Source organism: Flavobacterium sp. WC2421 (genome assembly GCF_040822115.1).
In the GTDB taxonomy this organism is placed as follows: Bacteria; Bacteroidota; Bacteroidia; order Flavobacteriales; family Flavobacteriaceae; genus Flavobacterium.
Genome location: NZ_CP162004.1, coordinates 865,070 through 980,412 on the forward strand (window position 1 = coordinate 865,070; position 115,343 = coordinate 980,412).

Annotated in this window: 104 protein-coding genes and 2 tRNA genes (2 of these 106 running past the window's edge); 64 read left to right on the top strand and 42 right to left on the bottom strand. The window is 33.0% G+C overall.

From position 1 onward, the window contains the following. Both AB3G33_RS03570 and AB3G33_RS03575 read right to left on the bottom strand, forming a co-directional pair. Positions 1–279 carry the 5' portion of a M48 family metallopeptidase gene (locus AB3G33_RS03570; RefSeq protein WP_367772648.1) on the bottom strand. It extends 789 nt beyond the left edge of the window, so the window shows 279 of its 1,068 coding nt (coding positions 1–279); the start codon lies at positions 277–279; its stop codon lies off the left edge, out of view. Between the two features lie 4 nt (positions 280–283). Beyond that, a complete protein-coding gene (locus AB3G33_RS03575; RefSeq protein ID WP_367772650.1) occupies positions 284–1,243 on the bottom strand; it encodes a YjgN family protein in 960 nt (319 codons plus the stop codon). A gap of 186 nt (positions 1,244–1,429) precedes the next feature. Here AB3G33_RS03575 and AB3G33_RS03580 point away from each other — a divergent pair, with 186 nt between their 5' ends. The 5 genes from AB3G33_RS03580 (at position 1,430) to sufD (ending at position 5,936) form a co-directional block, all read left to right on the top strand. Further along, positions 1,430–1,759, top strand: coding sequence for a HesB/IscA family protein (locus AB3G33_RS03580; protein ID WP_367772652.1), 330 nt, complete (start codon positions 1,430–1,432; stop codon positions 1,757–1,759). Between the two features lie 70 nt (positions 1,760–1,829). Then, a complete protein-coding gene (sufB, locus tag AB3G33_RS03585) occupies positions 1,830–3,278 on the top strand; it encodes a Fe-S cluster assembly protein SufB (RefSeq protein ID WP_367756049.1) in 1,449 nt (482 codons plus the stop codon). Between the two features lie 77 nt (positions 3,279–3,355). After that, positions 3,356–3,745, top strand: coding sequence for a four helix bundle protein (locus AB3G33_RS03590; protein ID WP_367772654.1), 390 nt, complete (start codon positions 3,356–3,358; stop codon positions 3,743–3,745). A 43-nt stretch (positions 3,746–3,788) separates the two neighbouring features. Next, positions 3,789–4,535 carry a Fe-S cluster assembly ATPase SufC gene (gene sufC, locus AB3G33_RS03595; RefSeq protein WP_367756053.1) on the top strand — a complete coding sequence of 249 codons (747 nt, stop codon included), beginning with the start codon at positions 3,789–3,791 and terminating at the stop codon, positions 4,533–4,535. Between the two features lie 84 nt (positions 4,536–4,619). Continuing rightward, entirely contained in the window at positions 4,620–5,936 is a 1,317-nt protein-coding gene (gene sufD, locus AB3G33_RS03600; RefSeq protein ID WP_367772656.1) for a Fe-S cluster assembly protein SufD, read from the top strand. Between the two features lie 180 nt (positions 5,937–6,116). Here sufD and AB3G33_RS03605 read toward each other — a convergent pair whose 3' ends face one another. Beyond that, a complete protein-coding gene (locus tag AB3G33_RS03605) occupies positions 6,117–7,490 on the bottom strand; it encodes a serine hydrolase domain-containing protein (protein ID WP_367772658.1) in 1,374 nt (457 codons plus the stop codon). A gap of 163 nt (positions 7,491–7,653) precedes the next feature. On the opposite strand from AB3G33_RS03605, the gene AB3G33_RS03610 reads away from it, so the two are divergent. The 8 genes from AB3G33_RS03610 to AB3G33_RS03645 all read left to right on the top strand — a co-directional run bounded on the left by AB3G33_RS03610 (position 7,654) and on the right by AB3G33_RS03645 (position 12,722). Next, complete coding sequence (locus AB3G33_RS03610; RefSeq protein ID WP_367772660.1) at positions 7,654–8,868, top strand: aminotransferase class V-fold PLP-dependent enzyme; 1,215 nt, start codon at positions 7,654–7,656, stop codon at positions 8,866–8,868. 10 nt (positions 8,869–8,878) lie between these two features. Beyond that, the gene (locus tag AB3G33_RS03615) at positions 8,879–9,322 is read left to right on the top strand and encodes a hypothetical protein (RefSeq protein WP_367772662.1); all 444 of its coding nucleotides are present in this window, start codon (positions 8,879–8,881) and stop codon (positions 9,320–9,322) included. Then, on the top strand, positions 9,312–9,734 hold the full coding sequence (locus AB3G33_RS03620) for a SufE family protein (RefSeq protein WP_367772664.1): 423 nt from the start codon (positions 9,312–9,314) through the stop codon (positions 9,732–9,734). Before AB3G33_RS03615 ends, AB3G33_RS03620 begins: the two co-directional genes overlap by 11 nt. 93 nt (positions 9,735–9,827) lie before the next feature. Further along, entirely contained in the window at positions 9,828–10,235 is a 408-nt protein-coding gene (locus tag AB3G33_RS03625) for a GxxExxY protein (RefSeq protein WP_367772666.1), read from the top strand. A 175-nt stretch (positions 10,236–10,410) separates the two neighbouring features. Further along, complete coding sequence (locus tag AB3G33_RS03630; RefSeq protein WP_367772668.1) at positions 10,411–10,734, top strand: SUF system Fe-S cluster assembly protein; 324 nt, start codon at positions 10,411–10,413, stop codon at positions 10,732–10,734. Positions 10,735–10,816: 82 nt separating this feature from the next. Further along, positions 10,817–11,323 carry a DUF2480 family protein gene (locus AB3G33_RS03635; RefSeq protein ID WP_367772669.1) on the top strand — a complete coding sequence of 169 codons (507 nt, stop codon included), beginning with the start codon at positions 10,817–10,819 and terminating at the stop codon, positions 11,321–11,323. Positions 11,324–11,344: 21 nt separating this feature from the next. After that, entirely contained in the window at positions 11,345–12,193 is an 849-nt protein-coding gene (locus AB3G33_RS03640; protein WP_367772671.1) for a DUF3078 domain-containing protein, read from the top strand. Positions 12,194–12,278: 85 nt separating this feature from the next. Further along, complete coding sequence (locus tag AB3G33_RS03645; protein WP_367772673.1) at positions 12,279–12,722, top strand: hypothetical protein; 444 nt, start codon at positions 12,279–12,281, stop codon at positions 12,720–12,722. Positions 12,723–12,848: 126 nt separating this feature from the next. Here the strand turns inward: AB3G33_RS03645 and AB3G33_RS03650 are convergent, their stop codons facing one another. Continuing rightward, positions 12,849–13,280 (bottom strand): hypothetical protein, encoded by a 432-nt coding sequence (locus AB3G33_RS03650; protein ID WP_367772675.1) that lies wholly within the window; start codon positions 13,278–13,280, stop codon positions 12,849–12,851. A 351-nt stretch (positions 13,281–13,631) separates the two neighbouring features. Then, positions 13,632–14,882 carry a GTPase HflX gene (gene hflX, locus AB3G33_RS03655; protein ID WP_367772677.1) on the bottom strand — a complete coding sequence of 417 codons (1,251 nt, stop codon included), beginning with the start codon at positions 14,880–14,882 and terminating at the stop codon, positions 13,632–13,634. Between the two features lie 361 nt (positions 14,883–15,243). Between hflX and AB3G33_RS03660 the strand changes: the two genes are divergently transcribed. From AB3G33_RS03660 to AB3G33_RS03670, 3 genes are all read left to right on the top strand, one after another. Next, positions 15,244–16,893 carry a DUF6377 domain-containing protein gene (locus tag AB3G33_RS03660; RefSeq protein WP_367772679.1) on the top strand — a complete coding sequence of 550 codons (1,650 nt, stop codon included), beginning with the start codon at positions 15,244–15,246 and terminating at the stop codon, positions 16,891–16,893. 375 nt (positions 16,894–17,268) lie between these two features. Continuing rightward, positions 17,269–19,383, top strand: coding sequence for a glycoside hydrolase family 97 protein (locus tag AB3G33_RS03665; protein ID WP_367772681.1), 2,115 nt, complete (start codon positions 17,269–17,271; stop codon positions 19,381–19,383). Positions 19,384–19,500: 117 nt separating this feature from the next. After that, positions 19,501–21,276, top strand: coding sequence for an alpha-glucosidase (locus AB3G33_RS03670; RefSeq protein WP_367772683.1), 1,776 nt, complete (start codon positions 19,501–19,503; stop codon positions 21,274–21,276). An 81-nt stretch (positions 21,277–21,357) separates the two neighbouring features. Here the strand turns inward: AB3G33_RS03670 and AB3G33_RS03675 are convergent, their stop codons facing one another. The 6 genes from AB3G33_RS03675 to AB3G33_RS03700 all read right to left on the bottom strand — a co-directional run bounded on the left by AB3G33_RS03675 (position 21,358) and on the right by AB3G33_RS03700 (position 32,329). Next, positions 21,358–21,831, bottom strand: coding sequence for an FKBP-type peptidyl-prolyl cis-trans isomerase (locus AB3G33_RS03675; RefSeq protein WP_367772685.1), 474 nt, complete (start codon positions 21,829–21,831; stop codon positions 21,358–21,360). A gap of 59 nt (positions 21,832–21,890) precedes the next feature. Continuing rightward, complete coding sequence (locus AB3G33_RS03680) at positions 21,891–23,246, bottom strand: DUF5689 domain-containing protein (RefSeq protein ID WP_367772687.1); 1,356 nt, start codon at positions 23,244–23,246, stop codon at positions 21,891–21,893. A 10-nt stretch (positions 23,247–23,256) separates the two neighbouring features. Further along, entirely contained in the window at positions 23,257–26,094 is a 2,838-nt protein-coding gene (locus AB3G33_RS03685; protein ID WP_367772689.1) for a carboxypeptidase-like regulatory domain-containing protein, read from the bottom strand. A 425-nt stretch (positions 26,095–26,519) separates the two neighbouring features. Beyond that, the gene (locus AB3G33_RS03690; RefSeq protein WP_367772691.1) at positions 26,520–27,731 is read right to left on the bottom strand and encodes an MFS transporter; all 1,212 of its coding nucleotides are present in this window, start codon (positions 27,729–27,731) and stop codon (positions 26,520–26,522) included. A gap of 235 nt (positions 27,732–27,966) precedes the next feature. Further along, on the bottom strand, positions 27,967–29,007 hold the full coding sequence (locus tag AB3G33_RS03695; protein ID WP_367772693.1) for a Gfo/Idh/MocA family oxidoreductase: 1,041 nt from the start codon (positions 29,005–29,007) through the stop codon (positions 27,967–27,969). Between the two features lie 2,254 nt (positions 29,008–31,261). Then, complete coding sequence (locus AB3G33_RS03700; RefSeq protein ID WP_367772695.1) at positions 31,262–32,329, bottom strand: NADH:flavin oxidoreductase/NADH oxidase; 1,068 nt, start codon at positions 32,327–32,329, stop codon at positions 31,262–31,264. Between the two features lie 199 nt (positions 32,330–32,528). On the opposite strand from AB3G33_RS03700, the gene rseP reads away from it, so the two are divergent. From rseP to AB3G33_RS03725, 5 genes are all read left to right on the top strand, one after another. Then, on the top strand, positions 32,529–33,872 hold the full coding sequence (gene rseP, locus AB3G33_RS03705) for an RIP metalloprotease RseP (RefSeq protein ID WP_367772697.1): 1,344 nt from the start codon (positions 32,529–32,531) through the stop codon (positions 33,870–33,872). 138 nt (positions 33,873–34,010) lie between these two features. Then, positions 34,011–34,084 (top strand) — tRNA-Asn (locus AB3G33_RS03710). 494 nt (positions 34,085–34,578) lie between these two features. Next, the gene (locus tag AB3G33_RS03715; protein WP_367772699.1) at positions 34,579–35,352 is read left to right on the top strand and encodes a DUF3883 domain-containing protein; all 774 of its coding nucleotides are present in this window, start codon (positions 34,579–34,581) and stop codon (positions 35,350–35,352) included. 83 nt (positions 35,353–35,435) lie between these two features. Beyond that, positions 35,436–35,615 carry a hypothetical protein gene (locus AB3G33_RS03720; protein WP_367772701.1) on the top strand — a complete coding sequence of 60 codons (180 nt, stop codon included), beginning with the start codon at positions 35,436–35,438 and terminating at the stop codon, positions 35,613–35,615. Between the two features lie 45 nt (positions 35,616–35,660). Continuing rightward, on the top strand, positions 35,661–36,752 hold the full coding sequence (locus AB3G33_RS03725) for a restriction endonuclease (RefSeq protein ID WP_367772703.1): 1,092 nt from the start codon (positions 35,661–35,663) through the stop codon (positions 36,750–36,752). Positions 36,753–36,904: 152 nt separating this feature from the next. Here the strand turns inward: AB3G33_RS03725 and AB3G33_RS03730 are convergent, their stop codons facing one another. Further along, a complete protein-coding gene (locus AB3G33_RS03730; RefSeq protein WP_367774078.1) occupies positions 36,905–37,321 on the bottom strand; it encodes a DUF2452 domain-containing protein in 417 nt (138 codons plus the stop codon). A 348-nt stretch (positions 37,322–37,669) separates the two neighbouring features. Between AB3G33_RS03730 and AB3G33_RS03735 the strand changes: the two genes are divergently transcribed. The 3 genes from AB3G33_RS03735 (at position 37,670) to AB3G33_RS03745 (ending at position 41,359) form a co-directional block, all read left to right on the top strand. After that, positions 37,670–39,040, top strand: coding sequence for a Gfo/Idh/MocA family protein (locus tag AB3G33_RS03735; RefSeq protein ID WP_367772705.1), 1,371 nt, complete (start codon positions 37,670–37,672; stop codon positions 39,038–39,040). Between the two features lie 114 nt (positions 39,041–39,154). Then, positions 39,155–40,255, top strand: coding sequence for an acyltransferase family protein (locus AB3G33_RS03740; protein WP_367772707.1), 1,101 nt, complete (start codon positions 39,155–39,157; stop codon positions 40,253–40,255). Between the two features lie 420 nt (positions 40,256–40,675). Beyond that, positions 40,676–41,359, top strand: coding sequence for a HupE/UreJ family protein (locus AB3G33_RS03745; protein WP_367772709.1), 684 nt, complete (start codon positions 40,676–40,678; stop codon positions 41,357–41,359). Between the two features lie 261 nt (positions 41,360–41,620). On the opposite strand, the gene AB3G33_RS03750 is transcribed toward AB3G33_RS03745, so the two are convergent. Continuing rightward, a complete protein-coding gene (locus AB3G33_RS03750; protein WP_367772711.1) occupies positions 41,621–42,916 on the bottom strand; it encodes a tetratricopeptide repeat protein in 1,296 nt (431 codons plus the stop codon). Positions 42,917–43,257: 341 nt separating this feature from the next. Between AB3G33_RS03750 and AB3G33_RS03755 the strand changes: the two genes are divergently transcribed. The 4 genes from AB3G33_RS03755 to AB3G33_RS03770 all read left to right on the top strand — a co-directional run bounded on the left by AB3G33_RS03755 (position 43,258) and on the right by AB3G33_RS03770 (position 48,936). Beyond that, on the top strand, positions 43,258–44,211 hold the full coding sequence (locus AB3G33_RS03755) for a sugar phosphate isomerase/epimerase family protein (RefSeq protein WP_367772713.1): 954 nt from the start codon (positions 43,258–43,260) through the stop codon (positions 44,209–44,211). A 278-nt stretch (positions 44,212–44,489) separates the two neighbouring features. After that, entirely contained in the window at positions 44,490–45,548 is a 1,059-nt protein-coding gene (locus tag AB3G33_RS03760) for a sensor histidine kinase (protein ID WP_367772715.1), read from the top strand. Beyond that, complete coding sequence (locus tag AB3G33_RS03765; RefSeq protein ID WP_367772717.1) at positions 45,545–46,297, top strand: LytR/AlgR family response regulator transcription factor; 753 nt, start codon at positions 45,545–45,547, stop codon at positions 46,295–46,297. Before AB3G33_RS03760 ends, AB3G33_RS03765 begins: the two co-directional genes overlap by 4 nt. A 149-nt stretch (positions 46,298–46,446) precedes the next feature. Then, complete coding sequence (locus tag AB3G33_RS03770; protein WP_367772719.1) at positions 46,447–48,936, top strand: TonB-dependent receptor; 2,490 nt, start codon at positions 46,447–46,449, stop codon at positions 48,934–48,936. A gap of 99 nt (positions 48,937–49,035) precedes the next feature. Here AB3G33_RS03770 and AB3G33_RS03775 read toward each other — a convergent pair whose 3' ends face one another. Together AB3G33_RS03775 and AB3G33_RS03780 are read right to left on the bottom strand one after the other, a co-directional pair. After that, positions 49,036–50,103, bottom strand: a complete 1,068-nt coding sequence (locus AB3G33_RS03775; RefSeq protein WP_367772721.1) for an SDR family oxidoreductase — start codon at positions 50,101–50,103, stop codon at positions 49,036–49,038. Positions 50,104–50,196: 93 nt separating this feature from the next. Next, on the bottom strand, positions 50,197–50,760 hold the full coding sequence (locus AB3G33_RS03780; RefSeq protein WP_367772723.1) for a Crp/Fnr family transcriptional regulator: 564 nt from the start codon (positions 50,758–50,760) through the stop codon (positions 50,197–50,199). 367 nt (positions 50,761–51,127) lie between these two features. On the opposite strand from AB3G33_RS03780, the gene AB3G33_RS03785 reads away from it, so the two are divergent. Together AB3G33_RS03785 and AB3G33_RS03790 are read left to right on the top strand one after the other, a co-directional pair. Continuing rightward, positions 51,128–51,520: a Dabb family protein gene (locus tag AB3G33_RS03785; RefSeq protein ID WP_367772725.1), complete on the top strand. Its 393-nt coding sequence runs from the start codon at positions 51,128–51,130 to the stop codon at positions 51,518–51,520. Positions 51,521–51,721: 201 nt separating this feature from the next. After that, entirely contained in the window at positions 51,722–52,237 is a 516-nt protein-coding gene (locus AB3G33_RS03790) for a PepSY domain-containing protein (protein ID WP_367756184.1), read from the top strand. A 72-nt stretch (positions 52,238–52,309) separates the two neighbouring features. On the opposite strand, the gene AB3G33_RS03795 is transcribed toward AB3G33_RS03790, so the two are convergent. Then, the gene (locus AB3G33_RS03795; protein WP_367772727.1) at positions 52,310–54,433 is read right to left on the bottom strand and encodes a Tex family protein; all 2,124 of its coding nucleotides are present in this window, start codon (positions 54,431–54,433) and stop codon (positions 52,310–52,312) included. Positions 54,434–54,487: 54 nt separating this feature from the next. Here AB3G33_RS03795 and AB3G33_RS03800 point away from each other — a divergent pair, with 54 nt between their 5' ends. After that, positions 54,488–54,772, top strand: coding sequence for a DUF1294 domain-containing protein (locus AB3G33_RS03800; RefSeq protein WP_367772729.1), 285 nt, complete (start codon positions 54,488–54,490; stop codon positions 54,770–54,772). A gap of 12 nt (positions 54,773–54,784) precedes the next feature. Here the strand turns inward: AB3G33_RS03800 and AB3G33_RS03805 are convergent, their stop codons facing one another. The 3 genes from AB3G33_RS03805 to AB3G33_RS03815 all read right to left on the bottom strand — a co-directional run bounded on the left by AB3G33_RS03805 (position 54,785) and on the right by AB3G33_RS03815 (position 57,496). After that, positions 54,785–55,927: an ATP-binding protein gene (locus tag AB3G33_RS03805; protein ID WP_367772731.1), complete on the bottom strand. Its 1,143-nt coding sequence runs from the start codon at positions 55,925–55,927 to the stop codon at positions 54,785–54,787. A gap of 205 nt (positions 55,928–56,132) precedes the next feature. Beyond that, positions 56,133–56,561 (bottom strand): ribose 5-phosphate isomerase B, encoded by a 429-nt coding sequence (gene rpiB / locus AB3G33_RS03810; RefSeq protein ID WP_367772733.1) that lies wholly within the window; start codon positions 56,559–56,561, stop codon positions 56,133–56,135. A gap of 695 nt (positions 56,562–57,256) precedes the next feature. Further along, a complete protein-coding gene (locus tag AB3G33_RS03815; RefSeq protein WP_367756192.1) occupies positions 57,257–57,496 on the bottom strand; it encodes a DUF2007 domain-containing protein in 240 nt (79 codons plus the stop codon). A 121-nt stretch (positions 57,497–57,617) separates the two neighbouring features. On the opposite strand from AB3G33_RS03815, the gene rnr reads away from it, so the two are divergent. From rnr to AB3G33_RS03830, 3 genes are read left to right on the top strand one after another with little or no spacing between them, the layout of a single operon-like run. Further along, positions 57,618–59,807: a ribonuclease R gene (gene rnr / locus AB3G33_RS03820; RefSeq protein ID WP_367772735.1), complete on the top strand. Its 2,190-nt coding sequence runs from the start codon at positions 57,618–57,620 to the stop codon at positions 59,805–59,807. A gap of 7 nt (positions 59,808–59,814) precedes the next feature. Then, the gene (locus AB3G33_RS03825) at positions 59,815–60,486 is read left to right on the top strand and encodes a head GIN domain-containing protein (RefSeq protein WP_367772737.1); all 672 of its coding nucleotides are present in this window, start codon (positions 59,815–59,817) and stop codon (positions 60,484–60,486) included. 39 nt (positions 60,487–60,525) lie between these two features. Then, the gene (locus AB3G33_RS03830; RefSeq protein ID WP_367772739.1) at positions 60,526–61,209 is read left to right on the top strand and encodes a LysE family translocator; all 684 of its coding nucleotides are present in this window, start codon (positions 60,526–60,528) and stop codon (positions 61,207–61,209) included. A gap of 235 nt (positions 61,210–61,444) precedes the next feature. Here AB3G33_RS03830 and AB3G33_RS03835 read toward each other — a convergent pair. Both AB3G33_RS03835 and folB read right to left on the bottom strand, forming a co-directional pair. Next, positions 61,445–61,515: transfer RNA gene (locus tag AB3G33_RS03835), tRNA-Cys, on the bottom strand. Positions 61,516–61,585: 70 nt separating this feature from the next. After that, positions 61,586–61,945 (bottom strand): dihydroneopterin aldolase, encoded by a 360-nt coding sequence (folB, locus tag AB3G33_RS03840; protein WP_367772741.1) that lies wholly within the window; start codon positions 61,943–61,945, stop codon positions 61,586–61,588. 101 nt (positions 61,946–62,046) lie between these two features. On the opposite strand from folB, the gene AB3G33_RS03845 reads away from it, so the two are divergent. From AB3G33_RS03845 to AB3G33_RS03860, 4 genes are all read left to right on the top strand, one after another. Then, positions 62,047–64,170 carry a glutamine--tRNA ligase/YqeY domain fusion protein gene (locus tag AB3G33_RS03845; protein ID WP_367772743.1) on the top strand — a complete coding sequence of 708 codons (2,124 nt, stop codon included), beginning with the start codon at positions 62,047–62,049 and terminating at the stop codon, positions 64,168–64,170. Between the two features lie 280 nt (positions 64,171–64,450). Continuing rightward, a complete protein-coding gene (locus AB3G33_RS03850; RefSeq protein ID WP_367772745.1) occupies positions 64,451–64,780 on the top strand; it encodes a YtxH domain-containing protein in 330 nt (109 codons plus the stop codon). A 27-nt stretch (positions 64,781–64,807) separates the two neighbouring features. Beyond that, a complete protein-coding gene (locus AB3G33_RS03855; RefSeq protein WP_367772747.1) occupies positions 64,808–65,158 on the top strand; it encodes a competence protein in 351 nt (116 codons plus the stop codon). A 3-nt stretch (positions 65,159–65,161) separates the two neighbouring features. Continuing rightward, positions 65,162–65,425, top strand: a complete 264-nt coding sequence (locus tag AB3G33_RS03860; protein WP_367772749.1) for a DUF6327 family protein — start codon at positions 65,162–65,164, stop codon at positions 65,423–65,425. An 18-nt stretch (positions 65,426–65,443) separates the two neighbouring features. Here the strand turns inward: AB3G33_RS03860 and AB3G33_RS03865 are convergent, their stop codons facing one another. Further along, positions 65,444–66,424, bottom strand: coding sequence for an SPFH domain-containing protein (locus tag AB3G33_RS03865; protein ID WP_367772751.1), 981 nt, complete (start codon positions 66,422–66,424; stop codon positions 65,444–65,446). 76 nt (positions 66,425–66,500) lie between these two features. On the opposite strand from AB3G33_RS03865, the gene AB3G33_RS03870 reads away from it, so the two are divergent. Further along, the gene (locus AB3G33_RS03870; protein WP_367772753.1) at positions 66,501–67,142 is read left to right on the top strand and encodes a PorT family protein; all 642 of its coding nucleotides are present in this window, start codon (positions 66,501–66,503) and stop codon (positions 67,140–67,142) included. A gap of 35 nt (positions 67,143–67,177) precedes the next feature. On the opposite strand, the gene gltX is transcribed toward AB3G33_RS03870, so the two are convergent. After that, entirely contained in the window at positions 67,178–68,683 is a 1,506-nt protein-coding gene (gene gltX, locus AB3G33_RS03875) for a glutamate--tRNA ligase (protein ID WP_367772755.1), read from the bottom strand. A gap of 243 nt (positions 68,684–68,926) precedes the next feature. Here gltX and AB3G33_RS03880 point away from each other — a divergent pair, with 243 nt between their 5' ends. From AB3G33_RS03880 to AB3G33_RS03905, 6 genes are all read left to right on the top strand, one after another. Continuing rightward, positions 68,927–72,232, top strand: coding sequence for a hypothetical protein (locus tag AB3G33_RS03880; RefSeq protein WP_367772757.1), 3,306 nt, complete (start codon positions 68,927–68,929; stop codon positions 72,230–72,232). After that, complete coding sequence (gene ybeY, locus AB3G33_RS03885; RefSeq protein WP_367772759.1) at positions 72,229–72,648, top strand: rRNA maturation RNase YbeY; 420 nt, start codon at positions 72,229–72,231, stop codon at positions 72,646–72,648. Before AB3G33_RS03880 ends, ybeY begins: the two co-directional genes overlap by 4 nt. Positions 72,649–72,820: 172 nt before the next feature. Beyond that, the gene (mnmG, locus tag AB3G33_RS03890) at positions 72,821–74,692 is read left to right on the top strand and encodes a tRNA uridine-5-carboxymethylaminomethyl(34) synthesis enzyme MnmG (protein WP_367772761.1); all 1,872 of its coding nucleotides are present in this window, start codon (positions 72,821–72,823) and stop codon (positions 74,690–74,692) included. Positions 74,693–74,914: 222 nt separating this feature from the next. After that, positions 74,915–75,763 (top strand): class I SAM-dependent methyltransferase, encoded by an 849-nt coding sequence (locus AB3G33_RS03895; protein WP_367772763.1) that lies wholly within the window; start codon positions 74,915–74,917, stop codon positions 75,761–75,763. A 246-nt stretch (positions 75,764–76,009) separates the two neighbouring features. Continuing rightward, on the top strand, positions 76,010–76,597 hold the full coding sequence (locus tag AB3G33_RS03900; RefSeq protein ID WP_367772765.1) for an OmpH family outer membrane protein: 588 nt from the start codon (positions 76,010–76,012) through the stop codon (positions 76,595–76,597). Between the two features lie 173 nt (positions 76,598–76,770). Beyond that, positions 76,771–79,044, top strand: a complete 2,274-nt coding sequence (locus AB3G33_RS03905; protein ID WP_367772767.1) for a helix-turn-helix domain-containing protein — start codon at positions 76,771–76,773, stop codon at positions 79,042–79,044. Positions 79,045–79,139: 95 nt separating this feature from the next. On the opposite strand, the gene AB3G33_RS03910 is transcribed toward AB3G33_RS03905, so the two are convergent. Further along, complete coding sequence (locus tag AB3G33_RS03910; protein WP_367772769.1) at positions 79,140–80,075, bottom strand: SPOR domain-containing protein; 936 nt, start codon at positions 80,073–80,075, stop codon at positions 79,140–79,142. A gap of 103 nt (positions 80,076–80,178) precedes the next feature. On the opposite strand from AB3G33_RS03910, the gene dprA reads away from it, so the two are divergent. Beyond that, positions 80,179–81,279, top strand: coding sequence for a DNA-processing protein DprA (dprA, locus tag AB3G33_RS03915; RefSeq protein ID WP_367772771.1), 1,101 nt, complete (start codon positions 80,179–80,181; stop codon positions 81,277–81,279). 60 nt (positions 81,280–81,339) lie between these two features. Here dprA and trpS read toward each other — a convergent pair whose 3' ends face one another. Further along, positions 81,340–82,317 (bottom strand): tryptophan--tRNA ligase, encoded by a 978-nt coding sequence (gene trpS, locus AB3G33_RS03920; RefSeq protein WP_367772773.1) that lies wholly within the window; start codon positions 82,315–82,317, stop codon positions 81,340–81,342. 138 nt (positions 82,318–82,455) lie between these two features. On the opposite strand from trpS, the gene AB3G33_RS03925 reads away from it, so the two are divergent. Continuing rightward, a complete protein-coding gene (locus AB3G33_RS03925) occupies positions 82,456–83,199 on the top strand; it encodes a lysophospholipid acyltransferase family protein (RefSeq protein WP_367772775.1) in 744 nt (247 codons plus the stop codon). Here AB3G33_RS03925 and AB3G33_RS03930 read toward each other — a convergent pair. The 7 genes from AB3G33_RS03930 to AB3G33_RS03960 all read right to left on the bottom strand — a co-directional run bounded on the left by AB3G33_RS03930 (position 83,196) and on the right by AB3G33_RS03960 (position 88,971). Beyond that, positions 83,196–84,620: a hypothetical protein gene (locus AB3G33_RS03930; RefSeq protein ID WP_367772777.1), complete on the bottom strand. Its 1,425-nt coding sequence runs from the start codon at positions 84,618–84,620 to the stop codon at positions 83,196–83,198. The two genes, AB3G33_RS03925 and AB3G33_RS03930, sit on opposite strands and share 4 nt — an antisense overlap. After that, entirely contained in the window at positions 84,617–85,159 is a 543-nt protein-coding gene (locus tag AB3G33_RS03935) for an RNA polymerase sigma factor (RefSeq protein ID WP_367772779.1), read from the bottom strand. Before AB3G33_RS03935 ends, AB3G33_RS03930 begins: the two co-directional genes overlap by 4 nt. A 16-nt stretch (positions 85,160–85,175) precedes the next feature. After that, positions 85,176–85,589: a hypothetical protein gene (locus AB3G33_RS03940; RefSeq protein WP_367772781.1), complete on the bottom strand. Its 414-nt coding sequence runs from the start codon at positions 85,587–85,589 to the stop codon at positions 85,176–85,178. 134 nt (positions 85,590–85,723) lie between these two features. Then, a complete protein-coding gene (gene recA / locus AB3G33_RS03945) occupies positions 85,724–86,731 on the bottom strand; it encodes a recombinase RecA (RefSeq protein WP_367774081.1) in 1,008 nt (335 codons plus the stop codon). A gap of 161 nt (positions 86,732–86,892) precedes the next feature. Next, complete coding sequence (locus AB3G33_RS03950) at positions 86,893–87,402, bottom strand: acyl-CoA thioesterase (RefSeq protein ID WP_367756245.1); 510 nt, start codon at positions 87,400–87,402, stop codon at positions 86,893–86,895. 32 nt (positions 87,403–87,434) lie between these two features. Then, positions 87,435–87,818, bottom strand: a complete 384-nt coding sequence (locus tag AB3G33_RS03955; RefSeq protein ID WP_367772783.1) for a DoxX family membrane protein — start codon at positions 87,816–87,818, stop codon at positions 87,435–87,437. 4 nt (positions 87,819–87,822) lie between these two features. After that, positions 87,823–88,971: an ATP-binding protein gene (locus AB3G33_RS03960; RefSeq protein ID WP_367772785.1), complete on the bottom strand. Its 1,149-nt coding sequence runs from the start codon at positions 88,969–88,971 to the stop codon at positions 87,823–87,825. A 223-nt stretch (positions 88,972–89,194) separates the two neighbouring features. Between AB3G33_RS03960 and AB3G33_RS03965 the strand changes: the two genes are divergently transcribed. The 10 genes from AB3G33_RS03965 to AB3G33_RS04010 all read left to right on the top strand — a co-directional run bounded on the left by AB3G33_RS03965 (position 89,195) and on the right by AB3G33_RS04010 (position 98,966). After that, positions 89,195–90,256, top strand: coding sequence for a sensor histidine kinase (locus AB3G33_RS03965; RefSeq protein ID WP_367772787.1), 1,062 nt, complete (start codon positions 89,195–89,197; stop codon positions 90,254–90,256). Beyond that, a complete protein-coding gene (locus AB3G33_RS03970; protein WP_367772789.1) occupies positions 90,253–90,942 on the top strand; it encodes a LytR/AlgR family response regulator transcription factor in 690 nt (229 codons plus the stop codon). The genes AB3G33_RS03965 and AB3G33_RS03970 overlap by 4 nt, the downstream gene beginning before the upstream one ends. A 144-nt stretch (positions 90,943–91,086) precedes the next feature. Then, on the top strand, positions 91,087–91,836 hold the full coding sequence (locus AB3G33_RS03975) for an intradiol ring-cleavage dioxygenase (protein ID WP_367772791.1): 750 nt from the start codon (positions 91,087–91,089) through the stop codon (positions 91,834–91,836). A gap of 1 nt (position 91,837) precedes the next feature. Further along, positions 91,838–92,548, top strand: a complete 711-nt coding sequence (locus AB3G33_RS03980; protein ID WP_367772793.1) for a pirin family protein — start codon at positions 91,838–91,840, stop codon at positions 92,546–92,548. Further along, the gene (locus AB3G33_RS03985) at positions 92,541–93,044 is read left to right on the top strand and encodes a hypothetical protein (RefSeq protein WP_367772795.1); all 504 of its coding nucleotides are present in this window, start codon (positions 92,541–92,543) and stop codon (positions 93,042–93,044) included. Before AB3G33_RS03980 ends, AB3G33_RS03985 begins: the two co-directional genes overlap by 8 nt. A 266-nt stretch (positions 93,045–93,310) precedes the next feature. Beyond that, positions 93,311–94,498, top strand: coding sequence for a phosphoglycerate kinase (pgk, locus tag AB3G33_RS03990; protein ID WP_367756251.1), 1,188 nt, complete (start codon positions 93,311–93,313; stop codon positions 94,496–94,498). A 109-nt stretch (positions 94,499–94,607) separates the two neighbouring features. Continuing rightward, positions 94,608–96,671, top strand: a complete 2,064-nt coding sequence (locus tag AB3G33_RS03995) for a LysM peptidoglycan-binding domain-containing protein (protein ID WP_367772797.1) — start codon at positions 94,608–94,610, stop codon at positions 96,669–96,671. Positions 96,672–96,824: 153 nt separating this feature from the next. Next, positions 96,825–97,406: a DUF1080 domain-containing protein gene (locus tag AB3G33_RS04000; RefSeq protein ID WP_367772799.1), complete on the top strand. Its 582-nt coding sequence runs from the start codon at positions 96,825–96,827 to the stop codon at positions 97,404–97,406. An 80-nt stretch (positions 97,407–97,486) separates the two neighbouring features. Then, the gene (locus AB3G33_RS04005) at positions 97,487–98,461 is read left to right on the top strand and encodes a DUF4837 family protein (protein ID WP_367772801.1); all 975 of its coding nucleotides are present in this window, start codon (positions 97,487–97,489) and stop codon (positions 98,459–98,461) included. 58 nt (positions 98,462–98,519) lie between these two features. After that, the gene (locus tag AB3G33_RS04010) at positions 98,520–98,966 is read left to right on the top strand and encodes a GNAT family N-acetyltransferase (protein ID WP_367756257.1); all 447 of its coding nucleotides are present in this window, start codon (positions 98,520–98,522) and stop codon (positions 98,964–98,966) included. Here the strand turns inward: AB3G33_RS04010 and AB3G33_RS04015 are convergent. From AB3G33_RS04015 to rnpA, 3 genes are all read right to left on the bottom strand, one after another. After that, positions 98,963–99,769: an OmpA family protein gene (locus tag AB3G33_RS04015; RefSeq protein WP_367772803.1), complete on the bottom strand. Its 807-nt coding sequence runs from the start codon at positions 99,767–99,769 to the stop codon at positions 98,963–98,965. The two genes, AB3G33_RS04010 and AB3G33_RS04015, sit on opposite strands and share 4 nt — an antisense overlap. Beyond that, complete coding sequence (locus AB3G33_RS04020; RefSeq protein ID WP_367772805.1) at positions 99,769–101,406, bottom strand: S41 family peptidase; 1,638 nt, start codon at positions 101,404–101,406, stop codon at positions 99,769–99,771. Before AB3G33_RS04020 ends, AB3G33_RS04015 begins: the two co-directional genes overlap by 1 nt. Positions 101,407–101,503: 97 nt before the next feature. Then, a complete protein-coding gene (gene rnpA / locus AB3G33_RS04025; RefSeq protein ID WP_367756263.1) occupies positions 101,504–101,917 on the bottom strand; it encodes a ribonuclease P protein component in 414 nt (137 codons plus the stop codon). 124 nt (positions 101,918–102,041) lie between these two features. Here rnpA and AB3G33_RS04030 point away from each other — a divergent pair, with 124 nt between their 5' ends. The 3 genes from AB3G33_RS04030 (at position 102,042) to AB3G33_RS04040 (ending at position 104,522) form a co-directional block, all read left to right on the top strand. Then, positions 102,042–102,776: a lysophospholipid acyltransferase family protein gene (locus AB3G33_RS04030; protein ID WP_367772807.1), complete on the top strand. Its 735-nt coding sequence runs from the start codon at positions 102,042–102,044 to the stop codon at positions 102,774–102,776. 10 nt (positions 102,777–102,786) lie between these two features. Continuing rightward, a complete protein-coding gene (locus AB3G33_RS04035; protein WP_367756267.1) occupies positions 102,787–103,773 on the top strand; it encodes an acyl-ACP desaturase in 987 nt (328 codons plus the stop codon). Between the two features lie 95 nt (positions 103,774–103,868). Continuing rightward, positions 103,869–104,522: an HD domain-containing protein gene (locus AB3G33_RS04040; RefSeq protein ID WP_367772809.1), complete on the top strand. Its 654-nt coding sequence runs from the start codon at positions 103,869–103,871 to the stop codon at positions 104,520–104,522. A gap of 74 nt (positions 104,523–104,596) precedes the next feature. Here the strand turns inward: AB3G33_RS04040 and AB3G33_RS04045 are convergent, their stop codons facing one another. From AB3G33_RS04045 to AB3G33_RS04075, 7 genes are all read right to left on the bottom strand, one after another. After that, positions 104,597–104,998, bottom strand: coding sequence for a hypothetical protein (locus tag AB3G33_RS04045; protein ID WP_367772811.1), 402 nt, complete (start codon positions 104,996–104,998; stop codon positions 104,597–104,599). A 167-nt stretch (positions 104,999–105,165) separates the two neighbouring features. Next, positions 105,166–105,948: an enoyl-CoA hydratase/isomerase family protein gene (locus AB3G33_RS04050; RefSeq protein WP_367772813.1), complete on the bottom strand. Its 783-nt coding sequence runs from the start codon at positions 105,946–105,948 to the stop codon at positions 105,166–105,168. Between the two features lie 9 nt (positions 105,949–105,957). After that, entirely contained in the window at positions 105,958–107,373 is a 1,416-nt protein-coding gene (locus AB3G33_RS04055) for a PAS domain-containing sensor histidine kinase (RefSeq protein WP_367774083.1), read from the bottom strand. Between the two features lie 59 nt (positions 107,374–107,432). Further along, entirely contained in the window at positions 107,433–107,987 is a 555-nt protein-coding gene (locus tag AB3G33_RS04060; RefSeq protein ID WP_367772815.1) for a CopD family protein, read from the bottom strand. Then, positions 107,974–109,329: an MATE family efflux transporter gene (locus AB3G33_RS04065; RefSeq protein ID WP_367772817.1), complete on the bottom strand. Its 1,356-nt coding sequence runs from the start codon at positions 109,327–109,329 to the stop codon at positions 107,974–107,976. Before AB3G33_RS04065 ends, AB3G33_RS04060 begins: the two co-directional genes overlap by 14 nt. Beyond that, positions 109,330–110,361 carry a ferrochelatase gene (gene hemH, locus AB3G33_RS04070; protein WP_367772819.1) on the bottom strand — a complete coding sequence of 344 codons (1,032 nt, stop codon included), beginning with the start codon at positions 110,359–110,361 and terminating at the stop codon, positions 109,330–109,332. It lies immediately after the preceding gene. 163 nt (positions 110,362–110,524) lie between these two features. Beyond that, positions 110,525–111,397, bottom strand: a complete 873-nt coding sequence (locus AB3G33_RS04075) for a helix-turn-helix domain-containing protein (RefSeq protein ID WP_367756281.1) — start codon at positions 111,395–111,397, stop codon at positions 110,525–110,527. A gap of 228 nt (positions 111,398–111,625) precedes the next feature. On the opposite strand from AB3G33_RS04075, the gene hemA reads away from it, so the two are divergent. The 4 genes from hemA to hemE all read left to right on the top strand — a co-directional run. Continuing rightward, positions 111,626–112,882: a glutamyl-tRNA reductase gene (gene hemA / locus AB3G33_RS04080; RefSeq protein WP_367772822.1), complete on the top strand. Its 1,257-nt coding sequence runs from the start codon at positions 111,626–111,628 to the stop codon at positions 112,880–112,882. Continuing rightward, entirely contained in the window at positions 112,882–113,805 is a 924-nt protein-coding gene (gene hemC / locus AB3G33_RS04085) for a hydroxymethylbilane synthase (RefSeq protein ID WP_367772824.1), read from the top strand. The genes hemA and hemC overlap by 1 nt, the downstream gene beginning before the upstream one ends. Beyond that, positions 113,805–114,497, top strand: a complete 693-nt coding sequence (locus AB3G33_RS04090) for a uroporphyrinogen-III synthase (RefSeq protein WP_367772826.1) — start codon at positions 113,805–113,807, stop codon at positions 114,495–114,497. The genes hemC and AB3G33_RS04090 overlap by 1 nt, the downstream gene beginning before the upstream one ends. A 62-nt stretch (positions 114,498–114,559) precedes the next feature. After that, on the top strand, positions 114,560–115,343 hold the 5' portion of the coding sequence (gene hemE, locus AB3G33_RS04095) for a uroporphyrinogen decarboxylase (RefSeq protein ID WP_187018022.1). The gene runs 242 nt beyond the window's last position; 784 of the gene's 1,026 nt are visible here — the first part of the coding sequence; its start codon is at positions 114,560–114,562; the stop codon falls past the right edge of the window.

Sequence of the window (115,343 nt, forward strand, 5' to 3'; positions counted from 1 at the left end):
GTACCAACCATATTGTCCCTTTTTCTTTGTAAAAGTGAGTACTTCGTCTATAAATTTCGAATCAGTAGTATATCCATTTTGGGAAACTTCTACTTTGTGACGAAAACTCAATTTGGAACCTGTTTTTTCGAATACTATTTCGCTGCATTTCCATTGATAAATAGTTCCATTTGATGCTTCAAAAACAAGTGTTGCTGTATTAGAGTCAAAAAGAAATACCACTTCCTGTGGCACCGATGAATTTCCATCATAGAAAATTCCTGTTGCTTGATTTTTCATTGGCTTACATAACAAAATCTAAATCGAGGAAATCACTTAAATCTTCCCCAGTTGCATCTTTATAATTTTCTTCTGTTTGATTAAGCGCATCTAAATCGATATTCCCGTCTAATTGAATATTATTGAAAATATAATTTAACGTTCTTGTCACCGCCCATGCATAACCTAGTCCAAGTGTAAAAACAATAATCGCCAAATTTACGATTGCCAATTTAAAGAAGCCACCACCTGTTACCGTTGAATTTAAACGTATTTCTTTATTTTCTTTGTTAACTGTTAGGTTGTCAATGTAGTATTCAAAAAGATCCTTTTGCCACCAAAAAAAGTAAATCCCAAGAGTGAAAATTGATAAGAAATAGCCTTTAAGATTTAATATAAAATAATCCGAACCATCTCCACTATAATCGAACTCAGCGTCACCAAAACGAACATTCCCAACTAAATATTTTCTCAAATTAATACTCATCCAAGGTCCGTAAATACCAAAAGTAATTATCGTCAAGAAAATCCATTTGACAAAATTTATGGCTAATTCTTGTTTATCTCCTCGATATCCAAAACGAATTCCTCTCCAAGAAGTTCTAGACATTCTATAGCGATACGACCCATGTATTGCCAAAGGCAAAATGGCGAAAATCCCAAAATAAAATAAAAGCAATCCCACCATTGGCATTTTTAGATATATAAAAAGTCCAAATATTCCTCCTAAAATGAAGAATAATAAAATTGCCTTCAAGAATCCTTTAAACATTTCTTTTCCAGTGCCGTGAAAAGCAAAAGCATCTCCGTTTAAGGATGTTTGCCCATATAAAAATTGTAGTTTTTTAGCCTTTGCCCAAGGATAATATATCCCAAGAGTACATATCGTCAAAAGCCAGTTCACAATTATAATTCCAAAGAAATCATTCCCTTTTCCTTGAAAATCAAGTTTGTATTTTTTTTCAGTTTGCAAAATTTCTTCCATAAAGATTTTAGTAAGTTAATAACAAGGTTTTATTTACAAATAACATTTTATAAATATATTAATTTTTATTTCTGCTTTAACATAGCTTTTTTCTATTTTGACATTAGTTATAAAAATGTTATCAATTATGGAAAAAGGTTTTTATATACTATCTTTGTGGTTAATTTAGACAAAATCAATATAACAATGATAAAGGTTTCTGATACTGCCAAAAAGAAAATCGTCGATTTGATGAAAGAGGACGGTTTTGATGCTGCTACAGACTACGTAAGAGTAGGTGTGAAAAGTGGCGGATGTTCTGGTTTGTCTTATGATTTGAAATTTGACAAAACCAAAAACGAAGAAGATAAAATTTTCATAGACAACGAAATAACTATCGCCGTAGAGAAAAAATCATTCCTTTATTTAGCTGGGACTATTTTAGAGTTTTCAGGTGGAATAAACGGAAAGGGATTTGTTTTCAACAACCCAAACGCAACTAGAACTTGTGGATGTGGAGAGAGTTTCTCTTTATAAAATTTAGACACAAATAATAAAGATTACTATTCAATTATTGAATCTTAAATCTTTAAATCTTTAAATAAGAATGAGCAAATACACAGAAGACGATTTAAAAATCGAACTCGAAACTAAAGAATATGAATATGGATTTTATACTGATTTGGAATCGGAGACGTTTCCTATTGGTTTAAATGAAGATATCGTTCGCGCTATTTCCCATAAAAAAGGAGAGCCACAATGGATGACCGACTGGAGAATTGAAGCATTTCGTGCATGGCAAGAAATGACGGAGCCAGAATGGGCAAACGTACATTATGCAAAACCAGATTTTCAAGCGATTTCCTACTATTCAGCTCCAAAAGCCGTAGATCCTAATAAAACATTAGACGATGTAGATCCTGAACTTTTAGAAATGTATAAAAAGTTAGGCATCTCAGTTGACGAACAAAAAATGATGAATAATGTAGCCATGGATATCGTGGTTGACTCTGTATCAGTAGCAACAACATTCAAGAAAACATTAGGAGAAAAAGGAATTATTTTTATGAGTATTTCTGAGGCAATAAAAGAGCATCCAGAATTAGTTCGTAAATATTTAGGAACTGTTGTTCCACAAAAAGACAACTTTTACGCCGCATTAAACTCGGCTGTATTCTCTGATGGATCTTTTTGTTATATTCCAAAAGGGGTTCGTTGTCCAATGGAACTTTCGACTTATTTTAGAATTAATCAAGCAGGAACAGGACAGTTTGAAAGAACATTACTCGTTGCTGATGCAGGAAGTTACGTTTCATACCTAGAAGGTTGTACCGCTCCAAGCCGTGATGAAAACCAATTACACGCAGCTGTAGTTGAATTGATTGCCCTTGAAGATGCTGAAATTAAATATTCAACCGTACAAAACTGGTACCCCGGAAACAAAGAAGGTAAAGGGGGAGTTTTCAATTTTGTGACTAAAAGAGGAATTTGCGAAACAAACGCAAAAATCTCTTGGACACAGGTAGAAACAGGTTCTGCTGTTACTTGGAAATATCCATCAGTGATATTAAAGGGAGACAATTCAGTAGGAGAATTTTACTCGATTGCTGTTACCAATAATTTCCAACAAGCCGATACGGGGACTAAAATGATCCATTTAGGTAAAAACACTAAATCGACTATTATTTCTAAAGGAATTTCTGCTGGAAAATCACAAAACAGTTATAGAGGATTAGTACAAATTAGCGCACGTGCGGATAATGCACGTAACTTTTCGCAATGTGATTCCCTATTAATGGGTAACAATTGTGGAGCGCATACATTCCCATATATAGAAAGTAAAAATCCAACAGCCAAAATAGAACACGAAGCTACGACTAGTAAAATTGGTGAAGACCAAGTTTTCTATTGCAACCAACGTGGAATTCCAACGGAGAAAGCAATTGCTTTAATCGTAAACGGTTTCAGTAAAGAGGTTTTGAACAAGTTACCAATGGAATTCGCAGTTGAAGCACAAAAATTACTTGAAATTAGTTTAGAAGGAAGTGTAGGTTAAAAATTAGTTTAAAGTTTAAGGTTTAAAGTTGAGCAAGTTATGAGTAACTTTAACCGTTAAAATTTAAACAAAAATAAATGGCTACAATTACACGTTTTGAAGATTTAGAAATTTGGAAAGAAGCAAGACGACTAGCCAAAGAAATTTATTTGATAACTGTAGAAACCGATTTGAAAAATGATTTCAGGTTTAGAGATCAAATAAAAGCATCATCTGGTTCAGTAATGGATAATATTGCCGAAGGGTTTGAAAGAAATGGAAATTTAGAATTTAGACAATTTTTGTCTATTGCAAAAGGATCCGCTGGAGAAACAAGATCGCAATTATACCGAGTGCTAGATTACAATTATATCGACGTTGTTAAGTTTGGAATTTTAAAAACTGACTTCGAAAATTTAAGTGGAAAAATAAACAATTTTATATCATATTTAAACAAGAAAGATTTTAAAGGAACCAAGTTTCAGTAAACACAAGAACTTTAAACTTTAAACTTTAAACAACTAAAAAAGGATGTTAAGCATAAAAAATTTACACGCTTCAATAGGCGACAAAGAAATATTAAAAGGAATTAATCTTGAAGTAAAAGCAGGAGAAATTCACGCGATAATGGGACCAAACGGTGCTGGAAAAAGTACCCTAGCATCTATCATCGCAGGAAACGAAACTTACGAAGTTACTGAAGGCGAAATCTCTTTAGACGGTGAAGACCTTTCGGAACTAGCTCCAGAAGAAAGAGCACACAAAGGAGTTTTCCTTTCGTTTCAATATCCAGTAGAAATTCCAGGAGTGTCGGTAACGAACTTCATGAGAACGGCTATTAATGAAACACGTAAAGCAAAAGGACAAGACGAAATGCCAGCTAACGAAATGTTGAAGGTAATTCGTGAGAAATCTGAATTATTAGAAATTGACCGTAAGTTTTTATCTCGTTCTCTTAACGAAGGATTTTCTGGTGGAGAGAAAAAACGTAACGAGATTTTCCAAATGGCAATGTTAGAACCAAAATTGGCTATTCTTGATGAAACCGATTCTGGATTAGATATCGATGCTTTACGCATCGTTGCAAATGGAGTTAACAAATTGAAAAGTGATAAAAACGCTATCGTAGTAATCACGCACTACCAACGTTTATTAGATTATATCGTTCCTGATTTTGTTCACGTATTATACAATGGTAAAATTGTAAAATCAGGTGGAAAAGAACTAGCACACGAGCTAGAAGAAAAAGGATACGACTGGATTAAAGCAGAAAACTAAAATTTGTTTAAAGTCTAAAGTTTAAAGTTACTTCAAAACAACTTTAAACTTTTAAACCTTAAACTTTAAACAAAAAATATAAAAATGGATTTAAAAGAAAAATTAGTATCGTCTTTTATGGCTTTTGAAGAGCGCATCGATGTTCACTCTGAACTTCATGATGTACGTACAGAAGCGATAAAAAACTTTGAAAATAAAGGTTTCCCAACCAAAAAAGATGAAGCTTGGAAATACACTTCGCTAAACGCCATCCTAAAAAATGACTTTACCGTTTTTCCAAAAACAGAAAGTAACATTCAGTATTCGGATGTAAAAAAATACTTTTTACACGAGATTGACACCTACAAAGTAGTGTTTATTGACGGTGTTTTCAGTTCGCATTTATCATCAACAACTCACGAAGGAATTGACGTTTGCTTGATGGCATCAGCATTGACTAAACCAAAATACAAAATGATTATCGATACCTACTTCAACCAAATTGCCAGTAAAGACGATAGTTTGACTTCGTTGAATACGGCTTTCGCCAATGAAGGAGCATATATCAATATCCCAAAAAGCAAAGTGGCTGATAAACCGATTGAAATCATGTATTTCTCTACTGGTTCTGAAGCTGCCTTGATGACACAACCAAGAAACTTGGTGATTGTAGGGGAAAATTCTCATGTGCAAATTATCGAGCGTCATCAAAGTTTGAATGACAATCCTGTTTTAACCAATTCGGTTACCGAGATTTTTGCTCAAAAACGTGCAATTGTAGATTTTTACAAAATTCAAAATGACAATCTGACTGCTAATCTAATCGATAACACTTACGTATCTCAACAAAAAGAAAGCCATGTATCAGTGCATACGTTCTCTTTTGGAGGGAATTTAACGCGTAACAACTTGAATTTCTATCACTTTGGAGAACGTTTGACAAGTACTTTAAACGGAATCACGATTATTGGTGAGAAGCAACACGTGGATCATTATACGCTTGTGAAACATTCAGCTCCAAACTGCGAGAGTTTCCAAGATTATAAAGGAATCTATTCTGATCGTTCTACAGGAGTTTTCAACGGAAAAGTATATGTGGAGAAAGATGCTCAAAAAACAAATGCCTTCCAAAAAAGCAATAATATTTTATTGAGTGACAAAGCAACAATCAACGCGAAACCACAATTAGAAATTTTTGCCGATGATGTAAAATGTTCTCACGGTTGTACTGTTGGTCAATTAGACGAAACAGCGATGTTCTATATGCAAGCACGTGGAATTCCTAAAAAAGAAGCCAAAGCATTATTGATGTATGCGTTCTCGAATGCCGTAATTGAAAATATCAAAATACCAGAATTAAAACAACGAATTACCAAAATTATCGCCAATAAATTAGGTGTGAAAATGGGATTTGATTTGTAGTTTTATTCTATTAAATACGCAAAGGGCGCAGAGTTATTTAAACTTTGAGCCCTTTGTAATTTTATTTTGGAGCTATTCCCGCTATACATTGCAATCTTTTATTGTTTTAAAGAAAAACAATAAAAGGATTTCCATTGCTATCGGGGCTAAAAACATTAAGCTTTGCGAACTTCGCACTTTTTACTTAGTGTACTTTGCGGTTAAACCTTGTTTATTAAAACTCCCAATTATCCCTTTCAACATTCCGTTTACATCAAACTTAGCATCTTCAGTCAATCCCATTCTCACAATCACTAAATCAAGTGACGGAATAATAAATACTTTTTGCCCTTGAAATCCATTAGCCGAGTATAAATCCTTTGGTGCATCAGGATAACGCCCGCCAGCATTCAACCAAAAGTGGGCTCCATAATCTCCTCTTGATCCATTAGTAGGTGTAGCAACATATTGAGCCCAACCAGTATCAAACAACTGTTCACCGTTCCAGTTTCCTTCATGTAAATATAATAAGCCAAATTTAGCCCAATCACGCGTGGTTGCCCATGCATAAGACGAACCCACAAAATTTCCTGCCATATCGGTTTCAACAACCATCGAGTTCATTCCTATTTTATCAATTAAGGCAGCGTACCAAAAATCTAGGTATTCTTGATGCGTTTTAAATTGATTTCTCAAAATATAAGATAGCAAGTTTGTTGTTCCCGATGAATAATTCCAATGTGAATTAGGTTTAAAAGCTACGGGTTTTTCGAGCTGTACCCTACCCATATTTTCGGCTAGAAACAGCATTTTTGTAGCATCACAAATCGTGCTGTAATTTTCTTCCCAAGCCAATCCCGAATTCATGTGCAATAAATCACTGGTCGTAATTACTTTACGATCATCATCCTTCCATTCAGCAATGGGAGCAGGTGTATTAATATTGTACTTTCCTTCTTTAGCAAGAATTCCAAATAAGGTTGCCGTAATACTTTTGGTCATCGACCAACCCAGAATTTTACTGTCTTTAGTAAAACCAGTATCGTATTTTTCGGCAATGATTTTATCTTTATAAATCACTAATAGAGAACGCGTCCTTTTTTCGATCGCACCTTTTTTATCAAAAGCATTTGCTACAGCCGCATTTAATTTACCATAATCAACATTGGTGAAAACAGTATCCATTGGTTCATTATTTCCATACGGAAAGGGTAAATTATTTTTTAAAAAAGTCCTTTTTGGAATCTCATAGGGTTTAGAAGTATCAAAATTATCATCAATCAAAGTAGCGCCCAAACCCGGTCTATAAATCGCTTTTCGTTCTTTCAAACCATAAACAGAAGCGGTCGCAAAATTGTCTTTTTGATCAATTTCATTACTAGCCAAGTCAATTAAATTGATATCATTATCCCCTTTCTCAATCATTACTTGAGAACGATTATCGATAAAATGTCCTGAGGCAATACTTTTGGCTGAAAAACCAGAAATCAAATCCAATTTAGGATAAGTCGTGAACCCGATATAAAAAACACCTGCAAATGAGGCAAAACCAACAAGTTTGAATACTTTTTTCATATTATATGAATTGTTTATTCTGCAATTTAATTCTTTTTTTGGCACGACTTCATTAATTTATTTTAAAATAGAAACCCAAAAAAGCAGGAATGAAAATCTAAAAATGATGGTTAAAACAATTTAGTTTTTAGTACTTTTGTATTTAGAATTTTTCTAAATAATTATGCTAGACATTCAAAAAATAAGAGCCGATTTTCCAATACTTTCAGAGAAAGTAAACGGAAAAACATTAGTTTATTTCGATAACGGAGCAACTTCACAAAAACCACAAATTGTCATTGACGCTATTTCCAAATATTATCAGGAAATCAATGCCAACATTCACCGTGGGGTTCATACTTTAAGCCAATTGGCAACTGATGCTTATGAGATTTCTCGTGGCAAAGTGCAAAATCATATCAATGCCAAATTTTCTCATGAAGTACTTTTTACTTCAGGAACGACTTTTGGAATTAACTTAGTAGCAAATGGATTTGCTTCCATTTTAAAACCCGGTGATGAAGTTTTGGTTTCGGCATTAGAACACCATAGCAATATTGTGCCATGGCAAATGTTGTGTGAGAAAACAGGAGCCACGCTAAAAGTGATTCCCATGAATGACAAAGGCGAATTGATTATGGCAGAATATGACAAATTACTGTCAGACAAAACCAAAATTGTCACTGTAAATCATATTTCGAATGCTTTGGGAACGGTAAATCCTGTTAAATATATGATTGAAAAAGCGCATCAAGTAGGTGCTGCTATTTTGATTGATGGTGCTCAAGCGGTTCCACATCTAAAACCAGATGTTCAGGAATTAGATTGTGATTTCTATGTTTTCTCTGGACACAAAATGTGTGGGCCAACAGGAACTGGTATTTTATACGGAAAAGAAGCGTGGTTGAATAAATTACCTCCATACCAAGGTGGTGGTGAAATGATCAAGGAAGTAACTTTCGAAAAAACCACTTATGCAGAATTGCCTCATAAATTTGAAGCAGGAACACCCAATATCGCTGGTGGAATTGTGTTAGGAACTGCTATTGATTACATGAATGCAGTAGGGTTTGACAACATTCAAAGACAAGAATTAGAATTACTAGAATATGGAACAAAACGATTGTTAGAAATCGAAGGATTGCGTATTTTGGGTACATCAAATGAAAAAACTTCGGTAATTTCATTTAATATTGAAGGAATTCATCCCTATGATATTGGTACGATAATTGACAAATTAGGAATAGCGGTTAGAACAGGACATCACTGTGCGCAACCCATCATGAATTATTTCAAAATACCGGGGACAATTAGAGCTTCATTTTCTTTTTATAATACTAAAGAAGAGATTGACGAGATGGTTGAAGCGTTAAAAAGAGCGCAAACAATGTTATCTTAATACATCAAATATGAAAATACTTTCCTTATTATTTTTAACTCTTTTTCTTGGAAAAGGATGTGAAGGCGACAAAAAACAAGACATTGAAACTGCTGTAATTGAGTATGTAGCAAACACTAGAGGTTTTTATCAAAAGATAACTATAGAGAAACAAATGGTTTTTATTTCGAATGACCGTTCTGGAAAAGAGAAAACAGAACCAACAAAGATTTCGGATGCCGATTGGAAAGAGTTAATTGATTTATTCCAAGATGTAAATCTAGATGAAATTAAAGATTTAAAATCACCAACAGAAAAACGATTGTATGATGGTGCTGCCATTGCCAATATAAAAATAACCTACAAAGGAATCTCCTATGAATCACCTAGTTTCGATCATGGATTTCCACCGTTTGAGATTAAAAAATTAGTGAATAAAATAAATTCATTTGCAAAACAAAAGGATGAAAATTAAAGACATACAAGAAGAGATAGTAGACGAATTTTCCATGTTTGATGACTGGATGCAACGGTACGAATACATCATTGATCTAGGGAAAAACCTACCGTTAATTAAAGACGAGTTCAAAACCGAAAATAATTTGATTAAAGGTTGCCAATCAAAAGTGTGGTTACAGGGACAACAAAATGACGATAAAGTGGTTTTCACTGCTGATAGTGACGCAATCTTAACCAAAGGAATTATTGCCATATTAATTCGAGTTTTTTCAAACCAAACTCCTGCAGATATCATTGCTGCCGATATGGGTTTTATTGACGAAATAGGATTAAAAGAACATTTATCACCTACTAGAGCTAATGGCTTAGTCTCGATGATAAAAAATATTAAAATGTATGCATTGGCATTCGATGCCAAAAAAGGATAATTTAAACATATAAGTTTTAAAAAGAACCATGTAAGGCATATAAGTTCATATAAGTTGTTGCTTATAGTTTTAAAAATAAATTCTTGAAAATTTATGACAAAAACGTACCTAAAAGATTTAATATACCAAGTAAACGGTTGTGCTATAGAAGTTCACAAACATCTTGGGCCAGGTCTTTTGGAAAGTGTTTATCACAGTTGTTTAAAAAAAGAATTGACAATTAGAGACTGTAATTTTCAAACTGAACTACAGATTCCAGTAAATTACAAAGGTTTAGAACTTGAAACAGGATTAAGATGTGATCTATTAATTGAAAATTGTTTGGTTGTTGAACTTAAGGCAGTAGAAAAAGTTTTACCCATCCATGAAGCTCAAATTTTAACCTATATGAAACTTTTAGAAGTTCCTATAGGACTAATGCTCAATTTTAATGTAACACATCTTTTCAAAGAAGGGCAAAAAACATATGTGAATGAAAAATATAGATATCTAGAAGATTAAATTACCTATAAAATATTTGGTTCAAAATGGTTAAACACAAACCTTAAATCACCTTATATTCCTAATGTGGTTCAAAAATTAAATATAACATATAATAAAATATATGTTTAAAACAGAGTTAAAACAAACCTTAAATAACCTTATATTCCTTATATGGTTCAAAAAAAAATAAATTATGACACAAGAAATAGACACTAACGAATTAGGTGAAGCAATCGTAAAAAAATTAAAAACTATTTACGACCCTGAAATTCCAGTTGACATATACGAATTAGGATTAATCTATGACGTAATGGTCAACACTGATTACGAAGTAAAAATTTTAATGACACTTACATCTCCAAACTGCCCTGTTGCAGAAAGTTTACCAAGAGAAGTAGAAGAAAAAGTAAAATCAATTGAGCACATTAAGGATGCCGAGGTTGAAATTACTTTTGATCCACCTTGGAGTAAAGACTTAATGAGCGAAGAAGCAAAATTAGAATTGGGAATGCTATAAAAAAAGGGTTTCAAGTTTAAGGTTTCAAGTTATACGTGCAAAATAGTAAACCTGAAACTTTAACCTTTAAACAAAAAAACAAATGGAAGAAATAATAAATAAAGTAGCGAATAGTGTTTTGGAAGTTTTCGATCTTGAAAATTACTATCCAAAAGGAATCCGCACACAAATTGATATTTCACAATGGTTGTTGGAAGGTTTTTTGCTGAAAGAAAAAGATTTTAGAGAACACCTTAAAAATCACGATTGGACACAATATCAAGACCAACTAGTCGCTATTAATTGCAGTACAGATGCTATTGTTCCAGCTTGGGCTTCTATTTTAGTGTCAATACAATTAGCACCATTTGCTAAGAAAATAATCAATGGTAGTCTAGAAGATTTGGATGTAGCTTTGTATGAAGAACTACTTCCAAAAATTGATTACTCCGTATATAATAACAAGCCTGTTATTATAAAAGGATGTTCCAGAAAACCGGTACCAATGCGAGCGTATATCATTGCTGCAAACTTTTTACAACTTGTTGCACGAAGTATTATGTATGGAGAAGCTTGTTCAGCTGTTCCCTTATTTAAAGCTAAAAAATAATTATAAATACCTTTTCACAATATGAAAAAGATACTATTTGTATTCGTCTTACTAATGGCTATACTTTCTGTACATGCACAGGAAACAGCACAAGATACCGTTAAACACTGGACCAAAAAAGGAAATATTTCTTTGCTTTTTAACCAATCCTCTTATAACAAACAATGGCTAGGTGGCGGAACCTCAAATGTTGCAGGGAATTTTGGATTAAACTACGATTTCAATTATAAAAATGAAGATGTTGTTTGGGACAATAAATTTATTTTGGCTTATGGTTTAAGTAAAATAAAAGGAGATAACAAAACAGCCAAAACAGACGACCGCCTAGAGCTCAACTCATTATGGGGTAAAAAAGCATCTGGACAATGGTACTACTCTGTTTATTTTAATTTTAAGTCTCAAATGGATACGGGATTAGATAAGAATGACATGAAAATTTCACATTTTTTCTCTCCCGCTTATTTCCAGTTTGGACCAGGGATGTTATGGAAAAAGAGTAATAATTTAAGTGTGAATTTTGCTCCAGCTGCAGCCAAATTAATAGTTGTTCACGATCATTTTACTGAATTTGGACCGTCTTACGGAGTATTGCAAGGGGACAACACTAGATTTGAATTTGGAGCCAGCATATCTGCTTATTATAAGTTTAGCGTGATGGCTAACGTATCTATTGAGAATCGGTTGAATTTATATTCTAATTATTTAGATGCACCACAAAATGTAGATGTAGATTACCAAATGAATGTGGTCATGAGAATCAACAAATACCTTTCGGCTAATGTTGCTTTACAAGCCATTTATGATGACAACTCAGTACAAGCTGTACAAGTAAAAGAACTTTTTGGACTAGGTGTGAACTACGGTTTCTAATCCGTTATATTAATACAAGAAGCGCCCTTTTGATGAATTTCAAAAGGGCGTTTTTATTTATCTTTGATCCTAAAAGCAAAATAGAATGAAAACTATATTAGGAATTGTTACGTTTTTAATTTTAATGGGTTGCCAATCAGATAAAGCTAATGATTTTAAATTTTATCAGGCTGTAAAAGGCAAGGATACTGCACTACTAAAGTTAGCGCAATACGATAACAAATTTTATGGTCAATTAGAAATACGATACGGCGGTGTAGGCAAAGAATCTGGGGAAGTACGAGGTGAGAAAAAAGGAGATACTCTCAAAGGAAAATTTGATTATAGAACATATGGAGGAAGCAAGAAATGGGCACCATTTGTATTGCTAAAGCGAGGGGAAACTTTCAAAATGGGAAGCGGAGTTGCCACTACTTTTATGAACATTCCTCTATTTATTGATGGGACTTTAAAATTTGAGGACTCCGATTTTCAATTTAAACCTATTGATAGTGAATCAGCTAAGAAATTAGGTTTGGTGAAGGAATAAATTATACTAATTTCAAATCTTTAAGTTTTCTTTTTTTAATGAGTCACGTTGCAAATCCTTCAATTTGTTTCTAAAAGTAAGTAGGCGAAGCTCCTAGCAAACGAGAATTAGAGAAAATGTTTTTTATTAATTATTGTAATAATAGTTTTTTCCACCTTCTTGAACTTCTATTTTAACGATTTGGTCAAAAGGTATAACATTTGTTAACCCCGGCAAAAATCTTGATTTGCCTCCTTTTAGCGTGTCATTTTCCAACATAACCGTATCAAAATAAAAGTTTTTTCTTTTCCCGTTAAGTAATGTTACTCTCATTTCGAGCGAAGGAGAATTTTGTATAAAAACTAATTTTCCATTCTTGTTTAACACATTTAAATACTTAATATCGTTTGATAAATATTTGAAATTTTTATAAAAAAGAGGATTGTTTGTTTTAACTTCTTTCATTCCGTTAACATCCGTTTTTGTAAATTGACTTTTGAAACTTTCTGGTGTAATTGTATATGTTTTACAAGAGATCATCAACGATATAATTCCACATCCGATTAATTTTAATTTCATTTCTATTCGTTATTTTTTTATATTCCTGACAACTTATAATTTAGCTCTGACAACCGTCCTACTTTGTTTATTCTCAAATATATTGCTTTTTTCTTACAAATTGTCCAGAAAACCACATACACCATGAATTCCAAAGTCTCGCATGAAGGATGGTACTGGAAATCCTTTTATGTAACGCAGTGAAATAAAAGATTACTTCACTTAGTATATATTTTTTATAGGTGTTCAGTGAACTTTGTTTGTAACGTACAGCCCGACCCTGATGCTAAGGACTGGAAGCTGGGGCATGCCCAAAAAAAATCCCTAATGAAAATTCAAAAGGGATTTGTGTAATTTATATTTTGGAGAAAATTATTCGGTTTCTTCCTCGTCTTTGTCTTCTTTTTCTATCGCGTCTTTGTAATCTGGATATAAAAACTTGTTGTACGGGAAGCGGGTAATGTGAATGTGTCTTACTGCTTCGTACACGCGTTCTCTAAACTCTTCGAAATTCTCTTTGTTAGTCGCCGAAATGAATAACGCATTTTCCTCGCCTACTCGACTCATCCAAGTCGATTTCCACTCTTCGAGTGTGTAATGTCTTGGCGTTTTTTCGGTCATTAAATCATCGTCATCAATAGTCAAATGTTTATAAGCATCTATTTTATTGAAAACCATGATTACAGGTTTGTCATTGGCTTTGATGTCTTGCAAAGTTTGATTCACGGAGGCAATATGATCTTCGAACTCGGGATGCGAAATATCAACTACGTGCAATAACAAATCAGCTTCACGAACCTCATCCAGCGTACTTTTGAAAGAATCAACTAGCATAGTAGGCAATTTACGGATGAATCCCACAGTGTCTGACAATAGGAACGGTAGGTTTTTAATCACCACTTTACGAACAGTTGTGTCTAGAGTTGCAAACAATTTGTTTTCGACAAACACATCGCTTTTCCCTACGGCATTCATCAAGGTTGATTTACCCACATTCGTATATCCCACCAAAGCGACACGCACCATAGAACCACGATTGCCTCGTTGGGTTCCCATTTGTTTGTCGATTGCCTTGATTTTATCTTTCAATAAGGCGATTCTATCACGTACAATACGTCTGTCAGTCTCAATCTCAGTTTCTCCAGGTCCACGCATTCCAATTCCACCCTTTTGACGTTCCAAATGCGTCCAAAGTCCGGATAATCTTGGCAACATATAAATGCATTGTGCTAATTCTACTTGGGTTCTTGCATACGAAGTTTCGGCACGTTGTGCAAAAATGTCTAGGATAAGGTGTGTTCTATCCAGTATTTTACATTCGGTAATTATTTTTGAAATATTTTTTTGCTGTGAAGGCGTTAACTCATCATCAAAAATCAAGGTCGAAATATCATTCTCTTTTACATACGAATGAATCTCTTCGATCTTCCCTGTACCCATAAAAGTTTTGGGATTAGGGCGTTCCATTTTTTGAGAAAAACGTTTTACTACCTGTCCGCCTGCGGTAAATGTTAAAAACTCTAATTCGTCAAGATATTCATTGAGCTTCTCTTCACTTTGATTTTGAGTTACAATACCAACAATGGCTGTTTTTTCGAAATTTAATACTTCTTTTTCTAACATATCTTTGAATAAGCTACAAATTTAATCATTTGTGAGGGACTTATTAAATTTATATGTTCTTTATAAGTAAAAGGCGTGAAAATCATTTTAATCTGCTAGATCTGTGGGCTCAAATCCTTACACAATAAAAAATTTAAACCATATAAGGCATATAAGCTCATTGAAGATATGTACTGCAGATGCTCTGTGTCTATTGGCACGCAGAACGCATATTTAATTATTTTCCTAAAACTTATATGACCTTATATGCCTTATATGGTTCAAAAAAAACTTAAACCTCAAAAACTTATATGACTTATATGTTTAAAAAACACCTACTAACTTATTTTATTTATTTTTACACAAATTAAATCCCAATTGAATGAGTCGGTTTTTGACATTGTTTATTGTTTTACTCTTTCCTGTACTCCTTATTGGTCAAAATAATTTTGATTCTTTATTGGGTGAGTTGGATAAAACTGTAGACAATTACCAACAATATTCGGATAAAAAAGAAGAAAAAATAAACAAGCTGAAAGAGTTGTTAGAATACACTTCAACCAATCTTCAAAAATATGAAATTGGTCAAAAATTATTCGAAGAATACAAACTCTATCAGTCGGATTCAGCACTAGCATACGCCAGAAAAAATTTTCAAATAGCTAGTACGCTAAAAGATATACCCAAAATTAATTCGGCTAACTTAAACTTAGCTTCCATCATGGGAACCTTAGGTATGTACAAGGAAGCCACAGATGTTCTCCATAAAATTGACCTCAAATCCCTAGCCAATCTTAAAAGTGATTTTTACCGTGTTAGTACTACTATTTATGGCTCTATGTCAGATTATGCGGCATCGCCTCAGGAAAAAAAGAAATATGATGTATTAACACAGCGGTATAGAGATTCCACCATGCTGTCCTACCCATCTCAATCCAGTTTAAAATTTATTGACCAAGCCAGCAAACTCATCGAACAACAAAAATTCGATCAAACCTTAACCCTATTGCTAAAGCATTTTCCAGAAATTGCGAAAGATAATCCTGAGCAAGCTGTTGTGGCGTATCTCATTTCACAATCCTACCATGGAAAAAAAGAGACTGAACAAGAAAAAAAATGGTTGGCTATCTCGGCAATTTCCGACTTGCAGTTGGCCAAAAAAGAATATATTTCGCTACGTTCCTTAGCCTTTTTATTATACGAAGAAGGCGATATTGACCGCTCTTATAAATACATGAAGCGTTCCTTGGAAGATGCTGTTTTTTGTAATGCGCGTTTGAGAACCTACGAGATTTCTAAGATGATGCCCATTATTAATGAAGCGTATCAAAAGCAAAATGAAACCAACCGTTTCCAGTTAATCCTGTTTTTAATAAGTGCCAGTATTCTCTCTCTATTTTTAATGACGGCTTTGTTCCTTCTTTTCAAACAAATGAAACGATTGTCTACTGCCAAACAGGAAATCAGTTTGGCTAACAATCAACTTTCGGAATTGAATAAAGAATTATCCGTTTTTAATGAGAAATTGAACGAAACCAATAACGCCCTTTCTGAAACCAATTTGGTAAAAGAAATTTACATTGGTCGTTATATGGATCAATGTTCGGACTATATAGGCAAACTAGAAGGGTACCGCCGTAAATTGAACTTGATGGCAACCACGGGGAAAATGAACGATTTAGTAAGTGCCGTGAAGTCAAAAGATTTTATTGAAAACGAACTCGCTACGTTTTATACTAATTTTGACCAGACCTTTTTACAGCTTTTTCCCAATTTTATCAAAGAATTTTCGGCTTTGCTAATTGATGATGAAGCAACACAATTGAAAGACGGGGAATTATTAAATACCGAATTAAGAATCTTCGCCTTGATCCGATTGGGAATAAAAGACAGTGCCAAAATTGCTGTTTTTTTACGTTATTCGGTATCCACAATTTATAATTATCGTTCCCAACTTAAAAATAAAGCGGCAGGTCCTCGTGAGGAATTTGAAACCAAAGTAATGCAAATTGGCACAAATATAAAATCATAAAATTCTTTTTTGAAAGTCTGTTTCTGTATAAATCAAGCCTAAATGACTTTTTTATGTTCTAAAGTCACCACTTTTTTAGATTCTTTATTTTTTCTAAGTGTCTGATATAATAATATTTATGATTTTATTTTTGCTTTTTAATCTACTTTTTTAAAATCGAAAAAATCTAACGAGTATAAAGAGCTTAATTTTACTTTTCAGAAATTTCAAAGACAAATAGTATAGTGTTGCCTTTTAAATAAATCGTTTGCGGAAAACTGTATTTGAGAAAATAATATTCACGCTTTTAGATTTAGAAGGAAGTCCTATAAAAGCACTTTCAAATTTCGAACAAATTAAAAACCAAAAATTAACTAGTAATTTATATTAAATAAAATGAAGCATTCTCTTTTTTCGCTACTTTTCACGTTAGCATTTTTCAGCAACGTTTCGGCACAACAATTAAAATCACCCAATCAAAAATTCCAAATGGAGTTTTCATTGCTTAGTGATGGTACTCCAAGTTACAGTTTGAACTACAAAGGAAAAGTAGTTGTAAAACCAAGTAAACTAGGTCTGGAATTAAAAAATGACAAAAAATCGTTACTAAATGATTTCACGACAATCGATACACAAATAAGTACTTTTGATGAAACTTGGAAACCAGTTTGGGGTGAAGAAGATCAAATTCGCAATCATTATAACGAATTGGCTGTTACCTTAAATCAAAACGGAACTGACAGACAAATCGTAATTCGTTTCCGTTTGTTTGATGATGGGTTGGGTTTTCGTTATGAATTCCCTGCTCAAAAAAACCTGACTTATTTTATAATCAAGGAAGAAAGAACCCAGTTTGCTATGACAGGCGATCATACTGCTTTTTGGATTCCAGGAGATTATGACACACAAGAATACGATTATACTACCTCAAAATTATCAGAAATTAGAGGGTTAACCGAAAAAGCAAAAACAGACAACGTTTCACAAACATCATTTTCTCCAACAGGAGTTCAAACTTCATTGATGTTGAAAACGAATGATGGAATCTACATCAATTTACACGAAGCAGCATTAATCAACTATTCTTGCATGCACTTGAATCTAGATGATAAAAACATGGTCTTTGAATCGTGGTTGACTCCTAGCGCCAATGGTGATAAAGGAAACATGCAAGCACCACAAACTTCGCCTTGGCGTACGATAATCGTGAGTGACGATGCTCGAGATATTCTAGCTTCAAAAATGACTTTGAACTTGAATGATCCTTGCAAAATTGAAGATACTTCATGGATCAAACCAGTTAAATACGTTGGAGTTTGGTGGGAAATGATTACTGGAAAAAGTTCTTGGTCTTACACTAATGAATTTCCATCAGTGCAATTAGGGATTACAGATTACTCAAAAGCAAAACCAAATGGAACTCACGGAGCGACTACTACTAATGTGAAAAAATACATTGATTTTGCTGCTGCAAATGGTTTTGGCGGTGTTTTAGTGGAAGGATGGAATATCGGTTGGGAAGATTGGTTTGGTCATGCCAAAGATTACGTTTTTGACTTTGTAACGCCTTATCCAGATTTTGATGTCAAAGGAATTCACGCTTACGCAAAAGCAAAAGGGGTAAAAATGATTATGCATCATGAAACTTCCGGATCTGTTCGTAACTACGAGCGTCATATGGATCAGGCATATCAGTTTATGAAAGACAACGGATATGATGCTGTAAAAAGTGGTTATGTAGGTGATATTTTACCAAAAGGAGAAAATCATTACGACCAATGGACGGTGAACCATTATCAATATGCCATCGAAAAAGCGGCCAAATATAAAATTATGGTTAATGCTCACGAAGCGGTTCGTCCTACTGGAATTTGCAGAACGTATCCCAACTTAATTGGTAACGAAGCAGCAAGAGGAACTGAATACCAATCTTTTGGTGGGTCTAAACCAAACCACGTAACAGTATTGCCATTTACTCGTTTAATAGGTGGACCAATGGATTATACTCCGGGAATATTTGAAATGGATTTATCAAAATTAAACCCTGACAATCATTCGCATGTAAACAGTACTCTTGCTAACCAATTGGCTTTGTATGTAACCATGTACAGTCCGTTACAAATGGCAGCTGATTTACCGGAGAACTACAATCGTTTTGCTGATGCATTTCAATTCATTAAAGATGTAGCAATCGATTGGACGGTAAGTAACTACTTAGAAGCAGAGCCGGGACAATACATTACTGTTGCTCGAAAAGCAAAAGGAACTAACAACTGGTTTGTAGGAAATGTAAATGGAGAAACGCCACGTACTTCAAACATAAAATTTGACTTCTTAGAAAAAGGAAAAAAATATATTGCTACCATTTATGCTGATGCAAAAGACGCTCATTATAAAACAAATCCTCAAGCGTATACGATTCGTAAAATGACGGTAACTAGCAAATCAAAATTAGCACAGTTATCTGCTCCAGGTGGAGGTTATGCGATTAGCCTTATTGAAATCAAATAATAATTGATTACTACAAATACAAAAAGGCTGTCCAATTGGTCAGCCTTTTTTATTAATAACACTTTCTAAATCAACTTTTTATATCAACTTAATAAAAAAGAACTAAATAACCAAAAAATGAAATCAGTCTATTCAAAATTCGTTGTCCTTTTTGTACTTTGCTGTGTATTGTTAGTAATCAACAAAACTATGGCACAAGAAAATAAATCAGCTAATGACCGTAAATGGTGGAAAGAAGCAGTAGTTTACCAGATCTATCCACGCAGTTTCAAAGACAGTGATGGAGATGGCGTGGGTGATTTGAAGGGAATCATTCAAAAATTAGATTACATCAAAAGTCTAGGTATTGATGTGGTTTGGTTAAATCCCATATACGGATCTCCAAATGCGGATAATGGGTATGATATTTCAGATTACCAAGCTATAATGAAAGAGTTTGGTACGATGGAAGATTTTGATGCTTTACTAAAAGGAATGCATGAAAGAGGATTGAAATTAGTGATGGATTTAGTGGTAAATCACAGTAGTGACCAACACAAATGGTTTCAAGAAAGTAGAAAATCAAGAGATAATCCCTATAGAGATTATTACCACTGGTGGCCAGCCGAAAAAGGGAAACCTGCTTTTCGCCCAGGCTCATTTGAAGCCGATGGAAGCGGATGGCGTTATGACGAACAAACGAATGCATATTACCTGCATTATTTCAACTACAAACAACCCGATTTGAATTGGGAAAATCCAAAATTACGTCAGGAGATTTATAGCATGATGAATTGGTGGTTCCAAAAAGGAATTGACGGTTTTAGAATGGATGTGATTCCTTTTATCTCAAAAGACACTGCTTTTCCAGAAATCTCTCAAGAAGAGTTAAACAAAAACTACCACGGCCGTTGGGATGTCTATTTGGCAAGCGGACCACATTTGCATGAATACCTTCAAGAAATGAATCGCGAAGTATTGAGTAAATACGATTGTATGTCATTAGCTGAAGGTGCAGGAATGCTAACTTCAACAGCTTTAAATTTTGTTGATGAAGACCGTAAAGAACTTAATATGGGCTATCATTTTGAGGGAACCAACTTGGGTTATGAACCTGGTTATTTCAAAAAAATGGGGCCCTATTCTCTAGTTGATTTCAAAAAAATCTATTCGGATTGGGACAAAGTGTATGAAAATAAAGGATGGGGAACTATTTATTTAGGAAATCACGATCAGCCAAGAATGACTTCGCGTTGGGGAAATGATGCGCCTGAATTTAGAGCAGTTTCTTCTAAATTACTAACCACCTTCTTGCTTTCCATGCGAGGAACTCCGTACTACTATAACGGAGATGAAATTGGGATGACCAATGCTAAATTTGATAAAATTGAAGACTACCGCGATATAGAAACATTAGCTGAATACGAGCATTTAAAATTAACGGGAGGCGATTTAAATCAATTCATAGAAAACCAAAAAACGGGAGGAGCCAGAGATAACGGACGAACTCCTTTTCAATGGAATAATTCAGAAAACGGAGGATTTACAACTGGAACGCCATGGTTAAAAGTAAATGACAATCACGTTAGTCTAAATGCTGAAGCACAAGAAAAAGACCCCAATTCGGTTTTAAATTACTTTAGACAAATGACACATTTGCGTAAAACAAATCCTATTTTGGTTTATGGTAAATATACTTTATTAGACAAAGAAAATCCAGATGTTTATGCGTACACTAGAGAATTGGACGGGGAAAAGGTTTTGGTCTTGTTGAATTTTTCTTCCAAAAATGCTGAAGCAAATACAGATCTAATGAGTAAAAAAGGAAAAGTATTAATTGACAATTACGGCAAAGCTTCTAAGTCAGGAGAATTAAGACCTTATGAAGCCGTTATTTATCAATTGAAAAAATAGATAGAATTAATATTAGAATTAATAAAAAGCAAAAAGGCTGTCCAAATCGGACAGCCTTTTTTAATATTTAGAATTTTTAATCTAATTTACTTTGATCAATTTAACATCAAAAAGAATAACAGAACCTCCTGGAATTGGCCCAGTCGTATTGTTTCCATAACCTAATTGAGCTGGAACCAAAAGTACACCGCTTCCTCCCTCTTTAAAATAAGGAATTCCTTCTGTCCATCCTTTTATTACTTGATTCAAACCAAATGAAATTCCTGAGGCATCACTTTGATCAAAAACAGTTCCGTTTGTAAAGTATCCTTTGTAAGCTACTGTTACATTAGAAGACGCTGTAGGTTTGATACCTGTTCCTGGCTCATTAATGACATAATACAAACCTGTATCTGTTTTGGTAGCTGTCAATTTGTTTTTGGCAATGTAGTCTACAATTTCTTGGTCGTTTTTAGCAACATAATCAATTGTTTCTGTTGGTGCTGTTACTTCAGCATCGTCTTGTTTACAAGAAATAAAAAGAGTGAAAATTAATGCAATAAAAGTGTATTTCATGGTAAAATTATTTTTAGAATGGCAAATATAGTCAATTCAACAATTGCCTTTTATAAAAATTATTTGTCTCCATAAATCTGAACATCATCAACCTGAAAAGCACCATCTAAAGCTAGATTTTTTCCTGATCCAATATATTTAAACGCAATATTGATTTTTCCTTTATAAGATGATAAATCAACTCCACCACTTCCTACAAACTGATACCAAGGCGTGGCTTGTTTGGGTAAAATCACCGAAACAGGAATCCAAGTAGCCGTTTTTACATTCAGTCCATCAAAATTAGTAGAAACATATACTTCTAAAGTATTCAAAGGAGAATCTACATCGAGATGATGCTGGGCGGTTCTAAAAGTGAGTACCTCATTCGTATGCATATCCATATCAATTTTTGGTGAAATCAACCACGCAATATTAGAGTTTACTTTTGTGCCAGAAATATTAAACTCAGCATAACCGTTACCCGAATAGACAGTTCCTTTCCAAAAAAGGGTGCCACTTTGTACAATATTAGCCCAACCCGGCAAACTTAAATTGGATTTGTCCACCACATTTTTAAAATCCTCAGCAAAGAATGGAGCCTTTCTTATTCCTGTCATTACTACATCCTTTTCTGAGCGAGCTACTAATTGATAATCGGATCCAAATTTAGTCAATACCCCTCTTACTTTTCCGCTTCCATCAGGCACTAGTTTACCCGCAAAATCAGCATAACTACTGGTTCTAAAAATGACTTGATTTCCTTGTTTGTCTACTAAACTCCAATTAGTCGCCCCACCAATATTGTTTGCTTCTTCAAAGTAATGACGCCCTATTGCCGCCTCCGTAAACTGAACATCTGACAGTTCAACTAGCGTATTCAAGTTAGAATCCTGCAGCAAATCGGCAATTGAAATCGATCGTACCAATTGATCCTCTGTTAAAGTCGTGCATGAAGCATGCAATACATTTTTATAATCGGTTTGAGAAAGTCGCCCCACCGCGCCTTCGTTGTACGTATTGACATAAATTCCTCCAATTCGTAAACTCCCATAATTGATATCGGTATATTGATTTTTTAATTTTACATATACTTTATTCCCTAATCTAAAATCAACATAGGCATTTGTAACGTCTATTGGAACACTAAATCCAATGGCTGGACTTGTGGCTGTAGCCAATGTTTGAAAGGATATCGTCTTGAAAAAATTTCCAAATTCATCTGTAGAAACGACGTAGGCTTCAATGACATCATCGTACAAATATTGCGAAACAATAGCAGCTGCAGTACTATGCACTTCGGCAACCGTTTTATTCACGATCAAATCAGGTTGATTGCAGGTGAGTTTAGGAACAGTAACTTCATCACTAATACATGAGGAAAAGAAGATAACTAAAACTAGCAAAGAAATAATTGTATAATATATAGTTTTCATAATGAATGATTTATAAATTGAAACTAAGGTTTACGAAATAAGTCCTTCCATAACCATAAAAATATTTGTTGCCAAAAGAAGGAGTTCCACTGGAAACATCTTGATTGAGTTGTCTGAAATTTGCATTTCTAGCTTGTTCATATCCACCCGTTTTGTATTTAGTGTCTAAGGCATTATTGATACTTACAAATAGCCCTACATATTTCCCTCGAATGCGCCACGATTTCCCTCCTGTGAAATTGAGTAGCAACACGGGATCAAACTTTTCTTGTTTTAATAATTCAGCAGCTCGTGCTTCTGATGCTTCTGGAAATGGAAATCCACTTGTGGGGTTAGTATAAAAATGACTCGTTCTAGAAATGGGCGAAACATCGATATAGGTATCTGCTAGATAATTTACATTGGCACCAATCCACCAATATTTAGGATCACGGTATTCAATTCCTAGAGCATAGGCCTGTTGTGGCAGACCGGCTTGTTTGTAATTTTTTAATAAAGCGGTACCAAAATCATAGGATGGATTTGTATTCTCTATAGATGCTACTGCATCATTATTGATACTCACATTCGGATTACTATCATAAATATAGTGTCCATACCCAGCAGATAAACTCGTTTTAAAAGTAGCCGATATTTGGTACTCAAAACTGAACTCGGCACCCATATTCTTTTTGTTTAAATGGGTTAAAGTCTGACTCACGAATGCGTTGGTGTTCGTATATCCCGCCCCATTATCAAAAATTCCTTCGGCGTAGAAGAAAGAAGTTTTCGTTGCGTCTTTTATTGTAGAATAATACGCTGTAATCCTTGCTTTCATTTTAGGAGAACGGAATAAGTAGCTGGCATCCACACTGTTTATATTTTCACTTTGCAAACCATCAACAATGGAATTATTGAGTCGGGAATTAGGGAATGTATTGCGTATTGTAGGTGCTTTAGTCAAATGAGCTGCATTGAAAGTCAGCATTTGTTTTCCTGAAACTTTATAGGTTAATCCGCCCTTGAATCCGAAGTTTTCAAATTGCACTTTTTCACTTTTCCCGAAAGATATCGTTTCATAAATTCCGTTTTTATAGAGCCCTTCTCTTTGATAATTAGTACTAGAAAAAGATTGTGCCAAATAGAAATCGACCTTACTGTAATTGAACTTAAATTGAGTAAAGGCATCTAGTGTATTGGCCACATAATTATAATTGTACCCGTACTCCTCTCCTACCACCACTTGCCTATTGGGATTATTTAAATCCGATTGCGCTTGATTCCCATCATAAAAACCGTCAATATCTTCAAAATAATTCCCGCCTAACAAATCCAAAACCTTTTGATAATTATGTGATTTTAAATTACTGAATGAACCTCCTGCATTCATAATCAAGTTTTCATTGAGTTGGGTATTGAAATTGGTGTTCACTGTCATCGTTTTGTCATTGGTTCTATCTTCGTATAAAACGTAGTGACTTTGTGCGGCTTCATAACCTGTTATAGTTCCGTTTGCATCTAGAATTGGTTTTTGATTGGCTCGGTACATGGCGTCCCAATCGATTTGTGGGTTGGCTAAAAATTCAATCCTGCTTTTCTCTGCATTGTCATAATCAGGTGTGAAATCCCCCGAAAATTCTCCACTATCCTTGGCATAAAGCGACAAATAATAGGAAGGTAATTTTCTAAAATAGGTTGGATCTGGACTATTGGCGCTTTGATAATCAATATTGGTATTTCCTATTTTTCCAAATTGATACATCACACTGGTATTTAAATTGGTATGGTCATTTATTTTGAAAAAATGATTGAGCATCAAGATGGGTTCTTCGATGGTTTTGGTTCTTGCATTTCGCTTTTTTCCGTCTTGATATCCCCAATAAGAATTGTACTTTTCCGAGGTCAATTGCGTTACCTCAGCAGTATTTGGGGAATTTTTACCTCGGGTATTGGGTGTGTAAAATCCTAAGAAATTCAAGGAATGTTTGTCGCTTAACTTCTTTTCCACACTCATAAAAAAAGAGTTGGCATCGTATGTTGTTCCTTCGAAATACCCTTCTTCCGCCAATCTTTTCCCTGCCGAAACTACAAAAGCCCAACCACTGCTTCCCATTCCAGAAGCGTAGGTTCCCATGGTACGCCAACTGTAATTCGTGTTTGTCCCTGAAAATGTGATTCGGGTGCCGGGTCTATAAATCGAGGCCCGAGTATTGATTTCTTGGGTTCCCAGAATTCCACCAAAACTATAATCGGAGGGTGTTGTTCCGACGGAAAATTCCTGATTGCGAGTGGCGTCATTGAGTCCACCCCAATTGCTCCATTGTGGTCTACCATCATAACGTTTGTTCATGGTAACACCATTGATCATGGTCGTGGCATTCTCGCTGTCTAATCCTCGTATTCGAAATCGGGCCTGTCCCCAATTGAAAGCGGCGGCTTGTTGAAAAGCATCTTTGGAGGATTGCAATAAACCCGAAGTACTTTCGGAACCGCTGTTGTCATCCGTTAAATCATTTTCATACAAGCGAATTACACTTGTTTGTAAGTCGGTAATTTGGTCGTCTTCTAAGAATACGTCTCCAAGATTTGTGATTTGATTGGCTACAATCGTCACTGGATATAAGGCATCTTTGAAACCTTGACTGTGAAAAAGCAATAGGTGCTCTCCGCTAGCAACGGACTCGAAAACAAACTCCCCGTCAAATGTGGTGAGTTGCATTAGATTCGTATTTTGTACTGAGATCACTACGTAAGGGAGTGGTTTCTGGGTTTTGGAATCGATCACTCTTCCTGAAATACCAGTTTGATTTTGTGCAAAAGCAAGTCCTAGTGGAAAAATAGCAATAAGAATTAGGAGAACTTTTCTCATAAATACGCAAGTGTTATATAGCCCAAAACTATCCATTTTCATTTTGGGAAATTTTGATTCAGATAAAAATTTAATTGATTTTTATTTTTTGATCCTACAGTAAAACATCCCGTTTGGGATTCGTGAATCAAAATAATAGAAAAATGTTTTTGGGAATTTTAAAAACTATAAAATAGTGGTATTGAGAAACCTAACAGACTGTATTGTATAATAATATTTTTTAAATGTAATCAAAATACTATTAAGTTGTTCGTTTCCAATAAAAAAAATAACCCCGGAAGTTTATGAGGTGAATTTCACAAAAAGTTGTAAAATAATCCCGATAGCAACAAGTATCCTTTATTGCCCCATTTTGGCAATAAAGATACTGTGTATAGCGGGGCTAAATACTATTGTGAAAAAGAGAAGTGGTATTACTAAAAAAATTACTGAATGGCCTTAATTCGAGAAACCATAAAGGCTATTAACACTCCAAATACACCTATGAATGCGAACGAAAATCGCAAACTGGAAAGCTCAGCAATATAGCCAATTACTGGTGGTCCCATTAAAAACCCTAGAAAACTTACGCTTGAAACTATCGTTAAAGCTTCGCCTGGTGGAACAGATGGATTTTTTCCTGCAATGCTATAAAGTGTTGGAACAATCGTTGAAACTCCAATTCCCACAAACATAAATGCAATGGTAGCAGGAATAATATAGGGGAAAAATACGGCTGTGAACAACCCTCCGGAAATTAAAAATCCGCTGATTTGCATTACTGGTTTTCGGCCAAATTTATGAATGAGTCCGTCTCCAAAAAAGCGTCCTCCAGCCATCATAATCATAAAGGAGGTGTATCCTAAAATTACTAATGGTCCTGGAGCGTGAATGACATCTTTGAAATAAACGCCACTCCAGTCAAACATAACGCCTTCGCTGGCCATGCAACAAAAACCGATGACTCCTAACCATATAAGGGCAGAATCCGGTTTTGTGAATAATTTTTTCTCTTCGGTTTTGGGGATTTCTTTGGCTTTTATCAGAAATTTATAATTGAATGCCATCAGCAAAAACACGATTACACCCACTATCCAAAAATGAACATAGGGAGTAAGTTGTAATGCCAACATTCCTAAACCAACTAAAGCGCCTGTAAAACCCGCAAAACTCCACATGCCATGAAAAGAAGACATGATGGTTTTTTTAAAAAGCTCTTCGGTATATACGCCTTGTGTATTTACGGCAATATTAGTAAGGTTACTAAAGATTCCAAATACAAATAATCCTAATGACAATTGCCAAGGATTTGTGGCTAAACCTAGATTAGTCAAACTTATTACATATAATATGGAAGAAAATATCAAGATGCGATGGCTGCCGAAACGGGTTACTAATTTACCCGAAAAAGGCATAATCAGTAATTGCCCAAGCGGAACGGCGAATAAAATAGTTCCTAATTCAGCTGATCCTAAATCTAATGCCGTTTTAATATCTGGAATTCGGCTTGCCCAAGTGGCAAAACACAATCCCATACCAAAATAAAAAGAGGAAACCGCCCAACGTATTCTATTAAGATAAGAAATCTTAGCATTTTGATACGTTTTCTTATATTTCCCTTTGGCTTTAAACTGCGTTATAAATTGTAAATCAATCAAAATGACAGGCTTTTATAATTAATGGACAAAAATACAAAAAGCATTGATTCATTGTGTCTAAACTACACCGGTACTTATAAATACATCGTTATTGTTTATAAAAAAATAAAATATCACTTGTAAAGTATATTTTATTTATAAAAAACAAGTTAAAATAACTGATTTACAAACCATTAAGAGATTAATGGATAAACTTAATCTCTCAATGGTTATTACTTTAAAATAGAAATCTTAACTATAATTCGATTATTTTTTTCTGAGCACTACTTTGAATAGCTGCCTCAATAATTTGCATCACATGAACGCCGTCTTGCGCCGTAACTGGTTCTATCGTATTGTTCACAATGGAATGATAAACACCATCAAAAAAACTATAATAATTCCCTTGCAATGTTGGAATTTTTCCATGGATTATTTTTCCCTCTATTTCAGTATGCAACAGACCTTCATTATCAATTGATTCTGTTCCCCAACTCGCTAAGTTTGGTTTTTTTCCAATTTTTAAATCATTCTCTTGTATGTCCCCTCTCGGTTTTAAAAAGGAACCTTTTTTACCCTGAATTTGATAGGCAGGAATAGCTTCTCGAACAAAAAAACTGGCTTTTAATCGGACGCGTAAAGTATCGTAATACAAGGTAATATCGATCCAATCATCCACTAATGAATTGTCTCTAGTGAAGCGAATATCCCCCATAACAGCAGTAGGAAAACCAAATAAATAAAGGGCTTGATCGATAAGATGCGGACCTAAATCTTTTAAAATCCCTGCGCCAGAATTGGCTGTCTCTTTGTGTTGTTTTGGACTCAGCTTAGGATTGTAGCGGTCAAAATGGAATTCGGCTTCCACAATATCACCCAAGCTTCCGTCTAACAACACTTGACGAACCGTTTTTAAATCACTATCCCAACGGCGGTTTTGAAAAACGGCCAATTTCACTCCTTTTTCTTTGGCTAAAGCTGCTAGTTCCTGCGCTTCGGCAACAGTTGTCGTAAAAGCTTTTTCGACAATCGCATGTTTGCCTGCTAACAACACTTTTTTGGCGTATTCAAAATGCGTTCCTACTGGTGTATTGACAATTACTAAATCAACATCAGCCGCTAGAATTTCTTCTAGAGAGGCATAACTTTTCACTTCAGGATAATCCAGTTGAATTAATTTTTTACTTCTTTCCCAAGAACCCATCAATTCAAATCCGGGATGAAATTCTATAAATGGGGCATGGAATACTTTTCCAGACATTCCGTAGGAAAGTAAAGCGGTTTTTATTTTTTGCATAGTATTATTTTATAAAACACGAATTTAAACTTTTTAATAGTAACACCTTTTATATTTAAACTAGATAAGGCATATAAGGGCATTTAAGAAATGTATTCAAGTACTCTGTTTCTGATGGAACGCGGATTATCGCATATCATTTTACTTTATTCTATCATAAAAAATCTGTGAGAATCCTTTTAATCTGCGGTCCTATTTTTTTACCACAGATTCCACAGATTAGCACAGATTTTCTTTTTGCACTGTTCAAAATTTAATAAATCGGTACAAACCGGTTCAATCCGTCAGCTCTGCGGGCTAAAATTCTAGCACCTTAAAAAAAATTAAACATATAAATAAACAAAACTTACATGACCTTAAATACCTTATATGGTTCAAAGCTTCTACTTTTTAGAAAAAAACTTATGTGCCTTATATAGTTCAAAAAAAACCTCTTCGAAAAAAACTTATATGACTTATATGTTAAAAAATTTAACCATATAATTCATTTAAGAAATGTGATGCGTCTACTCAGTATTGCCTTATGGAACAGGGATTATCGCATATCATTTTACTTTATTCTATCATAAAAAATCTGTGAGAATCCTTTTAATCTGCGGTCCTATTTTTTTACCACAGATTCCACAGATTAGCACAGATTTTCTTTTTGCACTGTTCTAAATTCAATAAACCGGTTCAATCCGTCAGCTCTGCGGGCTAAAATTCTAGCACCTTAAAAAAAATTAAACATATAAATAAACATAAAACTTACATGACCTTAAATACCTTATATGGTTCAAAGCTTCTACTTTTTAGAAAAAAACTTTAATGACTTATATGTTAAAAAAATTTAACCTTATAATTCATTTAAGAAATGTGATGCGTCTACTCAATATTGCCTTATGGAACAGGGATTATTGCATATCATTTTACTTTGTTCTATCATAAAAAATCTGTGAGAATCCTTTTAATCTGCGGTCCTATTTTTTTTTCCACAGATTAGCGCAGATTTTCTTTTTGCACTGTTCTAAATTCAATAAACCGGTTCAATCCGTCAGCTCTGCGGGCTAAAATTCTAGCACCTTAAAAAAAATTAAACATATAAATAAACAAAACTTACATGACCTTAAATACCTTATATGGTTGAAATCTTCTACTTTTTAGAAAAAAACTTATGTGCCTTATATGTTAAAAAAATTTAACCATACAATTCATTTAAGAAATGTGATGCGTCTACTCAGTATTGCCTTATGGAACGCGGATTATCGCATATCATTTTACTTTGTTCTATCATAAAAAATCTGTGAGAATCTTTTTAATCTGCGGTTCTATTTTTTTTACCACAGATTCCACTGATTAGCGCAGATTTTCTTTTTGCACTGTTCTAAATTCAATAAACCGGTTCAATCCGTCAGCTCTGCGGGATAAAATTCTAGCACCTTAAAAAAATTAAACATATAAATAAACAAAACTTACATGACCTTAAATACCTTATATGGTTCAAATCTTCTACTTTTTAGAAAAAAACTTTAATGACTTATATGTTAAAAAAATTTAACCATATAATTCATTTAAGAAATGTGATGCGTCTACTCAGTATTCCCTTATGGAACGCGGATTATCGCATATCATTTTACTTTGTTCTATCATAAAAAATCTGTGAGAATCTTTTTAATCTGCGGTTCTATTTTTTTTACCACAGATTCCACTGATTAGCGCAGATTTTCTTTTTGCACTGTTCTAAATTCAATAAACCAGTTCAATCCGTCAGCTCTGCGGGCTAAAATTCTAGCACCTTAAAAAAAATTAAACATATAAATAAACAAACATAAAACTTATATGACCTTAAATACCTTATATGGTTTAAAGCTTCTACTTTTTAGAAAAAAACTTATATGACTTATATGTTAAAAAAATTTAACCATATAATTCATTTAAGAAATGTGATGCGTCTACTCAGTATTGCCTTATGGAACAGTGATTATTGCATATCATTTTACTTTGTTCTATCATAAAAAATCTGTGAGAATCCTTTTAATCTGCGGTCCTATTTTTTTTACCACAGATTCCACAGATTAGCGCAGATTTTCTTTTTGCACTGTTCTAAATTCAATAAACCGGTTCAATTCTTCAGCTCTGCGGGCTAAAATTCTAGCACCTTAAAAAAAATTAAACATATAAATAAACAAAACTTACATGACCTTAAATACCTTATATGGTTCAAAGCTTCTACTTTTTAGAAAAAAACTGATATGATTTATATATTTTAAAAACTTTATTGTTTAGCGCGTTCGTATTGTTTTGGCCAAACGGTTTCTACTTGTAAATCATGAGCAAATGTCAATCCTAAATTGGGGTCTCTTAATGATTCTCTAGCAAATAAAACCAAGTCGGCTTTTCCAGAAGCAACAATTTCTTCGGCTTGGTGCGCTTCGGTAATTAAACCTACAGCACCGGTTAGAATTCCTGTTTCTTTTTTAATGCGTTCCGCAAAAGGAACTTGGTAATTAGGCCCCAAAGGAATTTGTTGGTGTGAAACCGCCCCACCCGAAGAGACATCAATTAAATCCACTCCTTTTTCTTTTAGTATTTTCGAAAGTTGTACTGATTCCTCCGCATTCCACCCTCCATCTGCCCAATCGGTAGCCGAGATTCGAACGAACAAAGGCAAATCTTTTGGCCATTCCGTTTGTACGGCAGCTACTACTTCAAGCGTAAACCGAATTCGGTTTTCAAAACTTCCTCCATATTCATCCGTTCTTAGATTAGACAAAGGCGAAAGAAACTGGTGTAACAAATACCCATGCGCGGCATGAATTTCCATTACTTTAAAACCGGCTTGCACGGATCTTTTGGTAGCTGATTTAAAATCAGAAAGTACTTTTTGAATTCCGTTTGCATCCAAAGCCACAGGACTTGCTTCATTATCATGATAGCCAATTGCAGATGGCGCTACGGTTTGCCATCCCCCTTGAGTCGCGTCTAATTTTTTATTGCCTTCCCAAGGAGCCGAAACACTCGCTTTCCTTCCAGCATGTGCGAGTTGGATTCCAGGAACTGCATTTTGACTTTCGATAAATTGATTGATTTGGATGTATTTTTCAATTTGGTTGTCATTCCAAATTCCTAAATCACCGGGAGAAATTCTTCCTTCAGGGGAAACCGCTGTCGCTTCTTGGATGACTAATCCAGCCCCACCCGATGCGCGACTCCCTAGATGTACCAAATGCCAATCATTGGCAAACCCATCTATAGCAGAATATTGACACATGGGTGAAATCGCAATTCTATTTTTTAGGGTAATATTTTTTATTAGAAGTGGTGAAAATAATTTAGATGACATACTTTATATTTTTAATGTATTATAAATGAGGACAACGGAAAAACCGTTATTGAAAAGTAAAGTTAAGGGACATAACCTTAAGGAAAAATTCAAATTCCAATAATTAACAAACATTTAAAAGGGTATGGAACAATTATTGCAAATTAAACAAATAGAAAACCTTACTTTTGTGAGTTGTAAAAAGAATTAAAATTTAAAAATGGATCTATTTATCAAGCTTTCTCAATTTTTATTGAGTTTATCATTACTTATTATACTTCACGAATTAGGACATTTTATTCCTGCTAAGTTATTTAAAACCAGAGTCGAAAAATTCTACTTGTTTTTTGACGTTAAATACTCCCTTATAAAAAAGAAAATTGGAGAGACTGAATACGGTATCGGTTGGTTGCCTCTAGGTGGTTATGTAAAAATTTCAGGAATGATTGACGAGAGTATGGACAAAGAGCAAATGGCTTTGCCTCCGCAACCTTGGGAATTTCGTTCTAAACCCGCTTACCAACGTTTGATTATCATGTTAGGTGGTGTGACTGTTAATTTCATTTTGGCTTTCATCATTTATATCGGGATGGCATTTGCTTATGGCGATACATTTGTAGCCAATACGGATTTCAAAGACGGTATGCTAATCGAAAATCCTGTGATGATAAAAGCAGGATTTAAAACAGGTGATAAAATATTGGCTGCTGATGGTGTCACTATTGCAAAATTTGATAACGATATCAACATGAAAATCATCATGGCTAAAAAAGTGATGATTGAAAGAAACGGAATTCAACAAGAAATAAAAATGCCAATTGATTTTGTAGATCAATTATCAAAGTATGAAAAAGGTTCCCTAATTGCTATTCGTATGCCATTTGCCATTGGTGCTGTTAGCGAAGAATCTCCAAACACTAATTTACAAGCTAAAGACATTATTACTTCTTTAAACGGACAACCAACAAAATATTTTGATGAAGCTAAAGTGATTTTAGCAAATAGTAAAGGAAAAACCATTCCTGCAACTATACTTCGTAATCAAAAAGAAGAAAACATTACTCTAATAGTATCTAAAGATGGAAAACTAGGAGTGAATGCAGGCGGAATAAGCATGGAATCTTTAGAAAAACTAGGATATTACAAGGTAAGCACAAAAGAATATGGTTTAATTGAGGCAATTCCTGTGGGAATCACCAAAGGGAAAGACCAATTAGTAGGATACGGAAAACAACTAAAAATGATTTTCAGTCCAAGTACAGGTGCTTACAAACAGGTTGGTGGTTTTAAAGCCATATTTGACATTTTTCCAAGTACATGGAGCTGGGAAGTTTTTTGGAGAATCACGGCTTTATTATCAATTATGCTTGGAGTAATGAACTTATTGCCTATTCCAGCGCTTGATGGTGGTCATGTCATGTTTTTATTATACGAAATAATCAGTGGTAAAAAACCATCTGATAAATTCTTAGAGAATGCTCAAATGGTTGGTTTCGTATTACTTATAACACTGTTACTATTTGCTAATGGAAACGACATTTACAAGTCAATTATAGGGAAGTAAAAAAAAGTAAAAAAAAATTAATTTTTGCTTGCAGAAATGAAATTTACCCCTATCTTTGCACCGCTTTACAAGTGAAACAAACGTCACTACTAAGCACACAAAAACGTTCATTCAGTATTAGAATAAAAATATACAGTTTCCTTCTTAGCTCAGTTGGTTAGAGCATCTGACTGTTAATCAGAGGGTCCTTGGTTCGAGCCCAAGAGAGGGAGCTTTTTAAAAAGACTTTACAGCAATGTAAGGTCTTTTTTGTTTTTAATACTTTCGTATTTGGGGGCAGCTCGCGTTCTAGAGTGCCTTAGTTTTATAAAAACCCAAAATATCCACTACACCCTTTTTTAAAACCTCTTTGTAGTACAGGAGCTATTCCTGCCTTTCCTTTCATTCTTATGTATAGCCTTAGCTTTTCTACAGCATAAAAGGAGCTTCTTGCAGTCACTCTTTTATACCTAGAAAAACAGCAGCCTCTCGCATAAGGAATTCCATTGCAGTCAGGGCTAGGGGGATTTGAGTTTAGGAGAAAGTTTTTATTTAAAAGACATCAATTTAAGAATTACTACATTTTTTTCAGATTTATAAAACGCTAACAACTTGTTTACAAATACCTTTTACACGCTTACAATTGTAGGCGGGTCAATTTGTAAGTAAATGTCTAATTTTAAATCTAAACATAAATAATAATTATATTTGTTAAAACTTATTATTGATGATTAAAAATAAAAGCAAACATGAAAATTATGAAATTCTAAATTTATTAGGTTATGGATTGTCAAAATTTGATAATGCATTTATAAAGGAATTTGGATTTAGTACAAAAAATAGTTTTTTTAACTATTTCGTTGAAATAGAAATTGTTGACACTGGAAGTGTAGTGAAAAATAGAATGGATTTATTTGATCCCTTTTTTCCAGATAATGGACGAAAAGGTTGGTGGCAAAAAGGCGATGCTTATATAAATCGTAAGCATTTAATTGATAGTTTGTTTGGAAATGAAAATGTAAAAGGATATTCAAATATTGTGAAATTATTTTTAAAAGAAAATTATAAAGTCGAAGATCTTTATGTTGAGGTTAAACCCATCGTTCAATCAAGATTTAAGAAGCTCCAAGAAACAGGTTTGGAAGCAGAATTGTATTTTATAAACAACTATAATTTAATTGATGTTTTTAAAAATGGAATCATTGAAGATGCCCGATTATATGGAGATGGATATGATTTTCAAATAAGCGTAGATGCTAACACCTTTTTAGCAGAAGTTAAAGGAATCAGAGCAAAAAAGGGAAAATTTAGACTGACTGAAAATGAATATACTAAAGCAAAAGAATATCAATCGAATTATATTGTCACTTTAGTTTTAAATTTAGATGATTCACCTACTTTTTTGACAATAGATAATCCTTTGAAAAATTTAAAATTCGAGGAAAAAATAATTAAATCAAAGGAGACTAAAGAGTATCATTTATGTAACGATATATGTTAACATTAAAAGAGAAAATTTCGTGTTTAGAAGAAATTTTAACAAAGCCGATCGAGAACTATTCAGATAGTTTTAAAACTGATATTTTGTTTTATTTCGATGAATTTAATATAGCAAATCCAATGTTGAGCTTTTTGAATAAAATAACAACTAGAGAAGAAATTGTAATTTGGCTTGATAAATTAACTTCAAGAATTGTTTTGAAGTATGATGATGATTATGAACAGATAAATGACTTCATTTATGATTATATTGAATTAGGTTAATTTAAATCATTTGCAGAAATAGATCTCGAAAATAAAGGTAATTATTTGAAATTACACTCTGTAACCGCAAGGCTTTCTAAGCTTTTTAGTGAGAGCGAAACACCTTATTTATATTACAGGGCAGCTGAAAATATATTTTGTAGAAGTTTTGACGCTGAAAATTTATCAAGAGGAGATAGTGCTTTTGATGCTAATTTTAATTCTGTTGGTGTTGGTTTAAAAACTTTTATCAGTCAAAATCAATACAGTACTGAGAAAATTGCCGAATTTAATAAATTATCTAGTCAACTTAAGGACTTTAAAGGAAAGGCCTTGGCACTAAAATTGGCAGAATTTAGAAATGATAGAATTCAACTAGCTAATAGGTTGTATGATATTGAAAATTCAGTATATCATATTGTTGCAAGAAAAAGCAATGAATTAATGTTGTTTGAAACGGATTATGATATCATTGATATTGATAATATTAATTCTGTAAAAGAAACTGGAAGTAGCTTGCAGTTTAATGATGGAAATAATTTTTATTCATATAATTTTTCTAAAAGTACATTATTTAGAAAATTTGAAATTCCACAAAATGTTTTTCGATTACCAATTGAAATAATTGACGATCCATATAAGTTGTTAATGGAATTGTTTGAAGAAAACAAAGGCATTGATAAAGCAACTGATTTATATTCAAAAGGAGAAAATTATGTTATTTTACCTTTGTATGGATTTAAAGATAAAAAGAAATTTGTTTTTGAAAAAAGTGGTTTGAACCAATGGAATGCAGGAGGAAGAAAGAGAGATTTTGGTGAGATTTATATTCCTATTCCAATAATTATACATCAACTATATCCTGGTTTTTTTCCAAAAAGAGATAAAGAATTTATTTTACAAATCCCCACAGGGCAAAAATTTACTGCAAAAGTTTGTCAAGAAAACTCCAAAGCCCTAATGACTAATCCTAATAAAGCTTTATCAGACTGGTTATTGAGGAAAATTTTGAATTTACCAGAAGGTGAATTAGCAACAATTGAAATATTAGAAGAATTAGGTTTTGATAGTGTTATAATTTACAAAGATAAAGAAGGGAATTATAAAATTGACAAAGCAAAATCGGATAGTTTTGAAAGTTTTTTAGGTGATAATTAAAAATTTGCTTTCAAAATATTTTTAGTAAAAAGGAGATACAGTATCAATCTTACTAAAATATAGTTCTCTTATTTAAATAAAATAATAAATTATTTTGCAACAAACTATTATTATTAAAAACATTATTTGTTTTTAAAATAGTTAAGTTTCCATCAATACCCCCCACGATTCCCATCCAACACCACCCACTTTTTATCGCTGTTCAATCTAAAGGTGCCAATGTGCTCTCTATTCCATTCTTGTGGGCTTATCAACGATAAGAAGTTGACTCCTGCCCCATCGCGATACAAATGATAGATCTCGCCTATAACGGGCTCAAAAGAGAACTTAGCACTGTAGACCAGTTCGTTCCATTCGTATTCTTCCATCAGTTTTTGATACTGCAATTGGAGTTCGTTAAATTTATTACCTAGCTCTTTGTTTACGTTATCAATACCACTACTTTTCCAAGAAACTACATCATCTACTCTAATTACCGGAGCACCTACATTAGTAGCATAAGGCAATATATTAGCATTAAATCCTTCATCAACTGAATATACCACATTATCAGGTATTTTACTTTTCATCATCTGCCCCTTTAATTTAAAATGACTATCTATTTTTTTGTTTAACAATTTAACCGCAAAGATAAACAAAAAAATAATAGACCCGTTTTTTAATTCAACTTACTATTATTTTCTCGATTGGACTGAAACGTCTTTCCAAAAAATAGATAATCAATGTTCTTAGGTGATTAAAAAATCAAAGACATTGAATAACATCTCACAGGTTAGATGTAATAAATTGTGTTGGGTTTTATTTTTTTATTTATATTTAACAGTTCTTTTAATTAATAACCAAGTAATTAGTATACATTCTTAAAGAATTAATAACTAAAATATCAATTAATACCATAAACTAAAAACGTATTTACAATGGGAAAAGCACTTTCAAGAAGAAATCTCCTTAAAACCTTGGGCCTTGTTACTGGAGGTATATTAACCATGCCTTTACATGGTTTTGCCGAAACATCGATACGATTGCACCTACCCGATCCAAAAAAGTATCCTGCTCCAATAAAACCAGTTACCGCTATTACACTAGGCGCTGGAAATCGTGGTAATGTATATGGTAATTATGCCGTTCAATATCCAGAACATTTAAAAATTGTAGGAGTTGCAGACCCCATTGATATAAGAAAAGAACGCTATAGTGAAAAACACGCTATTCCTGCCGAAAATAGATTTGTAACCTGGGAAGATGTTTTTAAACGTCCCAAATTTGCTGATGCCATCATCATTTCTACACCCGATAATTTGCATTATGGGCCTTGCATGAAAGCGCTGTCAATGGGTTACGATATTTTACTAGAAAAACCAATTGCACCCACTGAAAAAGAATGTCGAAAAATATTGGCTTTAGCCAAAAAAACAAACCGTATCGTGGCGGTATGTCATGTATTGCGTTATTCTCCTTATTTTATTAAAGTAAGAGAGCTCATCCAAAAAGGATCAATTGGAGAACTAATTAGTATTCAACATCTCGAACCGATTCAGCATATCCATATGTCTCACAGTTATGTACGTGGCAACTGGCACAATAGTAAAGAAACTACCCCTATCATTCTGGCCAAATCCTGCCATGATCTTGATATTTTGCGATGGTTGGTAGGCAGTTCTTGTGAAAAAATAACGGCTTTTGGTGACTTAAAATGGTTTAAAAAAGAAAACACTCCTGTAGGCGCAACGCCTCGTTGTACGGATGGATGTGCAATAGAAAAAGAATGCCCGTATAGTGCTTTGAAAATTTACTACCGAGACAGACAGCGAACCCATGTATTTGACCTTCCTACCGAAGTAGAAAAACAAGGAGAAGCTATATTAGATCGCCTGAAAACTACTAATTACGGCCGTTGTGTGTACCAAATGGACAACGACCAACCCGATCATTACACTACCAACCTTCAATTTTCTAATGGCGTTACAGCAGCATTTAGCATGGAAGCGTTTACCTCTTATGAAGGAAGACGCACCCGTGTCATGGGAAGTCATGGAGATATTGTTGGGGACATGTCGCAATTTACATTAACTAACTTTTTGACGGGCGAAAAAACCGAATGGCAACAGAACAGTGATGCCCACGGTGGAGGCGATTGGAATTTAGTTTCCGATTGGATACAAGCCGTATCGCAACAAAATGCAGGTTTACTATCTTCCTCTATAGACGCCTCAGTGGAAAGTCATATTATTGGGTTTACCGCCGAAAAAAGCCGCTTAAAAGGAACAGTAGAAAAGGTGGTCTTATAAAGGTTAAATTGGCTTATCTCCAGTCGTTCATTAGAGAAAGCCATTACTAAAAACATTTCATTAATTCACTAGTTGAAAAAGCTGCACACCATCCTTTTCTAAAATAAAACCTACATGGAACTACAAAAAAAAAGATACCTATCATTAGATATTTTTAGGGGTCTAGATATCGCCCTTATGATCATTGTTAACTCACCAGGCAAAAGCGCCACTACTTTTGCCCCCTTATTGCACGCCAAATGGCATGGATTTACACTTACTGATTTGGTCTTTCCTACGTTCCTTTTTATTGTAGGGAATTCAATTAGTTTAAGCATGAATAAATACAGCCATTTATCTGATAAAGTGTTTTTAACTAAAGTATTAAAACGGACAGTACTACTCTTTCTACTTGGGTTTTTAATGTATTGGTTTCCGTTTTTTGAAAATGGCGCACTGAAACCCTTGAGTGATACGCGGATTTTTGGTGTCCTGCAAAGAATTGCTTTGTGTTATTTTTTTGGCGCTATTATTTTACGCTTTTGGAAAACCCAAGTAGCAATCATTTTTAGTATCATCGCACTGCTGTCTTATCAATTTTTGCTCTATACATTTGGTGATCTCACGCTAGAAGGAAATGCAGTATTAAAACTAGATACTTGGTTAATTGGAGCAAATCATATGTATCATGGTGACGGAATCGCATTTGATCCTGAAGGTTTGCTTAGTACCCTTCCCGCTATTGTAAACGTTATTGGTGGTTATCTTGCGGGTTCGTTTCTTCAAAAAAGCGGTCAAAATTATAATACCATTATGAAAATGGTTCTTGCGGGTATCGTTTTAATTATAATTGCCGTAGGATGGAACTCTTTTTTACCCATAAATAAAAAATTATGGACCAGTTCCTTTGTTGTGCTTACTATTGGTCTCGACCTCATTATCCTTTCAGTATTGGTTTACCTATTGGATATCTTAAAAAAGACCAAATGGACTTTCTTTTTTGACGTTTTAGGTAAAAATCCATTGTTTATTTACCTCCTTTCGGAATTGTTAGTGATCACGCTTTATCAATTTAAAATAAAAGGAGTCTCCTCCTACGATTGGATTGCAGAGAATGTTTTTGTGGCGACTCTTGGGGATTATATGGGTTCTTTGGGGTTTGCTGTTTCCATCCTGCTGACTTGTTGGATTGTGGGTTATTTTTTAAATCGAAATAAAATTTATATCAAGATTTGATTCATTTTCACTATTTGAAGAATTACAAATAGAGAATGAATCTTTTTAATAATAAAAAAGACTTTACAGCAATGTAAGGTCTTTTTTGTTTTTAAGCCATAGTGAAATCAAGACTTTAGCACGTTTAACTATAAAAGGGAAATATTTGTCGGTTGACAACTTCTACAATGATTTTAGGAAAAAAAGGCATCCAATTCGGTAACACTTCTTTTATAAAAGGTATCCTCCTTTTAAAATGGTGCCAAACCCCTATCCCACCTAACCCAAAAGTTATGAAAAAAAATTCCAAGTTTTATTACTTTTAACCTCAACTCCAATTTTAGTAATAAACCTATCTTTTAAATAAATTTTAAAATAAGGCTTTTATAAAAACCAAACCTTTACTAAATTACGTATCTAGACATACAAAACCGTACTAAAATGAAGAATCCCCTTTTCAACAAAAAATATGTAACGATTGCTTTTTTATTTTTACTTACTCTTTTTACTGCCACTAAAGCAAATGCCCATGTTGCCATAGTCGATTTAGAAGACATGTCGGCCACTGACACGGTTTTTCTATACATCAAATTGGGTTTTGAACACATTATCCCACTTGGTATAGATCACATTCTATTTGTGCTCAGCTTGTTTTTACTAAGTCCTAAATTAAAACCTGTGTTGATGCAAGCAACGGCATTTACCGTTGCGCATACAGTTACTTTAGGATTATCGATGTATCAAGTTATTAATCCGCCAAGTTATATTGTAGAACCTATCATTGCGATTTCTATCATGTATGTTGCGATGGAAAATATTTTATCCAAACAATTAAAAAAGACCCGAATAGGAATTGTATTTCTATTTGGATTAATTCACGGAATGGGATTTGCAAGTGTTCTTAGCGAATTGGGTTTGCCCAAAGAATCTTTTTTAACTTCGCTACTGATGTTTAATGTTGGCGTAGAGTTAGGGCAAATTTCAGTAATTGTTTTAGCCTATTTCTTATTAGCAAAATTCTTTGGCGATAAGCCATATTATCGCAAATACATTGTAGTTCCTGTATCTGCGGCCATATTCCTAATTGCAACCTATTGGACTATCGAACGCATATTCTTTAGCTAATACCAACTTATTGTAAGCATGTTGTTTCTACATAGATAATGACATAAAAGCTATTAAAAAGTGACTTCTATACAAATCCATCACCTTCCACAATCATTTATTTTACAAGTTAGCTCAGATTATTAAAATCCATGACGAATAAATAATTCTAAAAATGAGTGTTACTTAAATCATTCGATTTACTAAAAAACAAAAAGGAGATACTAATGATGTAAATTAGTATCTCCTTTATTATTAAAAACCTGTTTTGCTTAGCGCAAATTATTCCAATTTAGATTCTAAATCCCTGCCAATACTTGGACTCAAATCGTAGAAGTTTTCATTAGCGGCTTTAAAAAATGCTGTGGCATTATAGCCTTTTTTGCTTGCTTCCATAAGCCTACCCATATAATAAAGTTCCAATGCTTCCAATGGTTTGCCAGAAATGTGTTTTTTATAGATTGCGTTTGCTTCATCTATTTTGTTATTGTTCAATAAGGCAAATGCATACCAAGAATACGTTTGTGGCGTAGCTCTATTTTGTAATTCGGCTTTAGCCAAAGCCTCTGCTTTACCAGGGTTTTTAAGGATTCCAGTATACAATTGAATTAAATATTTATTGTACATTTTACCATAAATAGAGTCGGTAACAATTGCCTCAAATTCCTTCGCATATTTGGCTTCGGCAACTGCATCTTTTTTATGCTGTGCCACTAGAATTAGTTTGTATAACGGATCTGGAGATTTTGTTTTGGTTTGAACAAATTCGAATATTTTTGTAGCCAAGGCATCTTTACCGTCATTTACCAATGCAATCCATCCGATTCCCATTAAACTATGTAAATCAGAATTATTGATTTTTAAAGATTGTTGGTAACAAGCTAGTGCTTTATCCAATTTTCCGGCGTGTGTGTAAAGATCCCCAACATTGGACAGCGCAGTCGATTTAAGTATTGGATTGTTTTCTACAAGACTGTCTGCTTTTTCCATTCGGGAAATAGACTCCTCTAATTCTCCTAAATAATGTGCCATTTTTGATTTTCTAAATTGATAACCAAAATCTTTAGGATCTTTCATTTTATCTAGATTTGCCGTGGCTTCTTCTATATTTCCTAACTCAAAATCGACGTCAAAAGTAGTCGCATAACTTTCGGCATTTTTAATTCCAATAGCCTTAGCTTGCTTTAAATAATTTTCAGCATTTTTAAAATGATGCTGTAAAATAGCATTAGAGCTTAACGCCAAAAAGGGTCCAGCTTGTTTATTTTCAAATTTATTTTCGATATCCAAAAGTAAACTATCCGCTTTTGTAACATCATTAATATCTCCTGTTAAATGAAAACGCGCTACCAGATTTCCAGCATATCTCGATTTATTTACCATATCAAAAGCATTACCGTTAATACGACTTTGCCAAAATTGTATTTCTTTTTCATTATCTGTTATGGCTTTTGGAGTGCCATAGTTAGTAATTAAACTATCGATATACGTTTCGGCAACCAATTGCTTTTGGTTGTGTTTGCACTGTATAAATAAAAGACTACTGAATAAAAGGACGGTGATTTTTAAAATGCGCATGGTTTCTGTTTTTTTTATATACGAAAACAAAGTAATCTTGGATTGGAATCTTTGGAAAATTATGGCAATAAGCTCCTAAGTTAACTCATTTAATTTCAATAATTATACATACCAACAATCAGGTTAAAACCAAAGGACAAATGACTAAATCGAGAGTCCTAATTTAGTACTTAAACCACCTAAAAAAATAAGCTAAATTGACAAAAAGCCAGTTTTTAATTAAATAAACATCTAAAATTTACTGTTATAATTTTGTGCGTTTTTATTAAATTCGTTTTAAATTAACAATATAATTTTTATTTAAAAAAAAATTAATAAATTAGAATACTAAATTAATTTTTATGAAACGTCGCCAATTTATTCAAACTACTGCCCTATTTTCTGTAGCCTCATTCGTAAACGCAAATGAACTATTTGTCAAAAATCCACTTATCAATAAAGTAGGATTGGGATTGTTCTCTATCCCTAAAATGTTAGAAAATGACTTTGATGGAGCCTTTGCAATGTTAGCTAAAATGGGATACAAAGAAGTGGAGTGTTTTGGACCTTATGAATTCAGTACCGAAAAAGCAAAAACTTCATGGAATGCGGTTACACCACAATTAGGATTCAAAGGAAGTGGTTTCTTTAATAAAACAGCTTCTGAATTTTATAATGCAGCAAAATCAAATGGAATTAGTATTCCTTCTATGCATACTGACTTTGATACACTACTAAATAATATGGGCCCATTGGCGGAAGCCGCTAATTTAATAGGTGCAAAATATGTGGTACTCCCTTCGATTCCTGATGCCGAAAGAAAAACCTTGGATGACTATAAACGCACAGCTGAAAAATTCAACATAATAGGTGATCAAGCTAAGAAAGCAGGAATCCGTTTTGCTTATCACAATCATGGATATGGCTTAAACCATGTGGATGGGGTGATGCCATTGGATATTATTTTTAATCAAACTGACCCCAATTTAGTCTTTTTTGAAATGGATCTTTACTGGACAATTGCTGGTGGAGCAGATCCTGTTGAGTTGTTTAAAAAACACAAAGACAGATATAAAATGGTACATATAAAAGATATGAAAGAAGCTAAAAGATTCTCAGGAGATGGTGGTGATGCCTCCCAATGGATTAGTCTTTTTCCTTTCATGACTTCATGTGGTGAAGGTGTGCTAGATTTATCTACAATACTTACAGCCGCAAAACAAAATGGTGTTGAGCATTTCTTCGTCGAACAAGATATGGTACAATCGCCTGACATTGCTTTGAAAAAAAGTATCGATTATTTAAAAACGCTGTAATTTATTTTTATACTACTACTTTAGATCGTTTTTAGCTTCTTTTTTATTTTATAAAAAGAGATTAGACTTTTTAAAACGAATGGAGTTCTATGTCCTAATTTACAACTGAACTGATTTTTAAATTCGATACTTAAAACCCTCAAATTCAAAAATGAATGGCAATGTATTTTATTTCCTTTAGAGAAAGTACGTCTTTCTATCGGCGTTCTATAGGAAACTGTCGATTTGCATTTTAAGACTTAATTTATTGCGTATATTTATTTTTTAAATTGCAACAAATGAAACCTTTTTCAGTCAAAGACATTTCTATTTTTTCAAAAGCTTTGATCTTTTTAGGGCTGCTTATAGTTCAAAGTATGCCACTATATATGAATATTAGTTTTCCAATAGAATTTTGGTTAAAACAAACTTTCATGTATTTTATATGGATTTTAGTGTTTTATATCACTTATAAAATAATTATCCCAAAACTTTTATTTCAAGGTAAGAACGGCTTTTTTTTTATCGCAATATGCGCTCTAATAGTTTTGGTTTTAAACATTAGTGATACGTATACTTCGTTTACAAATCTTGATGTTATTTTAAACCAGCATTTTAAATTATCCAAAAAAGACAATATGCATGGTGCTTTGATTTCAAATTTAAGCGAAATCATAATAACCTTACTAATGGTGGGTGCCAGTACCGTAATAAGTGTGGCCAAAAAACTGCAAACAGAAACACAAGTGCGCCAAAATCTGGAAAAGGAGAAAGTCATTTCAGAACTCTCTTTTCTAAAATCCCAAATCAACCCACACTTTTTTTTTAATATCCTAAATAGTATTTATGCCTTAGCGGGTACCGAAAATAATCCTGCACGTGAAGCCATTTATACTCTATCTCACATGATGCGATATGTATTGTATGATACCAAAAATAATCTAACTACGCTACGTAAAGAAGTAAACTTTGTAGAAGATTACCTTAAACTGATGGAGTTGAGAATTACGGATAAAGTGCAGGTAATATTTGATAAACCAAAAAACATAAAAGATGTAGAAGTTGCGCCAATGCTATTTTTACCTTTTATCGAAAATGCCTATAAACACGGAATTAGCGGGATTTATCCAAGCTATATTTACATAGGTATTGAACAGTCGGAAAAATCTATTCAAATTGAAGTTCGCAATTCTATATTCGAAAATCAAACACTAAGTAAAGAAGAAAGTAACGGAATTGGGTTAGTCAACACCCGCAGAAGACTCGATCTAATATATCCAAACAAGTATGAATTGACAACCACCGAAGATCTAGTTCAAAAGGAATACTGTGTAACCTTAAAATTACAAATCTCATGATATTAAAATGTATTGCGGTTGATGATGAACCGCTAGCGCTACAAATTATAGTTTCATACATAGAGCAATCACCTTCCTTGTCGTTAATAGGACAATTTTCGAATGCCATTGAAGCATTAAAAACAATTCATGAGCAAGATATAGACATATTATTTCTTGACATTAGAATGCCCGACATCAATGGAATTGAACTCGCTAAAATTGTAGAACAATACCGTGTAAAAGGGAATTTAAGAATCATATTTACAACTGCTTTTGATCAATATGCGCTTGACGGCTATAAAGTAGATGCTCTTGATTACCTCCTTAAACCTTTTAGTTTTCTTGATTTCAATAAATCGGTTGCAAAGGCGCTTGGATATTTTGAACTTATTAGAAATCCAGAACAGGAAATAAGAAAATTTAGCCCTCCTATTCCCGAAGCCGAAGTAGCTTACATTTATCTAAAATTTGAATACCAACTCGTACGAATTGCTGTTGACGATATCATTTATATTGAAAGTATGAAAGATTATGTAAAAGTGTATCGACTAAGTGAAGACAAGCCTTTATTGTCTTTAACCAGTATGAAATCTCTTGAAGAAAAGCTTCCCGAAAATAAATTTATGCGCATTCACCGATCTTTCATTGTGTCTTTGGACAAAATAAAATCAGCCACTAAAAATTCTGTACAAATTGATAAAGTAACCATTACGGTAACAGATCAATACAAAGAGAATTTTATAGCATTCTTCCAAGGGTGGTCTTAAATTTTTAAAATACTAAACTTCCGTCGACGTTCTCGGTCTCTCTGTCGAATGTGCTGGTATATGTTCCTATTAAGATATTGCTTTGTACTGAATCTAAACGAATTGATTAAAACGATTCTCCGAGATTTAGAACTTAAAATATCTTAAAAATGAAAAAAATTATCCTGCTCACCGTGTTGCTTTTTTCTGCCATAGCTGTACAGTCACAAACTTTTACAGGTACATCTAGTTTAAAAGGTAAAATAACTGGTACTGTCATCGATTCGATAACAAAGGCTCCAGTAGATTATGCTTCTATAAGCATTTCTAAAATTAATTTAGACAAACCCTTAACTGGTACTTTGACCGATGCTTCTGGAACCTTTAAATTAAATGAAATTCAAGTTGGAACTTATACCCTTACCATTTCATTTATTGGCTACAAAGACAAGACTATTAAAGAAATAACTACAACTGATTCAAAATTAGATTTTGAAATTGGTGAAATAGCCTTGAGTCCTGAAACGAATACTTTGAAAGAAGTGGTAATTGTAGGAACAGCACAACAGGTAGTTAATAAAATTGATAAAATCGTTTACAACGTAGAAAAAGACCTAACAGCTGGTGGTGGTAATGCTACTGATGTATTGCAAAAAGTACCTATGGTAAATGTAGATATCAATGGAAATGTATCGATTCGTGGAGACGCAAATGTACGTGTATTAATCAACGGAAAACCATCAGGAGCTACTTCTGCCAACCTTGCGGATGTGTTGAAAACAATCCCTGCTGACCAGATTAAAAACATAGAAGTGGTTACTTCGCCTTCGGCAAAGTATGATGCAGAAGGATCTGCAGGAATCATAAACATTATTACTAAACAAAAAAGCACTTCGGGTGTAAGTGGATCTGTAAGTGGTGGTATTGGTACGAGACAAAATAACTTTAATGCCAATATAAATTACAACAAAAATCGTTTCAGCCTTTCGGCAAATGTTGGATTCAACAATGGATGGCCACAAGAATCATCATCTGAATCAACACAAGCTTTTGACAATAGTTCAGCCAAAAGTCTGCAAGTTACCAAAGGCATAAACGAAGTAAAACGCAGCGGTTTACTAGCATCCGTAAACGCTGGATATGATTTTAATACTTTCAATAGTTTGACTACTACATTTAGATATAATAAGGGAGGATTTGAGCGAACAGGTACAAATGATAATCAATTTACTGATTATATGAATGCTTCAAATAGTAGTGTTTATAAAGGAGAAAGCAGTTCTAAAAATGCATTTGGAGGATTTGATTGGAATCTAAATTATGCTCATAAATTCTCAAAAGAAGGACATGAACTTACCTTTTCATCACAATGGAGTCACAGCATTGTAGAAACTAATTATCAAAATATATACTCTAGTTTTTATACCAACCAAAAGGCGAATAATGACGGAGCAAACAATGAATACACCCTACAATTAGATTATACTTTACCAGTAACCGAAAAATTCAAACTGGAAGCGGGTGGTAAATCAATCACAAGAAGGATTTCGAGCGATTTTCAAAATTATGTTCCTGATAGTCAAAACGCATTTGTTTTTGACCCTATTAGTTCTAATTTATACAATTACAATCAAGATGTTACTTCAATCTATTCCGTGGGAACGGTAACTTTGCCTAAAGGTTTTACGGTAATGGCGGGGGCACGATTTGAAAATACAGCTATCAAAGGCGATCCTACAAATGAGCTACAAACAGATTTGAATCCGTTTACAATAAAATACGGAACCTTTATTCCTAGTTTTACTTTACAAAAAGCATTATCACAATCAGCATCATTAAAACTGACTTATAGCAAACGTATTTCAAGACCAAGCCTTACTTACTTGAACCCGTTTATCAATAAATCAAATATTCAAGCACAAACACAAGGAAATCCAACACTGGATCCTGAAATTTCTCAAACTGTAGAACTAGGGTATTCTACCTTTTCACAAAAGCGCACGATAAATATTTCGGCTTATTATAAATACACTGCCGATTTAATTGAAGGCATTGCAACACCATTGCAAGACGAAACGGGAACAATTACAAATTATCAAAATATTGGAAGCAATAAATCATTTGGAATGAGCTTTTTTGGATCTGTAAATCCGTTTAAAATTTTAACCCTACGTGGTAACTTTAATGCTTTTACTTACAAGCCAGATCCAACAGGAATTTACAGCTTAGAGCAATCAAGTAATGGAACATCCATTCAATATTCCGCATTTGTAAGTGGTACATTGCAATTAAAAAACAACATTGCAGCCGAAGCTTTTATAATCCAAAATTCGTCTAAGAAAACGCTTCAAGGAACCAGTCCCGCTTTTAATCTAATGGTTTTTGGTGTCAAAAAACAATTCTGGAATAAAGCCGCATCACTTGGTGTTAATATAGTATCTCCGTTCAAAAAAGAATTAGAATTTAAACAAGTTTCAAGCGGACAGGGATTCAGTCAAAGCAGTACCTTTAAATTCCCAATCCGTTCATTTGGACTTACCTTCAGCTATAATTTTGGTTCCATGAAATTCACTGGAGCTAAAAAGAAAGGCATCAATAATGATGATCTTAAAGAAGGAGAACAAAACAATCAAGGTGGTGGTATGCCAGCAATGAAATAAGAAAATAAGACCTGCCAGAAAACTCAAAAAGGTTTCAGAATAAGCTCCTGAAACCTTTTTTTAGTCACTTTATTATGATAAATTCATTAGCTTTTTTAATTAAGGAATTAATCTTTCTAGGCGGAGCTTTTCAAATAAATCGTAAAAAGATTCTTCAGTTCTCTGATAAACACTAAAGCCCAGTGTACGACTTTTAGACATATCAGTCATCACTTCTATGGGGCGTCCCAAGTCAAGATCCGTATGCCAAGGAGAGGCCAATCTATCTATATTTGATTCTTCAAGAGCATGTTCCAGAGCTATTTTTCCCCAAACAGGAGCTTGATTCTCCATTTGCTCTTCAAGAGGATGAATCATACCATCATAACCTATTGCCTCAATCCCGAACGAAGATGCTATTTTTCCCCACAGCCATTTCCAGCGAAAATAGTCTCCATTTACGACATTAAATGCTTCATTTTTGGCCGCTTCCGTAGTAGAAGCCCAAATTAAATGCTCTGCTAATACTCTAGCATCCGTAACATCCGAAAGTCCATTCCATTGTGCTTCTGAACCTGGCCACTGAAACGATTTTCCATTTTCTTTGCAAATGCTAGCATACACAGCAAGGGTTGTTCCTAGATTCATTAAGTTACCCACCGCTTTCCCAATAACAGTGTGCGGACGGTGAATGCTCCATGTAAAACCATCACGTGCTGCTGCGGCATAAACTTCGTCCTCTTGTGCATAGTAAAAGTTTTCTATGTCAAGACGAGGTTGTTCTTCTCTAAATGGGGTTTCGGGTAAAAATCCTTCTTTGGCGTAAGCCTCAAAAGGTCCAAGATAATGTTTCAATCCTGTAACAAGCGCTACGTGCTGCACTGATTTTTTAGAAGATAAGGCCTCTAGAAGATTTCTAACCATCAAGCTATTTACTCTTATATTTTCTGCTTCAGTATCCTGACGCATCCAACTTGTAATGTAAACATGGGTAGGAGAAACATCTTTTAAAGCTAGCTTTAAATTTTCAAGATCTAAAAGATCAGCAGCAACAGGCTGTAGATTTTCTATATCTTTTCGAGGGTTTCTGGCTAAGCCAAAAGTGATCCAGCCTCTAGCAATAAGTCTTTCTGCAAGATTATTACCTGTAATCCCTGTTGCCCCAACTATTAACGCTATATTTTTCATATTTGTGTTTTTAAATTTTGAAGTACAAAATTCGAAAACAGCCATGGAATAATATAGGACATACATCACATCTTTTTTGTGACCTATATCACATCAATGCGATAAACGACTCAATGTCTCTCTCGAAATTCCAAGATAAGAGGCTATTAAAGTTTTAGGAATACGGTGAATCAAATCTGGATATAATTGGATAAATTGCGCATATCGTTCCTCAGAATTCTTGCTCATTAACGATAGAATCCTGCTTTGAAGTGCAATATTACCAGCGGTCATTTTTTGCAAAAAGAAGAACTCCATTTTCTGTAACTCTGCGCACAGCTTTTGCCTGTTTTCAAGAGTGATGTAATACGTTTGTGCATCTTCTAAACAATCAATATTGAGTGTGGCATTTTGATTATTATAAAATCCGTGACTATCCGTTACCCACCAATCTTCCATGGCAAATTGAAGAATATGACTCTTACCCGAGTGGTCTATATAATACGATTTCAACAAACCTTTAACTACGAAATGAACATACGGAACGGGATTATCTTGCTGAACTAGATATTGATGTTTTTTATATTTTCCTATCGAAAAGTGAGAAAGCACAAATAGAAATTCATCATCCGTTAATAGTACTATTTTCTCAATATGTTGTCTTAAAATTGCTTCCATTATTTGTTTTTAAAAAACGGTATAAAAATAATTAAAAAAAGGAGACTGACTACAACTCACAATTATTGGGTTTTATTTATTAAAGGGTGACTGCTTGAAGTATAACTTGCTTTTTATTTGATAAGATACAAAATAGTAGGAATAATTAGATCATAAGCAGTAGTATTAACCGGCTTGATTTAACTATTTCGTTTTTGATTAAATATTCAAAACCATTCACCGCTTTTTCTGTTACTCAGCAAAATAATGCACAAAAGAAACTTTTATAAACGTAAAATCTACATTTGAATTATAGGTGTTAAATAAAGGAGCAGTTTTTCTCTTTTTTTATTTTAAAAATTCGATATTTACATTTAAAAATAAATAAATGATGGTACGAAGAAGATTTATAGGATCAACAGCTTTATTGGGAATTGCTGGTATTTTTGGATTTGCAAAACGACCAATTGAAAAACCTTTATTACACCATGTATTTTTTTGGTTAAAAAACCCAGAATCCGAAGCAGATAAACAACAATTAATTTCTGGTCTAAAAACCTTAGCTGCCATTCCAACGATTCGTCATATTCATGTAGGTGTTTTGGCCTCTACTGAAAAACGGGAGGTAGTAGACACCTCTTGGGATGTATCGGAACTCATGTTTTTTGATGATGAAGCGGGTCAAAAAGTATATCAGGATCACCCAATTCATCAAGCTTTTGTGAAGAACTGTTCCCATCTTTGGACCAAAGTACTTGTTTATGATTCTATTGATGTGTAACCAATGAAAATGAAATTATCATGAATGTTCTATTCTAAAAGTAGCATTACAATTGAAGTTTGAAGAATTATTTCTTGAAACCTTTCTTATAGAAAATCGTGAAGTAAATAAAACTAAAAAAAATATTTACTTGATTAAACCTTTTATAGCTTTTGAGGTCAAATAAAGAAAAATAAAAAACTATAAAAAAACCATTTACTTATGTCAAAAAAACAAAACCTTAATGCGACAATGCGCATAGTTCACCGCTATCTAGGCTTTTTCCTTGCTGGAATTATGGCTGTTTATTCCCTAAGCGGATTAGTATTAATTTTTAGAGATACTAGTTTTCTAAAACAACAAAAACAGATCGTTAAAACAGTAAAGACCAATGCTAGTGGAGAGGATTTAGGTCGTATGCTTGAGATCCGTGGTTTTAAACCAGATCGTGAAGAAGGTGACGTTGTTTATTTTAAGGATGGAACTTATAATAAAAAAACAGGAGTAGCTGACTATAAAACAGAAAGCCTTCCTGCAATTGTAGAAAAAATGACGCACCTGCATAAGGCAAGATCAGGAGAACCATTATTCTTTTTGAATGTCTTTTTTGGACTATCACTTTTCTTTTTTGTACTATCATCATTTTGGATGTTTATGCCAAAAACAACAATATTTAAAAAAGGACTATACTTTACCGCTGCAGGTATTGTATTAACCTTAATTTTATTATTTATATAGATTTAATTATTAATTCGATTACAGTTTTTATAAATAAAACAAAAGCCTGACAATGTTGTCAGGCTTTTGTTTTTAAATGATCATCGTCAACTGAATGCGTTTTCTATCCTCATCGACTTCTGTGACTTTTACCTGAACATGTTGGTGTAACTTCACTACTTCATTTACGTCGCTTACAAAGCCTGCTTTAAGCTGAGAGATATGAACTAAACCACTTTCTTTGACTCCAATATCTACAAAACAACCAAAATTGGTAATGTTGTTGACAATTCCAGGTACTATCATTCCTGATTTAACGTCTTTTATCGTTTTTACATTGGGATCAAATTCAAATACTTTAGCTGATTTTCTTGGGTCTAATCCTGGTTTTTCAAGCTCATTTATAATATCTTTCAATCCTAGTAATCCTATCTCTGGTGTGATATAATTCTCTGGTTTGATTAGGGCCGTTTTTTCTTTATTGGCAATTAAATCATTCACAGTCAATTTTAAATCTTTGGCCATTTTCTCTACAATTCCATACGATTCTGGATGAACAGCCGAATTATCCAACGGATTTTTAGGATTCGAAATTCGGATAAAAGCGACTCCTTGTTGGTATGCTTTTTCACCCAATCGAGGTACTTTCTTCAGTTGTTTTCTGTTTTCAAAAGGACCATTTTCAGATCGATAGTTCACAATGTTTTCGGCTAGCTTCTCTCCTATTCCACTCACATAACTTAGTAAATGTTTGCTCGCCGTATTGATGTTTATACCTACTGAATTCACGCAACGAATTACCGTATTATCGAGTTCTTCTTTTAGTTTATTTTGGTCCACATCATGCTGGTATTGACCTACGCCAATAGCTTTTGGGTCAATTTTTACCAATTCAGCCAATGGATCACTCAATCTTCTCCCGATAGAAACCGAACCCCGAACCGTAACATCATAATTAGGAAACTCGTCTCTTGCAATTTTAGAAGCTGAGTATACCGAGGCTCCAGCTTCGGAAACTATGAAGACTTGTACTGGTTTATCGAAAGCAATTTTCTTTATGAAGAATTCGGTTTCCCGTGAAGCAGTTCCGTTTCCTATAGAAATAGCATCAATTTTATAAGAATTCACCATCGAACGAATTTTTTTCATCGCCATCGCTTCCTCTTTTTGTGGCGCGTGCGGATAAATGGTTTCGTTGTACAACAAATCTCCTTTTTCATCCAAACAAACAATTTTACAACCCGATCTAAAACCGGGATCAATGGCTAAAATTCGTTTTTCTCCTAAAGGCGGTGCTAGTAACAACTGCCCTAGATTATTAGCAAAAACTTGAATCGAATTGGCATCCGCCTTAGCTTTTGCTTCTTGCAAAGCTTCATTGGAAATCGCTGGATTCAACAATCGTTTGTAACTGTCTTCAATAGCCAATTGTACATGTGGAGTTGCTTTATTTTGTCCTTTTAAAACCAATTCATCAATAATAGCATAGGCATCATCGATATCAACGGCCACTTTAAACTTGATAAAACCTTCATTTTCGGCACGAAGCATCGCTAATAAACGGTGTGAAGGTGCTTTCGTTAACGGCTCTGACCAATCAAAATACTGATTGAATTTTTGTGCGCCTTCCTCCTCTTTCTTGGTTTTAACTACCTTAGTTGTAATCGTCGCTTTGCGCTCGTATAAACGGCGCAATTGCTTACGAACATATATATTTTCATTAATCCATTCGGCAATAATGTCACGGGCGCCTTGTAGGGCTAAATCTTCGTTAATTATAGTATCATTCAGGTATTTTGTAGCAATAAAATCAACATCATCGTTATTTTGTGCCATGATAATTTTAGCCAATGGCTCTAATCCACTTTCGCGAGCAACATCAGCCTTAGTTTTTTTCTTCTTTTTAAAAGGCAGGTAGAAATCTTCTAATTCTTGTAAATCAAAACTTTTATCGATTTTAGCAAACAATCCTTCGTTCATAGCACCTTGCTCCATGATTGATTTTAAAATTGCTTCCTTGCGTTTTACAATCACCTCATATTCTTTTTGAAACTTGGCTATATTTTCAATTTGCACTTCATCTAGATTTCCTGTAGTGTCTTTTCGATACCTAGAAATAAACGGAATCGTACAATCTTCTTGTAAAAGTTCAACTGTTTTTTGAATGTTAATCGCTGCTGTAGCTACAAATTTGGAGATGAATTGTATGTTGTTCATTTTAATTTTTTTCGAACAGCTAAAATAATATCTTTGAGTCTTAAATTAAGTTAAATGACTCTTTTATTCTACTATTTTTTGATTATAAATGGTATTGCCTTTGTATTAACTGGTTATGATAAATATTTAGCAAAAGCACAAAAAAGAAGAATTCCAGAGAAAACTCTTTTAAGTTTTGTAGCCTTTGGAGGCACTATTGGAGCTGGAATTGCTATGTTGATTTTTAGACATAAAACGTCAAAATACTCGTTTTTATGGAAGTATTTTGGAATTCTAGTACTGCAAATTGCAATTATATATGCTTTATTCTATACTGGTTTACTAGGTCCTAAGAGTTGATCTAGTCTTAGATTACAATATAAAATCTAAATAATTTGACTTATTTATTACCTCAAAATTAGCTTCTGGATACGCTTTGGCGAAAGCCGTAGGAACTTTAGCTTTTTTGTTCTCATTCCATTTAAATTCAAAGCCGGCCAATGATTGTCCCTTTTCTTCTAACCAGTCTAACTCTTGCTGGTCATAGGTGCGCCAAAAATAATTTTTAGTGTTCAATTTTTGATATTCTTGCTTCTTAATACGCTCTACAGCCAAATAGTTTTCCCATAAATCACCAACATCTGTTCTTGATTCTAATCGGTTGAAATTATTTATAATTCCGTTTCTGATACCGTTATCATAAAAATACCAACGACTTGATTTTACAATTTCTTTTCGAAGATTACGACTAAATCCTTCTACTTTAAAAATGATAAACACCTTAGACAATAAGTCTAAATAATTAACAACCGTATTTTTGGATAATTGCAATTGATTCGCTAACTCTTGTATTGAAACTTCCTTGCCAATCTGGAAAGCAATCAACCGCAGTAAATTATATATTTTATCGGCATGTTTTATCCCTTCAAAAACAAGGATATCCTTAAGTAAGTAGGAATTAATTATTTCGAATAAATACTCTTTTTTTTCTTCCCAATCAGGATATTGCATTAACTCGGGATAACTACCAAAGAGCAGTCTTTCTTCTAATTTTTCTATGGTTTGCTTATAATTTTCTTGTATTGAAAACTCTAATTGTGCCAGCGGATAAAGGTATAAGGTATTTTTACGGCCTACTAATGGTTCGCCTAATGTGTTGTTTAAATCGAAAATAGAAGAACCTGTAGCTATAATTTTAATACCTTCAATACTATCAACAATCAACTTTAAAATCAAACCAATTTCAGGAATTGTTTGGGCTTCATCAATAACTAATAAATCTATATTAGCTAATAATCGTTTGTAATTAACCACCGACCGCTCTTTGAGTAAATTAGCGTCATTAATATCCTCTCCATTTAATTGTAAATAGGTCGGTGATGGAATATTTTCTAAATAATTTTTAATCAATTCTGTTTTACCAACACGTCGTGCACCTAGTAAAATCAATACTTTATTAGGTAGTACTTTTTTACTAAAGGAATCAAAAATCGCTCTTTTTAAATGACTTTTCATTTATTTTGAATTATAAACACAATTCAAATATACATAAAAAATAATAATTCAGTCAGTACATTGACTGAATTTACATTAATTCAGTCAGTACAATAATTAAATTAACGTTAATTCAGTCAATAGAAATAAAAAACGAGCCTAGTTTAAAACTCAGCTCGTCTAAAATAATTGGGCCTTGGCCCGCAATTTTTTTATAAAATCCTTATTAACAAGAAATTTTATTCACTCTATTTTGATGTCTTCCTCCTTCGAATTCAGTAGCTAGAAAAGTTTCTACAATTTCTACTGCTTGCGGAATAGAGGTAAAACGAGCAGGAATACTTACAATATTAGCATCGTTATGTAAACGTGTTAAATATGCAATCTCTTTAGTCCAACATAAACCAGCTCTCACTTTAGGATGTTTATTTACTGTCATTGCAATTCCATTTCCGCTTCCGCAAATAACGATCCCAAAATCTGCTTTTCCTTCAGTAACGTCTGTAGCTACAGGATGTCCAAAATCAGGATAATCTACACTATCTTCTGAATCTGTTCCATAATTAGTTACTTCGTGACCCTTTGTTATAAGCATTTCAACAATGGCTTTTTTATAATCTGGTCCAGCGTGATCGTTCCCTATTGAGATTTTCATTTTATATCTGTTAAGTTGTGTGGTGCAAATTTACCAAAAGATTATTGGATATTATAAATGAAGCTTTTGTTTATTTGTTAAAAAAATAAAGTCCTTTAAAAAGTATCTATTTACATGTATTATAACTATCAGATTGCTATCTATTTATGAGTTATCCACAATTTTCATAAATACATAAATCATTGATAATCAATAAATAATTCGAAAATAAAATGTTAATATTTTACATTGTTAATAGTGAAACGCAATTGCTTGATATTCAGTTAACTTTAAATTAATATTAAATGTTAATAACTTCGGATAGAATATTAGAAGTATTTTTTGGTTCTATTGAAAAAATAAGTAATCCAAAACCCACTTTTAAAAACCTAATTTAGTTTGTTGAATTTTTAGAAAAGTTATTAATACTTAAAATAGGTTTATCAACAAAAATAAAAAAAATACTTATTTACAAATTCAAATAATTTTAGTTTATTAACTGTTGTTAATTAAAATATAGTAACTCTTTAAAACTAAAGACTTAGATAAAAATAACTATGTTAATAACTATAAATAACATACTATAACTTGATATCATAGCTTTTTAAAATAAATTTATAGTAGCTATTAACATGCTATAATACCCATTAATAAATAATTTAAATTTAATTTTTCTTTTTGTTGTATTATATATGTGTTGACAACTTTCAAAAAAATTAGACAATTTTTAAATTGTTATCGTACTTCATTTCTTGAAGAATAGTTTTGACACTTGAAAAATCGTTAGGATGAATTTTAAGTTGGATTCCTCCCAAAGCGGTTGAGTACATTGGTGCAAAAGAAGACATAATTTCGTTTTGAAAATAGTATTGCAATCCTTCTTGATCCAATCGATGTTTCAGTATTTCAATTTCATGAATGTAGTCAAAAACGGCGATAGTGATAAATGCTTCCATAATTTGATTCTTTGTATAAAGATACAACTATCTAGTGAAAGTTATATTTTCTTTAAAACTGACCGCTATTTTCTTATAACTGTTAACTATTTTGTAATTTTCGACTTTTAAGAAAAGATTTATGAGTAAAAGATTAAGAAAGCCGGTAAAAAAAGAGAAAGAGTTCTCTGAACAAATTATAAAAATACTATCGCAAAGTGCTAATAAAGCATTCAATTATAAACAAATAGGAGCAAAGTTGGAACTTGATGATACACAAAGTAGAAATCAAATTATTAAAGATTTAAAGATTCTTGCTTCTCAAAACAAAATTATCGAGTCGGAACCTGGAAAATATTTAATTAAAGCCGCCAGTAAAGAATATTACGAAGGTAAAATAGACATGACGGGCCGTAAAACAGCTTATTTTGTCTGTGCTGAATTAGAGGAAGATGTATTTATTCCAACGAATAATTTAAATCATGCTTTAGATAAAGACATTGTCAAAGTATATGTTTATAACCGAAGAAAAGGGAAAAGACCTGAAGGTGAGGTTATTGAAGTTATCGAACGAAATAAAACTGATTTTGTTGGAGTGATTGACATCCAAAAGAATTTCTCTTTTGTTTCAACAGCCAACCCAAAAATGTATACCGATATTTTTATTCCAAAGGATAAAATAGGAGAAGCAGAGCAAGGAGATGTTGTTTTAGTTCATATCGAAGATTGGCCTTCCAGAGCCGATAGTCCTTTTGGAAAAGTAATAAAAGTACTAGGTAAACCTGGAGAGCACGATACGGAAATTCATGCTATTTTAGCCGAATATGGTTTACCATCAGAGTTTCCTATTGAAGTAGAAACGTATGCACAAAAAATTGATACTTCAATTACTGAAACTGAAATTGCTAATCGTCGTGATATGCGTGATACACTAACATTCACCATTGATCCAAAAGATGCAAAAGATTTTGATGATGCTTTATCATTTAAAAAATTAGAAAATGGAAATTACGAAATAGGAATTCATATTGCCGATGTTTCGTATTATCTAGAAGAAGGAACAATACTAGATGATGAAGCCTATCAACGTGCAACATCAGTCTATTTAGTAGATAGGGTAGTACCTATGTTACCTGAAGTATTGTCTAATTTTGCTTGTTCATTACGTCCACAAGAAGAAAAATATACTTTTTCAGCTGTTTTTGAAATTTCAGAAAAATGTGAGGTTATTAACCAATGGTTTGGTCGAACAGTAATCTATTCAGATCAACGATTTGCTTATGAAGAAGCGCAATACATCATCGAAACGAAAGACGATACCATTCCGGAAGAAATTTCGATTACAGGTAGTTCATATCAAGTTTCTCCTGAAATTGTCGCAGCAACGCTAAAATTAGATGAATTAGCTAAGATTTTTAGAAGAAAAAGAATGCAAGATGGCGCTATCTCATTTGATAAAGTGGAAGTAAAATTCAATTTAAGTGAAGAAGGCGAACCAGAAGGTGTTTATTTTAAAGTGTCTAAAGATGCCAATCATTTGATTGAAGAGTTTATGCTTTTAGCCAATAAAAAAGTAGCAGAATTTATTGGAAAACAAAAGAAAACATTCATTTATAGAATCCATGATGAGCCAAATGAAGATAAACTTTTTGCTATGCAAGCGCTTATTTCTAAGTTTGGTTATAAAATAGATTTTCAGCAAGGTTCTATTTCCCAAGCTTTAAACAAATTAATGGAAGATGTAAATGGTAAAAAAGAGCAAAATTTAATTGATACTTTGGCTATTCGTTCGATGAGTAAAGCCAAATATTCTACAGACAATATTGGTCACTACGGATTAGCATTCGATTATTATTCTCATTTTACTTCACCTATTCGTCGTTATCCTGACGTTATGGTACACCGTTTGCTACAGTTTTATTTAGATGGAGCTAAATCGGCCGATGAAGAATTGTATGAAACCAAGTGTTTGCATTGTTCTACTATGGAAGGTTTAGCAACTAATGCCGAAAGGGATTCTATCAAGTACATGCAGGTAAAATACATGCAAGATCATCAAGATCAAGAGTTTTTAGGTGTAATTTCAGGAGTGACTGAATGGGGAATTTATGTTGAAATTATAGAAAACAAATGTGAAGGAATGGTGCGTATTCGGGATATAAAAGACGATTATTACACCTTTGATGAAAAACAATATGCATTGGTTGGAGCAACTTCAAATCAATTATTACAATTAGGAGACGAAATCTTCGTTAAGGTTAAAAATGCCGATTTAGTTAAAAAACAATTGGATTTTAATTTTTTAAGAAGAATTGATGAACCTGTAAAATAAACAAATTATGAAAAAAGTATTGATTTTAACTCTTGCATTAGTAGTTCAAACTACTTTTGCTCAAGTCACTAAGAACATTGGTGACTTTAATACTATTAAAGTTTTTGATAAACTGAATGTTAAATTAATTTCGTCCTCAGAAAATAAAGCAATTATTACTGGAGATAGGGAAGATGAAGTTGAGTTTGTAAATAATAATGGAGAACTTAAAATAAGAATGCCATTTCCTAAATTATTATCAGGAAATGATATTTCTATCAAATTGTATTTTAAAAACATTGATGGAATAGCAGCTAGTGAAGGTTCTTATGTTTCAAGTGATGGTGTTTTTAAAGAAACTATCTTAGATTTAAATGTTAGAGAAGGAGCAGAGATCAATTTACAATTAGATGGAACTAAAAAAGTAAATGTAAAAGCCGTTAGTGGTGGGATAATAGAATTATCCGGGACTGCTGTTAATCAAGATGTAGTAATTATGTCTGGAGGTGTTTTAAAAGCCAAAGAATTAGAGACATCACAAACCTCAATAAACGTTTCTGCAGGAGGAAATGCTGAAATTAATGCTAGTGTATTAGTGGATGCAAAAGTAAAGGCTGGTGGAGCTATTTATGTGTATGGAAAACCAGAACAGATAAATAAAGAAACCCTTTTTGGTGGAAAAATTATAGAAAAAAATTAAATTGCAATCTTTTTATTCCAAAACAAATTTCAATTATTAATGGTTAACGATATTTTATCAGGTATTCCTTGGGGAATTTTCTTAAGCTTTATGATAGGTCCCGTTTTTTTTATTTTACTTGAAACAAGTATAATAAAAGGATTTAGAGCGGCTTTAGTTTTTGATTTAGGTGTGGTCTTAGGTGATATTTGTTTTATTGGAATTGCATATTTAGGTAGTTTTAGATTAATTCAAAGTTTAAAAGACAAACCTGCTCTTTTTATATTTGGAGGTATTTTAATGTTGGCTTATGGTGTTATTTCGTTCATTAGTTTACGAAAAGAAAAAAAAATAAATACTGCAGAAATTGACAAAGAAATCATCAAAAAAAATTACTTAAGTCTTTTTATAAAAGGATTCTTTTTAAACATTATTAACATTGGAGTATTAGGATTTTGGTTAGCTATTATTATTTCTGTTGGTCCAAAATTAGATATGGAAAATTCCAGAATGTTAACTTTTTTTAGTACTGTAATCATCACTTATTTATTGGTTGATTGTATTAAAATATTATTAGCTAAACAATTAAAAACGAAGATGACACCCACTAATATTCTTAAAATAAAAAAAGGAATAAGTGTAGTTCTAATGGTTTTTGGAGTAGTGTTAATAACTCAAGGCTGGTTTCCAAAAGAAAAAGAAATGGTTAAAAACGCTTTTCAGAAAATAGAAAAACAACATTAAATTTTTATAAAATAGATGTAAACCGCTCTAATTGAGCGGTTTTTTTATGTTTAAAAATGTATTGAATTAAGGTTTAAACATTGTAATATTAAGAAAAGTTACGTTTTATAAATAGCTTTTATTATGTCAATAGTTTTAAAAGTAAGTAATTTTTTTGTTTCCTTTTCGAATATCTGCGAAACAATTCTTTAAAAATTAGATATAAAAAAAGAGATACATTGCTGTATCTCTTTTGAGGCATCGTGCGGATTCGAACCGCAGTAGGAGCTTTTGCAGAGCCCAGCCTAGCCACTCGGCCACGACGCCATTGTTTAATGGACTGCAAAAGTAACTAAAATCTCCAAAGTTTAAAACTTTTAGTCCAAAAGTTTTGTTTTTAACTTCTATATTCTTCTAATTCTATTGTAACTGATTCTACATCACCACCAATAGGAGGGTTTAGTTTTGATACACCAAGAAGGATTCTTGAAACTTCGGGAATTTCATTAAAAACTCTTGTTATGATTCGATGACCTACATGTTCTAATAAATGGGAACGAATCTCCATTTCTTCAACTACAATTCGGTTTAATAGAACATAATCTACCGTATCATGTAGATCATCACTGATACATGATTTTCTTAAATCGGTTTTAATTTCTAAGTCAACGGAGTAATCTGAACCAATTTTTCCTTCTTCTATCAAACAACCGTGATAAGAATAGGTGCGTATATTTTTTAGTTTAATAGTTCCCATTTTAATTTTTTATTTAATGTTAGCAGTTTACTGTTTCTTGTGTTAACTTTAAACGTTAATCCTTAAACTTTTTTTTACCTTTGCTAAAATAAAACAAAATAATGTCAACTGAAGATAAATCACTCCATTTTATAGAACAAATCATAGAGGAAAACCTAACTGATGGATTTCCAAAAGATAAACTCCGTTTCCGTTTTCCGCCAGAACCTAATGGTTATTTACATATTGGTCATGCTAAATCGATTTGTTTGCAATTTGGATTGGGTTTACGTTATAATGCACCTGTAAATTTACGTTTTGATGATACAAATCCTGCTAAAGAAGAGCAGGAGTATGTAGATGCTATTAAAGAAGATTTGCAATGGTTGGGTTTTAAGTGGGATGAAGAACATTATGCTTCTGATTATTTCCAACAATTATACGATTGGGCGATTATCATGATCAATAAAGGGAAGGCTTATATTGACAGTCAATCATCCGAAGATATGGCTACTCAAAAAGGAACTCCTACACAACCAGGTGTTGATGGACCTTATAGAAATCGTTCTATCGAGGAGAATTTGACTTTATTTGAAGGAATGAAAAACGGTGATTTTCCAGAAGGAAGTCATGTTTTACGTGCCAAAATTGATATGACTTCTACTAATATGTTAATGCGTGATCCATTAATGTATCGTATTTTACATCGTCATCATCATAGAACTGGAAACGATTGGAAAATCTATCCTATGTATGATTATGCTCATGGCGAAAGTGATTATATAGAACAAATTTCGCACTCTATTTGTACGCTAGAATTTGTAATGCATAGAGAATTATACAATTGGTTTTTAGATCAAATTTACGATGATACTAAGGTGAAACCACATCAATATGAATTTGCTCGTTTGAACTTGAATTATACAGTGATGAGCAAACGTAAGTTATTACAATTGGTTCAAGAAAACATTGTAAATGGTTGGGATGATCCTAGAATGCCTACTATTTCTGGATTAAGAAGAAGAGGATATACCGCTAATTCTATCCGTAAATTTTGTGATACGATTGGTGTTGCTAAAAGAGAAAATATTATTGATGTTTCTCTTTTAGAATTTTGCTTACGCGAAGATTTAAATAAAACGGCTCCTAGAGTGATGGCAGTTTTAGATCCTGTTAAAGTTATTATTACTAATTATCCAGAAGGAAAAGAAGAATCATTAGAAGCAGAAAATAATCAAGAAGATGAAACTGCAGGTTTTAGACAAGTTCCTTTTTCTAGAGAATTATATATTGAAAGAGAAGACTTTTTAGAAGTGGCTCCAGCCAAATTTTTCCGTTTAAGTTTAGGTAATGAAGTGCGTCTTAAAAATGCCTATATCATTAAAGGAGAAAGTGTTGTAAAAGATAGTGAAGGAAATATTACTGAAATTCATGTTACTTATGATACGGATTCTTTAAGTGGGAGTGGGAGTGAAGCATCTAAACGTAAAGTAGCGGGAACCTTGCATTGGGTTTCTATTAAACATGCCGTTCCAGCTGAAGTTCGTTTGTATGATCGTTTATTTATAGATGAAGCACCAGACAGTCATAAAGATAAAAACTTTCTTGATTTCATGAACAAAACTTCTCTTGAAACGGTTACGGGATATGTTGAACCTAGTCTAGCAACTGCTGTTAGTGGAGATAAATTCCAATTTCAACGATTGGGTTATTTCAATGTGGATAAAGATTCAACTCCTTCTAAATTAGTATTTAATAAAACAGTTGGTTTAAAAGATGCCTGGGAAGAAAAAGGAAAGAAAGAACTAAATAGTATTAATAACTCATTAAAAGACATCAATAAATATTTTAAAGTAGCTACTAAACCGGAACGTTTGGCTATTGAAAATAGTATTGGTGAAACCCTAGCAGCGATTGCGAATTATAGTTTATTACAAAATTCTTTCAAAAAGAATATTAACAATAATAAAGCTTCGTTGTTGTTTGCTAATTTTATTTTAAAATATTCCAATTTAAAATCAGCCGATTTTGATAAAGAAGAACTTTCTAAATTATTTTTAATGTCTTTGAGAAGTGAATCTACATTTGTACGATCTAAAACACTTTTGAATTTAAGAGACCTTGATTATGATTTAGATTTTGTAAATTCATTTAAAGAGGAGATTTTAAAACTAAAATCAAATCCAACCAAAAGTACTACCGAAAGAGAATCGGAGATTATAGACCAAGTACTTCATCAATTATAATTATCAAAAACACCTTTATTTAAGGTGTTTTTTTATTATTGATATTTTCTATACTTTTTATAAAAAACATCAGATTTAGTAATTAAAAACAGCTTTAAAAGAACGTTTTTAAAGCCTTTTTATATTTTAACGTTATCTTATATGATTTATGTTTTTTTATCCTTCTATAATCTTTATAATCGTTTTTAGCACAATTATTCTCACTTTAACGGCTTGTTAACAGCGTTATGTTAATAAAATAGCTAACTTTATAAAAAGTATAAATTTTAAAAATAGAGTTATGTCAAATAGTACAGGAAATACATTATTAGCCATTTTAACTGGTGCTGCTATTGGAGCTGGAATAGGAATTTTATTTGCTCCAGATAAAGGTTCAAAAACAAGAGGAAAAATTAAAGACGGATATAAAGATGCGCAAAAGGATTTTAAATATAAATTAGATGATCTTTCTGGTGAAATGAAACACAAACTAAAAAGTGCTAAATTAGATTTAGAAGAAACGTATGTTGATTTACTTTCTGATATGAGTCACAAAACTGAAGATGTTATTTCTTTTCTGGAAATAAAATTGGCCGAATTAAAAGAACAAAATGCCAAGCTTCAAAAATAAACGAATAGAATTTAAAAAAATCAAAATATGGCTTTTGAAGAATTAAAAGAAAATTCAGAGAATATTCAGGAACATGTTACTAAATACTTAGAAAATAGTCTTGAGTATTATAAATTACGTAGTTTCAAGATGGCGATGAAATCGACTACAGCATTTTTAAAATTTTCATTAATTTTATTAGGTATTGCTATGGTTTTATTCTTTTGTTCCTTTGCTCTAGCTTTTGCTATTGGAAATTATTTTGATAGTTATCCTTTGGGTTTTTTAATTGTAGGAGGGATATATTTTTTCTTTACTATGCTGTTATTTTTAATAAAAGATAAAATGATTGAAGGACCTCTTTTAGAGAAATTTTCAGAAATATTTTTTAACGACTAAATTATGGGAACAAGAAAATATTCGTCTTATGCTCAGATTGATAGAGAACTAGAAATTTTAAAAATTGAGAAGGAAATAAACCTTCAAAAAATCCATTTAGAGATACAAGGTGTAAAAGAGAATTTAGAGCCAAAAAACATCATGAAAAATGCTGTAAGTGGTATTGTAAGCTCATTTAGTCCAAGTATTCCAGGACCTTATGGAAAGATTATAGGATTAGCATTTCCATTTATAACAAAATGGATATTTAAAAAAAGAGGCCGTTAAGCCTCTTTTTTGTTGTTGTTATATTTCTTCTTCTGCTTCATCTTCTTCTCTTGAAGGTTCAATTTCTTTTACTTCTTTCTTCGCTTGTTTTCTATTTGTTTTTTTCATCATTTCTCCCACTTGATTGGATGCACTAAATGAAGCTACCATGTTATTTAGCATTTCGCTTCCTGCTTGTGGTGAATTAGGTAATAAAATTAAATTTGAATTGGAGTCTGCGCCAATGGCTTGTAATGTGTCGTAATGTTGCGTAACTACTATAAGGGCCGAGGCTTCTTGTGAGTTTATTCCAACTCTATTCAGTACATCCACACTTTCAACTAATCCTCTTGCAATCTCTCTTCTTTGATCAGCAATACCTTGTCCTTGTAAACGCTTACTTTCGGCTTCTGCTTTGGCTTTGGCAACAATTCTAATTCTAGATGCTTCTGCTTCAAATTCAGCTACTGTTTTCTCTCTATCAGCAGCATTTATTCTGTTCATGGCGTTTTTAACTTGAATATCTGGATCAATATCAGTAACTAAAGTATTGATGATAGTGTAACCGTAAGTGGTCATAGCTTCATTCAATTCTCTTTTTACTGCAATAGCAATATCATCTTTTCTTTCAAATACATCATCCAGTTTTAGTTTTGGAACTTCGGCACGAACCACATCAAATACATAAGAGGTGATTTGATCATGTGCATATTCAAGTTTATAAAAGGCATCATACACGGTATCTTTTACAACCATAAACTGTACTGAAACTTTAAGTTTTACAAATACGTTGTCTTTTGTTTTGGTTTCGATAATAACATCCAGTTGTTGGATTTTTAGATTTACGCGTCCTGCAACTCTATCAATCAATGGAATTTTTAAATGTAAACCCGATTGTCTTACGCTGTGAAATTTTCCAAATCGTTCTATAATTACTGACGATTGTTGTTTGACAGTAAAGAAGGAGGAGAGTAAGATAAAGAATCCAAAAACAAGAATAATAAGTAATGCAATGTTCATAATTATATAATTTAGTTTAAAAATTACTGTTAAATTACGAAAAATCTTTAGGTTTGTGTTAGTTTACTGTTATTATATGAAAAAGCTAGTTACATCCTTCGTTTTATTTTTTTTTACTTGTATAACATTTGCCCAGTATGGCTATAGGGATTCTAATAGAATTGGAATTACTGTTGGTGTAAATCAATTTACCTTAAACACCAATAACTTTCAAACAAAACCTGATTTGGGTTGGAATACGGGGCTTTCCGTTCGAGGAAATTTCTACGACAATTGGGATATGGTTTATTCAATTCAGTTTTCAGAAAACAATTTTTTAGTTCAAACAAATAATGTTGGATTTGGGCATAAAGATGTAAACTATAAATTACCTTCAGCTCAAATTTCATTGCAATTAAGTTTTGTTTTAGTTGAAAATGTGTTGAGTGTTGAGTTTGGCCCAATTGTACAAATAAACGGAAAATTTAAAATCAAACCCGAAGAAGAGAATAATGTTATTTCAGGAACTACTTTATTAGCTAAAGATATTGTGGATATTTCTAAGTTTAATTTTTATCCAACAGTTGGATTAACTACTGGAGTGAAACATTTCCGATTTAATGTGTCCTATCAATATGGTGTCAATAATATGCTAGGGAATTTAAATTCTAAAAATTTAGGATATGATTTTAAAGGAAACCCAGGAATTCTGAATGGTAATATTCTATTGTATTTATAAAAAAAGTCCCGAGTTTATCGGGACTTTTTTTGTTTTTATAAAGTAGCTATTGCTTTTTGAATTCTTTTTATCGTTTCGTCTTTACCAATGACTTCTACGATATCAAATAGGTGCGGACCTTTTAACGCACCAACTAAGCTCAATCGGAAAGGTTGCATTACTTTACCCATTCCTATTTCGTTTTTCGTCATCCAGTCTTTAACAATCGTTTCTATGTTCATCGAGGTAAAATCGGTAATTTCTTCAACAACCGAAATCAATTCTTGCATTAATGCAGGAGTATCTTCCTTCCAGTTTTTTCTTGCTTTTTCATCATAGGTTGTAGGAGCCACAAAAAAGAAATCACTCATTTCCCAAAATTCAGATACAAAATGTGCTCTTTCTTTGATTAAAGAAACCACTTTTGTCACGACATTTTCATCTACTGTAAATCCTTTTTCTTTTAAAATAGGAGTGAAGGCTTTAGCCAAAGTAGGATCATCTGCCTTGATTAAATACTGGTGATTGAACCATTTGTTTTTTTCTGGATCAAATTTAGCACCCGCTTTATGTACTCTGTTTAAGTCAAATTTTTCAACTAATTCTTCTAAGGAGAATAACTCTTGTTCCGTTCCATCATTCCAACCTAATAAAGCCAAGAAGTTAACAACAGCTTCAGGAAAGAATCCGTTTTCTCTATAACCAGTTGAAATACCTTCTTCTGTTTTCCATTCTAATGGAAATACTGGAAAACCTAGTTTGTCTCCATCACGCTTTGATAATTTACCATTTCCAACAGGTTTTAAAATCAAGGGCAGGTGAGCAAATTCTGGTGCTTTCCAACCAAAAGCTCTGTATAATAAAACATGTAAAGGCATGGAAGGCAACCATTCTTCTCCACGGATTACATGCGAAGTTTCCATTAAATGATCATCTACAATATTTGCCAAATGGTAGGTTGGCATTCCATCACTTTTAAACAATACTTTATCATCCAGTAAACTAGTTTCAAATTTTACATCACCACGAATGATATCATGAAGTTGTAACGTTTCATCTACTGGTGTTTTAAAACGGATTACATAATGTTCTCCATTTGCAATTCTTTTAGCAGTTTCATCTGCTGAAATAACTAAAGAAGTATCTAGTTTTTCTCTATTTGTATGATTGTAAATGAATGTTTTCCCTTGTTCTTCTTCTGATTTTCTAAAAGCATCTAACGCTTCTGGAGTATCAAATGCGTAATAAGCCCAACCTGAATTGATTAATTGATCAGCGTATTCTTTATACAAATGTTTTCTTTCGCTTTGACGGTAAGGTCCAAACTTTTCGTTCTTTCCAATTGTTTCATCAGGGGCAATTCCTAACCATTCTAATGCTTCCATTATATATGCTTCGGCACCTGGAACAAAACGATTTTGATCTGTATCTTCAATTCTTAAATAGAAAGTTCCACCATTTTTTTTGGCAAACAAATAATTAAATAAAGCAGTACGTACACCGCCAATATGTAAAGGTCCTGTTGGACTTGGTGCAAAACGCACGCGAATTGGGTTTGACATTTTTGTAAATTTTGGTGCAAAGATACAATTTCAATTATTCAAATGGTTTATTTGAAATCGGGTAATTCCATCATTTTCAACTTTGCATCCTTTTAACATTTCTTTATTGACATGTAGCTATTTATTGTTTTTCATTGGTCATGTGTAATTCACATATTATGTTTCGTACTTTGAGTACTTTTTTCTGATGTTCATTTCATATAAATTGTTACTTTTATTGGTTATATAAAACAGTTATAGATTTTGGAGAATTCAAATTTTATTTATCAAAAATTAGAAGCTTTCATTAGAAAGTTTTATTTAAATGAATTGATACGAGGAATCGTTTTCTTTATCGGTTTGGGTTTGCTGTATTTTCTATTTACTCTTTTTGTAGAATATTTTCTTTGGCTTAAGCCAATAGGGAGGATGTTTTTGTTTTGGATTTTTCTTGGAGTTGAAGGGTTTCTTTTCCTTCGCTATATTCTGTTCCCAATTTTTAAATTGTTTAAATTTCAAAAAGGGTTAGATTATAAACAAGCGTCCCAAATTATTGGTAGTCATTTTGCAAATGTTAATGATACGTTGACTAATTTTATTCAACTTTCGGATGCTACGTCTATAAATTCTAAATCAGAATTGTTACTCGCATCAATCGAACAAAAGGCAAATGCTTTAGAACCGATTCCTTTTAGTAATGCAATTAATTTTAATTCGAATAAAAAGTATTTGCCATTAGCCATTATTCCTGTTTTGTTATTTAGTGCTTTTTTTGTATCCGGCAATAAAAGTATTATTTCTCAAAGTTTAAATAGAGTAGTGCACTTTAATACTGCATTTTTGCCACCAGCTCCATTTCAATTTATGGTGCTGAATTCCGCTTTACAAACAGAACAGAATAAGGATTTTATTCTTAGAGTAAAAACTATTGGTTCTGTTGTTCCTGAAAATGTTATGATTTTTATAGCTAACGAAAGTTATTTTTTAGAAAAAAACGGCAACGGCGAGTTTCATTTTAAAATAGCAAATCCTAGTACGGCTATTTCTTTTCATTTGGAAGCCAACACAGTTTCGTCTCCTGATTATGAGTTAAAAGTTATAGTTGTTCCATCTATTGTTGATTTTGAAATGCAATTGAATTATCCATCTTATTTAAATAAGAAATCAGAAGTAATTCAAGGAACAGGTAATGCAATTGTACCCGAAGGAACACGTGTTGTATGGAAAATGAAGACGCTGGCTACTGAAAATGTAGTGTGGTCTAGTGATAAGGTGGAATTTCCCTTTTCAAAAGAGGAAAACAAGTTTGTTTTGTCTAAAAATATACTTCAAAATACAGATTATCAAATTATTACCTCCAATAATAGAGTAAATAATTACGAAAAATTAAATTATCAGTTATCTATAATCAAAGATCAGTTCCCTGCCATACAAGTGCATACTGCACCGGATAGTTTAAACGTGGATCGCAACTATGTTTTAGGTCAAATTTCTGATGATTATGGATTATCAAAGCTTCAGGTTGTTTATTATCCTAAATCGAATCCCATCAATGTAAAACGTGGAACAATTGCAATAAAGTCATCACCATTTGATCAGTTCGTATTTTCTTTTCCTTCTAATCTTCCAGTGGAACAAGGTGTTTCTTATGAGTATTATTTTGAAGTTTTTGATAACGATGGAGTGCATAATTTCAAAAGTTCAAAATCATCTGTTTTTTCTAATCGTGTGGCTACAGATGAAGAGCAGAAAGATCAATTTTTGCAACAGCAAAATGATAATATCAAGGGTTTAGAAAATTCATTAAAAAATCAAAACAAGCAAATTTCGGAATTAGATAAACTTCAGAAATCGGGAAAGGAAAAAGACAAGTTTGAATTTAAAGAACAACAGGAAGTAAATGATTTTATCAAACGTCAAAAACAACAAGATGATTTGATGAAGCAATTTGCTGATAAAATGAAAGACAATCTTAATAAATTCAAATCAAAAGAAAAGGATGAGTTGAAGGAGGCTTTACAAAAGCGATTAGATAATGCCGATAAAGATTTAGAGAAGAACCAAAAATTATTAGATGAACTTAAAGATCTGAATGATAAAATTAAAAATGAAGAGTTGTTATCTAAGCTGGACAAATTCAAACAAAACAGTAAAAACCAAGTAAAAAATTTACAGCAATTGGTGGAGCTTACTAAGAAGTATTATGTAGATAAAAAGGCAGAACAGATTGCGGATAAGCTAGACAAACTTTCACAGAAGCAAGATCAATTGTCAGATAATGTAAAGGAGAATTCGTTAGATAAACAGAATGAAATTAATAAGGCATTTGACAAAATCCAAGAAGATCTGAAAGATTTAAAGAAAGACAATAAGGAGTTGAGGGCGCCACTTGATTTGCCTGATGACGCTGCCAATGAAAAGAATATTGATGATGATTTAAAGAAAGCTTCGGATGAACTGCAAAAAGACAATAAAGATAAGGCTAAGCCAAAACAAAAAAATGCGGCTAAGAACATGAAGTCTATGTCTAAGAAAATGGCGCAGAGTTTGGAGTCAAGTGAGATGGAACAATTAGATGAAGATGTAAAAATGTTGCGCCAAATTTTAGATAATTTATTGGCTTTTTCTTTGTCTCAAGAGGACTTAATGACGCAGTTTAAAAGTTTAAAAACAGGTTCTCCAGCTTTTAATAAAAAAATTAAATGGCAACAGGATTTAAAACAGCAGTTCAAGCATGTTGATGATAGTCTGTTTGCAATGTCACTTCGTAATCCTAAAATTGCCGAAGATGTTACTCGTGAAATAGGAAACATGCAATACAATATAGATAAGTCTTTGGAGAGTTTATCTGACTCTCAAATTCCAAAAGGGTTATCACATCAGCAATATACTATTTCTGCAGCTAATAAATTAGGTGATTTTTTAAGCGATATATTAAATAGCATGCAAATGTCTTTATCAGGAATGGGTTCAGGTAAACCAAAACCGGGTGAAGGGTCAGGGATGCAATTGCCAGATATAATTAAGAAGCAAGAAGGAATAGGAGAGAAGGTCAAGGAGGGAATGGGAGCTGGAAAGAAACTTGGCGAAGACAAAGAAGGGAAGCCTGGTGAGGGTTCTAAACCAGGAAAAGGAGATTCACAATCTGAGGAAGAAGGAGAAGGAAATGCTAAGGCAATAATGGAGATTTATAAAGAGCAACAACAACTTAGAGAGGCTCTAGAAAACGAGTTGAATAAACAAGGGCTCGGCAATCAAGGACAAAGTGTTTTAGAACAAATGAAACAAATTGAGAAGCAGTTGCTGAACAAAGGATTTAAGAATGAAACACTGCAAAAGATTCTTAATCTTAAGCAGGAATTATTGAAATTAAAAACAGCTGTTCAAGAGCAAGGGGAGGAAAATAAACGCCAATCACAAACAAATAAAAAAGACTTTAATAATGAATCTAAACCGTTACCAGACGCATTGTTAGATTATTTAAATACGATAGAGATTTTAAATAGACAATCATTACCTTTGCGCTCCAATTTCAACCAAAAGGTTCAAGAATATTTTAATAAAAAATGATCAATTTTAATTACGAAAACGAGTTTAATTTAGATAATGAAGAAGCAATCGCTAACTGGCTTTCTGCTGTAATTATTTCTGAAGGTAAAAAAGAAGGGGAGATTAATTATATCTTTTGCGATGATGAGTATTTACATAAAATAAATGTGGAATATTTAGATCATGATACATTGACTGATATTATAAGTTTTGATTACACAATGGGAAATGAAATTAGTGGAGATGTGTTTATATCTGTAGAGCGTGTGCAAGACAATGCTGTTGATTTTAATGTGGCTTTCGAAGAAGAATTGAGACGTGTTTTAGTCCACGGTGTGTTACATTATTGTGGCTATAAAGACAAAGGTGAGGATAACGAACGTTTAATGCGTTCCAAGGAAGATGAAAAAATCGCCATGTTCCACGTGGAACAGTAAATTCTTAAATTAGATATTCTTGGTTTTGTTTCACGTGGAACAATTCTTGTTGATTGTTTTTAGCGCGAATGTAGTTCCACGTGGAACAATGGAAGTTGTGCTTTTAGAAAAATAAAATAGTACTTAGATTTTAATACCATTCTCGACGAAGTCGAGTTAATTTATAAAGAAAATGTTTCAAGAAGAATATGATGTTATTGTAGTTGGTGCAGGGCACGCTGGTTCAGAAGCCGCTGCTGCCGCTGCAAATTTAGGTTCCAAAACTTTATTGGTAACAATGAGTTTGCAGAATATCGCGCAGATGTCTTGTAATCCTGCCATGGGTGGAATTGCCAAGGGGCAGATTGTTCGTGAGATTGATGCACTTGGTGGTTACTCTGGAATTGTTTCGGATCGTACGGCGATTCAATTCAAGATGCTTAACAAATCGAAAGGTCCTGCAATGTGGTCTCCTCGTGTTCAAAGTGACCGAATGCGTTTTGCTGAAGAGTGGAGGTTGATGTTGGAAGGAACGCCAAACTTGGATTTTTACCAAGAGATGGTGCAGGGTCTTATTATTGAAGACGGAAAAATAAAAGGAGTTCGTACTTCGCTTGGAATCGAAATCAAAGCGAAATCAGTTGTGTTGACTAATGGAACTTTTTTGAATGGTTTAATCCATGTTGGCGAAAAACAATTTGGTGGTGGTAGAGCAGGGGAAAGTGCTGCTTATGGAATCACCGAAGATTTGATAAAAGTAGGTTTTGAATCTGGTAGAATGAAAACTGGGACACCTCCTCGTGTGGATGGTCGTTCTCTTGATTTTACTAAAATGAATGAAGAAAAGGGTGATGCGAGACCAGATAAGTTTTCGTATTCGGATATAACTTCTCCGTTGGTTCATCAACGTTCTTGTCATATGACATATACATCTCTGGAAGTACATGATATTTTGCGTGAAGGTTTTGATCGTTCACCGATGTTTAATGGTCGTATAAAAAGTATAGGACCTAGATATTGTCCTTCTATTGAAGATAAGATAAATCGTTTTGCCGATAAAGAAAGACATCAGCTATTTATAGAGCCCGAAGGTTGGAAAACTTGTGAGGTTTATGTAAATGGTTTTTCTACTTCTCTTCCTGCAGATATTCAATTCAAAGCCATGCGTTCCGTTGTGGGTTTTGAGAAAGTACAGTTCTTGCGTCCGGGTTATGCAATCGAGTACGATTATTTTCCTCCTACACAATTAAAACATACCTTAGAAACTAAGTTGGTAGAAGGGTTGTATTTTGCGGGACAAATTAATGGAACTACAGGATATGAAGAAGCCGCCTCTCAAGGATTGATGGCTGGAATTAATGCGCATTTAAAAGTGCATGAAAAAGCGCCATTGATTTTAAAAAGAGACGAAGCTTATATTGGAGTATTAATTGATGATCTAATTACCAAAGGTACTGAAGAGCCGTATCGAATGTTTACCTCTCGCGCGGAGTATAGAACGTTGTTGCGTCAAGACAATGCTGATTTTAGGTTGACACCAATGTCACACGAAATTGGCTTGGCTTCTGAGGCACGTTTACGCAGAATGGAGCACAAATTGAAGGAGTCAGAAAAAATGGTTGCTTTCTTCCGAGAATCTAGTATTACAATGGCAGAAGCAAATCCAATTTTAGAATCAAAAGAAACTGCATTGATTTCGCAAGGAGATAAAATGTTTAAAATTTTCTCGCGTCCTCAAATCGATTTAGAGGATATGATGAAATTTGAAAAAGTAAAAACATATGTTTCCGAGAATGATGTGGATCAAGAAATATTAGAACAAGCCGAAATTCAAGTGAAGTATTCTGGTTACATAGAAAAGGAACGCAACAATGCGGATAAGCTAACTCGTTTAGAAGATGTGAAAATCCCAGAAGATTTTGATTATCATAAAATCAAATCCATGTCTATTGAAGCAAAGCAAAAGTTAACTAAGATACGTCCAGTAACTATTTCTCAAGCGTCAAGAATAAGTGGAGTTTCGCCAAGTGATATTTCGGTCTTGTTGATTTACATGGGGAGATAAGATTTTAGATTGCTGTAGTATTATTAGCGATTTCTGAGTTTTAGATCTGCAATCTAAAATCGTTAATCTACAATCTAAATTCATTTTGTTCCACGTGAAACTATTGCTGAAACCCTTGTTATTATTGAATAGTTTTAAAAATAAATAAAACACAACCCTAAAAGTATTTCTGTGCTTTTGGGGTTTGGTTTGAAAAAGTATAAATAGTATATAATTTAATAAATGGACATTTCTAATAAAAAACATTTCCTTACCGTAAAAGACCATTCCGTTTCAAAAGAAATTTTCGAATTATACTATGATGAAAATCTGGATATGTTAGTAACACATCCGCAACCTAGTTTAGACGTTTTAGGTAAGTATTATGAAAGTGAAGATTATATTTCTCATACGGATGGGAAACGTTCTTTATTTGAGAAAGCCTATCATTTTGTAAAAAGCATCGCTTTAAAAAACAAACTAGATTTAATCAATTCACTTCAACCAGCTAAAGGACGCATTTTAGATATTGGTGCAGGTACAGGTGATTTTTTATCGGTGGCCAAACAAAATGGTTGGGAAACAATTGGAGTCGAGCCAAGTGAAAAAGCAAAAGCTATAGCAAGTAAAAAAGGAGTTGCTTTTGTGGAAGAAACAAGAACTCTAGAAAATCAATCTTTTGATGTGATTACGATGTGGCATGTTTTGGAACATGTACCCGATTTGGATTTTCAAATAAAAGAATTGAAACGGTTATTAAAACCCAATGGATCTTTAATTATTGCGGTACCTAATTTTAAATCATTTGACGCAAAACATTATGGCGCGTTTTGGGCAGCATATGATGTACCGATTCATTTTTGGCATTTTTCTAAAAAAGCAATAAAATTACTTTTTGAAAAAGAAAACATACAATTGGAAAAAGTACTTCCTATGAAGTTTGATTCATTTTATGTTAGTTTACTTTCAGAAAAATATAAATCCGGAAAAATGAATTTTATAAAAGCATCTTTTGTTGGTTTATGGTCCAACTGGAAAGCAAAAGGTAGTTTTGAATATTCATCCCATATTTATGTTCTAAAAAACAACTAAAATCGATTTTAATATAGTTTTAAGACTCGATTGTTGCTTCAGACGTATATTTTGTTGGCTATTTTTAGATTTAAGCTTATTTTAACGCTATTAAAGCCGTTTTTTATAATTACAAATTATACTTTTGTTTTTTTTAATAGTAAAATCTAATAGTATAAATAAACTCGTAAAATCTAAACTTTTTTAGGTTACTATCTATTTTTTTATATTTTTGTCGTACACACATTAAATTACAAATAAACCAAAATGAAAAAAGTATTATTAATTATTGCAATTTCTATTTCAGTTGTTGCTTGTAACAAAACTGCAGAAGTTAAAGAAGTAAAAACAGCTTATGTAGATACTTCAGTATTAATGAAAGAATATACAGAAGCAAAAGATCTTGAAGCTAAATATAAAGCACAGTCTGCTGAAAAAGGAAGACAACTTGAAGCAGAGATTAATCGTTTCAAACAAGAAGCTGCCAATTTTCAATCTCAAGCGCAAGCGAATGGTCAAGAGTGGGCTCAGAAAAAAGGTGCTGAATTGCAAAAAAGAGAACAACAATTAGGGTATGCACAACAAGCTTTATCGCAACAATTGCAACAAGATAGTAGTGTTGAAATGGATACTTTAGTAAGTGGTGTTAAAAAATTCATCAAAGCATATGGTAAAGAAAAAGGGTACAGCTACATTTATGGTACTGGTGATGCTGCTTCTATTTTGTATGCTGAAGAGAAATATGACATTACAAAAGATATTGTTAAAGCATTAAATGACAAATACAAATCAGCTGCCAAAGCAGATGAAAAAGTAGAAGTTAAAGCTGATGCTAAAACAGAAACTAAAAAATAATTTTATTTTTAATTCGATTGAAACCTTCATTCTTTTATTAGAATGAAGGTTTTTTTTTGTTACGAATTGTATCTTTTGTTTTTATTTTATAATCTTAAAAAAAGGTACATTTACTTTGTTTTAATTCGGTTGATTATACCGAAACTATTTTCCGTTTTTAATTTATACGCCTAATGCAAACCATTTCCGAAGCTGCCGCTTACACACTACAATTTATCAATCAAACCCAACGATCTGTTTTTCTGACCGGGAAAGCAGGAACTGGTAAAACCACTTTGCTTCGTGAAATTATAGCAACGACCCATAAGAATACGGTGGTGGTTGCACCTACAGGAATTGCGGCTTTAAACGCTGGCGGTGTTACAATTCACTCCATGTTTCAATTGCCTTTTGGAGGTTTTATTCCTTCTTTTAATGTCGATTCTCAATTTACGGATACAGTTAAATTTGAGTCCAAAGACACCTTGCGGAGGCATTTTAAAATGAGTGGATTGAAGAAATCCGTAATTCGCAATATGGAATTGCTGGTAATTGATGAAGTGAGTATGCTTCGTGCTGATTTATTGGATGCGATGGATTACATGATGCAAACCGTACGCAAGAAAACAACTCCTTTTGGTGGTGTGCAAGTTTTGTTTATTGGAGATTTATTACAGCTTCCACCCGTTATTCGTGATGAAGAATGGAAAACGTTGCGTGCTTACTACCAAGGAAAATTCTTTTTTCATTCGCATGTTGTGCAACAAAGTCCACCTCTGTATATCGAATTATCGAAAATATACCGCCAAACAGATACTGGTTTTATTTCGGTTTTAAATAATTTAAGAAATAACCAAATTTCTACTGAAGACATTGAGTTGCTCAATAAATACGTGAAACCTGATTTTGATCTCAAAGAAAACAAAGGCTATATCACATTAACTACACATAATGCCAAGGCGGATACCATGAATGCGCAAGCATTAGAAGATTTAAAAGGAGAATTAATTAATTATAAAGCGGATATAGTAGGTGATTTCCCTGAAAAATTATTTCCAATTGAAGAACGTTTGCTACTTAAAGTAGGAGCACAAGTCATGTTTGTGAAAAATGATTTATCCTTTGATAAAAATTACTTCAACGGAAAAATGGGGATTATCAAGTCCCTTTCGAGCCAAGAAATTAGAATTCATTTTCCAGAGGAAGACAAAACCATTGAAGTCGAAAAATACGAATGGCAAAACATTCGCTATAAAGTAGATCCTGTTACTAAGGAAATAGAAGAGGAGGTTTTAGGAACTTTTGTTCATTATCCTATTAAATTGGCGTGGGCGATTACGGTACATAAAAGCCAGGGATTAACTTTTGACAAAGCAGCGATTGATGTTTCGCAAGTTTTTATGCCTGGACAAGCGTATGTGGCTCTTTCGCGTTTACGCTCCTTAGAAGGCCTTGTTTTACTTTCTCCGTTGCGGATGAACGGAATTTCAAATGACCAAGATGTGATGAACTATGCACTGAACAAAGCCTCAGAAGAGGTGTTGAAAAATTCGCTGCATTTTGAAACTAAAAACTTTATTCATAATTACTTGATTAATAGTTTTGACTGGTCAGATCTGGCACAAGAATGGCGCAATCACAAGTACAGTTATTCGGAAAAATCCGAAAGTTCCGAGAAATCCAAACATACAATTTGGGCAACCAAGCAAATGAATGCTATTGATGCACTTTTGGATCCATCCAAAAAATTCATCATACAGCTCAATAAAATTTTCAATAACGAAACGGTCGATTTAATTCATGTTTCTGAAAGAATTCAAGCTGCTTTTGATTATTTCTTCAAACCCATGGATGAGTTGGTTTTTGAGATCTTGTGGAAGCTAGAAGAGGTAAAACGCATCAAGAAAGTAAAAGCTTTTTTTGATGAATTAATTGTTTTAGAAGAGTTGCAGACGAAAGCGGTCTTGCGTTTGATGAAAGCCAAATTGTTAATTGAAACCGTAGTTGCTGGAGAAACTATTTCGAAAGAGAAACTAACTTCAGACGAAATAAAAAAATACATTCCGAGGAAAAAAGAGGCAATCGAAAATCAATTTAAGAAAGTGCATATTACTTTGATTGAAGATGAAAAAGATGTAGAGCGTTATTCGGCAAAGAAAAAATCAGAAAATAAAGCACCGAAGAAATCAACTGTCGAGGAAACCTATGAGTTGTGGCTGGCTAAAAATTCAATTCAGGATATAGCAACCATTCGTAAACTGACCACTCAAACTATCGAAAGCCATCTAGTAAAACTAATACAATCTAAAAAAGTAAAAGTAAATGACATTCTACCTAATGATAAAATAACTGAATTGAGTGAAGCCTTCAAGCATTACAAAGAAGAATCACTAACAGGAATGAAAGAGCAGTTTGGTGATAAGTATTCTTGGGACGAACTGAGAATGTTCAAAGCCAGCTTAAATTAAGAAATTTTAGGTTTTCAATTGGGTCAGTAATCTAATAAAAAAACCTCTAATAGCGCATTTGCCTTTGGAGGTTTTTAAATAGTGAAATGTATTTTTTATAAAGATTCAATTAGCAACCAAGCTTCAGGATTGTCTTTTTCTTGAATTTCTTTTTTTGCTTTCTGTGCTTCAGCATACGTAGCATAACTACCATAAAGTACTGGGAAAAGACCATATTTGTTTGGCGCTATTCTTCGGGCTTTGTATCCTAAATTAGATAAACGATTGAATATTTTGTCTGCATTTTTTTCTTCTCTAAAAGCTCCAGCCACCACATGATATGGTAATTTTCTTTCTTTTACAGCAAGTGTTACAGCTGGTAAAGGGCTTTTGATGAAGAAAGTAGCTTCTTGAATTTTGTTTTGTACTTGTTTTTGAACAGCAGTTTCAACTAAAACGGTTTGTGTAGCAATTTGATTTTGATAAACAGAATAGCCAACAGTTCCAGTTAAACCCAATCCTAAAACGAAAATTGCGGCGTATTTTAAGAACGAACTTTCTTTTCTTTCTTCTGGTTCAAATGAGATTACTTTTCCAGTTTCTAAAGATTCTAATTTTTGTTCGAAAATTTCTCTTTTTACAACTGGAGAAACAAATGAACTTAAACCGAAAGAACTAGTTAAGTAATTCGTTTGATCGAAAGGTTTAAATATCAAATTATTATCGGCATTCAATGAAACATCTCCAATGTTTTTTAGTGAGAAAGCTCCGTTTTGCTCTAATGTTTTTTTCCAATTCACAACTGCATACTGAATAGCACTTACGGCATAGTCGTAAGATGTTTTTTCGGCTTGAGCAATATGATTAGCAAGCAAGCCATCGTTATTTTTTAAATTAGCGTTGAAAGAAATCATTTTTTTAGGAGGAAAAAATGAATTAGCACTTTCAACCCACTGAGCTGATTGAATTTCAGTCAAAAATGCACCGAAACCAGGAACGGTAACACATTGATAACGATATAAAAGCTGGGCTATGTAAGATTCGATGTTCATACATACAAAGTTATACAATGAAAACAGCTATCAAAATTTTATTCACAATTTTTATTAACAATTGAGATAATAATTTTATACTTTTCAGCAACAATTAATTAGCATGACGGAACAGGATTTATTTTATTTATTAGCCTTACAAAGAGTAGAGGGAGTTGGCGATATTATGGCCAAAAAATTGATCACCCATTGTGGTAGTGCCGAAGCTGTTTTTACAACAAAAACTGCTGCAATTGCAGCTATTGACGGCGTGGGTTCGATGTTGTTGAAAAACCTAAAGGACAAGTTAGTTTTTGAAAAAGCTAGTCAAGAACTGGAGTTTATAAAAACGAATGGTATTAAAGGCCTTTATTTCCAAGACGAAGCATATCCTGAGCGCTTGAAACAGTGTATTGATGGACCACTTTTATTATTTACTTCTGGGAATATCAATCTAAAAAACCGTAAAATAATCAGTATTGTGGGAACCCGCCAAATTACGTCGTATGGAACGGAGTTTTGTAGAAAACTGATTGAAGATTTAGCTCCTCTAGATCCCATCATTGTAAGTGGTTTTGCTTATGGCGTGGATATCGTGGCGCATCAACTGGCGATAGAATATAATTTACAAACCATTGGTGTAGTAGCACACGGTTTGAATCAAATATATCCCAAAACGCATAAAAAATATGTCGCCAAAGTAGAAGAGAACGGTGGTTTTATGACTGAGTTTTGGAGTTCCTCGAATCCCGACAAAGAAAATTTTGTTCGAAGAAACAGGATTGTTGCAGGAATGTCTGAGGCTACAATTGTAATTGAATCAGCGGATCGTGGTGGTTCCTTGATTACGGCTAACATGGCTAATGATTACAATCGCGATGTTTTTGCAGTCCCGGGTCGCGTAACGGACAAATACAGTCAAGGCTGTAATAACTTGATAAAAACTCAAAAAGCCAATGTACTCACCAGTGCTGCCGATGTAGTTTACATCCTCAATTGGGACATTCAAAAAGAAATAAAACCCGTTCAGAAACAATTGTTTGTTACTCTAGATGAGGACGAACAAAAAGTCTATGATTACCTTTTAAAAACAGGAAAAGAACTAATGGATATTATCGCTTTGCGATGTGATTTTCCTATTTACAGGATTTCAGGACTGCTCTTGAACATGGAATTGAAAGGTGTTGTAAGACCGTTACCAGGGAAATTGTTTGAAGCAATTTAAAATCTAAAACCCTTCCTAGTTTTGAATAGAAAGGGTTTTTTTTATGTTGTTTTTCAAAAATTAAACGACTTCAAAGCCTAATTTTTCTCTAACACGAGATAACACTCCATTAGCCACAACGGTTGCTTTCTCAGCACCAATTTTCAGTAAAGCATCTACTTCTGGAAGATTATTGATATAGTAATTGTATTTTTCTCTTTCGGTTTTGAACGTTTCCGTTATCAGTTCAAACAAGGCTTGTTTGGCATGACCATAACCATAATTCCCACCTAAATAATTGGCTCTCATTGTTGCTAGTTGCTCTTCATTAGCCAATAAAGAATAAATAGCAAAAGCATTACAAGTATCTGGATTTTTAGGATCTTCTAGTGGCGTACTATCTGTTTCAATGCTCATGACTTGCTTGCGCAACGCCTTATCATCTAAGAATATATTGATAATGTTATTGGCCGATTTGCTCATTTTTCCACCATTGGTTCCAGGAATTAGCATGCTGTCCTCTTGGATTTTAGCTTCAGGAATAACAAAGGTTTCTCCCATTTGGTGATTGAAACGAGAGGCTACATCACGGGTAATTTCTAAATGTTGCAATTGGTCTTTTCCTACGGGAACTAATTGTGCATCGTATAATAAAATATCAGCGGCCATTAACATCGGGTAGGAGAACAATCCTGCATTTACGTCTTCCAGTCGGTCTGCTTTATCTTTGAATGAATGTGCTAATGTCAATCTTTGAAAAGGAAAGAAACAACTTAAATACCAGGACAACTCCGCCGTTTGAGGCACATCAGATTGTCTGTAGAAAACTACTTTATTCACATCTAGTCCACAAGCCAGCCAAGCTGCAGCGGTACTGTAAGTATTAGCTCTTAAAGTTGCTCCGTCTTTTATTTGTGTAATGGAATGCAAGTCGGCAATAAAAAGAAAAGATTCATTTTTTGGATCATTCGATAATTGAATTGCAGGAATGATTGCTCCTAGTAAATTGCCTAAATGTGGTGTTCCTGTACTTTGAACTCCGGTAAGTATTTTTGCCATTGTAATTTTTTTCTGAACCGCAAAGTTCGTAAAGATTTTTGCAAAGCGCGCAAGGTTTTCTGTTTTTATACTATTAAATAGTTCCCAAATTTAATTGTTTTTAATAAAAGTATCATTTGATTCCTTATTTTTGAACTCATGAAAGGAATAAAAATTATTTTTTGGACACTTTGGCGTATTTGGTTTTATGTCCTTATGGCAATCCCCATATTGATTATGTTTCCTTTTTTAGTAGCTTCTATTCTTTCTGAAAAAGGCTATCCTTATTTCTTTAAAATGGCCAGAATTTGGGCCAAATTCATTCTGTACGGGATGGGTTTTTATTATAAAATTGACAAAAATCAAAAGTTAGAAACCGATAAAAGCTATATGATTGTTGCCAATCATACTTCAATGGTTGATATTATGTTAATGCTGGCAGTAATTAAAAATCCGTTTGTTTTTGTAGGTAAACAAGAATTAGCCAAGATTCCGTTATTTGGATTTTTCTATAAAAGAACCTGCATTTTAGTAGATCGAGGCTGTTCAAAAAGCCGAATGGAAGTTTTCAATCAGGCTCAAAAAAGAATTAATAGAGGATTAAGCGTATGTATTTTTCCAGAAGGTGGAGTTCCAAATGATGAATCGATTGTTTTGGATACGTTTAAAGATGGGGCATTCCGGTTAGCTATTGAACATCAAATTCCCATTGTCCCGATTACCTTTGGAGATAATAAAAAAAGATTTTCTTATACCTTTTTCAGTGGAAGCCCAGGTATAATGAGAGTTAAAATTCATTCTCAAGTGGATACGATTAGTAAAACAGGAACAGATAGAAAAGCAATTCGTGAAAACGTTCGAGATATTGTTTATGCTCAATTAATGACTTTTAATGCTAATTAAAAGGTATAGCTAATTCCAGAATACAACCCAATAAAAACAGGTTTATAGTTATCGGAATTGTTTGAATAGGTATTCAATTGATACTTGACCATGGGTTCAACATTAATTTGAAATGATTTTATAAATTGGTACTTAAATCCCATCCCAACATTAGTACTAAAGTGAATTGGGTTTAAATTATTAGCTTCTCCTAATTTTAAATTAATAGTATTAGACACTAATGATATTTTATTTTGATTTAAAAATAAAGTACTAATTCCTCCAATAACAGTAATGCCAAATTTTTTATTTATGAGTGCATAGGAAAGCTCCAAAGGCACTTCATAGTATCCCATTTTTTGATTGATTGCGCCTGTATTTGTATTTTGGTAGCTTCTTTCAAGGGTGGCTAGCGTATTGAGTTCCGATTCGTTTTTAATTTCAATCGATTCATTGGAAGTGTAATTAATGTTAGTCAAATTATGAGCTATCAAACTTGATGAATAGATTACATCTTTAGTATTATATCCCAATGTAAGCTTATTAACACCTGTTCTTACGGTTAATTTTTTTGAAACAGCATAATTCACCCCTATTCCAAAACTAAGGCTGTTATCGGCTGTTTTTTGGTTTTCTGAGAATTGTGGATCAATCGATGATCCGCTTGAATTTGAATTCAAATAGACTGCGGCAACATTGGGAACGATTTGCCATTTATCCAAATTAGTAAGAACGACTGTCGATTTTTTTTCCTCCTTCTTTTTTAGAATTGCTTCTAATTCGTTTTGTGTTTCTGGAATAATTTCTGTTGAATTTATAGCATCAGTTGTTGCAACTTTAGTGTCAGAGTTCTTTACTGATTTGATATTTCCACTGATTTCATTCCCAGTATTTTTTGGCGTATTTGTATTTATAAAAGGGTTTCCTTCAACAGTAAACTGATCTGAAATTATTTTGTTAGTATTAGAAGCTACTGATTTTAACGATGAATTATTTTTTGATTTATAAAGCGAAGTATCATTTTGATTTTTCTTCTGTTCAGTACTGGTTTCTGAGGAAATAAAAGTTGTATTTTCTTTTTCATGATTTCTAACAGTTTTTGGGTTAGTTATTACGATTTGTTGCTTATTTTTTATGAGAAAAGGGATATTCTTATTTTCTTTTTTTGTTGCAATTGAATCTTTGTTTTCGGTTGTATTTTTTGAGTCTAAAACAATAGTTTTTTTATTTTCTGTGTTTGTATTGAAAACCATATTTAAGGTAAAAAGACCCAGAATAAAAGCAGCAGCAATTCCTGAAAACTGCACCCAAAACGGGATTATTTTTCTTTCTTTTTCCTTTAATTCGGCCTCTATATTGAGCCAAACTTGTTTATTTGGCTCTGCTTCAAAATCTTTGAATTTTTCTTGAAACAATCGGTCAATGTTTTTTTTATCGTTCATTTTGCCAATGACTTTATTTCGATTCTAGTATAAGCTTCAATTTTTTCTTTTAAAATAAGCCTTGCCCTTGAAAGATTAGATTTTGTGGTTCCAGTTGTTATTTTTAGTATTTCTGAAATTTCTTTATGGGAATAACCATCAAGAACATAGAGGCTGAAAACGAGTCGGTACTGATCTGGTAATTCTTGGATGATTTTCATCAAATATTCAATGGGTACATTTTCATCATCAATTTCAACTTCATCGTCAGGAATGTTTTCATTAATCACTTCCATATATCGTATTCCTTTGAATTTTTGAAGTGCATTGTTGATCATTATTCTTTTCGCCCAACCTTCAAAGGATCCCTTACCACTAAACTGGTCTATTTTTCTAAAGATTATCAAAAAACCATCTTGTAAATTATCTTGAGCATCCGCATAATTACTGGAATACTTCAAGCATACCCCAAAAAACTTTTTAGCAAACAATTCATACAATTGTTCCTGAGCTTTAGGGTAATTTTTTTTACAATCATTAATGATTTGATCTAATCCCACAGGTTTTTTCTAGTTGTTAGTTGACTACAGGAACTTCTACTTCTTCATATAGGTCTGCACCAGCAGTATCTTTTCCTTTATAAAACTTAAAGATATAGGATCCAGTATTAGTTACATAAAAATTAAAAGAAACTTCAGATAATGCAGGGATTTCTGTGGTACATATTTCATTGTTTTTTACAGCGGTCTGAATAGCTATTGTTCTTACATTTAAATCTTTGTTATAATAAATTCCTTGAAAAATGTGACAGGCAGTGGGTTTTTGATATTTTAGTTTTATTTCATAAGTCTCCCCAAGCTTAAAATTCTCAGGTAGAGTATAACTATTAACGGGTAGTACTTCGTAGTTATAAGTATCTTGATTACCATTATCAAGGCTACATCCTGTTACAGTGGTAATTAACAGGATAAATAACGCAAACTTTTTCATTTTTTTACTATTTTTTAAATTTATAACAGACACATTCACTAGATAAGGATGAGCTTGTTTTTAATAGATAATAAATTTTGAAAAAGGTTGCGTATAGAAATAAAAAAACCCGAAAATTTTCGGGTTTTAGTTTTTTATGCTTCTGCTAATTCTTTTATTCTAGCTTTAATTTTTACTTCGAGTTCATCAGCTAATTCTGGATTGTCTTTTATTAAAGACTTAACAGCGTCACGCCCTTGTCCTAATTTGGTTTCGCCATAACTAAACCAAGAACCTGCTTTTTTGATGATTTCAAATTCAACAGCTAAATCTAAGATTTCTCCTGTTTTTGAAATTCCTTCACCATACATGATATCAAATTCAGCAATTTTGAAAGGTGGTGCAACTTTATTTTTCACCACTTTTACTTTAGTTCTGTTTCCAAGAACATTATCACCGTCTTTAATTTGAGTTGAACGACGGATGTCTAAACGTACCGAAGCATAAAACTTCAATGCATTTCCTCCCGTTGTAGTCTCTGGATTTCCAAACATTACTCCAATTTTCTCTCTCAACTGGTTGATGAAAAATACAGTACAGTTTGTTTTGCTAATTGTTCCTGTTAATTTTCTTAAAGCTTGAGACATTAAACGGGCATGAAGACCCATTTTAGAATCTCCCATTTCACCTTCAATCTCACTTTTTGGTGTCAATGCAGCAACCGAGTCAATTACAACAATATCAATAGCGCCTGAACGAATCAAGTTCTCTGCAATTTCTAACGCTTGTTCTCCATTGTCTGGTTGAGAAATAATTAAGTTTTCGATATCTACTCCTAATTTCTCTGCGTAATTTCTATCAAATGCGTGTTCAGCATCAATAAAAGCGGCAATTCCACCTGCTTTTTGTGCTTCAGCAATAGCGTGAAGCGTCAAAGTAGTTTTTCCAGATGATTCTGGACCGTATATCTCTATAATTCTTCCTCTTGGATACCCACCAACTCCTAATGCTAAATCGATTCCTAAAGATCCAGAAGAAATGCTTTCCACTTCTACTATCGCTTTATCCCCCATTTTCATTACAGTTCCTTTTCCGTATGTTTTATCTAATTTGTCAAGCGTCAATTGTAGCGCTTTTAATTTTGCTTCTTTCTCTGTACTCATCTTCTCTTTTACCTTTTCTTTCATTTGTATTATTTTATCGCTCTAAGAAATTTGGAGAACCTGTTAGATTGCTACAATTTTCATTTTTTTAAATTTTTATGCTCGTAAAAATACTTCTTTTTTTAATTAAATTTTTCACTTTCAAGAAGTAAATACAGTTTTTACATGAACAAGGCTTTTAACTCCGTAGCATCTTCGGGTTTTATTTTTCCTGCCAAAAGTAAACTCAGTTGCTTGCGTCTTAAAGCAGCATCAAAACGTTGTTTTTCCAGCTCAGTCTCGGGGATTATTTGTGGCACTTCTACAGGTCTTCCAGTGTCATCCACCGCGACAAAAGTATATATGGCTTCATTAGCTTTGGTTTTGTTTCCAGATTCTCTGTCTTCTACCCAAATATCAATATAAATTTCCATAGAACTTTTGAACGATCTAGATACTTTGGCCTCAACCGTAACCACACTTCCTAATGGAATGGCTCTGTTAAAAGCCACATGATTTACCGATGCTGTTACTACAATTCTTCTAGAATGTCTGCGCGCAGCAATGCTGGCAGCACGATCCATTCGAGCCAATAGCTCACCACCAAAAAGATTATTCAAAGGATTTGTTTCACTTGGTAAAACTAAATCGGTCAATGTTGTTAAAGATTCTGAAGGATGTTTAGGTGTCATATTTTTTATTAATGTAAATAGTATTTTTAATATTAATTCAACCAATAGACCGCCATTATAGCAGGAATAAAATAAATAACTATGGTTCTGGCTCCATCATAATCTTTTGCTAAACGTTGTCCAAAAAGCAACATTATTAAAGTAATACAAGAGAAAACAGCGCCATAGAACCCAAATAAACGGCCGTTGTTTATTAATAATTCGATACATCCTACAATGCATAAAATTCCTGAAATTAATTCTAATATCAGAATGTTTAATAAGGCTAAAGGCACGTGGTTTTTTAATTGTGTTTTTGCAAAATGTTCTTTCAACCAAGTCACATTATCTTTCCAATAAAAGAGTTTGTCATACCCAGATTGAATAAATGAAATTGCAAGAAAAACTAAAATTAAAATAGAAGCAGCGTTGTTCATATTGTTATTTTTTATGGATTAAGCGGGTAAGTTTAATAGATAAATCGGTTAATATAATTTTTGCATTTCCGTTGCGTTCCACGTGATACATGGCATCCGAAAGTTCCTTGAAAATATCATGAATGTTATTGCCATTGACAAATGGAGCAAAATTCTCGAGTTTAAATTTATCAACTTTGGGCTCAAAATAAACCAAATTGGGCGTTTCATAGTTAATCAATAAAGCCTGGCGGAACATTTCGATACAAAACTCAAGAAATTTCTTCTGAGTTTCTCTCCCTAAACCAGCTATTTTTTCACTCCAAAGAATTAAATCTTGAATAGCAGCGGCATTTCCTTTTGCTTTAAATGCAGCTCGCACCCATGTAACAAACCATTGTTCAAATGGAAATTCATCATTGTCATCACGTAATAAATGTAAGGCAAGATTATAATTGCCTTGTGCTTGATGGGCAATTTTTGAAGCTAACTTTGGATCTACTTGTTCACGAGAAACCAATGCTTCTGCAATTATGGGTTCGCTTAAACCGTTAAAATGCAAAATCTGGCATCGAGAACGTATGGTTTGAATTATGTCTTCTTCGTTTTCAGAAATTAAAATAAATACTGTTTTTTCTGGTGGCTCCTCTAGTAACTTCAATAGTTTATTAGAGGCAGCAATATTTAATTTATCAGCCATCCAAACAATCATAATTTTATAACCGCCCTCGTATGATTTTAAAGATAATGACTTTAAAATTTCTTGAGCATCATCAACTCTTATTTCACCTTGTTTGTTTTGAACTCCCAAAACAGCATACCAATCGAAAAGACCTCCGTAAGGATTTTGCAAAACAAATTGTCTCCAATCTGCAATAAAATCAAGGCTTTTTGGGCTTTTCTTTACTGCATCTGTGGTTACAGTAGGATAAGCAAAGTGTAAATCAGGATGGGATATTTTTTGGAATTTCAGATTGCAAGATTCATTAGAACCGCAGTTCTCCCCATTTTGATTGTTGCATAAAATGTATTGTGCATAAGCAATCGCCATAGGTAAAGTACCACTTCCTTCTGGACCAACAAATAATTGTGCATGAGGTATTCTACCAGAATCAGCACTTTTTGTCAGATGGTTTTTAATGTGTTCTTGTCCTAAGATTTGAGAAAATTGCATAAAGCAAAGATAGAAGAAATTGGGTTAGTCAAAAATTTTAAAGAAGCAAAGTTTTAATTCTCAAAATTGAGGAAAAGCTTGTTTAAAATTAGGTCTAATTTTACTTTCTATCAATGGGATCCTTTTAGAAATGAATGTGTTTACCGCAATTATTGCAGTTTTCACCGCAATAATTAGAATTTTTACGATTAGAACCCTAGATTTGAGTGGATAAGTAGTATTCATGAAAAAAACGATTTCTTTTTACGCATTGCATTTTAGTCTATGTCTTGCATTCATGGTTTTGCCCTATGCATTTACTTCATCGGGAACCGTTTTAAGCTTGCCAGATTTGGTAAGTAATGGTCATGATAGAATTTATTTTCTAATTTATTTTTTGTTGCTTATTTTCTTTTACCTCAATTATTATTATTTGATCCCTAAGGTTTATTTTTCAAATAAACTGATTCTATACTTTTCAATAATTATCTTTTTTTTAGTTTTTTTTCTTTTTATTTCTAAATTTTTTGACCATCCAGAACGTAACTTTCTTGATTTCGGGCAGGGAATTCATCCTAAAGATGGTTTTCTACCACCAAAATATATGGGGACGCCGCCTTTGATGGAGGGCGGGCCACCTACTCAATATGGTCATACGATTTTAGTCTATTTGATTGGGGTAATTTCCAGTTTGTTATTTGCGATTAATATTCGTTTACAAAAAGTAGAAAAAGATAAAATGAAATCGGAATTGTCTTTTTTGAAAGCACAAATTAACCCCCATTTTTTGTTTAATACCTTGAACAGTATTTATGCTTTAGCTATTAAAAAAGATGATAAAACGGCTGATGCTGTTGTGCAATTATCAGAACTCATGCGTTACATAATTACAAATGCAAATGATGATGTAATTGCTTTGGACAAGGAAATAAACTACATCAATAACTTTATTCAACTCCAAAAAACGCGTTTAGGTAATACCGTACAGGTTGATTATTCAATCGAAGGAAATACATATGGAAAATGTGTTACACCACTTATCTTGATTTCATTTATAGAAAATGCTTTTAAACATGGTGTTAATCCAAATGAAGACTCACAGATTGCTATACAAATTACTATTATTAATGATTATTTGACTTTATTTGTTTCCAATAATAAAGTACAATCAAAAAAATCAGACAGTGGCATTGGATTGCAAAATACAATAGAAAGATTGTCCCTTTTGTACCCTAATAATCATGTTTTGACAATTGATGATAACCTCAAAAAATATAGTGTAACTTTAACTATCAAAGTAGGATGATTAAAGCCATTGCTCTTGATGACGAACCTTTAGCACTCGATATATTGCAAAGTTTTTGCAACGATATTGAGTATATTGATTTGCAAAAAACATTTGCAAAATCGGAAGATGCTTTTAAATATTTAAAAAAGTATCCAGTTGATTTATTGTTTTTAGATATCAATATGCCGTCCATTTCGGGGATTGATTTTTATAAAAAGTTACCAAATAAAGTGATGGTAATTTTTACAACTGCTCATTCTGAATATGCAGTCGAAGGATTTACTTTAAGTGCTACTGATTATATTTTGAAACCTTTTTCTTTTCCAAGATTCGAACAAGCGGTTGAAAAAGCATACTCACAATGGAAATTGCAAAATCAAGATCCTGAAAAACTATATCTTTTTATTCGGGCTGATTACAGTTTAAATAAAATTCTTATTTCTGATATTTTATATGTAGAAGGATTAGACGATTACTTGAAAATTCACTTAGAAAATCAAAAGACAATTGTGGCCAGAATGACTTTGAAAGCACTACTCCAAAAATTGCCTGTACCTGAATTTATAAGAGTGCACCGTTCTTATATTGTCCCTATTTCTAAAATTGAAAAAGTAAGAAATAAGATAATTTACATCAATCAGGAGGAAATTCCTGTAAGTGCCAGTTATGAATTGGCTTTTTTTACTGCAATTCATAAGGAATAAAAAATCATTTTAAAAGAATAAAACTATTACATTATTGTATTTTATGTTAGTTTACCTCATAAAATCATGCTGTTACCTCATAAATTTCAGGGATTCTTTCCATTTAAATACTTTTATTGAAAACAACAATAAAATCATTTAGAGATGGAAAGAAAGCAATTTTTAAAAGGATTGGGATTTGCAGGTTTAGGCGCTTTGACTATTCCAGTAATCAAAGCTTGTAGCAGTAATAATACTAATGCATCAACATCTGACACAACCCAAGCAACCGATACTAGCGGATCAACTTCTACAAGTAGTTGTTCTGTTACTTCATCTGAAACAGCAGGGCCGTTTCCTACAAAATCACCTTCTTCATTGGTTGCTACAAACATTGTTAGTGATAGAACTGGCATTGGATTTACAATCAACATAACAATCAACAATACAAATGCCAGTTGTGCTGCTTTGGCTGGAGCAATTGTAGACATTTGGCATTGTGATAAGGATGGGTATTATTCAGAATATGGAGGAACAGGAATGCAATCAGCTGACTTTACTTCGGTTCATTTTTTAAGAGGAAGACAAACCACAAACGCAAATGGTAAAGTTAGTTTTACTTCTGTTTTCCCAGGATGGTATAGCGGTAGAGCTACACACATACATGTCCATGTTTATAACTCTTCAGGAACTTCTTTACTAGTTACTCAAATTGCGTTTCCTGAAGGGTCAAATAGCGCCGTAGTTTTGGTAAATACTTCATCTGCCAATGGCTATACAAAAGGGATGTCAGGTTATACATATAACAGTTCTGATAATGTTTTTTCGGATGGAGTGGCCAATGAATTGTCAACAGTTACAGGAAGTGTTGCTGAAGGTTTTGTGCTTGAGCATGCTATAAATGTTGCTGGTTAAAATGAAGGAACAAAGTCAAGCTCAAATATACAAATCGGAATTAAGAGGACTTTTAATTTCAGATGGGGATAATTGTCTGTCTACTTTCAATTTTGGTACTTATTATGATGACTTTAGAAAACCGTTTGGCTTATTACACGTTTTAAATGAAGAAATTCTTTTGCCTCAACATTGTTCTAAAACAAGTATAGAAACGGATACTGAAATAATTATTTTACCATTATTTGGAGGTGTTGAATACAAAGACAGTCTAGGAAACGAGGATTTCATTAGAGTCGAACAAATAAGGAGTTTTTCTGCTGAAAAAGGAATGTCATTTGAGCTTTTTAATCCTTATGGAGTGGAGAATGTTAGTTATTTACAAATTTGGATTAAGTCCGGAAAACAGGATTCAAAAACTGGGTTCAAACAATTTGATTTTGATTTGAACCAAAAAAACCAATTGATTTCATTATTCAAAACTGCAAATAGTTTTGGTTTTATTGGAAATTATGAAGGTAGGATCGAAGGACTTTATCAGTTGAAAAACAAATCAAATGGCGTTTTCATTTTTGTGATTAGTGGCGCATTCGAAATTGATAATCGATTGTTGGAATCCAGAGACGGATTGCATTTGCTAAAAACAGATTTTTTTGAATGGGAAGCATTATCCGAAAATGCTCTTTTTTTGCTGTTAGAAATACCATTAGATAAAGAACTGATTTATGAATAATATTAAAATCCGATTAGCCTATCGATTGGTAATTGACAGCGCTTCGACTTTTATCTGGGACAAATATGTTCATGAAGATACTTTCAAGGAATATTTCATGCAACATCAACAATTCAATTCTAAGGAAAATCCTAAAAATACCTTTCGGGAGTTGCTTTCAGAAAATGAAAAAGCCAATCAATTGCATTATTTAGTTGGGATTGCAGCTAGCAATTATGTAGACCAGCTCAAAGGGAACTTTCATCGGGTTACTGATGTATTGGGAAATCAATATTTCCCTTTTACAAATTATCAATTGGATATCATTAATACAGATTGCACTGACATCGTAAAGCACAAAATAGGCATAACGTTTTATTCTCCTGTTTTGGCGTATTTAGGCATGGTTGAGAAAAACTATTTGGTTTCAAAAAACAGTACTGACTGCAATGAATTTGACACGATTATGTTTCCAGCGCAACCTAATTTAGCTATTTGTTTTTACAAAGAAGAGTAAAAAAAACAGGTATCTACACTTGATAAAGTCTTTCTTATTTTAAAACGAGATAAGAGCGGATTTTTTTTATACGATCAATTTTATGATCATCATTTTTTCTTTTTAAGTATTTTTTGATGATATAAAAAGTAAAAGTCGGATTTATTATTAATTTACATCGATTTCGTTGTTAAAAATCTTAATTTTTTAGTTTTTTCAAATTTAATAATAATCTAAAAGTTCTATATTTGTTACTCTTTCAAAAAAACAAACTAAAAAAGAACCTGATGAAGACTTTAAACGATTTTGATTTCAAAAATAAAAAAGCAATAATACGCGTTGATTTTAACGTGCCTTTGGACGAAAATTTTAATGTGACTGATGCTACTCGTATCGAAGCAGCAAAACCTACAATTGATACTATTCTTGCTCAAGGTGGAAGTGTAATCTTGATGTCACACTTAGGAAGACCTAAAGGAGTTGAAGAAAAATATTCTTTGAAACATATATTAAAAACAGCTTCAGATATTCTTGGAGTTCCAGTTCAATTTACTTCAAATTGTATTGGTGAAGAAGCGAAGAACGCTGCTGCAAACTTAAAAGCAGGAGAAGTTTTATTATTAGAAAATCTACGTTTTCATGCTGAGGAAGAAGCTGGAGATGTTGCTTTTGCAAAAGAATTAGCTTCACTTGGAGATATTTATGTAAATGATGCTTTTGGAACAGCACACAGAGCACATGCTTCAACAACAATTATTGCACAATTTTTCCCAACAGAAAAATGTTTTGGAGCATTATTAGCAAAAGAAATTGAAAGCTTAAATAAAGTTTTAAAGAACAGTGAAAAACCAGTAACAGCAGTTCTTGGAGGTTCTAAAGTTTCTTCTAAAATTACAGTTATCGAGAATATTCTTGACAAAGTAGACCATATGATTATTGGTGGTGGAATGACTTTTACTTTTGTTAAAGCATTAGGAGGAAAAATTGGAGAATCTATTTGTGAAGATGACAAACAAGAATTAGCATTAGAAATCTTGAGATTGGCTAAGGAAAAAGGAGTTCAAATTCATATTCCTGTAGATGTAGTTGCTGCGGATGATTTTTCAAATACAGCAAATACTAAAATTGTGGATGTAAGAGAAATTCCTGATGGATGGCAAGGTCTTGATGCAGGTCCAAAATCATTGGAAAACTTCAAAAAAGTAATATTAGAATCTAAAACGATTCTTTGGAACGGACCTTTAGGTGTTTTTGAAATGGAAAGTTTTGCTAATGGAACTATCGAATTAGGAAACTTTATTGCAGAAGCTACAGAAAATGGTGCTTTTTCACTTGTAGGTGGAGGAGATTCAGTTGCAGCAGTAAAACAATTTGGTTTTGAACATAAAGTAAGTTACGTATCAACAGGTGGTGGTGCAATGTTAGAAATGCTTGAAGGTAAAGTATTGCCAGGAATAGCTGCAATTCTAGATTAATAAATACATTTTTAACAATATTTATTGAATTTTTTAGTTCTAACATATTAAGTTTGTAAAAAAATGGCGTAGTAACCATTTATAATTAAGGATGTTGACATAAAAAAGCATGAATATAAAAAATACCACAATAGCATTTTTACTATTGCTATCGATTCCTTTGTTTTCGCAAGAAGTTGCTGAAAGCAAAGGAATTGTTGTTATAGAAAACAATTTATCTTATCTCGATTCTATCAAAAAAACCTTTGTCAATGATGAAATGGCGTCTTGTGTAGATAGTTTATGGATGAAAGAATTGACAAATCTTGATTTGTATAATGACATTACAAATGATATTGAAAACATAAATATTGATGAAAAAGTAGATTATGAATTGCCAACTGAATTGTTGAAATCGCGATTGGAGGCCATGAATGCAAAATCTCCTTTTAGAATTGAATACAATGAGAGTCTTGAAAATGTAATTCGGTCTTTTCTAAAGTACAGAAAAAAATCATTTGAAAAGTTGATGGCTATTTCGGATTATTATTTCCCCATGTTTGAAGAGGCTTTTGCGAAAAAAAATGTCCCGTTGGAAATCAAATATTTAGCAGTGGTTGAATCGGCATTAAACCCAAGAGCCGTTTCAAGAGTAGGAGCAACGGGTTTATGGCAGTTTATGTATCAAACAGGAAAACAGTACAATCTAAAAATTGATTCTTATATCGATGAGCGCAGTGATCCTCTAAAAGCGACTGCTGCAGCAGCACAATACATGTCTAATATGTATGGCATTTTTGGCGATTGGGAGCTGGTATTAGCTTCTTATAATTCTGGTCCAGGGAATGTTTCTAAAGCAATACGAAGATCAGGAGGAAAACAAAACTATTGGAACATTCGAAAAAACCTTCCTAAAGAAACACAAGGGTATGTTCCTGCTTTTTTAGCAACTATGTATCTTTATGAATACCACAATGAACATGGAATCAGACCTGATAAAGCGCTAGTGCAGCGTTTTGAAACGGATACCATTTTAATGAAAAAACAAATGTCCTTTAAACAAGTTTCTGATTTATTGGATGTGCCTGTCACTCAACTTCAATTGTTAAACCCGTCTTATAAGTTAAATGTAATTCCTTTTTATGGAGATGAAAACCATTATTTAAGATTACCCAAAGAAAAGATTGCACTATTTACTTCAAATGAAGATAGAATATATGCCTATGTTCAACACGAATTAGATGGTAGAGAAAAACCTTTTCAAAACTCAAGAGCAATTGTTTCTAAAGAAGAAAATACAGATGGAAGAACTCAAACAATTACACATACAATAACCAAATATTATAAGGTAAAACGTGGAGATAATTTAGGTAATATTGCTGATAAATATGATGTCGCTGTAACTGATTTAAAAAAATGGAATAAACTAAGAAGCAATACCATTTCCTATGGTAAAAGTTTAAAAATTATCTCAACAGAAAGCATTGTAAAAGTAATGAAGAAAGAACCTGAAGTAGCACCAATTTCAAGAGAAACTATTTTAGAAAACCAAAGAATTGCTTCCATGAAATTAAAAATTAAAAAAGAAGTAAAATCGGATAGTTTATCACCTAATAATACTTCTTTTTATGTTGTTCAAAAAGGGGATAATTTAAATGTGATTGCTGAAAAAAATAATGTTTCGATTGCAGATATTAAAGAATGGAATCATCTTTCAGCATCCACAATTCAACCTGGAAAATCACTACAAGTCTCGGCTACTATAGTAGAAGAAACCAAAGAAGAGGTAGTCGCAATTACACCAGAACCAGCAGCGTTAAAAGACATTAATTATACGGTTCTAAAAGGGGATAATCTTAGTATTATTTCAAGAAAATTTGGAACAGCAATAGCTGATTTAAAAGAATGGAATAATTTATCGAATCAAAATATAGCTGTTGGAAGTTCTTTGATTGTGGCCAAAAATGAAGTAGCCATTACTACCGATAATGCAACAGCAAGTTCGTTTAAGAAAAAAGATAATTATTCGAAAGCTTCAGTAAACAAAGCAATTGATTATTATGTTCAAAAAGGGGACTCTTTGTATAGCATTTCAAAAAAATATCCAGGAGTATCCGTCTCAGATCTTAAAAAATGGAATGATATTCGCACTGAAGGGATTAAACCAGGAATGAAATTGAAAATTAATGGATAAAAATAGTTTGTTTTCAAACTATAAAATTTCAATTTTTCAGATTAATTGAACAGACACCTTTTATTAATACACACAATGTTCAAAGCAATAACTGTTGCATTTATATTTCTTATGTTTTTCAATTCCTGTGAAGTTAAGCAAAAAAGCTTAGCCATGAATGACTGGTATGGATTTACAAAAAACGATACAGAAAGAATTGCTCCTTCACAGGTATATGAGTTCACAGAAGGTATGATACGAATGTATGGTGACAACATCGGTTATTTAATGACAAATGCATCCTATGAAAATTTTGAACTAAGTTTAGAGTTCCGATGGAATATGGATGAAAAATATAAAAGAGACACAGGCAAAAAAAATAGTGGTGTGATGTACAATATTCCTTCAGATGCACCCGATCATATTTGGCCACAAGGAATACAATTTCAAATAAAAGAGAATAGTACTGGCGATTTTGTTTTTTTAGATAATATAAAAGCAAAAGTAAATGGTATATTTATTGATGCTGGTGCAAGTGTAGTTTCTCCTAAATTTGATAGTAACGAGAACCCTTATGGACAATGGAATAAAATACTAATTTTATCGTACAATGGGAAATGCACTCAATATTTGAATGGAAAGTTAGTAAATGAATGTATTGAGGCATCATCTAATGAAGGTAAAATTTCTTTAAATTATGAAGGTTCACCAATTGATTTTAAAAATATTAAGTTGAATTACATTCGTAAATTATAATGCCAAAATACTTTTCCTTTTTTAAATAAGAAGTTGGTGTATTTTTTCTTTATTTAGTGATTAATATCTTTACAAAAACAATGAATAAAAGTCTTATCTTATTTTCCTTAATTCTCATTCTAATTGTTTCTTGCAAAAAGAAAGACGATGCAATTCCACGTAAAACAACAGGAGCAATAAATACTATTTCAGTAATTATTGATGATCAATTATGGAATGGTGAAGTAGGTGACAGTGTCAGAAATAAGTTTGCTTCACCAGTTATTGGACTGCCACAAGAAGAACCTCTTTTTACTATAAATCAATATCCAGTTAAACTAATGGAGGGATTTATGACGGACAGTCGCAATATTATCGTTATAAAAAAAGGCGAAAAAAATAACTTTGAAATAAATAAAGACCAATATGCTTCACCTCAAAATGTATTCCATATTTCTGGTAAAACGGGAGGAGATATTATTGCAATTATTCAAAAGCACAGCCCGGAAATAATCAAACTAATTCGTAAAACTGAAATTGAAGAATGTCAAAGGATAAATAAAAAATCACTACTAGACCCTAAAATAATTACTGATAAATTCCATATAAATTTAGAGGTTCCTACCAGTTATCAATACGTAATACAACAGGAAAACTTTATATGGTTGAAAAAAGAAATTATAAGTGGAAATACAAGTTTGTTACTTTATCAAGTTCCTATAAATGCACTTAAGAAAGGAAATAACCTAGTTACAAGTATCATAAGTATGCGCGATTCTATTGGAGGATTGTACATTCATGGAAAAGAACCCAATACGGATTTAATTACTGAGGAAGCGTATGCACCATATTTTTTCAAGATAAAACTAGACGGCAAAGTAGCTTATGAAACAAAGGGAACATGGGAATTGAAGAATGATTTTATGTCGGGTCCCTTTATTAATTATGCGATTATAGATGAAGAACACAACAGAGTTTTAGTTTTGGAAGGATTTAGTTACTCCCCTTCAAAAGAAAAAAGAGATCTAATGCACGAGTTGGAGTCTATTATTAAATCAGTTAAAATTATTAAATAACAATTTGTTAAATTCGCGATTTTAAATTTTATATTCACACTCAAGATAACAATTACCAATGACAATAGAATGGAAAATAAAGCCTTTTGACGCACTTTCAGTTCATGAGCTATATGATTTACTAAAATTAAGAAGTGAGATCTTTGTAGTGGAGCAAAACTGTGTTTATTTGGACCTTGACGGCAAGGATAAGATTGCATTGCATCTTTTTGCGGAATATGATGGTAAAATTGTGGCACACGCTCGCCTTTTTAAAGCAGGAATTAGTTTTGATAATGCTTCAATAGGTAGAGTAGTTGTAGATGCAAATTATCGCGACAGAAAATGGGGGCATGATTTAATGCGAGAAGCAATTGCTGGAATTAAACAACACTTTAACCAAAGTAAAATTACGATTGGTGCTCAATTGTATTTAAAAAAATTTTATGAAAGTCATGGATTTGTTCAAACGAGTGAAATGTATTTAGAGGATGATATTCCACATATTGAGATGACAAAGGATTAAATCTTAGTAATTAAAAACTCCACTCTACGATCAACCGCTTCCCCTTTTCCCAAGGGGAATTTGTTTCCACAACCTTTATAAGTCATTCGAAGGCTATTGACATTTTTTGAAATTAAATACCAGAATACAATTTTGGCCCTATTTAAAGACAATTTTCTTTCGTTGGTTGCCCGATCAATTGCATCATAATAGTAGCTGGGAGTACAGCACACATGACCTCTAATTTCAAATTCAATATTTTTGTTTTTCTGAAGTTGTTCGGCAATCTTATCCAACTCCTTTTTTGAGTTTGAACTTAATTTACTACTTCCAAGTTGAAATAGGATATTTTCAAAATAAATACGATCACCTACACTATGCTTCTCTTGAATAGAATTATAAATTCCTTTTCCAAAACTATTTTTTTTAACTATTAATAAATCTACACGTCTATTTTTGGAGCGAATTTCTGCTAAGTTTGCGAAGACATCTTCTGTTATTATTACGCGCCCTTTTCCTTCAATAATTAAAATTTTATTTTTATTAAATCCATGAGAAGTGAGTACTGCTTTTACAGTGTTAACTCTGTCTTCGGATAATTTATAGTTATAGTCATTATTGCCTCTATCGTCACAGTAGCCATAAATTTGTATGGATTCTATAACTGTGGTATCCGCTTTTATGACAAAATCAAGAATGGCTTGTTCTTGTTGATTGTCAATACTATATTTATCAAAATCAAAATAGATTGTTTCGACTTTTTTTTCTTGCGCAAAAAGACAACCAAAAGACAGTAATGTAATTAACTTTAAATAGTTGAGCATTAAATTTTCAGGATGTTTTTATAGTTTGTGGTATTGTTTAAAATGTCGATTGATTTTTGAATTTCCGAATTGTTTTTTATATAATATTGATAAAATCCTTCTTGATATTGATATCTTTTAATGATTTCTTCAACAATAATTTTTTTAATTTCTTCTTTATTTTTGTCTAATTGTGTTTCTTCACTCTTTTGAAGAGCATTTAGTAATTGTTGATATTCAGTACTAATAGTATCGTCAATTTTTTCTTTTTTGGCTACAGCCAAAGTATTCTTTAAAGCCAATTCTGTTTCCGTATCAAAAGAGAATTTTTCTGCTTTTAAAAACAGTTTGAAATCTTGATAATCGGCATCAGTTATAGTGGGGATTTTATCTCCTAGATTTGGATTCTTATAATAATAACGAGTTACATAATTAAAGATACCATCATTTTTTAGTAAAGCATCAGTGATAACACTAGTGTTTGATTCTTTAAGTTCGATATCAGGAGAAACGCCTCCACCATCATAAACCGTTCTTCCTTTACGTGTTTTAAAAGCATTGTAATTTTTTTCAGAAGTTCTTGTTGCTACTCCATTTTTGTCTTTATGTGCATAGTCTAATGCTTGAATGCAACGGCCTGACGGAGTATAATAACGAGAAATAGTTACTTTTAGCTGGGTATTGTAGGTCAAATCAATTGGTTTTTGCACGAGTCCTTTCCCAAAACTTCTACTCCCCACAATAACGGCGCGGTCTAAATCTTGTAAGGCTCCCGAAACAATTTCAGATGCTGATGCACTTCTTCCGTTTACAATAATAACTAATGGAATTTGAGTGTCTACAGGGTCAAAAGCGGTTTTATAAGTGTTGTTGTGGTTTTCAATTTTTGATTTTGTAGTGACAATGACTTCATTTTTTGGTACAAATAAATTACAAATGTTCACGGCTTCATTTAAAAGCCCGCCTGGATTTCCTCGTAAATCTAAAATGATTCTTTCGGCACCTTGTCTCTTTAGTGATTCTAATGCTTCTTTGGTTTCATTAGATGCTTTTTTGTTAAAATGAGCTAAAACAATATAGCCCGTTTTTTCATCTATTTTGGTGAAGAAGGGAACTGATTTGATTTCAACTTCGTCCAAAATAATCTGTGCCGTATTCACCTTACCTTGACGGATGTATTTGATGTCAATTTTGGTGTTTTTTGCCCCTTTTAATAATTGTGAAGCATCCTCTTTGAATTCAGATAAAAGCACATCACCTATTTGTATAATTTCATCTCCAGGTTTGAAACCCGCTTTATCGGCAGGGAAATTTTTATAGATTTCTTTAATTATTAATTTATCTTGTTTTCGAGTAATTAAAGCGCCTATTCCGGTATATTCGCCAGTGTTGTTTATTTTAAATCGTAATACATCTTGCTCATTGAAATAAACAGTGTAAGGGTCAAGACTGGCTAGCATGCCTTTGATAGCGCTATCCATTAACTCTCCCGGATTTGTTTCGTCCACATAATTAGTGTTCAATTCCTTGAAAAGAGTAGTGAATATTTCTATTTGCTTCGCAATTTCAAAAAAATCGTTTTTGAAACTCGCACCTACAAATATAAAGGCCGAAGCGACAATAGGGATGATGTATTTTTTTTTGAAAAAAGGGGCCATAGCATTTAGATTCTAACTTTAAAGATTACTAAATTAAGCAATAATAAATTCATTTATGTAGTAAACTGTATGTTCATTTTATTTGAAAAAAGAAAAATTATCCCGTAATAGAATCATTGCCATTTTCATGGGTTTCTTTTTTTGCAGTTTGAGCTATAAACTTCTCAAACAATTGAATTGTTTTGGTATTGATTTCTTCGAATGATAGGCGGTCTTTGCTTTGGTAAAAAAACATAAAAGCATAGGGTTTATCTAAACTATCAATAAGGAGATGCTTGTTAAGGCGGTAGGTTTCCCGGAGCACTCGTTTGAAATAATTTCGGTCAACCGCTTTTTTAAAGTGCTTTTTCGAAACAGAAACGCCCATTTTTATTTTTTGAGCATCAACGGTGTCATCGGCATAGTAAACCAATCGTAAAGGGTATTTGGAAACCGATTTCCCTTCAGAAAACAATAATCCAATCGTAATTTTACTTTTAAGTTTTTCGTTTTTGGAATAAGTGAAGTTCATTTCTATAAAAAAAGGCAAAGATTTCTAAAAAGCAAAGGTACAATTAAACCCGAAACCTATTATTGTTTAGGAATTAAATACCACTAAAAATATATTTATTACTTTTGTGTCTAATTTATTTAGCATGCAAAAACTGATTTCGTATCCCATATCCGTCATATATTATTTGTGTTTTGGTCTTACGTTGGTTGTATTTCATCCTATTCAATGGGTTTGTTTTAATTTATTTGGATATCAAGCCCATAAAGTGAGCGTTGATTATCTAAATTTTTTTTTACTCAAATGCACAAATCTTTTAGGGACAACCTACAAGTTTGAAAATCTGGATAGCATTCCTGAAGGAGTTCCATTAATATTTGTATCCAATCATCAAAGCATGTATGATATCATAGCGATGATTTGGTTTATGCGTCGTTTTCATTGTAAGTTTGTCAGCAAAAAGGAATTGGGTAAAGGAATTCCAAGTGTTTCGTATAATTTAAGACACGGAGGTTCAGCGCTTATTGATAGAAAAGATCCAAAACAAGCCATACCAGCAATTAAAGGATTATCCGAGTATATTGAAAAAAACAATCGTTCAGCTGTAATTTTCCCTGAAGGAACACGAAGTAAAACGGGTCATCCAAAACCGTTTGCACAAAGCGGACTAAAGATATTGTGCAAGTATGCTCCATCGGCTTATGTAGTTCCAATAAGTATAAATAATTCATGGAAAGTGGTGAAATATGGTTTTTTTCCACTTGGTTTAGGAAATCGCCTTACCTTTGTAATTCATAAGCCTTTAAAGGTTAGTGAATTTAAATTTGAAGAGATCATAGAAAAGGCTGAAAGCGCCATAGTAAAAGGAATAAAATTTTAATTTATATAAAATGTCAATAAAAAACATTCGATTAGAAGTAATGCAGTTTTTAGAAAAAAACGTGGCAAGCTATGTTGATCAGTATTTAATACCTGTTGAAGAAATATGGCAACCCTCTGATTTTTTACCTAATTCTGAAAGCGATAATTTCTTAGAAGAAGTAAAAGAGTTACGTGAAATATCTAAGGACTTACCTTACGATTTCTGGGTAGCAATGGTAGGAGATATGATTACCGAAGAGGCTTTGCCAACCTATGAAAACTGGTTAATGGAAGTTGAAGGTGTAGATAATCTAGAGAGAAACGGTTGGGCCCAATGGGTTCGTCAGTGGACAGGTGAAGAAAACCGTCATGGAGATTTACTAAATAAATATTTGTATTTATCTGGTCGTGTAAATATGCGCGAAATTGAAATGACAACACAGCATCTTATCAACGACGGTTTTGATATTGGTACTGGTAGAGATCCTTATAAGAACTTTGTTTACACTAGTTTTCAAGAATTAGCTACTTATGTTTCTCACAATAGAGTTTCTCAATTAGCGAAAAGCTATGGAGATAAAAAATTAGCTAAAATGTGTAAAATGATTGCTGGTGACGAAATGCGTCATCACCATGCGTATAGTGAATTTGTAAATCAGATTTTCAAAATTGATCCTAGCGAAATGATGCTTGCTTTTCAATACATGATGAAAGCTAAAATTGTGATGCCAGCGCATTTCTTGAGAGAATCAGGAGCAAAAATTAGTTCTGCTTTTGAATTATTCTCTGATTCAGCACAACGTATTGGTGTTTACACAGCTAATGATTATGTCGAAATCATGCAAAAATTAATTGACAAATGGGAAATTGATAAAATCTCAGGTTTAACGGATGAAGCCGAGAAAGCGCGGGATTACTTGATGAAACTACCAGCAAGAATGGCTAGAATTTCGGAAAGAATTGTAATTCCTCAAGAAACTCATATTTTTAAATGGGTTGAACCTGCAAGATTATAGTCTTTATGACTGAATAGATAGATTCAAATATATAAATGTTGATTTTTAAAGTGTTAAAACTTTGAAAATCAACATTTTTTTTAAAATTATAAAAAATGAACAACACAGATATTATTAGTAAAACAATCGCTTTTGTAAAAGAAAAACTCAATAATGCTGAGGGTGGACATGACTGGTTTCATATCGAAAGGGTGTATAAGAACAGTATATTGATTGCTAATGAGGAAGCTTGTGACTTAACTGTAGTGAAATTAGGAGCGTTACTTCATGATATTGCCGATAGCAAATTTCATGGCGGTGATGAAACAATAGGCCCCAAAACGGCACGAACATTTCTAGAATATGAAAATGTAGATGAATCTATTATTGATCATGTTGTAAAAATCATTGAAAACATCTCTTTTAAAGGTGGGAATTTTGAAAAGAATTTCTCGTCTATAGAATTGGATATTGTTCAAGATGCAGATCGTTTAGACGCTATTGGAGCTATTGGAATCGCGAGAACGTTCAATTATGGCGGATTCAAAAATAGAGCGCTGTATGACCCTAATATTGCTCCAAACACAAAAATGAATAAAGAAGAGTACAAAAATAATGAGGCTCCAACTATCAATCATTTTTATGAAAAATTATTACTCTTAAAAGATAAAATGAATACTCCTTCAGGAAAAGCCATTGCAACAGAAAGACACCGTTATATGGAAGGGTTTTTGTCCCAGTTTTATGCGGAATGGGATGGGGAAAAATAATGATTCATGAATGAAGATTAACGATTTTTGATTGCTGATTGAAATCAAAAATCGTTAATTAAAAATCGAATATCTTAAATAATCCCTTTTTCTTTCATTTCGATTATTACATCCGACGCATTTTTAAAGGTAGGCGCTTGTTCAATAATACTTCCAACCCTTTTTTTATTCAGTTTAAAAGTGATGTCATTTTCGGTTGTGAATAATAAAGCAGTCAAAAATGGATTGTTCATATAGGGAAACAAAATTGCATAGGCATCTTCCAAAGTGTGAAAACTTTCCACTTCTTCTGTTTTATAACGAGCCATAAGCGAAAGTGTGTATCCACCTTCATCTAATAAAACGGGTCGTATATAAATATTTTTCAATTCGGTATCACCTATGGTTTTTGCCAAAGTTAATTTGGCATAAGTACCTTCTTGAATGCTTTTTTTTACGCTTTCCCAAAAAAGGGCAAATATTGGTTCGTATGACATGAGTTTATTTTTAGGTTTGATTTTCTCAAAAAGGGAGAGTGCAAAATTAGGTTTTGTAAGTGAAAAGAGGAATGTATTCTATGAAAACTTTGTTTTTATAAATAGAAAACCGCAGATTCATAGCTTTATATTCTGTGAATCTGCGGTTTATTTTTAAATGTAAAGATTTACTCTCCAGTAAAAACGGCTTTTCTTTTTTCTAAAAAAGCAGTAGTCCCTTCTTTAAAGTCTTCGGTTCCAAAACATTTTCCAAAGGATTTTATTTCTGTTTGAAAACCATTTTCTCCTTCTTTATAATTTGCATTGATTGCATTGATTGCCATGCTAATTGCTACCGGAGAATTTTTCATGATTTTTTGAGCTATTCCATTACAGAAATCCAAAAGGTCCGCTTGAGAAACGATGTGATTCACTAAGCCTGTTCTGTATGCTTCATCAGCGTTAACCATTCCTGCCGTCATAATCATTTCCATGGCACGGCCTTTACCAATCAATTGTGGCAAACGTTGTGTACCTCCATAACCTGGGATAACTCCTAGAGATACTTCTGGCAAGCCCATTTTTGCATTTTCTGATGCTACTCTAATATGACAAGCCATAGCGAGTTCTAAACCGCCACCTAAAGCAAAGCCGTTAATGGCTGCTATTACTGGGATTTTAAGGTTTTCAACAAAATTAAATAAAGTGTCTTGTCCTTGAGCTGCTAACTGAACTCCCTCTTCCACAGAAAAATCAGCAAATTCAGCAATATCTGCTCCAGCGACAAACGCTTTTTCTCCGCTACCAGTCAAGATAATTACTCTTATATCGTGACTTTTTTCAAATTCTTGAAATGCTTGATGCAATTCTTGAATAGTCAATCTGTTCAGCGCATTCAACTTTGTAGGGCGGTTAATCGTTATGGTAGCAATATTATTTTCGGAAGTAATAAGTAGGTTTTCGTAGCTCATTGTAGTAAATTAAGAGTTAATTATTGGTAAAGAAACCGTAAAAGTAGTTCCTTGTCCATATTCTGTTTCAAAGGTAATTGTTCCTTTATAATTTTCAATAATATTTTTGATAATACCAAGACCTAATCCCATTCCACTATTTTTAGTAGTAAACTTAGGTTCAAATATACGGCTAATATCCTCAGGTTTAATTCCTATTCCATTATCCTTAACCATAATTAATACTTTATCATTATCTCTTTTAACCGTTACATGCACTGTTTTGTCATCTTGTTGTTCTGGAATAGACTGAATGGCATTTTTAACCAAGTTGGTTATAATGCGGATGAGTTGTGTTCGGTCAATTTTAGATATGATCTCTGGAGATTCACTTTTAAAAACAATCTCCTCTTCATTGAAAATATCTAAGGTCAATTCGACAACTTCAACAACATTCAACGTCTCGTTTTGCTGCGCAGGCATAGAGGCAAAATTAGAAAAAGCAGAAGCAACAGCGTTCATAGTATCAATTTGCTGGATTAATGTTTCTGAATAATCATTCATTTTTTGTTTAACATCGGCAGCGGTTGGGTCAAATTTTCGTTGAAAACTTTGTACCGTTAATCTCATAGGAGTCAACGGATTTTTGATTTCATGAGCCACTTGTTTGGCCATTTCGCGCCAAGCTTCCTCTCTTTCACTTTGTGCCAGTTTTACAGCACTAATTTCTAGTTCGTCCACCATTCGATTGTAAGCCGTAATCAATAAATTTATTTCTTTGCTGCTAGCTTCTAATACAATTTTCTTGTTTTTTTGATTCAAACTCGTTTCGTATAATCGGTCAGAAATAGTCTTTAACGATTTTGTAATGTAAGAGGAAAGAAAGTAAGCTAATGCAAAGGCAACAATTAACATGAAGGAATATACTTGGCCTAAACGAATGAGGAAACTATTTAATTCCTTGTCATAAAATCCGTCATCTTCCAGATAAGGGAGGTTTAAAATCCCTAACGGCTTGAATTTATCGTCCTTAATTTGTGTAAAAGAAGACCGGTTTTTAACTCCATTTACGGTCTTTATGTCTACATATCGCTTTTCAATTGAAGACCGAACTAGTTTTAGAATGTATTTAGGAATAGGAGGAGAAACGCTATCCACCGAAAAGGATTCTTTGGATGATTTTAATAGCTTTCCGTCTAAACTGTAGATGTTTATTTCAATATTATGAATGTGGGCCAGTTCATGGATTTTATCTTTGAATATTAAATCTAAATTCTCTGTAGTCAAAGGATATGTAGTAGTGGAAAGGACATAATTAATATGCTCACGTACTGCATTTTCTTTGCGTTCTAATCGCTCTTGATGGTATTCTTTGGCTTCGTTTTTAAATTGGATTATTGAAATAGAAGCAAGTAAAACAGAGGCTACAATTATCAATACGATCATCGAAAGAAAAATTCGAATTCGCAGTGAAAGCATAGATAATTTGAACCCCTTTAGCATAATTATGATTGATTTTTTTCTCGAATTTTTTTATAAAATTTAAATCCTAACATGATTAAAATTGAAAATAAAAAAATTCCAACAACACCATAAATCCAATTGACCGCATTTTTTAGAACAACTAAAAAGACTACTGCAAAAAGGATTATTGTAGCTCCTTCATTCCAAAGGCGCATAAAATTTGTTGTATATTTTACTTCGTCGTTTTGCAATTGCTTGAATATTTGATGGCATTTTCCATGATATAAATACAATACAAATACAAAGCCAAGTTTTACATGCATCCAAGGCATTTGCAACCATGATTTTCCTAAGTCTGTAAAAAGCAACATCCAAAATGCAAATATACTCGCTAAAATTGCTGACGGCCAGGTGATAATATACCACAACCGATACGTCATTATTTTATACTGTTTTTGTAATATTTCTTTTTCTGGCGAAGGTTTTTGAGCCGCTTCAATTTGATAAACAAACAAACGGACAATGTAAAATAAACCTGCAAACCAAGTGATTACAAAGATGAGGTGTAAGGATTTTAGATAATTATAATATTCCATCTTGATTTTTAATCGATTTAAGATTGATTTCTTTTTTTAAAAAATAGCCTGTAAGTAGTGTTGACAATACGTCTGCAATTGGAAAGGCAACCCATACTCCAAAAATACCGAAAAAATTTGGTAGTATGAGTACTAATGGAATTAAGAAAAATCCTTGTTTGCTTAATGTCAACAATAAAGCTTTTTTTGCTTTTCCTACAGCTTGAAAATAGGCTGCGCCAATTAATTGTATCGCAATAATAGGTGAAGCGGCAAAAACCCATCGTAAAGCATTGGGAGTTTCTGCAATTACTTTTGGATCTGTAGTGAAAACTGCGACAATTGGTGTTGCATAAAACAAGATGAAAATAAAAATAATAGCTGCCAAAAGTGCGGCGTATTTAATGGAAATTTTTATGCTTTCTTCTACTCTGTTATAATTGCCAGCACCATAGTTATACCCAGCAATGGGAAGGAAACCTTGGGTAATTCCTAAAATAGGGAATAAACAAAACATGAGCATTCTACTGATTATTCCATAAATAGCAATGGCGTGTTCACCACCATAGGTGTATAAAGTATGGTTGAGTATAATAGATAAAATACTGACTACGCCTTGTCTTGAAAAAGTGACAAAACTAAGTTCTGTAATTTCTTTTATAATGGGAAAGTTGAATTTAAAATGCTTCTTTTTAAGTTTTAATTCACTTTTAAATACAAAAAACCAAAGTACAAACAAGAAACACATAAAGTAGGATATGGCTGTAGCCAAAGCGGCTCCATGCATTCCTAAATTCATAATTTTTATAAAAAGAATGTCCAAACCAATGTTTACAAATGCAGGAATTATCATGGCAAACATCGCAAATTTTGCTTTTCCTTCGGCTCTTATAATATTATTTCCCATCATACAAAGTGCTAAAAAAGGCACAGAAAATATAATGGGGAAGAAAAATGCTGTTGCAGGTGCTACAATGGCGCCCTTTGCTCCAAATAACAATAACATCTCACTGCTAAAAAAAATACCAATTACTACAAAAAGTGAGGACAATAGAAAAGTCATCAAGATTTGATTCGCAAAAGTAAGTAATGCTTTTTCTTTATTATTGGCACCCAAAGCTCTGGAAAGTACGGAACCGCCACCTACGCCAATAGCCATTCCTAAAGAGGAAATTAAGAAAGTAATGGGTAAGACGACGGTTACAGCCGCAATAGCTAATGAACCGATCCATTGGCCTACAAATATGGTGTCAATTAATATATTAACTGACATAAAGAGAATACCTATTGATGCAGGAACTGCTTGCTTAATCAAGAGTTTCTTTATGTCTTGTGTTCCTAATTCATCGGCAGTTACAGCCATTTAATAGTTTAAATTTTTTGATATTGCCCAATTGTTAATCCATTTACTTACCGTACCGCACCATTCATCTCCATCATTTAAACAAGGGATTGCAAGGAACTCTTCTCCTCCATGTTCTTTGAACTGGTGGTTGGCTTCCATGGCAATTTCTTCCAGTGTTTCTAAACAATCGGATACAAAAGCGGGTGTTACAACTGCTAGTTTTTTGATCCCTTTCTCGGGCATTTTGTTTACTTCAACATCAGTGTATGGAGTAAGCCATTTGTCTCCTGCTAATCGCGATTGAAAAGTTTGGCTGTATTTTCCTTCTGGAATACCCAATAATTTTACAACTTGCTTTGTCGTTTCATAACATTGGTGACGGTAACAAAATTCATGAGCTGGAGAAGGAGTATTACAGCAAGAACCGTCAATTGTACAATGGGATTTGGTAACATCTGTTTTACGAATGTGACGCTCTGGAATTCCATGATAAGAGAACAATAAATGATCGTATTCAAAATTAGCCAAATGTCCTTTTATAGAATCCGCTAGGTTTTGGATGTAATCAGGTTTATTGTAAAACGCAGGTACCGATGTAAATTTCATTTCTGGGAAATGTTTTTTACGTAATTCCTCAGCAAGTACTAGTATTGTTGTAGTTGATGCCATTGCATGTTGTGGGTACAAAGGGAAAAGCAACACTTCAGTCACGCCTTTATCACGTAATTCTTGAAGTCCAGATAAGATGGATGGGTTTCCATAACGCATCGCTAAAGAAACGGGTATTTCGACTTGTTGTTTAACTTTTGCAAACATTCTTTTAGAAATGACAACTAATGGAGAACCTTCGTCCCACCATATTTTTGCGTAAGCAGCAGCCGATTTTTTAGGTCTTGTTTGTAAAATAATTCCGCGAACTAATAATGCTCTCAATAAAAACGGAACGTCAATTACGTATTTATCCATTAAAAATTCATCTAAATAGGGTTTAACGTCTTTGGGAGTGGGACTTTCGGGAGAACCTAAATTTACTAATAATACACCTTTCATAAATTATATAATTTTTTATTGTTGTCATTGCTTCGCCAGTTCGGGTAAAACCTCGTGTTCGAAGAATGAGGAATTTGTTTCGTAAAAGTAACTAAATTTACTTTTTTATAAATTGGGATTAACTATTTTTTATTTATTGTTTAATATAGAAAATCAATCTTAACTAGGTGTTTGGATTGATTGACATCAAATATTTTTTGGGAGTTGTTGCAAATTTTTTCTTGAAAGCTGCTATAAAGTGGCTTCCAGTACTATAGCCTATTTTCAACCCTACTTCATTTACATTATAGGAACCGCTGTCAAGAAGTTTTCGAGCAAAATCCATTTTATAATCAAATAGAAACCCATAAACAGTATCGCCATAAATTTGTTTGAAACCCATTTTTAATTTCTTCAAATTCAAACCTATTTCATCGGCTAATTCTTGTAAACCAGGTGGTTCAGCCATATTGGCAATAATGATTTCTTTGGCTTTTCTAATTTTCATAACATTGTCTTCGTCGATTAAAAACGGACATTGTTCTGCATTAGGATCTTCAGTTCTATTGAAATACAAACTTAGAAGTTCATATCCTTTTCCTTTGTAATAGAGGTTTTTTATAGAAGGATGTAAATTATAATGAAACAACTGACTCAAAACAATTGCCATAGACGGGCTAATGTTTCCTTCGTTATAGTATTTTTTGTCTTTATTGTCTCCACTTAAAAAAGTAATATAATCCGCTTCTGCAGAAAACAACGCATGAAATTTTTTGATGGAGATAATTACTGATATTACCCATGAATTTGGTGCCAATTCTAAATTTAAGGGCAATTCTTTTTGTGGATTATATAAAAGTAACGATTTTTCTTCTTTTAAATCCAATGCATAATTTCCTTGGTTGAAAATAAATTTAGCACTTCCTTTTAGACCAAAGTGAAACTGAATCAGCCCACTACTCACTTCGCGTTGTGCATTAAAAGTTTCAACACCGTCATTTTGAAAGCGAATTAATGTAAAATCATCCTCTATTTTTATAATTTCTTGTGAACCCATAGCGACATTTTTTTTGAGGTAAAATGATAATTATCAGTATTATTTATTTAGAACGACTCTAAATAGATTGAGCCAGACAACTTGATTTCAGTACAAAAATAGCGTTTTTTGTCCATTTTTAGCACTTTAGAAATAAAAAAACACAGAGCGACACAAATAGTACTTACAGCGTTACTTTTATAAAGACTATAGTGATAATTTTGTTCGACTTTCTGGAAAAGTATTAATATGAAAAATAATAACCTTTCAAAGCATCACTATTTTTATTCTGTTGGTCTAAGCTATAAAAAAGCGGATGCCGAGATGAGGGGTAAATTCAGCTTAGATACTTTAGCAAAAACACGTTTGCTAGAACAAGCAAAAACCGAAGGAATCGAGAGTTTAATTGTTACTTCGACTTGTAACCGAACCGAGATTTACGGATTTGCAGAACACCCTTTTCAATTGATAAAATTGATTTGTGAAAACAGTAATGGAAGTGTTGAAGAGTTTCAAAAAGTAGGTTTTGTCTATAAAAACCAAGAAGCAATAGGTCACATTTTTAGAGTAGGAACTGGATTAGACAGTCAGATTCTAGGTGATTTTGAAATTATATCTCAAATACGATCCAGTTTTACGCAATCAAAATCGATGGGATTAGCTAATAATTTCATGGAACGATTAGTAAATGCAGTGATTCAAGCGAGCAAAAAAATAAAAAACGATACCGAAATTAGCTCCGGAGCAACTTCGGTTTCTTTTGCGGCGGTTCAATATATCATCAAGAATGTTGAAGATATTGGTAACAAGAACATTTTATTATTTGGTACAGGAAAAATAGGTAGAAATACATGTGAAAACTTGGTTAAACACACTAAGAACGAGCACATCACACTTATCAATAGGACCAAAGACAAAGCAGAAAAACTAGCAGGAAAGCTAAATTTGATTGTTAAAGATTATTCGGAACTACACTTAGAATTACAAAAAGCGGATGTTGTTGTAGTTGCTACGGGTGCTCAAAACCCAACTGTAGATAAGGCAATTTTAAACTTAAAAAAGCCGCTATTGATTTTAGATTTATCAATTCCTAAAAATGTAAATGCTGATGTAGAGGAGTTGGAAGAAGTTACACTAATTCACATGGATTATTTGTCGCAATTGACAGATGAAACCTTGGAAAATAGAAAGAATCATATTCCTGCAGCCGAAGCAATCATTGAGGAAATCAAAGAAGAATTTAATGTTTGGACAAAAGGGCGAAAATTTGCACCTACGATTCACGCATTGAAAGAAAAACTGAATGCAATCAAGAACTCAGAACTGAATTTTCAAAGTAAAAAAATAGCCGATTTCAACGAGGAACAGGCCGAAATTATAAGCGCCAGAATCATCCAAAAAATAACGACTCACTTTGCCAATCATTTAAAAGATGATGACACCATGGTGGATGAAAGTATTGAATGGATTGAGAAAGTTTTTAAAATAGGAGCTACTACAAAATAATGGATAAAGTAATACGAATAGGAACTCGCGATAGCGAATTAGCACTTTGGCAAGCACACACAGTTGAGAAAAAGTTAAACGATTTAGGCTATAAAACTAAAATTGTTGCTGTAAAATCTACAGGTGATATCATTCTTGATAAACCACTTTATGAATTAGGAATCACCGGAATTTTCACAAAAACTCTAGATGTTGCCATGATAAATGGAGATGTTGATATTGCAGTGCATTCCATGAAAGATGTTCCTACAGCACTACCTAAAGGGATTGTACAAGCTGCGGTTCTAGAAAGAGCAAGCACTTTAGATATTTTAGTTCATAAAGGAAATCTTGATTTTCTTAATGAATCAGGAACTATCGCTACAGGTAGTTTGCGTCGTCAAGCACAATGGTTGAATAAATACCCCACACATAAAGTAGTTGACTTACGTGGAAATGTAAATTCACGCATGAAGAAACTCAATGAAAGCGACTGGAACGGAGCTGTTTTTGCAGCTGCGGGTCTAGAGCGAATCAACTTGAAACCAGAGAATTTCATCAATTTAGATTGGATGATTCCTGCTCCTGCACAAGGCGCGATGTTAGTAGTTGCTATGCAAGAAGATGCTTTTACACTCGATGCTTTATCACATTTAAATGATATTGAAACCGAAATTGTAACCTATATAGAACGCCAGTTTCTTAAAACTTTAGAAGGAGGCTGTACAGCACCAATTGGAGCTTTAGCTAGGTATAATGAAGAGGAAGATACCATTCATTTCCAAGGAGTTTTATTTTCGCTTGACGGAAAAGAAAAGATTGAAATCGACAAAATTGTTCCTATCGAAGAATGGAAAAAATTAGGGTTTTATTCGGCTCAAGAAATTCTTACTACTGGCGGAACAAAATTGATGACAGAAATAAAAAATAATTTGAAGAAATAATGAGCCAAACAAGCATTTTATCCACCAAAACATTGTCGGCAGAACAAAGACAAGTATTTATTGATGCTAATTTTGATCTATTGGAACAAGATTTTATCGAAATTAAAAACAACCTTTTTGAACTGAATACTATTAACAACAACTTGATTTTTAGCAGTCAAAATGCGGTGTTAAGTTTGATGGAGCAAAACGGTTGGGAAGCGCTAAAGTCTAAACCTGTTTTTTGTGTAGGGATTAAAACCAAAGAATTACTAGAAGCAAATGGTTTTACTGTGGATGTCTATTTGGACTACGCATCTGAATTAGCTGAAATCATCACTTTAATTTACAACCAAGAAAGCTATACTTTTTTCAGCGGAAACTTGCGTAAAGAGACTTTACCTGAAGCTTTAAAAAACGCTGGAATTACTTTTAATGAAATAGAAGTATACCAAACCACATTGGCACCTTTTAAAATATCAGATCAAGAAAATTTTGACGGAATTATGTTCTTCAGCCCATCTGCGGTTGAAAGTTATTTATCGAATAATAAAATCAAAAAAGAATTCTGCTTTTGCATAGGCAGTACAACAGCTGCTGCATTAGAAGAGAAGAAAATCAAAAACATAGTAATTCCTGAAGTACCTACTATCGAAGAGGTAATTTTCGAAGTAATTCAGCATTACGCACCAATGCCTGAAGAAGGTAATTAGAATAAACAAAACAAGATAAACCATCCGCTAAAAGCCACAAGCTACTAGCCAATAGCAATAAAATGATAAAAAACGACTTATTTTTAAGAGCATTAAAGGGAGAAACAGTTCAGCGTCCGCCAGTATGGATGATGCGTCAAGCGGGTAGATATTTACCTGAATTTATTGCTTTGCGTGATAAATATGATTTCTTTACTCGTTGTCAAACACCTGAATTGGCTGCCGAAATTACCGTGCAACCTATTCGTAGAATCGCTCCAGATGCTGCGATTCTGTTCTCGGATATCTTAGTGATTCCACAAGCAATGGGAATTGATGTAGAGATGAAACCTAATTTTGGTCCGTATTTACCAAATCCTATTCGTACGATTCAAGATGTTGAGAACGTAATTGTCCCTGATGTTCACGAAACTTTAGGGTACGTTTTTGATGCGATCAAATTGACTAAGGAAATGTTGAATGATGAGGTGCCTTTGATTGGTTTCGCAGGTTCGCCTTGGACAATTATGTGCTATGCTGTAGAAGGGCAAGGGTCTAAAAGCTTTGATAAAGCGAAAGGATTCTGTTTTCAATACCCAGAAGCAGCACATGTTTTATTACAAAAAATTACAGACACCACTATTTTATACCTAAAAGAGAAAGTAAAAGCGGGCGTAAATGCCGTTCAAATTTTTGACTCTTGGGGCGGAATGTTATCTCCTGTTGACTATCAAGAATTCTCTTGGAAATACATCAACCAAATCGTAGAAGCTTTGGCAGATGATGCACCAGTAATTGTTTTCGGAAAAGGATGTTGGTTCGCTCTTGGCGAAATGGGAAAAAGCCGTGCTTCTGCATTAGGAGTGG

Coding starts and splice junctions, on each gene's coding strand:
- AB3G33_RS04045 (WP_367772811.1), bottom strand. CDS start 104,998: ATGTCATACGAACCAATATTTGCCCTTTTTTGGGAAAGCGTAAAAAAA.
- AB3G33_RS03675 (WP_367772685.1), bottom strand. CDS start 21,831: ATGAAATACACTTTTATTGCATTAATTTTCACTCTTTTTATTTCTTGT.
- rpiB (WP_367772733.1), bottom strand. CDS start 56,561: ATGAAAATCTCAATAGGGAACGATCACGCTGGACCAGATTATAAAAAA.
- AB3G33_RS03950 (WP_367756245.1), bottom strand. CDS start 87,402: ATGACACCTAAACATCCTTCAGAATCTTTAACAACATTGACCGATTTA.
- AB3G33_RS03695 (WP_367772693.1), bottom strand. CDS start 29,007: ATGCAAAAAATAAAAACCGCTTTACTTTCCTACGGAATGTCTGGAAAA.
- AB3G33_RS03755 (WP_367772713.1), top strand. CDS start 43,258: ATGAAACGTCGCCAATTTATTCAAACTACTGCCCTATTTTCTGTAGCC.
- AB3G33_RS03615 (WP_367772662.1), top strand. CDS start 8,879: ATGAAAATACTTTCCTTATTATTTTTAACTCTTTTTCTTGGAAAAGGA.
- AB3G33_RS03635 (WP_367772669.1), top strand. CDS start 10,817: ATGGAAGAAATAATAAATAAAGTAGCGAATAGTGTTTTGGAAGTTTTC.
- AB3G33_RS03575 (WP_367772650.1), bottom strand. CDS start 1,243: ATGGAAGAAATTTTGCAAACTGAAAAAAAATACAAACTTGATTTTCAA.
- AB3G33_RS03750 (WP_367772711.1), bottom strand. CDS start 42,916: ATGCGCATTTTAAAAATCACCGTCCTTTTATTCAGTAGTCTTTTATTT.
- AB3G33_RS03790 (WP_367756184.1), top strand. CDS start 51,722: ATGTCAAAAAAACAAAACCTTAATGCGACAATGCGCATAGTTCACCGC.
- AB3G33_RS04000 (WP_367772799.1), top strand. CDS start 96,825: ATGAATGACTGGTATGGATTTACAAAAAACGATACAGAAAGAATTGCT.
- rnr (WP_367772735.1), top strand. CDS start 57,618: ATGAGTAAAAGATTAAGAAAGCCGGTAAAAAAAGAGAAAGAGTTCTCT.
- AB3G33_RS03865 (WP_367772751.1), bottom strand. CDS start 66,424: ATGAACATTGCATTACTTATTATTCTTGTTTTTGGATTCTTTATCTTA.
- AB3G33_RS03700 (WP_367772695.1), bottom strand. CDS start 32,329: ATGTCATCTAAATTATTTTCACCACTTCTAATAAAAAATATTACCCTA.
- AB3G33_RS03955 (WP_367772783.1), bottom strand. CDS start 87,818: ATGAACAACGCTGCTTCTATTTTAATTTTAGTTTTTCTTGCAATTTCA.
- AB3G33_RS03645 (WP_367772673.1), top strand. CDS start 12,279: ATGAAAACTATATTAGGAATTGTTACGTTTTTAATTTTAATGGGTTGC.
- hflX (WP_367772677.1), bottom strand. CDS start 14,882: ATGTTAGAAAAAGAAGTATTAAATTTCGAAAAAACAGCCATTGTTGGT.
- AB3G33_RS03660 (WP_367772679.1), top strand. CDS start 15,244: ATGAGTCGGTTTTTGACATTGTTTATTGTTTTACTCTTTCCTGTACTC.
- AB3G33_RS03735 (WP_367772705.1), top strand. CDS start 37,670: ATGGGAAAAGCACTTTCAAGAAGAAATCTCCTTAAAACCTTGGGCCTT.
- AB3G33_RS03825 (WP_367772737.1), top strand. CDS start 59,815: ATGAAAAAAGTATTGATTTTAACTCTTGCATTAGTAGTTCAAACTACT.
- AB3G33_RS03805 (WP_367772731.1), bottom strand. CDS start 55,927: ATGAAAAGTCATTTAAAAAGAGCGATTTTTGATTCCTTTAGTAAAAAA.
- AB3G33_RS03860 (WP_367772749.1), top strand. CDS start 65,162: ATGGGAACAAGAAAATATTCGTCTTATGCTCAGATTGATAGAGAACTA.
- AB3G33_RS04040 (WP_367772809.1), top strand. CDS start 103,869: ATGAACAACACAGATATTATTAGTAAAACAATCGCTTTTGTAAAAGAA.
- recA (WP_367774081.1), bottom strand. CDS start 86,731: ATGAGTACAGAGAAAGAAGCAAAATTAAAAGCGCTACAATTGACGCTT.
- AB3G33_RS03630 (WP_367772668.1), top strand. CDS start 10,411: ATGACACAAGAAATAGACACTAACGAATTAGGTGAAGCAATCGTAAAA.
- AB3G33_RS03740 (WP_367772707.1), top strand. CDS start 39,155: ATGGAACTACAAAAAAAAAGATACCTATCATTAGATATTTTTAGGGGT.
- AB3G33_RS03685 (WP_367772689.1), bottom strand. CDS start 26,094: ATGAGAAAAGTTCTCCTAATTCTTATTGCTATTTTTCCACTAGGACTT.
- AB3G33_RS04075 (WP_367756281.1), bottom strand. CDS start 111,397: ATGGGTTCACAAGAAATTATAAAAATAGAGGATGATTTTACATTAATT.
- gltX (WP_367772755.1), bottom strand. CDS start 68,683: ATGTCAAACCCAATTCGCGTGCGTTTTGCACCAAGTCCAACAGGACCT.
- AB3G33_RS03640 (WP_367772671.1), top strand. CDS start 11,345: ATGAAAAAGATACTATTTGTATTCGTCTTACTAATGGCTATACTTTCT.
- ybeY (WP_367772759.1), top strand. CDS start 72,229: ATGATCAATTTTAATTACGAAAACGAGTTTAATTTAGATAATGAAGAA.
- trpS (WP_367772773.1), bottom strand. CDS start 82,317: ATGGCAAAAATACTTACCGGAGTTCAAAGTACAGGAACACCACATTTA.
- AB3G33_RS03785 (WP_367772725.1), top strand. CDS start 51,128: ATGATGGTACGAAGAAGATTTATAGGATCAACAGCTTTATTGGGAATT.
- AB3G33_RS04050 (WP_367772813.1), bottom strand. CDS start 105,948: ATGAGCTACGAAAACCTACTTATTACTTCCGAAAATAATATTGCTACC.
- sufB (WP_367756049.1), top strand. CDS start 1,830: ATGAGCAAATACACAGAAGACGATTTAAAAATCGAACTCGAAACTAAA.
- folB (WP_367772741.1), bottom strand. CDS start 61,945: ATGGGAACTATTAAACTAAAAAATATACGCACCTATTCTTATCACGGT.
- AB3G33_RS03580 (WP_367772652.1), top strand. CDS start 1,430: ATGATAAAGGTTTCTGATACTGCCAAAAAGAAAATCGTCGATTTGATG.
- AB3G33_RS03620 (WP_367772664.1), top strand. CDS start 9,312: ATGAAAATTAAAGACATACAAGAAGAGATAGTAGACGAATTTTCCATG.
- AB3G33_RS03960 (WP_367772785.1), bottom strand. CDS start 88,971: ATGCAATTTTCTCAAATCTTAGGACAAGAACACATTAAAAACCATCTG.
- AB3G33_RS04055 (WP_367774083.1), bottom strand. CDS start 107,373: ATGATCGTATTGATAATTGTAGCCTCTGTTTTACTTGCTTCTATTTCA.
- pgk (WP_367756251.1), top strand. CDS start 93,311: ATGAAGACTTTAAACGATTTTGATTTCAAAAATAAAAAAGCAATAATA.
- AB3G33_RS03830 (WP_367772739.1), top strand. CDS start 60,526: ATGGTTAACGATATTTTATCAGGTATTCCTTGGGGAATTTTCTTAAGC.
- AB3G33_RS03745 (WP_367772709.1), top strand. CDS start 40,676: ATGAAGAATCCCCTTTTCAACAAAAAATATGTAACGATTGCTTTTTTA.
- AB3G33_RS03605 (WP_367772658.1), bottom strand. CDS start 7,490: ATGAAAAAAGTATTCAAACTTGTTGGTTTTGCCTCATTTGCAGGTGTT.
- AB3G33_RS03780 (WP_367772723.1), bottom strand. CDS start 50,760: ATGGAAGCAATTTTAAGACAACATATTGAGAAAATAGTACTATTAACG.
- AB3G33_RS04060 (WP_367772815.1), bottom strand. CDS start 107,987: ATGGAATATTATAATTATCTAAAATCCTTACACCTCATCTTTGTAATC.
- sufD (WP_367772656.1), top strand. CDS start 4,620: ATGGATTTAAAAGAAAAATTAGTATCGTCTTTTATGGCTTTTGAAGAG.
- hemA (WP_367772822.1), top strand. CDS start 111,626: ATGAAAAATAATAACCTTTCAAAGCATCACTATTTTTATTCTGTTGGT.
- AB3G33_RS03760 (WP_367772715.1), top strand. CDS start 44,490: ATGAAACCTTTTTCAGTCAAAGACATTTCTATTTTTTCAAAAGCTTTG.
- AB3G33_RS03930 (WP_367772777.1), bottom strand. CDS start 84,620: ATGAACGATAAAAAAAACATTGACCGATTGTTTCAAGAAAAATTCAAA.
- AB3G33_RS03870 (WP_367772753.1), top strand. CDS start 66,501: ATGAAAAAGCTAGTTACATCCTTCGTTTTATTTTTTTTTACTTGTATA.
- AB3G33_RS03715 (WP_367772699.1), top strand. CDS start 34,579: ATGATTAAAAATAAAAGCAAACATGAAAATTATGAAATTCTAAATTTA.
- AB3G33_RS04005 (WP_367772801.1), top strand. CDS start 97,487: ATGAATAAAAGTCTTATCTTATTTTCCTTAATTCTCATTCTAATTGTT.
- AB3G33_RS03665 (WP_367772681.1), top strand. CDS start 17,269: ATGAAGCATTCTCTTTTTTCGCTACTTTTCACGTTAGCATTTTTCAGC.
- AB3G33_RS03610 (WP_367772660.1), top strand. CDS start 7,654: ATGCTAGACATTCAAAAAATAAGAGCCGATTTTCCAATACTTTCAGAG.
- AB3G33_RS03800 (WP_367772729.1), top strand. CDS start 54,488: ATGACTCTTTTATTCTACTATTTTTTGATTATAAATGGTATTGCCTTT.
- AB3G33_RS03670 (WP_367772683.1), top strand. CDS start 19,501: ATGAAATCAGTCTATTCAAAATTCGTTGTCCTTTTTGTACTTTGCTGT.
- AB3G33_RS04035 (WP_367756267.1), top strand. CDS start 102,787: ATGTCAATAAAAAACATTCGATTAGAAGTAATGCAGTTTTTAGAAAAA.
- AB3G33_RS03975 (WP_367772791.1), top strand. CDS start 91,087: ATGGAAAGAAAGCAATTTTTAAAAGGATTGGGATTTGCAGGTTTAGGC.
- AB3G33_RS03910 (WP_367772769.1), bottom strand. CDS start 80,075: ATGAACATCGAATCTTACATAGCCCAGCTTTTATATCGTTATCAATGT.
- AB3G33_RS04065 (WP_367772817.1), bottom strand. CDS start 109,329: ATGGCTGTAACTGCCGATGAATTAGGAACACAAGACATAAAGAAACTC.
- AB3G33_RS03730 (WP_367774078.1), bottom strand. CDS start 37,321: ATGAAAAGTAAAATACCTGATAATGTGGTATATTCAGTTGATGAAGGA.
- AB3G33_RS03925 (WP_367772775.1), top strand. CDS start 82,456: ATGAAAGGAATAAAAATTATTTTTTGGACACTTTGGCGTATTTGGTTT.
- rnpA (WP_367756263.1), bottom strand. CDS start 101,917: ATGAACTTCACTTATTCCAAAAACGAAAAACTTAAAAGTAAAATTACG.
- AB3G33_RS03650 (WP_367772675.1), bottom strand. CDS start 13,280: ATGAAATTAAAATTAATCGGATGTGGAATTATATCGTTGATGATCTCT.
- hemC (WP_367772824.1), top strand. CDS start 112,882: ATGGATAAAGTAATACGAATAGGAACTCGCGATAGCGAATTAGCACTT.
- AB3G33_RS03680 (WP_367772687.1), bottom strand. CDS start 23,246: ATGAAAACTATATATTATACAATTATTTCTTTGCTAGTTTTAGTTATC.
- AB3G33_RS03625 (WP_367772666.1), top strand. CDS start 9,828: ATGACAAAAACGTACCTAAAAGATTTAATATACCAAGTAAACGGTTGT.
- AB3G33_RS03895 (WP_367772763.1), top strand. CDS start 74,915: ATGGACATTTCTAATAAAAAACATTTCCTTACCGTAAAAGACCATTCC.
- rseP (WP_367772697.1), top strand. CDS start 32,529: ATGGATCTATTTATCAAGCTTTCTCAATTTTTATTGAGTTTATCATTA.
- hemH (WP_367772819.1), bottom strand. CDS start 110,361: ATGAAAGGTGTATTATTAGTAAATTTAGGTTCTCCCGAAAGTCCCACT.
- AB3G33_RS03900 (WP_367772765.1), top strand. CDS start 76,010: ATGAAAAAAGTATTATTAATTATTGCAATTTCTATTTCAGTTGTTGCT.
- AB3G33_RS04090 (WP_367772826.1), top strand. CDS start 113,805: ATGAGCCAAACAAGCATTTTATCCACCAAAACATTGTCGGCAGAACAA.
- AB3G33_RS03855 (WP_367772747.1), top strand. CDS start 64,808: ATGGCTTTTGAAGAATTAAAAGAAAATTCAGAGAATATTCAGGAACAT.
- AB3G33_RS03985 (WP_367772795.1), top strand. CDS start 92,541: ATGAATAATATTAAAATCCGATTAGCCTATCGATTGGTAATTGACAGC.
- AB3G33_RS03795 (WP_367772727.1), bottom strand. CDS start 54,433: ATGAACAACATACAATTCATCTCCAAATTTGTAGCTACAGCAGCGATT.
- AB3G33_RS04020 (WP_367772805.1), bottom strand. CDS start 101,406: ATGGCCCCTTTTTTCAAAAAAAAATACATCATCCCTATTGTCGCTTCG.
- AB3G33_RS03980 (WP_367772793.1), top strand. CDS start 91,838: ATGAAGGAACAAAGTCAAGCTCAAATATACAAATCGGAATTAAGAGGA.
- AB3G33_RS04010 (WP_367756257.1), top strand. CDS start 98,520: ATGACAATAGAATGGAAAATAAAGCCTTTTGACGCACTTTCAGTTCAT.
- AB3G33_RS04030 (WP_367772807.1), top strand. CDS start 102,042: ATGCAAAAACTGATTTCGTATCCCATATCCGTCATATATTATTTGTGT.
- AB3G33_RS03590 (WP_367772654.1), top strand. CDS start 3,356: ATGGCTACAATTACACGTTTTGAAGATTTAGAAATTTGGAAAGAAGCA.
- AB3G33_RS03905 (WP_367772767.1), top strand. CDS start 76,771: ATGCAAACCATTTCCGAAGCTGCCGCTTACACACTACAATTTATCAAT.
- AB3G33_RS04015 (WP_367772803.1), bottom strand. CDS start 99,769: ATGCTCAACTATTTAAAGTTAATTACATTACTGTCTTTTGGTTGTCTT.
- AB3G33_RS03940 (WP_367772781.1), bottom strand. CDS start 85,589: ATGAAAAAGTTTGCGTTATTTATCCTGTTAATTACCACTGTAACAGGA.
- AB3G33_RS03995 (WP_367772797.1), top strand. CDS start 94,608: ATGAATATAAAAAATACCACAATAGCATTTTTACTATTGCTATCGATT.
- AB3G33_RS03775 (WP_367772721.1), bottom strand. CDS start 50,103: ATGAAAAATATAGCGTTAATAGTTGGGGCAACAGGGATTACAGGTAAT.
- AB3G33_RS03815 (WP_367756192.1), bottom strand. CDS start 57,496: ATGGAAGCATTTATCACTATCGCCGTTTTTGACTACATTCATGAAATT.
- sufC (WP_367756053.1), top strand. CDS start 3,789: ATGTTAAGCATAAAAAATTTACACGCTTCAATAGGCGACAAAGAAATA.
- AB3G33_RS03845 (WP_367772743.1), top strand. CDS start 62,047: ATGTCAACTGAAGATAAATCACTCCATTTTATAGAACAAATCATAGAG.
- dprA (WP_367772771.1), top strand. CDS start 80,179: ATGACGGAACAGGATTTATTTTATTTATTAGCCTTACAAAGAGTAGAG.
- mnmG (WP_367772761.1), top strand. CDS start 72,821: ATGTTTCAAGAAGAATATGATGTTATTGTAGTTGGTGCAGGGCACGCT.
- AB3G33_RS03965 (WP_367772787.1), top strand. CDS start 89,195: ATGAAAAAAACGATTTCTTTTTACGCATTGCATTTTAGTCTATGTCTT.
- AB3G33_RS03765 (WP_367772717.1), top strand. CDS start 45,545: ATGATATTAAAATGTATTGCGGTTGATGATGAACCGCTAGCGCTACAA.
- AB3G33_RS03850 (WP_367772745.1), top strand. CDS start 64,451: ATGTCAAATAGTACAGGAAATACATTATTAGCCATTTTAACTGGTGCT.
- AB3G33_RS03770 (WP_367772719.1), top strand. CDS start 46,447: ATGAAAAAAATTATCCTGCTCACCGTGTTGCTTTTTTCTGCCATAGCT.
- AB3G33_RS03970 (WP_367772789.1), top strand. CDS start 90,253: ATGATTAAAGCCATTGCTCTTGATGACGAACCTTTAGCACTCGATATA.